General features: G+C 44.3%; 80 protein-coding genes and 1 pseudogene (1 of these 81 running past the window's edge). 34 read left to right on the top strand and 47 right to left on the bottom strand.

All coding sequences use genetic code 11. From position 1 onward, the window contains the following. The 9 genes from tilS to QZZ36_RS01145 form a co-directional block, all read left to right on the top strand. On the top strand, positions 1–1,196 hold the 3' portion of the coding sequence (tilS, locus tag QZZ36_RS01105) for a tRNA lysidine(34) synthetase TilS (protein ID WP_295075395.1). It extends 100 nt beyond the left edge of the window; 1,196 of the gene's 1,296 nt are visible here — the last part of the coding sequence; its start codon lies off the left edge, out of view; the stop codon is at positions 1,194–1,196. A 17-nt stretch (positions 1,197–1,213) separates the two neighbouring features. Next, positions 1,214–3,130 (top strand): ATP-dependent zinc metalloprotease FtsH, encoded by a 1,917-nt coding sequence (ftsH, locus tag QZZ36_RS01110; RefSeq protein ID WP_295075398.1) that lies wholly within the window; start codon positions 1,214–1,216, stop codon positions 3,128–3,130. Between the two features lie 74 nt (positions 3,131–3,204). Beyond that, positions 3,205–3,624, top strand: coding sequence for an FHA domain-containing protein (locus QZZ36_RS01115; protein ID WP_295075401.1), 420 nt, complete (start codon positions 3,205–3,207; stop codon positions 3,622–3,624). Next, positions 3,614–4,909, top strand: coding sequence for an FtsW/RodA/SpoVE family cell cycle protein (locus QZZ36_RS01120; protein ID WP_295075404.1), 1,296 nt, complete (start codon positions 3,614–3,616; stop codon positions 4,907–4,909). The genes QZZ36_RS01115 and QZZ36_RS01120 overlap by 11 nt, the downstream gene beginning before the upstream one ends. Next, positions 4,906–6,267, top strand: coding sequence for a penicillin-binding transpeptidase domain-containing protein (locus QZZ36_RS01125; RefSeq protein ID WP_295075407.1), 1,362 nt, complete (start codon positions 4,906–4,908; stop codon positions 6,265–6,267). Before QZZ36_RS01120 ends, QZZ36_RS01125 begins: the two co-directional genes overlap by 4 nt. 145 nt (positions 6,268–6,412) lie before the next feature. Beyond that, positions 6,413–6,940, top strand: coding sequence for a ribosome-associated translation inhibitor RaiA (gene raiA / locus QZZ36_RS01130; RefSeq protein WP_295075410.1), 528 nt, complete (start codon positions 6,413–6,415; stop codon positions 6,938–6,940). Between the two features lie 67 nt (positions 6,941–7,007). Continuing rightward, positions 7,008–7,676, top strand: coding sequence for a lactate utilization protein (locus tag QZZ36_RS01135; RefSeq protein ID WP_295075413.1), 669 nt, complete (start codon positions 7,008–7,010; stop codon positions 7,674–7,676). A gap of 62 nt (positions 7,677–7,738) precedes the next feature. Further along, positions 7,739–7,987, top strand: a complete 249-nt coding sequence (locus QZZ36_RS01140; RefSeq protein WP_295075417.1) for a hypothetical protein — start codon at positions 7,739–7,741, stop codon at positions 7,985–7,987. A 170-nt stretch (positions 7,988–8,157) separates the two neighbouring features. After that, complete coding sequence (locus QZZ36_RS01145) at positions 8,158–9,132, top strand: aldolase catalytic domain-containing protein (protein ID WP_295075420.1); 975 nt, start codon at positions 8,158–8,160, stop codon at positions 9,130–9,132. Between the two features lie 42 nt (positions 9,133–9,174). Here QZZ36_RS01145 and QZZ36_RS01150 read toward each other — a convergent pair whose 3' ends face one another. From QZZ36_RS01150 to QZZ36_RS01185, 8 genes are all read right to left on the bottom strand, one after another. Then, positions 9,175–11,415, bottom strand: a complete 2,241-nt coding sequence (locus tag QZZ36_RS01150; RefSeq protein WP_295075423.1) for a DNA topoisomerase (ATP-hydrolyzing) subunit A — start codon at positions 11,413–11,415, stop codon at positions 9,175–9,177. Beyond that, positions 11,416–11,643, bottom strand: coding sequence for a hypothetical protein (locus tag QZZ36_RS01155; RefSeq protein WP_295075426.1), 228 nt, complete (start codon positions 11,641–11,643; stop codon positions 11,416–11,418). A gap of 11 nt (positions 11,644–11,654) precedes the next feature. After that, positions 11,655–13,634: a toprim domain-containing protein gene (locus tag QZZ36_RS01160; protein ID WP_295075429.1), complete on the bottom strand. Its 1,980-nt coding sequence runs from the start codon at positions 13,632–13,634 to the stop codon at positions 11,655–11,657. A gap of 129 nt (positions 13,635–13,763) precedes the next feature. Next, the gene (locus QZZ36_RS01165; protein ID WP_295075641.1) at positions 13,764–14,114 is read right to left on the bottom strand and encodes an arsenate reductase family protein; all 351 of its coding nucleotides are present in this window, start codon (positions 14,112–14,114) and stop codon (positions 13,764–13,766) included. Between the two features lie 2 nt (positions 14,115–14,116). Then, entirely contained in the window at positions 14,117–15,556 is a 1,440-nt protein-coding gene (gene gatB / locus QZZ36_RS01170) for an Asp-tRNA(Asn)/Glu-tRNA(Gln) amidotransferase subunit GatB (RefSeq protein WP_295075432.1), read from the bottom strand. After that, positions 15,547–16,965, bottom strand: a complete 1,419-nt coding sequence (gene gatA / locus QZZ36_RS01175; protein ID WP_295075435.1) for an Asp-tRNA(Asn)/Glu-tRNA(Gln) amidotransferase subunit GatA — start codon at positions 16,963–16,965, stop codon at positions 15,547–15,549. Before gatA ends, gatB begins: the two co-directional genes overlap by 10 nt. A gap of 17 nt (positions 16,966–16,982) precedes the next feature. Then, positions 16,983–17,246, bottom strand: a complete 264-nt coding sequence (locus QZZ36_RS01180) for an Asp-tRNA(Asn)/Glu-tRNA(Gln) amidotransferase subunit GatC (protein WP_295075438.1) — start codon at positions 17,244–17,246, stop codon at positions 16,983–16,985. A 108-nt stretch (positions 17,247–17,354) separates the two neighbouring features. Further along, positions 17,355–18,359: a cell wall hydrolase gene (locus QZZ36_RS01185; RefSeq protein ID WP_295075441.1), complete on the bottom strand. Its 1,005-nt coding sequence runs from the start codon at positions 18,357–18,359 to the stop codon at positions 17,355–17,357. A 429-nt stretch (positions 18,360–18,788) separates the two neighbouring features. Here QZZ36_RS01185 and QZZ36_RS01190 point away from each other — a divergent pair, with 429 nt between their 5' ends. The 8 genes from QZZ36_RS01190 to QZZ36_RS01225 all read left to right on the top strand — a co-directional run bounded on the left by QZZ36_RS01190 (position 18,789) and on the right by QZZ36_RS01225 (position 30,450). Beyond that, entirely contained in the window at positions 18,789–19,742 is a 954-nt protein-coding gene (locus tag QZZ36_RS01190; protein ID WP_295075444.1) for a MoxR family ATPase, read from the top strand. Between the two features lie 9 nt (positions 19,743–19,751). After that, the gene (locus tag QZZ36_RS01195; RefSeq protein WP_295075447.1) at positions 19,752–20,945 is read left to right on the top strand and encodes a DUF58 domain-containing protein; all 1,194 of its coding nucleotides are present in this window, start codon (positions 19,752–19,754) and stop codon (positions 20,943–20,945) included. After that, a complete protein-coding gene (locus QZZ36_RS01200; RefSeq protein ID WP_295075450.1) occupies positions 20,945–23,644 on the top strand; it encodes a transglutaminase-like domain-containing protein in 2,700 nt (899 codons plus the stop codon). Before QZZ36_RS01195 ends, QZZ36_RS01200 begins: the two co-directional genes overlap by 1 nt. A gap of 13 nt (positions 23,645–23,657) precedes the next feature. Continuing rightward, positions 23,658–24,245, top strand: coding sequence for a DUF308 domain-containing protein (locus QZZ36_RS01205; protein ID WP_295075453.1), 588 nt, complete (start codon positions 23,658–23,660; stop codon positions 24,243–24,245). A gap of 119 nt (positions 24,246–24,364) precedes the next feature. Further along, entirely contained in the window at positions 24,365–25,861 is a 1,497-nt protein-coding gene (locus QZZ36_RS01210; RefSeq protein ID WP_295075456.1) for a TerB N-terminal domain-containing protein, read from the top strand. 2 nt (positions 25,862–25,863) lie between these two features. Continuing rightward, entirely contained in the window at positions 25,864–27,177 is a 1,314-nt protein-coding gene (locus QZZ36_RS01215) for an ATP-binding protein (RefSeq protein WP_295075459.1), read from the top strand. Between the two features lie 11 nt (positions 27,178–27,188). Next, positions 27,189–29,423, top strand: coding sequence for a DEAD/DEAH box helicase (locus QZZ36_RS01220; RefSeq protein ID WP_295075462.1), 2,235 nt, complete (start codon positions 27,189–27,191; stop codon positions 29,421–29,423). A gap of 88 nt (positions 29,424–29,511) precedes the next feature. After that, positions 29,512–30,450 (top strand): LysR family transcriptional regulator, encoded by a 939-nt coding sequence (locus tag QZZ36_RS01225; RefSeq protein ID WP_295075466.1) that lies wholly within the window; start codon positions 29,512–29,514, stop codon positions 30,448–30,450. Positions 30,451–30,749: 299 nt separating this feature from the next. Here the strand turns inward: QZZ36_RS01225 and QZZ36_RS01230 are convergent, their stop codons facing one another. Genes QZZ36_RS01230 through QZZ36_RS01250 form a run of 5 tightly spaced genes read right to left on the bottom strand, consistent with a single transcriptional unit; the run spans position 30,750 to position 35,178 of the window. Further along, a complete protein-coding gene (locus QZZ36_RS01230) occupies positions 30,750–32,153 on the bottom strand; it encodes an aminopeptidase (RefSeq protein ID WP_295075469.1) in 1,404 nt (467 codons plus the stop codon). 38 nt (positions 32,154–32,191) lie between these two features. Next, positions 32,192–32,851, bottom strand: coding sequence for a dephospho-CoA kinase (coaE, locus tag QZZ36_RS01235; RefSeq protein ID WP_295075472.1), 660 nt, complete (start codon positions 32,849–32,851; stop codon positions 32,192–32,194). Then, positions 32,848–33,861: an L-threonylcarbamoyladenylate synthase gene (locus QZZ36_RS01240; protein WP_295075475.1), complete on the bottom strand. Its 1,014-nt coding sequence runs from the start codon at positions 33,859–33,861 to the stop codon at positions 32,848–32,850. The genes coaE and QZZ36_RS01240 overlap by 4 nt, the downstream gene beginning before the upstream one ends. A 5-nt stretch (positions 33,862–33,866) precedes the next feature. Beyond that, the gene (prfA, locus tag QZZ36_RS01245) at positions 33,867–34,940 is read right to left on the bottom strand and encodes a peptide chain release factor 1 (protein ID WP_295075478.1); all 1,074 of its coding nucleotides are present in this window, start codon (positions 34,938–34,940) and stop codon (positions 33,867–33,869) included. 49 nt (positions 34,941–34,989) lie between these two features. Then, entirely contained in the window at positions 34,990–35,178 is a 189-nt protein-coding gene (locus tag QZZ36_RS01250) for a DUF951 domain-containing protein (RefSeq protein ID WP_295075481.1), read from the bottom strand. 170 nt (positions 35,179–35,348) lie between these two features. Here QZZ36_RS01250 and QZZ36_RS01255 point away from each other — a divergent pair, with 170 nt between their 5' ends. Then, positions 35,349–35,705 (top strand): hypothetical protein, encoded by a 357-nt coding sequence (locus tag QZZ36_RS01255; RefSeq protein WP_295075484.1) that lies wholly within the window; start codon positions 35,349–35,351, stop codon positions 35,703–35,705. Between the two features lie 62 nt (positions 35,706–35,767). After that, positions 35,768–36,688, top strand: coding sequence for a S1 RNA-binding domain-containing protein (locus QZZ36_RS01260; RefSeq protein ID WP_295075487.1), 921 nt, complete (start codon positions 35,768–35,770; stop codon positions 36,686–36,688). A gap of 34 nt (positions 36,689–36,722) precedes the next feature. On the opposite strand, the gene pfkA is transcribed toward QZZ36_RS01260, so the two are convergent. The 11 genes from pfkA to rpe form a co-directional block, all read right to left on the bottom strand. Next, positions 36,723–37,685: a 6-phosphofructokinase gene (gene pfkA / locus QZZ36_RS01265; RefSeq protein ID WP_295075490.1), complete on the bottom strand. Its 963-nt coding sequence runs from the start codon at positions 37,683–37,685 to the stop codon at positions 36,723–36,725. Positions 37,686–37,837: 152 nt separating this feature from the next. Further along, the gene (locus QZZ36_RS01270) at positions 37,838–41,242 is read right to left on the bottom strand and encodes a DNA polymerase III subunit alpha (RefSeq protein ID WP_295075493.1); all 3,405 of its coding nucleotides are present in this window, start codon (positions 41,240–41,242) and stop codon (positions 37,838–37,840) included. Continuing rightward, the gene (gene whiA / locus QZZ36_RS01275; RefSeq protein WP_295075644.1) at positions 41,239–42,147 is read right to left on the bottom strand and encodes a DNA-binding protein WhiA; all 909 of its coding nucleotides are present in this window, start codon (positions 42,145–42,147) and stop codon (positions 41,239–41,241) included. The genes QZZ36_RS01270 and whiA overlap by 4 nt, the downstream gene beginning before the upstream one ends. Positions 42,148–42,164: 17 nt before the next feature. Then, a complete protein-coding gene (rapZ, locus tag QZZ36_RS01280; RefSeq protein ID WP_295075496.1) occupies positions 42,165–43,037 on the bottom strand; it encodes an RNase adapter RapZ in 873 nt (290 codons plus the stop codon). Positions 43,038–43,059: 22 nt separating this feature from the next. Then, positions 43,060–43,965: a UDP-N-acetylmuramate dehydrogenase gene (gene murB, locus QZZ36_RS01285; protein WP_295075498.1), complete on the bottom strand. Its 906-nt coding sequence runs from the start codon at positions 43,963–43,965 to the stop codon at positions 43,060–43,062. Positions 43,966–44,004: 39 nt separating this feature from the next. Next, positions 44,005–44,964, bottom strand: a complete 960-nt coding sequence (gene hprK / locus QZZ36_RS01290) for an HPr(Ser) kinase/phosphatase (RefSeq protein WP_295075501.1) — start codon at positions 44,962–44,964, stop codon at positions 44,005–44,007. A 39-nt stretch (positions 44,965–45,003) separates the two neighbouring features. After that, positions 45,004–46,206 carry a putative glycoside hydrolase gene (locus QZZ36_RS01295; protein WP_295075504.1) on the bottom strand — a complete coding sequence of 401 codons (1,203 nt, stop codon included), beginning with the start codon at positions 46,204–46,206 and terminating at the stop codon, positions 45,004–45,006. A gap of 34 nt (positions 46,207–46,240) precedes the next feature. Then, complete coding sequence (locus tag QZZ36_RS01300; RefSeq protein ID WP_295075507.1) at positions 46,241–46,813, bottom strand: Rnf-Nqr domain containing protein; 573 nt, start codon at positions 46,811–46,813, stop codon at positions 46,241–46,243. Continuing rightward, a complete protein-coding gene (locus QZZ36_RS01305; RefSeq protein ID WP_295075511.1) occupies positions 46,797–47,432 on the bottom strand; it encodes an Rnf-Nqr domain containing protein in 636 nt (211 codons plus the stop codon). The genes QZZ36_RS01300 and QZZ36_RS01305 overlap by 17 nt, the downstream gene beginning before the upstream one ends. Next, positions 47,425–48,411 carry an RnfABCDGE type electron transport complex subunit D gene (locus tag QZZ36_RS01310; protein WP_295075514.1) on the bottom strand — a complete coding sequence of 329 codons (987 nt, stop codon included), beginning with the start codon at positions 48,409–48,411 and terminating at the stop codon, positions 47,425–47,427. Before QZZ36_RS01310 ends, QZZ36_RS01305 begins: the two co-directional genes overlap by 8 nt. Further along, positions 48,405–49,064 carry a ribulose-phosphate 3-epimerase gene (gene rpe, locus QZZ36_RS01315; protein WP_295075517.1) on the bottom strand — a complete coding sequence of 220 codons (660 nt, stop codon included), beginning with the start codon at positions 49,062–49,064 and terminating at the stop codon, positions 48,405–48,407. Before rpe ends, QZZ36_RS01310 begins: the two co-directional genes overlap by 7 nt. Positions 49,065–49,280: 216 nt before the next feature. Between rpe and sigK the strand changes: the two genes are divergently transcribed. The 4 genes from sigK (at position 49,281) to QZZ36_RS01335 (ending at position 52,546) form a co-directional block, all read left to right on the top strand. Beyond that, the gene (gene sigK, locus QZZ36_RS01320; RefSeq protein ID WP_295075520.1) at positions 49,281–49,964 is read left to right on the top strand and encodes an RNA polymerase sporulation sigma factor SigK; all 684 of its coding nucleotides are present in this window, start codon (positions 49,281–49,283) and stop codon (positions 49,962–49,964) included. A gap of 75 nt (positions 49,965–50,039) precedes the next feature. Next, positions 50,040–50,483 carry an HD domain-containing protein gene (locus QZZ36_RS01325; protein WP_295075523.1) on the top strand — a complete coding sequence of 148 codons (444 nt, stop codon included), beginning with the start codon at positions 50,040–50,042 and terminating at the stop codon, positions 50,481–50,483. Between the two features lie 106 nt (positions 50,484–50,589). After that, the gene (locus QZZ36_RS01330; protein ID WP_295075525.1) at positions 50,590–51,573 is read left to right on the top strand and encodes a DnaD domain protein; all 984 of its coding nucleotides are present in this window, start codon (positions 50,590–50,592) and stop codon (positions 51,571–51,573) included. Positions 51,574–51,583: 10 nt separating this feature from the next. Continuing rightward, a complete protein-coding gene (locus QZZ36_RS01335; RefSeq protein WP_295075528.1) occupies positions 51,584–52,546 on the top strand; it encodes an ATP-binding protein in 963 nt (320 codons plus the stop codon). Between the two features lie 104 nt (positions 52,547–52,650). Here the strand turns inward: QZZ36_RS01335 and QZZ36_RS01340 are convergent, their stop codons facing one another. Together QZZ36_RS01340 and QZZ36_RS01345 are read right to left on the bottom strand one after the other, a co-directional pair. Further along, positions 52,651–53,574, bottom strand: a complete 924-nt coding sequence (locus tag QZZ36_RS01340) for a DUF4846 domain-containing protein (RefSeq protein WP_295075531.1) — start codon at positions 53,572–53,574, stop codon at positions 52,651–52,653. A 140-nt stretch (positions 53,575–53,714) separates the two neighbouring features. Beyond that, positions 53,715–54,986 (bottom strand): hypothetical protein, encoded by a 1,272-nt coding sequence (locus QZZ36_RS01345; protein ID WP_295075534.1) that lies wholly within the window; start codon positions 54,984–54,986, stop codon positions 53,715–53,717. 223 nt (positions 54,987–55,209) lie between these two features. On the opposite strand from QZZ36_RS01345, the gene thyX reads away from it, so the two are divergent. The 6 genes from thyX to QZZ36_RS01375 are packed head-to-tail and all read left to right on the top strand — an operon-like array spanning position 55,210 to position 60,730. Continuing rightward, positions 55,210–55,986, top strand: a complete 777-nt coding sequence (gene thyX / locus QZZ36_RS01350; protein ID WP_295075537.1) for an FAD-dependent thymidylate synthase — start codon at positions 55,210–55,212, stop codon at positions 55,984–55,986. Positions 55,987–55,988: 2 nt separating this feature from the next. After that, positions 55,989–56,879: a phosphatidylglycerol lysyltransferase domain-containing protein gene (locus QZZ36_RS01355; RefSeq protein ID WP_295075541.1), complete on the top strand. Its 891-nt coding sequence runs from the start codon at positions 55,989–55,991 to the stop codon at positions 56,877–56,879. Between the two features lie 13 nt (positions 56,880–56,892). Continuing rightward, positions 56,893–57,435 carry a DJ-1 family glyoxalase III gene (locus tag QZZ36_RS01360; RefSeq protein ID WP_295075543.1) on the top strand — a complete coding sequence of 181 codons (543 nt, stop codon included), beginning with the start codon at positions 56,893–56,895 and terminating at the stop codon, positions 57,433–57,435. 2 nt (positions 57,436–57,437) lie between these two features. After that, complete coding sequence (locus QZZ36_RS01365; RefSeq protein ID WP_295075546.1) at positions 57,438–57,998, top strand: 5-formyltetrahydrofolate cyclo-ligase; 561 nt, start codon at positions 57,438–57,440, stop codon at positions 57,996–57,998. Further along, positions 57,991–59,520 carry an endolytic transglycosylase MltG gene (mltG, locus tag QZZ36_RS01370; protein WP_295075549.1) on the top strand — a complete coding sequence of 510 codons (1,530 nt, stop codon included), beginning with the start codon at positions 57,991–57,993 and terminating at the stop codon, positions 59,518–59,520. Before QZZ36_RS01365 ends, mltG begins: the two co-directional genes overlap by 8 nt. Further along, positions 59,507–60,730: a U32 family peptidase gene (locus QZZ36_RS01375; RefSeq protein WP_295075552.1), complete on the top strand. Its 1,224-nt coding sequence runs from the start codon at positions 59,507–59,509 to the stop codon at positions 60,728–60,730. The genes mltG and QZZ36_RS01375 overlap by 14 nt, the downstream gene beginning before the upstream one ends. 43 nt (positions 60,731–60,773) lie before the next feature. On the opposite strand, the gene QZZ36_RS01380 is transcribed toward QZZ36_RS01375, so the two are convergent. The 5 genes from QZZ36_RS01380 to QZZ36_RS01400 all read right to left on the bottom strand — a co-directional run bounded on the left by QZZ36_RS01380 (position 60,774) and on the right by QZZ36_RS01400 (position 65,741). Next, positions 60,774–61,181 (bottom strand): hypothetical protein, encoded by a 408-nt coding sequence (locus QZZ36_RS01380; protein ID WP_295075555.1) that lies wholly within the window; start codon positions 61,179–61,181, stop codon positions 60,774–60,776. Between the two features lie 10 nt (positions 61,182–61,191). Then, positions 61,192–61,788, bottom strand: a complete 597-nt coding sequence (locus tag QZZ36_RS01385; RefSeq protein WP_295075558.1) for a biopolymer transporter ExbD — start codon at positions 61,786–61,788, stop codon at positions 61,192–61,194. A 9-nt stretch (positions 61,789–61,797) separates the two neighbouring features. Next, entirely contained in the window at positions 61,798–62,310 is a 513-nt protein-coding gene (locus QZZ36_RS01390; protein ID WP_295075561.1) for a MotA/TolQ/ExbB proton channel family protein, read from the bottom strand. Between the two features lie 98 nt (positions 62,311–62,408). Then, positions 62,409–63,428: a lysylphosphatidylglycerol synthase transmembrane domain-containing protein gene (locus QZZ36_RS01395; RefSeq protein WP_295075564.1), complete on the bottom strand. Its 1,020-nt coding sequence runs from the start codon at positions 63,426–63,428 to the stop codon at positions 62,409–62,411. A 114-nt stretch (positions 63,429–63,542) separates the two neighbouring features. Beyond that, entirely contained in the window at positions 63,543–65,741 is a 2,199-nt protein-coding gene (locus QZZ36_RS01400) for a substrate-binding domain-containing protein (RefSeq protein ID WP_295075567.1), read from the bottom strand. Between the two features lie 199 nt (positions 65,742–65,940). Here QZZ36_RS01400 and QZZ36_RS01405 point away from each other — a divergent pair, with 199 nt between their 5' ends. The 3 genes from QZZ36_RS01405 to QZZ36_RS01415 all read left to right on the top strand — a co-directional run bounded on the left by QZZ36_RS01405 (position 65,941) and on the right by QZZ36_RS01415 (position 71,586). Continuing rightward, entirely contained in the window at positions 65,941–68,097 is a 2,157-nt protein-coding gene (locus QZZ36_RS01405) for a cellulase family glycosylhydrolase (protein ID WP_295075570.1), read from the top strand. A gap of 205 nt (positions 68,098–68,302) precedes the next feature. Next, on the top strand, positions 68,303–69,493 hold the full coding sequence (locus QZZ36_RS01410) for an EAL domain-containing protein (RefSeq protein ID WP_295075573.1): 1,191 nt from the start codon (positions 68,303–68,305) through the stop codon (positions 69,491–69,493). A gap of 203 nt (positions 69,494–69,696) precedes the next feature. After that, entirely contained in the window at positions 69,697–71,586 is a 1,890-nt protein-coding gene (locus QZZ36_RS01415) for a GGDEF domain-containing protein (protein WP_295075575.1), read from the top strand. Positions 71,587–71,655: 69 nt separating this feature from the next. Here QZZ36_RS01415 and QZZ36_RS01420 read toward each other — a convergent pair whose 3' ends face one another. From QZZ36_RS01420 to QZZ36_RS01440, 5 genes are all read right to left on the bottom strand, one after another. Further along, positions 71,656–72,246, bottom strand: a complete 591-nt coding sequence (locus QZZ36_RS01420) for a Fic family protein (protein ID WP_295075578.1) — start codon at positions 72,244–72,246, stop codon at positions 71,656–71,658. 1 nt (position 72,247) lies between these two features. After that, a complete protein-coding gene (locus tag QZZ36_RS01425; protein WP_295075581.1) occupies positions 72,248–72,418 on the bottom strand; it encodes an antitoxin VbhA family protein in 171 nt (56 codons plus the stop codon). 120 nt (positions 72,419–72,538) lie between these two features. After that, complete coding sequence (locus tag QZZ36_RS01430) at positions 72,539–73,876, bottom strand: MATE family efflux transporter (RefSeq protein WP_295075584.1); 1,338 nt, start codon at positions 73,874–73,876, stop codon at positions 72,539–72,541. A 187-nt stretch (positions 73,877–74,063) separates the two neighbouring features. Then, positions 74,064–75,188, bottom strand: coding sequence for a hypothetical protein (locus tag QZZ36_RS01435; protein ID WP_295075587.1), 1,125 nt, complete (start codon positions 75,186–75,188; stop codon positions 74,064–74,066). 316 nt (positions 75,189–75,504) lie between these two features. Continuing rightward, positions 75,505–76,023: a nitroreductase gene (locus QZZ36_RS01440; protein ID WP_365685348.1), complete on the bottom strand. Its 519-nt coding sequence runs from the start codon at positions 76,021–76,023 to the stop codon at positions 75,505–75,507. A gap of 372 nt (positions 76,024–76,395) precedes the next feature. Between QZZ36_RS01440 and QZZ36_RS01445 the strand changes: the two genes are divergently transcribed. Further along, on the top strand, positions 76,396–78,939 hold the full coding sequence (locus tag QZZ36_RS01445) for a LamG-like jellyroll fold domain-containing protein (protein ID WP_295075590.1): 2,544 nt from the start codon (positions 76,396–76,398) through the stop codon (positions 78,937–78,939). A gap of 98 nt (positions 78,940–79,037) precedes the next feature. Here QZZ36_RS01445 and QZZ36_RS01450 read toward each other — a convergent pair whose 3' ends face one another. The 11 genes from QZZ36_RS01450 to QZZ36_RS01500 all read right to left on the bottom strand — a co-directional run bounded on the left by QZZ36_RS01450 (position 79,038) and on the right by QZZ36_RS01500 (position 96,812). Next, entirely contained in the window at positions 79,038–81,533 is a 2,496-nt protein-coding gene (locus tag QZZ36_RS01450) for a glycoside hydrolase family 9 protein (RefSeq protein WP_295075593.1), read from the bottom strand. A 284-nt stretch (positions 81,534–81,817) separates the two neighbouring features. Beyond that, positions 81,818–82,456 (bottom strand): TrkA family potassium uptake protein, encoded by a 639-nt coding sequence (locus QZZ36_RS01455; protein ID WP_295075596.1) that lies wholly within the window; start codon positions 82,454–82,456, stop codon positions 81,818–81,820. Between the two features lie 25 nt (positions 82,457–82,481). Further along, positions 82,482–83,822, bottom strand: coding sequence for a potassium transporter TrkG (locus QZZ36_RS01460; RefSeq protein ID WP_295075599.1), 1,341 nt, complete (start codon positions 83,820–83,822; stop codon positions 82,482–82,484). A gap of 507 nt (positions 83,823–84,329) precedes the next feature. After that, entirely contained in the window at positions 84,330–85,538 is a 1,209-nt protein-coding gene (locus QZZ36_RS01465; protein ID WP_295075602.1) for an adenylosuccinate synthetase, read from the bottom strand. Next, a complete protein-coding gene (locus tag QZZ36_RS01470; RefSeq protein WP_295075605.1) occupies positions 85,535–86,695 on the bottom strand; it encodes a hypothetical protein in 1,161 nt (386 codons plus the stop codon). The genes QZZ36_RS01465 and QZZ36_RS01470 overlap by 4 nt, the downstream gene beginning before the upstream one ends. A gap of 14 nt (positions 86,696–86,709) precedes the next feature. Continuing rightward, positions 86,710–87,615, bottom strand: coding sequence for a hypothetical protein (locus tag QZZ36_RS01475; protein WP_295075608.1), 906 nt, complete (start codon positions 87,613–87,615; stop codon positions 86,710–86,712). A 2-nt stretch (positions 87,616–87,617) separates the two neighbouring features. Beyond that, the gene (locus tag QZZ36_RS01480; protein WP_295075611.1) at positions 87,618–88,586 is read right to left on the bottom strand and encodes a hypothetical protein; all 969 of its coding nucleotides are present in this window, start codon (positions 88,584–88,586) and stop codon (positions 87,618–87,620) included. 212 nt (positions 88,587–88,798) lie between these two features. Further along, entirely contained in the window at positions 88,799–91,720 is a 2,922-nt protein-coding gene (locus QZZ36_RS01485) for a carbohydrate-binding domain-containing protein (protein ID WP_295075613.1), read from the bottom strand. A gap of 222 nt (positions 91,721–91,942) precedes the next feature. Next, positions 91,943–92,689, bottom strand: coding sequence for an alpha/beta fold hydrolase (locus QZZ36_RS01490; RefSeq protein ID WP_295075616.1), 747 nt, complete (start codon positions 92,687–92,689; stop codon positions 91,943–91,945). Between the two features lie 59 nt (positions 92,690–92,748). Further along, the gene (locus QZZ36_RS01495; RefSeq protein WP_295075619.1) at positions 92,749–94,554 is read right to left on the bottom strand and encodes a CotH kinase family protein; all 1,806 of its coding nucleotides are present in this window, start codon (positions 94,552–94,554) and stop codon (positions 92,749–92,751) included. Positions 94,555–94,898: 344 nt separating this feature from the next. Next, positions 94,899–96,812: an NAD(+) synthase gene (locus QZZ36_RS01500; protein WP_295075622.1), complete on the bottom strand. Its 1,914-nt coding sequence runs from the start codon at positions 96,810–96,812 to the stop codon at positions 94,899–94,901. 195 nt (positions 96,813–97,007) lie between these two features. Between QZZ36_RS01500 and QZZ36_RS01505 the strand changes: the two are divergent. Beyond that, positions 97,008–97,637, top strand: a pseudogene (locus tag QZZ36_RS01505) (phosphoenolpyruvate synthase); the annotation flags it as partial.

Genomic DNA, 97,637 nt, shown 5'->3' on the forward strand with positions numbered 1-97,637 from the left:
TCACTGTAGAGGCGCTGCACGTCAATCACTGTCTAAGAGGCGAAGAAAGCGACCGGGACGAACAGTTCTGCCGTCATCTTTGTGAGCAAAAAGGTATTCCTTTCAAGTCATTTTCATGCGATGTCAGCGGATATGCAGAGAAAAACGCCGTTTCTGTCGAGGAAGCTGCAAGAAAACTGAGATATTCAATTTTTGCAGAGCATTCCACAGATAAAAAAATGGCAACTGCCCATAATGCTAATGATGCTCTTGAAACGGCTGTTCTGAATCTTGCGCGCGGCACCGGTATAAAAGGGATCGCAGGTATCCCCCCTGTACGCGGCAATATTTTCAGACCATTGCTTTGCATATCAAGAGCTGAGATAGAAGCTTTTCTCAGTCAGAGGGATCAGGATTATGTTACAGACAGTACGAATCTTTCCGATGATTATACCAGAAACAGGATACGTCATAATATCCTCCCGCTGCTTCATGAGATAAACAGCTCCGTAATCGAGACTTCAATAAACTCTATGGACACACTTCGCCAAGAAAACGCTTTTATCGAATCCGCGGCAAACGACGCTTATGAATCCTGCATTCAGGGCACAAAACTAATTGATATCCGCAGTTTCTCCCCTGTTATAAGAAAACGCGCTGTTGCAAGACTCTTATCAGAAAACAAGCTGCCGTATTCGCATAACAGACTCGAAGAGGCTGACAGTATTATTATAAAGGGCGGAAAAATCAATATTTCCGGTGAAAATTACCTTGTAGGTGATAACGGTTCGATCGAACTAAAAAAAATACCGCCTGTAAGCGACAGTTTTATATCTAAACCGCTTGTGATCGGTGAAAACCGAATTTTCGCTGAATGTACGCTCTTTTGCGAAATAATCCAATGTGATAATTTGAAGAAAAATGAAACTGTTAACAAAAAATCAACATTTTATCTGCTCGATTATGATAAAATAATAGGAAGAGTTGTTGTCCGTAACAGAAGATTCGGCGACAGGATAAAACTAAGCGGCAGAAATTTCACTTCTTCCGTAAAAAAAATAATCAATGAAAATATACCGGCTGAAAAACGCAGTACACTTCATTTTTTAGAGGATGAAGAAGGTACTGTATTTGCCGAAATGATCGGAATAGCCGATCGTGTTGCGCCTGATGGGAACACAGTTCGTTTCCTGAAGGTCTGTATAAAACGCTCATAAAGAATGGAGAGGATAATTTGACACCCAAAAAAAGCAAAGGAGTTCTTACCTATCTGCTCATAGTCGGAATAGCAGTTTTCTCACTTGTATATATAAGCTCAAGACTTAACCAGAATAACGATAAGACTGCGTATACTGAAATAATCGGTTATTTTGACGATTACAGAGTATCTTACTATGAACTTGATCTCGGTACAGGAGATCTTACCTACAAGCTTGATAACGAGGACACAGAAAAGCATTATAATGTTCCGAATGTTAATATTTTCCTGAATGATACAGAAAATTACCGTAAGGAATACAATGCAAAACACCCTGATGCGCCTCTCAAACAGGATTACATCAAGATAACTGACAGGACATGGATATATTCGCTTATCCCTGTTATTCTTACTGTTCTTCTCGGCATTTCCATACTTTATTTTATAATGAAACAAAACGGCGGAGGAAGCAAATACGCGACCTTCGGCAAGGCAAATCTCAAAAACGGCGCAAGCGCACGCAAGGCTACTTTTAAAGATGTAGCCGGTGCTGACGAAGAAAAACAGGAACTCATAGAGATCGTTGATTACCTGAAAAATCCGAGAAAATACACCGAGCTTGGCGCTAAAGTACCTAAGGGAGTTCTTCTGCTCGGTCCTCCCGGTACAGGTAAGACCCTTCTTGCCCGTGCAGTTGCAGGCGAGGCCGGCTGTCCGTTCTTCCCTATCTCCGGTTCTGATTTCGTTGAAATGTTCGTCGGAGTAGGTGCTTCACGTGTAAGAGACCTCTTTGAACAGGCAAAAAAACACGCTCCCGCGATTATATTCATAGACGAAATAGACGCCGTAGGCCGTCACAGAGGCGCAGGTCTCGGCGGTGGACATGATGAGCGTGAACAGACACTTAACCAGCTCCTTGTTGAAATGGACGGTTTCACAGGCAACGACAGCGTTATAGTTATCGCCGCTACAAACAGACGTGATATACTTGACCCTGCTCTTCTCAGACCGGGACGTTTCGACAGACAGATCGTCGTTGGATACCCTGACGTAAAGGGCCGTGAGGAGATCCTCAGAGTCCATGCAAAGAATAAGTCACTGGGCCCGGACGTTGACCTTAAAGTCATTGCTAAAACAACTCAGGGCTTTACAGGCGCTGATCTTGAAAATGTACTGAATGAAGCCGCTCTTCTTGCAGCAAGAAACAACCGCATGGCTGTTACTGAGGCTGATATCGAAGAGGCTACGATGAAGGTCATCGCAGGTCCTGAAAAGAAATCACGTATCGTTACTGAACATGATAAGCTCGTTACAGCCTATCACGAAGCAGGTCACGCAGTTGCTGCATATCACCTCAAAACTCAGGATAAGATCCATCAGGTCACTATCATTCAGCGTGGTCTGGCGGCAGGTCTTACAGTCACAAGGCCTGATAATGATGACAGACACGTTTCACGCAATCAGATGCGTGAGAGTATCGTAATGCTTCTGGGCGGACGTGTTGCCGAAGAGCTCTTCATCGACGACATCTGCACCGGAGCTTCAAACGATATCGAACGTGCAACATCAACCGCAAGAAATATGGTAACAAGATACGGTTTCTCAAAGAAAATCGGTACTGTTGTTTACGGTTCGGACAATGACGAGGTATTCCTCGGCAAAGACTACGGTCATACCAGAAATTACAGCGAAGCTGTGGCTGCTCAGATAGACGAGGAAGTCCGTTCTATCATCGAGAAGGCTTACAATGACTGTACAGAGCTTCTCAAAGCTCATGAGGATAAAATGCACTTCCTTGCGAAGTATCTTCTCAAATTTGAAAAGATCGACGGCGACGACTTTGAAAAGATGATGCGCGGTGAAATGTCCGAGGATATTCTCCTTAAAGAAACTGCCGCGGAGAAAACTGAGGAAACCGAGGAAGCTGCCGCTGAACAGCCTTCTGAAGAATAATATATTATCCCGAAGAGCTATCTTCGGGATTTTTATTGCCATATATTTCGCTTTACTGTTACGGAGGTGTTTATTTGGATTCTTTGAATCTTGTTTTATGCGTTGCGGCAGCTGCGGCACTTGATATATGTATACTTGTTCTGTTGCTGACTGCGTACCGCGAAAGAAAATCCACAAAAAAGAACTGGCATGAAGTTGCAAATGATATGGAACTTGCAGAACAGGGAAAAACCTATGAACTCGGCTGCGACGAGGTTCTTATCGGACGTCATGCATCTGCCGATATAAGGCTGCCGAATCTTTCGGTGTCACGTTACCATGCTATGCTTACCGTATCCGAGGGTAAATGGTCTATCAGGGATATGGGTTCAAAATCCGGATTATTTGTCAACGGCACTATGGTAAGAGAAGCTGTGCTTAATGAAAACGACGTCATTACACTCGGCAACCGCCGTCTTATCTTCAGGAAAAGGAGGATGGAACGTGTACGCTAATCCCATCGCATACGGCTTTTCATGTTTTTCTGTTCTTCTCGCTCATATCGCTATGATAGTGAACATATATTTCAACGGAAATTACAAGGACGTAAGAGATGTTGCTGTTCTCGGTACAGCGGTAATAATAATTGATATCGCATATTTTATTATAATGCTCTCTTTCAGGCAGAAATCATATGCGATAGATTTCCTGCTGATACTTATACTTAACATGAGCCTGATTTTTCAGTCATGCTTCGGAGAAGTCAGCTTTAATGCCAAGCATCTTTTGACCTGTATCATCGCACTCGCTTCGTGCAAGGCAGGATATATGCTCTGCAAAAATCATAAACTTCTTCAGGAAAAGAAGAAATACATCTATGCCGCAGTTTGCGCTGTACTTCTGATAACTCTTCTTGTAAATATCATCACCCATGATATGTGGATAAAGATAGGCTCCTTCACCTTGCAGCCTTCAGAATTCATCAAGCCGCTGTTCGTTCTTGCCTGCGCAACGTCTATAGAAGAGCAGCAGAAAAAGCACAAGGTCCTGTTCATCAATGTGGTGTACGAAAATATAACGCTTCTTGTCCTTACGGCTGCGATCTGTCTTGTACAGGTCAAATCCCATGATTACGGAAGTCTTCCCACATTTCTCGGCATATTCTCAGTCGGTTTCCTTCTCAGGATATGCTACCCAAAAGCTAAATTTTCCAAGAAGAAGCTGATCGCTGTAGCGGCGGTTATTGTTGTATTCCTGCTTATCGGATTAAAATATGCTCCTGATTATGTTCAGCACCGTCTTCATGTTGATATATGGAACGACAAGACCGGTGACGGATATCAGCAGTCACAGGCCCTGATCGCCATAGCCAAGGGCGGCTGGTTCGGACTCGGACCTGGAAAGGGTTTTCTTTCAAATATCTTTGCATACGATAACGATATAGTATTCGCTACTATAAGCGAAGAATGGGGGCTTTTATACGCTCTTATGGCTGTGCTTGCTATAATAATCATGACAGCAGTTCCACTTATCAATCCTGCCCGCTCATATTACCACGGTACTGTTTCCGCCTGCGTGTGTGCCGCCTTTACTGTACAGATGGCGCTGAACATATTCGGTTCATGCAATCTTATACCTTTTACCGGCGTTACTATCCCCTTCCTTTCTTCGGGAGGAAGCTCACTTATGGTCAGCGGGTTCATGATAGGTATGCTCATGGCCTGCCTCTCTCCTTCATTCAAAGAACCGAAGCATAAAAAGCAGGTATCCAGCGAGCCTGTATGGAGGTGGCAGGAATGAAAAGCATAAGAAGGACCCAAAGGATAATAAGTCTGCTGATACTTCTTTTTATAGCCGGTATGGCACTGCTCATCGCAAAGCTCGTGCATGAATCATCATTCTATATGATGAATTCAGACACCCATGAACTGGGTCTGGTTTATGACAGATCAGGCGATGTGCTTTTCGACGGTACTGGAAACGGAACATACCCGGATAATCATTTCATTGACGTAGGAAATATAATCGGTGACGACAAGGGCCAAATGAATAACACTCTCGTGGCGCAGAACCTTGAGAAACTAAACAATTACAGCTTTAATGAAGGCTTGCTTCACGACGGAGGACACGCAGCTATATATACCACTCTCGATCACAGAGCCAACCGGGCTGTTTATGACGCCTACGGTTACATGGAAGGCTGCACCTGCGCTTACAACTATAAGACAGGCGAGCTCCTCGTCTGCGTCAGTCTCCCCTCTCTTGACGTAACAAAAGGTTATGATGATCTGGACAACTTCAAATCCGCTACGCTCTTATCCAAAAATATGTTCAGGACAGTTCCCGGTTCGACCCAAAAGGTATCAACAGTAATATCCGCACTTGAAATAATGGGCAGCAGCAGGTTGTTTTCAAAAAGCTACAACTGCACAGGCAAGTATCACAACGGTTCAGGAGCGGATATCGACTGCCATAATCCTTACGGTCATGGTACACAGAACATTCAGGAGGCATTTGAAAACAGTTGCAATCCTTTCTTTGCACAGCTCATCGAGGACGGCGATATGCCGCTTGAAAAAGTAAAAAAGCAGTACGAGAAAATGGGATATGTTCTTAACGGCGGAAAGCCGACCTATATCGACATAAACGGTATACAGTGTGAAACAGCTTCGACAACTCTTGAGGATCCATATGAATTCAGAACACAGTGGGGCTGTATCGGTCAGGGCGATACTCTTGTAAGTCCGATCCAGCTCATGATGTGGGAAAGCGCTGTCGCTGACAGCACCGGAAAAATGACTATGCCATATCTCATTGACCATATTACAGATACCCGCGGAAATGAAAAAGAAAAAGCCAAAACCAATTACAGTGACAGGATATTCTCTGAAAAGACTGCCGAGACAATGAAACAGATAATGCTTACAAACGGCTCTGACAAATATACTTATCTTATCAACGGATATAAGGTTGGAGTCAAAAGCGGAACCGCTCAGGTCAATGAAGGAATGAAGGAAAACTCCCTGCTTGTTGGCTTTGTAGATGAGCCTGATTTCCCCGTCGCTTTCTGTATTCTGATAGAAGACAGAGCAAGCGGTTACGTTACTACAGAGCAGATCGCGCAGGTGCTTCTCGATAATTTAAAAAACAATTTCTGATGTCAGATTAAACAAATTATGCAAAATGCTTTGTGCATTTCAAACGAAATCAACAAAATCCACTTGTATTATCACTTCCTTTATGGTATAATATAACCATAAAGTACAGTTTTGCTTCTCGCAAAGCTAAAAAAGGAGGACCAATATGAAAACAACTATCACAGCTAAAAAAATGCAGATACCAACTAACTTTACTGAGTACGCAGAAAAGAGGATAGATTCACGACTCGGAAAATTCTTTGGAGAGGAAGCTGATGCTAAGATTGTTATTTCTGAGATCAAGACACAGATAATTCTTGAGCTTACCGTTAAATATAACAGTATAATATTCCGCGCAGAACGTGCTGCCGAAGACAAATATGTCGCTCTTGATGACGCTATCGACAAGATAATCAGACAGATTCGCAAGAACAAGACCAAGGTCGAGAAGAAACTGAAAGACGCTGCTTTCAAGGAAGCTTTTGCTTACCCTGTTCCCGAAACTGTGGATTATGAGGTCATCAAGCATAAGAAGTTCAAGATGAGACCTATGGACATTGATGAAGCAATTCTTCAGATGAATCTGCTCGATCATGAGTTCTTTATGTTCACAAACGCTGAATCAGGTCTTATAAATGTCGTATACAAGCGCGATGACGGAAATTATGCCGTACTCGAACCTGACAACGAATAATAAACAATTAAAGATATGCGGGACATCAGTCCCGCATATTGATTTTACGAATGGAGTGTAATATAAAATGGACAACAACAAAAAAGCTATCATAGAAAAGAGAATTAATAAGATCGGTGAAAACCTTAAAAAGAACAATATGGAGTTCTATTATGCCGAGACAAGGAACGACGTCTGTTCCATAGTACGGTCACTTATCAAGAAGGGTGACGTTATTACAAACGGCGGTACAATGACAATGAAGGAATGCGGGCTTTCAGAACTTCTGTCCTCCCCTGAGTATACATATCTTGACCGTTCAAAAATGACTCCTGAGGAGGTGGCAGATCTCTATATAAAAGCTTTTTCCGCTGATGTATATATTTCAAGCTCAAATGCGATCACCGAGGACGGTGTGCTGTATAATGTTGACGGAAACAGCAACCGTATCGCCGCTATAGCTTTTGGTCCTAAATCAGTTATCATTATCGCAGGATACAATAAAATAGTAAAAGACCTTAATGAAGCTGAGATCAGAGTAAAGCGCGAAGCTGCTCCGCCTAACTGCGTTCGCCTTGACTGTGCAACTTACTGCAAGGAAAAGGGAGAATGTGTTTCACTGTCAAAGGCTGACCGCCAGATAACGGACGGCTGCGGAGGCGACGGAAGGATCTGCTGCAATTATCTGATATCCGCTCATCAGCGCCATAAAGGTCGTATAAAGGTAATTATTGTCGGTGAAGAGCTCGGATACTGATAAATAATATACTTTATTAAAGGGCTTTTGGGGCAGAGAAGCGATTAAAGAGAATTATTAAAATGAATGAACTTATATTTGAATCATTTCCTGAACTTGATACCCAACGGCTTTTTTTAAGGCAGATCACTCAGGAAGATGATAAAAGTCTTTCAGAAGTCTTATCTGATGAAGTTACCTGCAAATATCTTATCCATAACGCTGTTAATGATATAGCAAGTATTAAAAGAATGATTACCGGAATGCACAACCTTATGATTTTTTCCATTTTAAAGAGTGAATACCATAGTACAGATCAAAATAATAATTAAATGGGGATTTTAAATATAAAATCCCCTTTTATTTTTTGTATTTTGATACAATACAGAAAAAATCAAAAAGGGTTTGACAAATTCAGAATACTGTGCTATACTATTTTTAGAGATATCACTTTAAAGTATTACAGTGCAAAGTGGTACAGTAAAAAGGGAGAAGATAAGGTATGAAAGAATTATCAAAGCTTATGAGTTACAGATCCGATGTAAGGGTCGTTGACGCTACACTCCGCGACGGCGGACTTGTAAACGATTTCCGCTTCAGCGATGAATTTGTAAGAGATCTTTATCTTACAAATATCAAAGCCGGTGTAGACTATATGGAATTCGGCTACAGAGCTGACAAGGAAATGTTCGATGTAAATAAATTCGGTCCGTGCAAATTCTGCGATGATGAATATATCCGCTCTATCGTAGGAGATAACCATACAGATCTTAAAATTGCTATTATGGCTGACGTGGGACGCTGCAACTACAAGCAGGATATCATCGAACGCGAAAACAGTCCTGTTGATCTTGTCCGTGTGGCCGCGTATATACATCAGATACCTACAGCGGTTGATATGATAGAGGACGCAAAGAAAAAGGGCTATGAGGTAAGCTGTAATATTATGGCTATATCAAATGCACAGGAGTCGGATATAAAGGTAGCTCTCGATCTCCTCGGACAGTCCCCTGTTGATGTTTTCTATATTGTTGACAGTTTCGGCTCCATATATCCGGAGCAAATGGCAAGGATCGCTGCCCTCTATGTTGAGATGGCTGAGAAATACGGAAAAAAGGTCGGTATCCACGCTCATAACAATCAGCAGCTCGCTTTTGCAAATACTATCGAGGCTGTAGGCGACGGCGTTGACTGGCTCGACGCTACATACTCAGCTATGGGCAGAGGCGCCGGCAACTGCGCGATGGAACTTCTTCTCGGCTTCCTGAAAAATCCCAAATACAATGTATATCCTGTTTTCCAGTTCATAGAGAAACATATCAGCAGACTCCACGATGAGGGCGTAGTCTGGGGCTATGATCTCCAGTATCTCCTCACCGGACTTTTCAATCAGCATCCGAGAACAGCAATACAGTACACAAAGGAAAAAAGAACTGATATCTCTGAATTCTACAAGGAAATAATCTCACAGGAATAAAAGCAAACACCGTATCGGCATAAGCTGATACGGTGTTTTTTATCAGAATGTAAGCTGATTGCTGTCTCCAAGCTCCTTGGCAGGCTTGCCCGCTGCGGGAACGCTCTTTGAACGGTATTTTTCGAGTTCGGGCATAGCCTCAGTTGTAACCACTTCCGCCGAAGAAAGAACTGCCTTTCTGCGCAGATTAATCACCTGTACACCCTGTGAATCCCTTGTAGCTTTTGGAAGTATCATACCGGTATTGAAAACAAGTGCATGACCGCTTGAAGTCCTGAGCAGTATATCTGAATCCTCAGCTGTATACAAAGCTGCAATAAGCGGAGATTTTTCTGAATATGCGTTTGCAAGCTTCTTGCGGTTTGTCTTTGTTTCGTATGATTTTAACGGTATCTTGGCTGCCTTGCCGTTTTCAAAGAAGAAAATAATATATCCGCTGTAATCTGTGGTGGCAACAAGAGTTTTAAGATTCTCTCCTTCGTCAAAGCCAAGCTTTGCAGGTATATAATCTCCCATCACACTTGCCTTTGTATCGTCAAAGGAGCTTGCCCTTGACTTGTACGCCTGAGCCTTATCGGAGAAGAATATGAGCTCGGTCTTGTTTGTCGCCTCGATGCTCTGACTGATATAGTCGCCTTCCTTCAGTTTCTGTTCACTGCTCATGCGCAGGGACTGCGGAGTTATCTTCTTGAAATATCCGCTGTCTGAAACAAAGATATTAACAGGATAATCCGGAGTATCATCAACTTCTTCAGCTTCCTCTGCATCAGCCTGATAGTAGAACATGGTTCTTCTTGGCTGTGAGTAATTCTTTATAACATCACGAAGCTCGTCAACGATTATCTTGCGTATCTTCTTTTTATCGCGGAGTATTTCCTCCATCTCGGCGATATCCTTTTTGAGCTGGTCCACCTCTTCAACACGGCGCAAGATATACTGCTTGTTTATATTACGGAGCTTTATCTCTGCAACAAATTCAGCCTGCACCTCATCAATTCCAAAGCCTATCATAAGGTTCGGCACAACATCCGCCTCGTTCTCGGTCTCGCGGATTATCTTTATTGCCTTGTCGATATCAAGAAGTATCTTTGAGAGAGCCTCTAAAAGATGGAGCTTCTCCTTTTTCTTTTGCAGATCATGATATGTCCTGCGCTGAATACACTCCTCACGAAAGGCAGTCCACTCGGTAAGTATCTCCCTTACGCCCATGACCTTCGGAGTACCGGCGATCAGTATATTGAAGTTGCAGGGATAGCTGTCCTGCAAGGGAGTCAGACGGTACAGCTTCTGCATGAGCTTGTCGGGATCGGTTCCGCGCTTGAGATCAATGGCGATCTTCAGACCGTCTATATCAGTCTCGTCACGGATATAGGATATCTCTCTTATCTTTCCCTGCTTTACAAGGTCGATTATTTTTTCGATTATAGCCTCTATAGTAGTGGTATATGGTATCTCAGTGACCTCGATACAGTTTGCAGCCTTGTCATAGCTGTACTTTGCACGTACCTTTATACTTCCTCTTCCGGTTTCATAGACCTTGCTCAGCTCAGTCTCGTCATAGAGCATAAGTCCGCCGCCGGGGAAATCAGGTCCTTTAAGGGTACTTATTATGTCATGCTGCGGATTTTTCATCAATGCTATCGTAGTCTCGCATACCTCTTCAAGATTGAATGGGCAAACATTGCTCGCCATTGATACCGCAATACCTGTATTTGAATTTACAAGGACTGTAGGGAAAGTTGCCGGAAGCAGAGTGGGCTCCTGCATGGTATTGTCGTAATTCGGTACAAAGTCTATTGTTTCCTTGTCAATATCACGGAAGAGCTCGTTGCATATCTTTTCAAGCTTTACCTCAGTATATCGCGGAGCGGCAAAGTGCATCTTGCTGGAATACTGCTTGCCGAAATTTCCCTTGCTGTCTATATAAGGGTGGAGCAGAGCTTCGTTTCCCCTTGTCATACGGACAAGGGTCTCATATATAGCCTGATCGCCGTGAGGATTGAGCTTCATAGTCTCTCCCACAACATTTGCCGACTTTGAACGCTCTTTTTCAGGACTGAGCAGTCCCCTCTTGTACATCATATAAAGAAGTTTTCTGTGAGAGGGCTTGAAGCCGTCTATCTCAGGAAGTGCTCTGGAAATGATAACGCTCATCGCATAAGGCATATAGTTCTTTTTCAGTGTATCTGCGATCTTCTCGTCAACCACGCTTCCGGAACCTTCAATATATGCCTCGTGCCTGAACACGGGCTGCTTCTGGTTAGTTTCCTTTTTCCTTGGCATTTAATCTTCTCCTTGTGATGTTTTTCTGTCTTTCTTTTTAAGCAGCTTTTCGGGATCCTTTACATAAGTCCTTACAATGCTTCCGCATTCACGGCATATAGTATGATAAAGGGAAGTTGAATGAAGAAGGCTGTCAGCACTGTATACAGCTCCGTAAAAGTTCTGATATCCTGTTATAAACTCTGTTCCGCCGCAGAAACGGCACTTTGTCATTCTGATCTTTTTCAAGATATCACTCCTTAGCTGATATCAGCAAGTTCAAGGTAATCTGCACCGTATTCGGATATATAATCCTTTCTGCCCTGAAGATCATCACCGAGAAGCATTTCAAATATCTCAGCAGACTCGCTGATATCCTCGGCAGTCACCTTTATAAGTCTTCTCGTATCCGGATTCATTGTAGTAAGGCTCATCATATCCGGTTCGTTTTCGCCGAGACCTTTTGAACGCTGTATGGTATGCTTCTTATCACCTATCATATCAAGTATACGCTGCTTTTCCTGCTCCGTATATGCGAAATATGTCTTTTCCTTGGTATTTATCTCAAATAGCGGAGATTCAGCTATATAAACATAGCCCTGCTCGATAAGAGTTGGCGTGAGCCTGTAAAGCATAGTCAGTATGAGTGTTCTGATCTGGAAACCGTCAACATCCGCATCGGTACATATAACTATCTTGCTCCAGCGGAAGTTGTTTATATCAAAATTTGAAAGCTCCTTGTTAGCCTTTGTGGTAACTTCTACCCCACAGCCAAGAACTTTTATAAGGTCTGTGATTATCTCGCTCTTGAATATCTTTGAATACTCAGCCTTCAGGCAGTTGAGTATCTTTCCGCGGACAGGGATTATAGCCTGAAATTCGGCGTTTCTCGCAAGCTTTACTGAACCGAGAGCCGAATCGCCCTCCACGATGTATATCTCGCGGCGTGAAACGTCCTTTGTACGGCAGTCCACGAACTTCTCAACCATATTAGCAAGATCGATAGTACCTGTCAGCTTCTTCTTTACGTTAAGACGAACCTTTTCTGCGTTTTCACGGCTTCTCTTGTTGATAAGTACCTGCTCCGCTATTTTCTGAGCTTCATCGGGATTCTCTATAAAATATACCTCCAGCTGATGACGGAGGAACTCTGTCATAGCCTCGCGGATAAACTTATTGGTTATAGCCTTTTTGGTCTGGTTGGCATAAGAGGTCTGTGTGGAGAAGGACGATGAAACAAGTATAAGGCATTCCTCAACATCGGCGTAGGTTATCTTGCTCTCGTTCTTCTGATATCCGTTTATGGACTTGATATAGCTGTCTATCTGTGACTGAAATGCTCTTTTTACAGCCTCCGCAGGCGAGCCGCCATGCTCAAGGAAGCTGGAATTGTGGTAGTATTCCGTCAGCTTTGCCTTATTGGAAAAAGTAAGCGCAACATCAAGCTTTACCTTGTATTCAGGCTTGTCGTCACGGTCTCTGCCCTTTTTCTCGGCTGTCCAGTGCTGTATGGAAGTAAGCGTGCCTTCACCTGCTATTTCCTGGACATACTCGGTTATACCCGACTCATAGAAAAATTCCTGCTCGTTGAATCCGCCAGCTTCATTTTCGGAGCGGAACACAAAGAGTATATTCGGGTTTACTATCGCCTGACGCTTGAGGATATCACAGAAGAACTCGTCAGATACATTTATATCGGTAAATACTTCGAGATCGGGGCGCCAGCGTGTCTTTGTACCGGTCTGCTTCCTCTTTGTTTCTTCCTTTTTAAGACCGCCGACATTATTGCCCTTTTCAAAGTGCAGGTTATACTTAAAACCGTCACGAATTACCTCAACGTCCATAAACTCTGAGGAATACTGAGTAGAACACAATCCCAGTCCGTTAAGTCCGAGGGAGTACTCATAGGATTCATCAGCAGTATCATACTTACCGCCGGCATAGAGCTCACAGTAGACAAGCTCCCAGTTATAGCGCTTTTCGTTGTTGTTATAGTCAACAGGACAGCCTCTGCCGAAATCCTCGACTTCTATATCATTGTTCCTGTAATGAGTAATAATGATCTTATTGCCGTATCCTTCACGGGCTTCATCTATGGAGTTAGAGATGACCTCAAATACCGAATGCTCGCAGCCGTCAAGGCCGTCTGAGCCGAATATAACAGCAGGACGCTTACGGACTCTGTCCGCGCCCTTGAGCATTGATATACTGTCGTTGCCGTAATCTTGTTTCTTAGCCATAATCCTCTGCCTTTCGGTCACGTTTTTATGCATACTTTATTATTATACCACATCAGGATTATTTTTGCAAGTGCGCGGCAGTATCTCTGAAATATATGCAAAAAAGCAGTCATTACGACTGCTTTCCGCTTATTTGAGCGCCTCTTCGTACTCTTTTTCCCTGAAGCCGACAAGGACCTTGCCGTCCGTGACAAGGATAGGTCTCTTGACCAGCATTCCGTCTGTTGCAAGGAGCTTCAGCTGCTCTTCCTCTGTCATATCCTGCAGCTTGTCCTTCAGCCCCATTGATTTATAAAGGAGACCGCTTGTATTGAAGAACTTTTTCAGCGGAAGTCCGCTCATTTTATGCCATTTTTTCAGTTCCGCAAGAGTCGGATTATTCTCCTTTATGTCTCTCATCTCATAGCTTATTCCCCTCTCGTCCAGCCATTTCTTAGCCTTCTGACAAGTCGTACATTTTGGATAGCATATAAATTTCATCTTCATTCCTCCGTTTTAAGTTTATTTTCAAGTATACCTCTTAGTTTTGCGGGATCAGCCTTTCCGCCGGAAGCCTTCATGGCTTGCCCCACAAGGTAGCCTAAAGCATTTGTTTTGCCGTTCCTGTAGTCGTTTACTGATTTTTCGTTTAAAGCGATGATATTACCGGCAAGCTCGCTTAGAAATCCCGTATCGGAATTCTGTACAAGACCGAGTCTGTTTATTATTTCTTCGGTGTTTCCGCCTTTTATTATAAGCTCGTCGAGCACTGTCTTTGACCCGGAGCTTGATATAACGCCTTTTTCCTGTGCTGCACAAAGCTCACAGAGATTCTCCGGCGTTATACCGGTCTCAGCTATGGTCCTTCCTGTATCGTTCATATACTTTGTTATCTCTCCGACTATCCTGTTAGCAACAGAATGGCAGCTGCATTTTTCAAGACTTACACATTCGTCGTAAAGCTCTGCCTTTTCAGGCGAATCTGCTATGATAAACGCTTCTGAGCTGTTCAGTCCGTGCTCCTTTACATACCGTATCATCTTCTTATCCGGCAGTTCGGGTAACTCAGACTTTGACTGCCTTACTGCTTCGGGATCAAGAACTATCAGTCCGAGGTCAGGTTCAGGGAAAAAACGATAATCCTGTGCGTTCTCCTTGCTGCGCATAAGGATACTCACACCTTTTTTATCGTCCCAGCGCCGTGTTTCACGCTCAACACTGCCACCATCGGCAATGATTTCCGTCTGACGTTTTATCTCGTACTCTATCCCCCTAAGAGCAGCACTGAAGCTGTTTACATTTTTCAGCTCGCAGCGTGTTCCGGGCGGCTGCCCTTTCTCATGCACCGAAACATTCACATCGCACCTTATGCTGCCCTCCTGCATTTTGCAGTCGGATATGCCGATGTAACGCAGGACAGCTCTGACAGTTTCAAGAAAAATACGCGCTTCGGCGGGGCTTCTCAGGTCGGGCTCTGTAACGATCTCAATAAGAGGCACTCCGCACCTGTTATAGTCGCAAAGAGTACCGCCTGTTGCTTCATCATGAAGAAGCTTTCCTGCGTCTTCTTCGATATGGATACGGGTTATCCCTATCCTCCGGATTTCTTTATCCACAAGTATATCAAGATAACCCCTGCCGCATACAGGTATATCAGCCTGAGATATCTGGTATGCTTTCGGCAGATCAGGATAGAAATAATTTTTTCTGTCCTGACGGCTTATCATATTTATCTCGCAGTTCAGCGCCTGTCCCATTTTTACCGCATAATAACAAGCCTGCCTGTTCAGGCGCGGCAGCGTTCCCGGAAGTCCGAGACATACAGGGCATACATTTGTATTCGGCTCTGCCCCAAAAATGTTTTTACAGCTGCAAAACAGCTTTGATTCCGTATTCAGCTCAGCATGGACCTCAAGTCCGATAACTGGTTCGACTACTGCCATGCCGCACCTCCTGTCAGTTCATATCCGTAAGCCGCGTCAAGCACATCGTTGTCAGCAAATCTCCTGCCGATAAGCTGCAGCCCGATCGGCAGTCCTGAAGAGCTTCTGCCGCAGGGAACGCTTACAGCCGGAAGTCCTGCCATACTTGCCGGTACCGTAAATATATCAGCCGCATACATATCTGTTGCTGGTATTCTGTTATCAAGCTCGATACCTGCCCTGGGATAAACCGGAGCAGCAATAATATCACATACTTCAAAAGCTCTCTCAAAGTCATATGTAATTCTCCTGCGGCATGATATTGCTCTTTTGTAATACGCCTCGCAGTATCCTTCGCTCAGTACAAAAGTACCCAGCATTATGCGGCGCTTGACTTCATCACCAAATCCCTCTGTACGGCTGCGTTTATACATATCCGCAATCGAAACTATATTCTGTTCCCTGAAGCCGTAGCGCACACCGTCATATCTTGCGAGATTGGAGGAGGCTTCTGCCGAGGAAATTATATAATAAGCCTTTACCGAATCCTTAATGGAAGGAAGAGATATATCCACAAGCTCCGCTCCCTGCTTCTCCATTTCCTTTAGGGCAGCTTCCAAAGCATCAGATATTTCAGCGTCAGTGCAGGCTTTCATCATTTCAGCACACACACCTATCCTGAGCCCTTTTAGCTCCCCAGTCAGCTCATGTGAAAAATTTTTTCTGAAACTTGTCACATCTTTGATGTCATATCCGTTTATTGTATTGTGGAGATAAAATGTATCTCTTACATTTTTTCCAAAGGAACCTATTCTGTCAAGTGAAGAGGCAAACGCGATCAGTCCGTATCTTGAAACAGAACCGTAGGACGGACAGAATCCCACAACGCCGCAGAAAGATGCCGGCTGACGTACAGATCCGCCTGTGTCGGAACCGAGAGCAAGAACCGCTGCTCCGGCTGCAACTGAAGCAGCAGAGCCACCCGATGAACCACCTGATGAAAAGCTCTTATCAACAGGATTTCTTACCGCTCCGAATATGCCTGTATCAGAGGCGGAACCCATTGCAAATTCATCCATATTCATCTTGCCTGTAATTACAGCTCCGGCTGCTTCAAGTCTTTCGACAGCCGTTGCGCTGTAAGGAGGTATATAGTTTTCGAGCATTCTCGAAGCGCAGGTAGTACGCAGACCTCTTGTTGATATATTATCCTTGATCGCAACGGGTATACCGGTAAGTAATGAGATATCCTCCCCTGCAGCGATCCTTCTGTCGGCTTCCTCTGCTGCCTGAACAGCTTTGTCATTGAAGGTTACATAACAGTTCAGCTCAGTCTGTACCGCTTTTGCACGCTCCATAACGTCATTCAGCAGTTCTCTTGCGCTGCATTTCTTTGTCCTCAGCATATCAGCAAGTACGGATACGCTCATATCACACAGCACCATCCTTACTGCACCGTCCTTGGTACTGCAAAACAGCCCTCAGATACCTGAGGCGAATTGCTCATAAGCTCTTCAAAGGTCAGCTCTGACGGTATCACAGTATCCTCACGCAGCTCCATTCCTTCTGAAATGATCTCACCTTCATAATATTCAGGCAGCTCGGACATCATTCCGATAATACCGCACAGGTCTTCAGCAATGCTGTCCGCTTGATCTTCGCTTATATCAAGGAATGCAAGTTCTGCGATATGTTTAATGTCTATTTCCATAAGCAGCTCCTAAAAATAATATATGACTATTATACCACAGTTCCCATATATTAGCAACCGGCTTGAAATAAAAAAACAGCCGGCTGATTAAGCCGGCTGCTGTTCCTATTAATAGAAGTGGTTGCTGTATCCGTCACCCCAGAAACCTAAGAAACCCTGAGTAAAGGATTCAGGTTCATTGAAGTAAAGTCTTACAGCATCTTTTACGCTTTGTGTAACGTAACCAGAATATGTAGTAAGGTTTACATAATTCCATGCGCCAGTAAACTGATTCGGTTCTGTGAGCACACCGTATACAGTATTTGAAAAACTCGGCGACTTGACTCTATTCATGATCACCTCTACTACCAACGCCTTATCGTAGTCGCTGATCCAATTGCTGCCTGCTTCGTTTGCAACAGCGTTACAGAGAAGAATATAATCTTCATCTGAGATCGGAAGAGCCTTTTCACTTACTTCAACATCGATAGCTACCGGCTCCGGTGCAGGTTCAACATCCGTCTGTGTTGTTACCTCGGGAGCTTCTGTTACAGCCTCGACTGTAGTAGTAGTCGTTTCGGCTGTAGTAGTTTCAGTAGTTGTCGTTGTAGTTGTAGTTGTTTCTGTAGTCGTTGTTGTAGTAGCCTGTGTTGTTATTGAAGTAATGTCAGCTAAAGCAGCTGTTGTTTCTGTTACTACATCCGCAACGTCAGCAACAAGTGAAGCCGTTGTAGCAGGCTGTGTAACAGGCTGTGTAATTGCAGCCGGCGCGTGAGCCGGTGCTGGCACCGATTTTGAAATCTTAGCAGCTTTATCAGCTGCCCCTGTACTGTTTTTGGAAGATGTGCCCTCCTGAACAGAACTAAAGTACTTGCTTGCGGCCATTAAATCCTCGGCCTTGTTAGATTTCTTGGTGGTTGTTCCTTTGTTTGCAGTTGCGTTATCTGTCTCATCTGCAGTTGAATCTACAGATGCTGAGTCAGCAGCGCCGTCAGTATTTGCGACACCCGCGTTATCAGAGACAAGATCGACTTTACTGATAGTTGAAGAAGTTATGTATCCAACTCCGAATCCACCAGCAAGTACTGAAGCAACCACTCCGCAACATAAAGCTGCGGTTTTGAGATTACCCATCAACTCATCCTTTCCTGAAAAAAGCATTTTCAATTTTTTCGGGCTGTTGTTATGATAACACATCTTACCTCAAATGGCAATACTTTCAAATTTTTTTCCATTTTATGGCTAATAGTTTCCACGAATTTAAAGGTATCAAAGTAAATCTGCACATATTAGTTTTCTATTATGTGAATATAATGTTAATTTATTGTTAATAACTCTTCTGTTTTAACCGCATTTTGTTACAAAACAGTTACAAAAACTACGCCGTTGTTAACGATATAATGGGATTTTTAAGACATCCCGCCTTGAAAGCTGACCTTCAAGAACCAGAAAAGCGATGAAATAATTGCACGGAAGATTTCAAAAATATAGTTCAGGCTATTGCAAAAAAATGCTTAAAATGATATAATAAATAAGTATAAACAAATCTGTTAGGAGAAGTATATGAACAAAACATATTACACCGATCAAATCAATTCAATTATCTCTGAGGTAAAAAAAGCCGTCATCGGCAAGGACGCTATTATAATAAAGGTATTGCTTGCCATGCTGTGCAGAGGTCATGTTCTTATCGAGGATATTCCCGGAGTCGGCAAGACTACCCTTGCTCTCGCATTTTCAAAGGCTCTGTCACTTGAGCATAACCGTATGCAGTTCACTCCGGACGTGCTTCCTTCCGACGTTACAGGCTTCTCGGTCTATAACAAGAGCAACGGCAAATTCGAGTTCAGACCGGGTGTCGCTTTCTGCAACCTGTTTCTCGCCGACGAGATAAACCGTACATCAAGCAAGACACAGTCCGCTCTGCTTGAGCTCATGGAAGAAAAAAGCATAACTGTTGACGGAAATACCTACAAGCTTCCTGAGCCATATACCGTTATTGCAACTCAGAATCCCATAGGTTCTGCCGGAACACATAATCTTCCGGATTCACAGCTTGACCGCTTTATGATCAAGCTCAGCATGGGATATCCTGATTTCAACGGAGAAGTCTCTATACTGAAGGCAAAACAGAACATCAATCCTCTTGACAGAGTCATTCCTGTCGCTGACGCCGACTTCATCACTGAGCTTCAGGAGTACATATCAAGCGTTTATGTTGACGAAAGGATATATGAGTATATCGTATCAGTGTCTGCCGCCACGAGAAATCATCCTATGCTTAAACTTGGCGTAAGTCCGAGAGGTACGCTTGCACTCATGCAGCTTTCCAAGGGCATAGCTGTTGCTATGGGACGAGACTATGTTATCCCGGAGGATATCTCATACATATGCAACGACGTTTTCGAGCACCGTATCATTCTCAACTCAAAAGCAAAGCTTTCAGATACGACTGCATCCGACATCATAACAGAGATTCTCAGATCCGTGCCCGTTCCTGGCATAACCGAAAAATAAGGCTGTACTATGATTCTGACAAAGATACTTTTTATAGTTCTGATCATAATCTGTGTGCTGTTTTACATACTGTATCTCGGCAATTTTGCTCTTGTTCTTCTGATAGTTGTTGTCACACTGCCTTTAATAATGTATATTACGACTAATATAGCTAAAAAGAATATAACCGCAGATTTTGCAGTTAAAGACAAAACCGTTGCGAAAAATACGTCTTTCCCTATACAGCTCGTGGTAACGAACAACAGCATCTTCCCTATCGGAAAAGCCGAAGCACACATAGAATACTATAATATTTTCAATGATGAAGTTTCAGCCTTTGATCTTTATCTGCCCATACAGCCAAAGAATTCCCAGAGAATAACATTTCAGCTGCAGTCCGAATTCTGCGGAACTATAAGGGTGACCGCTTCTTATCTGAATGTTTTTGATCCCCTCAGGATATTCAGGTTCAGGTCAGCTCAGAATGTCTCCACAGAGCTCCTCGTTCTTCCCGAATGTCACGACATATCCGGAATAGTCCACTATACCGACCGCATAAATGAAGACAGCGATGTATTCTCTGAATACCATCCGGGCGACGATCCCTCGGAGGTCTTTGACCTGAGAGAATATAATCCCGGCGACAAGCTGAACCGTATACACTGGAAGCTCAGTTCAAAGAAGGATGACTTCATCGTAAAAGAGTACAGTCTTCCAATCGATGTGCCCTGCACTCTTTTCCTTGATTTGATGTCCTACAGTGACAAGTTTCTTTCTCTTGCGATACTTGATTCCCTTATCGATACATTTATGTCGGTATCACAGTTCCTTATCGACAATGAAAGAGGGCATTCCGTTGTATTCTTTGATACCTCAAAGAATATGTTCACTGAACACCATATCAACAGCACTTCTGATATAAGTATCGCCGTTAAATCTTTACTTTCATCATTCAGAAGCGATATTCCCTGCCAGCTCCCTGATAATTATTTCTTCGATAATCCCAAACTTTCATATGCTTCCTTCACTTATATCGGATCTCTCCTTAATCAGAAGATCCTTCAGTTTATCGACGAGGAAATAGAAGCTGAACAGAAGAATGCCATGATCGTTGTCGGATCCGCAGATGAACTGCCGGAACTGAACGCCGATTTTTCATCGTTCAGTATCACACCTGTTATAACCGGCAGGATAAGCGCTTCAATAAAGGATATAGATATATAATGAAAAGAAAGCTCAAACAAAAATATAATGGTATTACCATCAGCGACAGCATCGTTATGTCTGTCAAACGAAAGAATTCAAATCCGCGAAAGCCTTTTTCTGTTGCCATAGCCCTGATAGGTTTCGTTTCATTCATCATGGCTTTTCTCGGAATGTACAGACTTCCTTTCGATACAGAAAAAGTATTTTTTGCCAGCATTTGCATTCTTGCGTTCTATATTACCATTTCGGTTATAGGCGGCAGGGCACTGTGGCTGTATCCGGCTTCCCTGGTTCTTTTTTTATTTGCTGCCTTTAAAAAAGCCTCAAAGATCATGCTCGGCTATAAATTTGCCTACAATTTTATATATAAGGTAACCTTTGAATCCAAAATAGATTATTACAGGAATCTCCAGCCGTCTTTAAGAACTCCGTCAATAACGACGATAGTGCTTTTCTTTATCTGGATGCTTGCTATCGTTCTTTGCTTTTTTACTATATGCAGACCGAATCCTGTACTGCCGCTGCTCATGACATTCCCACTTCTTGAAATAGGATTGTACAACGGTATCATATTGCCTGTATTCTGGGGAATACTCTGCATCGCATACTGGATGTCACTGCTGTCGATGTCTTCTATCGACGCCGGAGAATACTCAGGCGGTCAGAGCGGATTTGTGCGAAAAAACGATCTGTTTTTCCCGAAAAGGCATATGAAGCTGAAGGTCACGGAAAGATGCGGTATGCTTGTAATATGTTCCGTTATCATTACTGCTCTCCTTTCAATGTGGCTACTGAAGGTCACACATTATAAAAGAAGTGACAGGATCAATCAGAAAAGGCGGGACATCACCAATGCCGTAGATGAATTTTCCATTGAAAATCTTGCTGACAGTCTGGCGCGTATAACAGCTTCATTCGGACTTGATTTTGAGTATGACAACCGAAAGCTCGGCAATAACAGTCATATTCGCTACAAAAATATTACAGACCTGACAATTACACTTGATACTCCTGCGTCCGGAGCTATATATCTGAAGGAATATACCCGTTCTGATTATAAAGGCGATATGTGGGACGATATGCCGTCTTCAGATTACGATAACGATCTTTTCGGCGAGTTTAAGAAATACGACATTCATCCACAGGATTTCCCCGCACTTGCCCTTAAAATAATAAATGATCCTCCGGAAAAGAACAAGCTGCGTATCGTACCTGCTTCCCAGAAGAGAAATCACACTTATGTTCCGTACTGCACTATAAATACCGGAAATATCGGATATACCGATGACCTGATGATAACTCCGAAAAATCAGAAAAAAGGCGATAATACCTATGATCTCTATACGGACAGCATTTTAACTTCGATCAGTAACACTGCATCTTCCGACAGTCGTCCGGCATTAATTCCAGTGGATATCAGCGCTCTTGTTGATATGCCCTCGAAGGAAAAGCTCAGTGCTTATTGTTCGGATCATGAGCTGTTAAGCTATGATAAATACTTTACTGTTGAATGCGCTGATTTTTTAGATACTAAATATATCAGTTCAGCTGAAAATCCTAATCTGCTCCTTACTTTGCTTTTGCAGAATGAATACAAGAATTTTGTCTATGAAAAGTATCTCAGCGTTCCGGATAATCCCGAAATGGACGAGATACGGGATAAGTTCGCTTATGTAGTAAACAACAGGGACATAAGCTCAACTAACAAAACACTTGCCGTTCTTGAGGATATAAAAAATAGTATACAGGAATCCAGCACTTATACGCTTTCTCCCGGAAAAACTCCTGCGACCCGTGATTTCGTAAACTATTTCCTGCTTGAGAACCACAAGGGCTTCTGTACTCACTATGCTTCCGCAGGCGTTATCCTTGCAAGAATGGCAGGCATCCCTGCACGTTATGCGACAGGTTACGTTGTTGTAGGAAGCGATATCGAATCAGGTAAAAGAAATCCTGACGGTTCTGTAACCGTTAACGTCAAGGACAACCGCAGCCATGCGTGGGCGGAAGTATACATTGACGGCGCAGGCTGGATACCTTATGAGTTTACAGACGGATATTCAGAAAGCGAGATCAATACCTCAGCAGCATCTGCTCCAAAGGAAACAACCACCGCAACTTCTACTACGACATTAACAACCACAAGTACGACCACCACTGCTGCTTCAAATATTTCCCGGACTTCTACGACTAAGCCAAATGTTTCGGCGCCGTCAACCACAACAACCAAAAAGCATATCGCTTCCGGCATTTTACGTGTCGACTCCGGTGGAAAGATGCACCTTCCGAAATGGATAAAGTTCTTCTTAAAATTAATTCTGCTGCTTGCTCTTGCAGTGTGCCTGCTCATTCTCAGACGCCGTATAATTCTATACTACAGAAATAAAGGATTCACAACTGGCAAAACATCAGACAGGATACTGAGAATGTACGGATATGCAGAAAAAATGCTGTCTTTACTTGATATGGAGAGCGAAAACGGTAATTACGTAAGCTTCGCCTCACAGGTAGAAAAAGGCTACGGAGGAATATATTTCAATAAAAATGATTTTGAGAATTTCACCCGAATCGCATTGAAAACAAGGTACAGTAATACAAAGCCGACTGAAGAAGAAGCCGGCGTATGCTATAAGACTGTCAGTGATTTCTCGGATAATATGTGCAAGCGGAGTGAAAGACTGAAAAGGCTCGTAATAAAATATATTTATGTTTTATGACAGGAGGGGTATTATGAAGATAGATAATACAGGTTATATCATCAAGGGAATTCTGCTTGCTGTATGCGGAGTGCTTTTTGCGTTCTTTCCCGGTGTTTTGTCCTGGGTTTTCTATATCATAGGCGGTATCATTGTTGCAGGCAGCATACTTACAGGCTTGTCCAGCTTCGGAGGCGGCGACGGCGGTTCGCTCATGCCTGCCGGTATCGTTGGTGTGCTTGTCGGATTGTTCGTAATATATATACCGAGATTCATATCCAGAAAAATGTCTGCTATTGCGGGGATTATCCTTGCGGTTATCGCCATCACCCAGATAATAAAATCACTGAGCAAGGAGCTTACAAAAAAACTGAAGATATTTCAGCTCATCTTTGGTATCATACTGCTGATATCCTCTGTTTTCCTTATTTTCAATCCCTTCGGAGGAAAGATCATAAGATTCATTATCGGACTTCTCATGCTTGCCTTTGCAGCCTTTAACTTCTATGTTGCTTATGTTATAAGCGAGCGGAACGGAGAGGTTATCACTGCTTCAAACGATGTGATAGACGCCAATGGTTTTGAAGTCAATAATGACGACGATATTAAACGCTTACAGTAAAACTTGGCTGCCGGTACTTCCGGCAGCTTTTTTATATTCGCCAAATCGAACAAGCGTTTGACAAATCTGTTTTTTTGTGTTACAATATATAGTAAACCTTATGTAAAGGAGGCGTGAAAATGTCTGATGTGAATATAATAATAAATCAGGTACTTGCGGATAAAAAGCTGGTAAACAGCAAGGCTTTCAGGGACAGAGTCTACAAGGACGAACCTATAATAAAAACTGCTGCCCAGTTCATAAAACAGGAAACGCCTTCTGAAATAAAGGAAATGAAAAATCTTGCTTTCACGCCGGAAGCATACTGGAAAACGTCTGCCTGGCTCTTTTATACACAAGGGAAGTTTATGGAAAACTATTCCGACAGTTTCAGTTATAATGATGACTTTATAAAATACTATCCCTGCTACCGTGACATGACAACGGAACAGCTGAGAGGGTATTTCTCATGGAGGACCTGTGTTCGCAACGGCAATATCAGCAAGGCTCCCCTGCCATTTGTTTTCATATATATTTACGAACTGATAAACTGTATAGGATCAGAAACTCCGGAAAAATGTTTCATAAAGCTTAAAGATTTCTGCAGTATATATAAAGATACAGACGACACGATCTGCAAATACACCGACAACTGGCTTCTTGATTTCATTGTATACAATGAGCTCGACAGCAGTCTTGCAGACGGTCTGCATGAGATAAAGTTCGACCATGATATGCTTACCCTTATGAAATGGAAAGAGCATGACAATGATGAGATCTTTTCAGCCGTATCTGCTCTTTCAGCCTATCAGCTCCGGAAATCAATGTTTTTTATCTCAAATCCTGATGACACGAAAAATGTAGTTGCCCGCTGCTTTATAAAGCTTTCTGAGTTCTTTGAAGAAAAAAGAAAAAGCTCACTTTTCAGCAAGCTATTCGGCAATCCCGTTGAATGCAGTCATAATATGTTCGCATCTGCGATCTTTTATGACAGAATGCCTCTGCGCAGCTGTGAATACAAGCTCAGCGATATACACAGCTACACCTGTAAGAACGGAAGGTGGAGCTGCAGGAAGATATATGGCAACCGGAACAGAAACGGACATCTCGGCGATCTTGTAAAGGCCATTGACAGCCTTTTGCGTGATCACAACAGCTTCAGGCACAAAATATCATTTGACGGTGTTTCAAAAGCTGCCATAAAGGTGATACAGAATGAAATTGAGCTTTACTATGCCGAAAAGCGAAGAAATGAAGCGGTAAAGATCGAGATAGATGTATCAAAGCTCGGAAGTATAAGAAGCGCTTCCGATATCACACGCGAAAAGCTTCTTGTTTACTCAGATGAGGAAAACGAAGAAGAAAACAATACTGCGGCGGGAAACATTGCAGATGAAGTTACCGATGTTCTTGCACTTGATAAAAATGAACTCGCCTTTATGAGAGCTATGCTCTATAACGGCGATCCTGCCGGAGCAGCGCATAAATGCGGAAAAATGATCTCTATACTTGCCGATTCTGTCAATGAAAAGCTGTTTGACAGTTTCGGTGATACTGTTATTGATTTTACCGGCGATGTTCCTATGCTGATAGAGGATTATACAGACGAACTCAAAACTATGATACCTGAGGAGTAAATATGAAAATACCAAAAAGAATCGCCTCTGCCGTGATAAATTCACTGAAAGGCGGTGTAGTACCGAGAACAGGACTGCCTTACATAACTGTCGGACGCGAGAACGAGATCGACGCCCTGCTCCATGATGTTGATATTATCGCTGACGGCGGAGCTTCATTCCGCTTTATTGTAGGAAAATACGGAAGCGGTAAAAGCTTCCTGCTGCAGACTATACGCAGCCACGTGATGGACAGAAACTTTGTAGTCGTTGACGCGGACCTTTCTCCCGAACGCCGCTTACAGGGCACAAAGGGTCAGGGCCTTGCAACATATAAAGAGCTTATGAGAAATATGTCAACAAAAACTCGTCCTGATGGCGGAGCTCTAACTCTTATCCTCGACCGCTGGATAAGCAGCGTTCAGGCTGAGACCGCAGCTGAAACCGGTTTTTCTGACGATTCAGCAGAATTTCAAAGGGCTGTGGAAAAGAAAATATTTGAGGTCATTAATTCCCTCAGCGAAATGGTACACGGCTTTGACTTTGCAAAGCTCCTTACCATTTATTACCGTGCTTCTGTAAGCGGCAGCGATGAGGAAAAAGCCAAAGTGGTGCAGTGGTTCCGCGGAGAATATTCAACAAAGTCCGAGGCAAAAGCACAGCTTGGCGTTAATATCATCATCACTGATGACGACTGGTACGAATACATCAAGCTCTTTGCATTGTTCCTGAAAAAAGCAGGCTACAACGGACTTCTTGTCCTTGTGGACGAACTCGTGAACATTTACAAGATACCCAATAGCATAACCCGGCAGTACAATTATGAAAAGGTACTTACAATGTACAATGACACCCTACAGGGAAAGGCTAAATACATCGGCATAATAATGGGCGGAACTCCTCAGTGTATCGAGGATACCCGCCGGGGAGTATACAGCTATGAGGCACTGCGTTCAAGGCTTGCTGAAGGCAGGTTCGGACGTGAAGGCATGAAGGATATGCTGGCGCCTGTTATACATCTTTCACCGCTTAATTATGAGGAAATGCTGGTCCTGACAGAAAAACTCGCTGATATCCACGCTCAGCTTTTTGAATATCAGCAAATGATAACTCAGGAGGAAATGATAAGCTTCATTCAGCTTGAATTCAGCCGTATAGGCTCGGACAGCCATATCACTCCCCGTGAGGTGATACGCGATTTTATTGAGCTGCTTGATATTTTATATCAGAATCCGCAGATAAATATCAGCGAGCTCATATCATCAGGCACAGTAATCTCTTCCTCAGCAGCTGATACTTCTTCTGACGATGAAGAGTTTGCCGAATTCGAGATATAAGGATTGAATTTATGAGTATTTTTGACAGATATGCGCCATTTATACAGGATTACATATACCGTAACAACTGGGAATCCCTCAGAGCCATACAGGCTGCTGCCGGTGACGCTATATTCAATACGGAAGAAAATGTACTTCTTACCGCGTCAACTGCGTCAGGTAAAACAGAAGCGGCTTTTTTCCCTATCCTCACACTCTTCTCCGAAGATATGCCGCGCTCGGTTGGTGCAATATATATAGGTCCGCTTAAAGCGCTCATCAACGACCAGTTCTCACGTTTAAACGCCCTTTGCGAAGAAGCTGATATCCCTGTATGGCACTGGCACGGCGATGTTGCCCAGTCTCACAAGAGCAGAATGCTGAAAAATCCATCCGGGATACTGCAGATCACTCCTGAATCCCTTGAAGCTATGCTTCTCAGGAAACACGCACTAATCCCCAAGCTGTTCGGTGATCTCCGGTTCATAGTTATAGACGAGATACATTCACTTATGCGCGGTGACCGGGGCGGACAAACTATCTGCCTTATAGAAAGGCTGTGTAAAATGGCAGGGGCTGATCCGCGGAGGATAGGTCTGTCTGCAACTATCGGCGATCCGGCTGCTGCGGGAGAATTTCTTTCCTACGGCACCGGAAGAGGTACAGTAATACCCAAAATAGAAAACAAAGGCATCAAATGGCGGCTCTCAATGGAGCATTTCTACATAAGCCAGCAGGATCAGCCAAATGAGAAGGATACTGCTGACGCTCTGCCTGTTCTTGATGAAAAAACAGACACTGCTCCCGAACACGCAGACGCAGGTATGGGATATATCTTCGAGCACACAAGAGGTAAAAAATGCCTTGTTTTCGTAAATTCACGTGAAGAGTGCGAGGCTGTCACAACTACTCTCCGCTCCTACTGCGAGGCAAAGCATGAACCTGACCGTTTTCTGATACATCACGGCAACCTCTCGGCTGCTTACCGTGAAACAGCTGAGGAAGCCATGAAGGACGAAGATGTTTTCATGACAACCTGCACTACTGCCACGCTTGAGCTCGGTATAGATATAGGTCGTCTTGAACGTGCTTTTCAGATAGACGCTCCTTATACAGTTTCATCTTTTCTTCAAAGAATGGGCAGGACCGGCAGACGTGACCTGCCGCCTGAAATGTGGTTCGTTATACGTGAGGAACTGCCTGAACCAAGGTCAATGCTGCCTGAAACTATACCGTGGAAGCTCCTGCAGGGCATTGCTCTCATACAGGTATATATCGAGGAACGATGGGTAGAGCCTCCTAAGCTTGACCGGCTTCCCTTCAGCCTCCTCTATCACCAGACCATGAGCACTCTTGCCTCATGCGGCGAGCTTACTCCTGCAGAGCTGGCTTCACGTGTACTTACTCTGAAATACTTCCATAGAATAACGAAAGATGATTACAAAATACTGCTGCGTCATCTCATTGAAACAGACCATATCCAGCGTACAGAAAACGGCGGACTCATTGTAGGTCTTGCAGGCGAAAGGATAGTCAATAATTTCAAGTTCTATGCGGTATTTCAGGAAAATGAGGAATATACCGTCCGCTGGGGCTCTCAGGAGCTCGGCACTATCGTAATGCCTCCCCCTGCCGGTGAAAAGATCGCAATTGCAGGTCATGTATGGATAGTTGAGGAAGTTGACCACAAGCGCAGACTGGTTTACTGTGAACAGATAAAAGGAAAAGTCCCGGCATACTTCGGAGACTGCCCCGGCGACATAAACACAAAGATCCTTCTTCGTATGAGAGAGGTGCTTCGTGAGGACAAAAGCTATCCTTACCTTATGAAGAATGCTGTCGCAAGACTTGCTCAGGCTCGGCAGACCGCAGGGAATTCAGGCATTACCGACTCACCTCTTATCTGTATGGGCGGAAATATGTGGTGCCTCCTCCCATGGCTCGGTACATACGCTTTCTTTGCTTTAGAACGATTCCTTAAACTTAAATGTTCGGACAGACTTGGACTTAAAGGAATGGATTCTTCAAGGCCGTTTTACATTCAGTTCACTATGAAGGCTGCTCCGGAAGAGTTCTTTTCAATCCTCATAGAAGAAGCCGAAAAGGAATTCAGCCCTATGGACCTTGTTTACGATAAAGAAGTACCGGTATTTGAAAAATATGATGAATACCTGCCCCCAGAGCTTGTAAAAAAAGGATTTGCATACGGTATCCTCGGTATTTCGGAGATGAAGAAACGTATTTTAAGCTGGAAAAGTTTAATTTAATTAACTGCAAATTTAGTCTTGATTTTTCAGCTAAAAAGTGATACAATAATAATATAAAATACTGTTAAAAGATAAGGTAGGTATTTTTATGAAAATTCAACAGCTTGAATATGTCATTGCTGTAGCAAGAGAAGGAAGTATCACAAAGGCTGCAAAGAAACTGTATCAGGCCCAGCCTAATATCAGTATCGCGCTCAAAGAGCTTGAAACTTCTCTGGGGATACAGATCTTCAATCGTTCGCCTAATGGTATGATACTTACTCCTGAGGGTGAGGAGTTCCTTGCGAGAGCTCAGACCATTGTTGATGAAATGCAGAGCCTTGAAAGAGATTACGCTCAGACTCCGGATAATGAACTAAAACTGAAAGTCGCTTCCGCCCGTTCTACATATGCTACTTCAGCTATAGGCAAGCTCATAAGCGATTACTCGGACAAGACCGACAAGATAGAAGTCCATGTAATGGAAACAAGTACCGCTAAGGTCATGGAGGACATCTGCGCCGGAAAATACGATATTGGATTTATACGTATACCAAGCACCTATGCGGAAATGATCGAAAGCCGTCTGAAAGCAAGGAATCTCATTGGCAAGACTGTAATGGAATTCCCTCTTCAGATAGTAATGAGATCCGATCATCCGCTGGCAAAGTATGAAGATATTCCCTTTGAGCTCCTTTCACAGTACCCTGAGATAATCCACGGAGACGATGAGCCTGAAATGGTACGGCGTGCTTCGATCAATCAGGATTACGATGAAAAGAGATCACCGAAAAGAATATTCATTTATGACAGAGGAACCCAGATAAGTATGCTCAAGACTGTCAAGGACGCATATATGTGGGTCGCTCCTATGTCACAGAGCATACTTAAATTCAACAGTCTTGTTCTCAGAAAATGCTCTTATGCAAACAGCCTTAACCGCGATATGATAATCTATCGCAAGGCAAGTGAAAATAACTCCCTTATCGTTGACTGCGTAAGAACTGTTTATGAATATGCTGATAAAATTGAAGGCCTTGAAATATAAAAACACCCCGACCGGATCAATTCCGATCGGGGATTTTTTTAGAAAAAAAGAATGAGAGCCATTAGGGGGGAGGTTCTCATTCTTAATAAGGGGATATGAGATTGTCATTTATGAAAGAATGACTTTCCATAAATTATTATAGCATAGAGGGGTATATATTGCAAATATAAAATATATATCTCTTTATATATATATTTGATTACTGATAATTTAAGTAAACAATTTACATCTTCGTAATAATTTGAAAAACTTTCAGAAACAAATTGCTCTGTATGTATCACCATACAGAGCAACATTTTTTAATCTGCCATAAATACTTCAAAAGCCCTATAAGCCATATAAGTATCCATCTTTGATACAATTTCATAAGGAGCGTGCATCGAAAGCACCGGTACCCCAAGATCAATGGTATCAACATTAAGATTTGCTATATAAGCAGCAACTGTACCGCCGCCGCCTTCATCGACCTTTCCGAGCTCTCCTGTCTGCCATACGACCTTCTTTGCGTCCATAAGGCGTCTGATTCGTCCCGTAAACTCAGCTGAAGCATCAGACGTGCCTGCTTTTCCGCGAGCACCTGTATACTTTGTAACAACAACACCGCGGTTGATGTATGCGCTGTTGTTTCTCTCGTTGACTTCAGGGAATGTAGGATCGTAAGCTGCATTTACATCAGCTGAAAGGCACTCGGAAGCAGAAAGAACTGTTCTTGCGTCAGAACCTAGGGCTTCTGCTATATCAGCGACAAAATATTCAAGATATGATGACCTGAGACCTGTGTTTCCGTCACTGCCTGTTTCTTCCTTATCCGTAAGTATTGTCACGACAGTATGCTTAGGCTTTTTGCACTCGGCTGTTGCTACGAGAGCAGGGTAAGCACACACCTTGTCGTCGTGACCATAAGCGCCGATCATGCTTCTGTCAAAGCCGATATCCTTTGCCTTGAATGCAGGAACAGCTTCAAGCTCGGAAGAAATGAAATCAGCTTCTGTGATACCGTATTTCTCGTGAAGTATATTTATGATATTCAGCTTTACCGAACCGCTTTCCTCGTCATCCTTGAATGGACGTGAACCGATAAGTATATTGAGCTGCTCTCCTGTTATGCCCTTTGAAAGAGGCTTCTGCATCTGTGCTGCTGCAAGATGGGGAAGAAGGTCAGTAACGCAGAAAACAGGATCATTCTCATCTTCACCGATATTTACCGGGATACTTGTACCGTCTGCCCTGATAATAACTCCATGAAGAGCAAGCGGGATCGTAGTCCACTGATACTTCTTGATACCGCCGTAATAATGAGTCTTGAAAAGCGCAAGCTCTGTATCCTCATAAAGCGGGTTCTGCTTCAGGTCGAGCCTCGGTGAGTCGATATGAGCTGCACAAAGTCTTACTCCTTCACTGATCGGTGCGGTACCGATCACAGCGGCAAGAACAGCTTTTCCGCGGTTATTGCGGAATATCTTATCCCCTGCTTTAAGAGCCATACCTGTCTTGTACTCAACAAATCCCTTTTTCTTCAGCAGATCAATTGAGTATATCACAGCTTCACGCTCTATCTTAGCCTTGTTCATGAAATCCTTATAGCCCTCGCAGAACTTGTCGCAAGCCTTGATGTCCTTTTCAGAAACAAGATTATAAACATTTTTACGCTGCATGAGCAGCTTTTCCTTCAGTGCCTTTGCAGCATCCTTTTTTCCTGCCATAATAAATTACTCCCTTCTCATCAAATACATCATATATGTCATATCACATCCTGCTGCGCATTTGCAGGTACCTGTCTGCTATTGAACAGTTCACGTATCTTCGCGGAAACTTCCAACGCTATACCGTTTACAGTATCTATGCAGCCGTTATTATGTATAATATAATCTGAATGGCTGCGGAAGAACTCCTCATCAAGCTGAGAATTCATACGTTTTCTCGCCTGCTCGGCAGTAAGGCTGTCACGGGCTATGATACGTTTCTCGCGCAGCTCAGCGTCCGCGAGTACCGATATAATTATCTCGCAGAAATCGTCTGCTCTGCTCTCGAAAAGGGTTGGCGCGTCAAGAAGTATGAGCTTTTCGCCCCTAAGAGAATGAACTCTTATCTGACGAAGTATCTCGCCAGTGATGTAAGGATATGTGATCGTGGTAAGAGCTTCAAGCTTTGACTTATCGGAAAATACAATTGCCGCAAGTCCCTTTCTGTTCAGCGTACCGTCTTCATTTATAACGGACTGACCGAAAAGATCTGCTATCTCGTCAAGACATTTAGTTCCCTTTTCGACGATCTTGCGCGCTACCTGATCGGCGTCAATAACAGCAAATCCATTGGAAGCAAATATTTTTGAAACTGTGCTTTTACCTGCTCCCGTCTGTCCTGTCAGACCAACGACCATAACGCCGTTCAAACTGTTCATACCCTTATCACCTCGAATCCTGCCGCCCTTATAAGGCGGTTATATACTGCAAGTCCGACTCCGTTCTTTTCCGGAGCGCGGACATAGACTCTTTCTGCACCGGCATCGTCCAGCTCACGAAGTCTCTGAAAAAGCAGATGCGCCTGTTCGGAGCTGTTCTTTCCGTAAGTCATATACCTGTACGGGAATCCATCCCTGTCTGTATCAAATATCAGCGAATATACACCTTCGCCGTTTTGTTTTCCAACATAAGCAATAAAGCTATCAAGACTTCCCTCGACCATGATTATATCAGCTCTGGGTGAGTAATGCTTATACTTCATTCCCGGTGAAGCTGCCTTCTGACCTGCTTCAAGCTCATGGAGTATAGCGTGGTCGATTATTACATCACTGCATATCTCCAGAAGCATTTCCCTGGTAATGCAGCCCGGACGCAATATCCTTGCCGTACTTCCTCCTTCTATTGATATAACAGTTGATTCTACTCCGAACTCAGAGCTTCCGCCGTCAACAACAGCGGCGATCCTGCCGTTCATATCACGCATAACGTGTTCTGCCGAGGTCGGGCTCGGATAACCTGACGTATTAGCTGACGGAGCAGCTATCGGTCTGCCTGAAAGCTCGATTATCCTGTGCATCACAGGATGTGAAGGAACTCTGATACCGACTGTGTCAAGTCCTCCTGAAGTTATCACAGGTATCCTGTCGTTCTTTGGAAGCACCATAGTCAATGGTCCCGGACAGAAACGCTCAGCCAGTTTAAAGGCAAGTGCCGGAATAGATAATGTATATTTTTCAGCCTGGGAAAAATCAGCAAGATGAACTATAAGAGGATTATCAGCTGGTCTGCCTTTTGCCTCAAAAACTCTGCGGACAGCGTCCTCATTTGAAGCGTCTGCGCCAAGACCGTATACAGTCTCTGTAGGTATACCGACTATTTCACCGTTTTTTATAAATTCAGCTGCTTTCTCAAGCCCTGTTGCACTGTCACTTAGTAAAACTGTTTCCATAAATACTACGCTTCCTGATTTGCGAGCTTGGCAGCCTGATCGGCAGTCGCAAGCGCATCAAACACTTCATCAAGATTTCCGTTAAGGATGTCCTCAAGTCTGTAGATAGTCAGACCTATACGGTGATCCGTAAGACGTCCCTGCGGATAATTGTATGTTCTGATCCTCTCGGAACGGTCGCCTGTACCGACCTGCATTTTTCTTTCCGATGCGATCTTTGCGTCTTGCTCCTCCTGCATTGCCTCGTAAATCCTTGAGCGCAGAATCTTCATAGCTTTATCTTTGTTCTTATGCTGACTTCTTTCGTCCTGACACTCCACCACCGTATTGGTAGGCAGATATGTTATTCTTACAGCAGACTCTGTTTTATTTATATGCTGTCCGCCTGCACCGCTTGCGCGGAAATAGTCTATTTTCAGATCCGTGGGATTTATTTCAAGTTCTACCTCGTCTGCCTCGACGAGCACAGCCACGGTAACTGTTGAGGTATGGATACGTCCCTGAGATTCAGTCTCAGGAACTCTCTGCACACGATGCACTCCGCTTTCATACTTCAGACGTGAATATGCACCCTCGCCTTCTATTGAAAAGCTTATTTCCTTGAAGCCGCCGAGTTCTGTAGGATTTGCGCTAAGCACCTCCTGCCGCCAGCCCATAGTCTCTGCATACATCGTATACATACGGTAAAGTGAATTTGCAAAGAGCGAAGCCTCTTCGCCGCCTGCACCGCCTCTTATTTCAATTATTACACTTTTATCGTCATTAGGATCCTTTGGCAGAAGCAGCACTTTAAGCTCCTGTGTTATTGTCTCCATTGACTCACGTGACTCATCATACTCTGTCTGAGCCATTTCCTTGAAATCCTTGTCAAGTCCGCCGCCTTCAAGAAGCTCCCTGGCTTCATCAAACGAAGCCTTTGCTTTCTTGTACTCCCTATACTTCTCTATGATGGGGGTCATAGTCTTGAACTCCTTCATGAGCTGTGTATAAAGCTTATTATCATTTACGATATCCGGATCGGAGAGTTTCTCGCTTATCTCCTCATATTTCTGCTCCATTACTGCGAGCTTTTCAAACATCGTGTATTCTCCTTAATGATAAAAATATTACTGATAATGTTGCAGCAGGCTAACCCTCTTCTGCGTGCTTGACATTCCGGATACTCTTTTCGATCTTGTTGCGCGGTACCATAAACTCCCTTGCGCACTTCACACATCGAAGCCTGAAGTCCATTCCTGCACGTATGACGAACATTTCATTGCCGCCGCACGGATGATTCTTTTTCATAGTAAGAATATCTCCGGCTCTGATATCCAAAAAAGTATCCTCCCTTCATGGAAAAATAAAAATCGAACATTTTTATTATACCGCAAAATCACTTTCAAATCAATATTTAGGAGGTATATTTTTTTCATTTTGGTGAAAAATAATAAAAACTGCCAATTAAACATATTGAACACATACAAAAAATAGAAAGGATCAATAATATGATATCAAGAGTAACAGCAGATTTTGAAAATCCCGAACTCGCGGAGCTTGCAATGAAAAGAGTAAGAGAAAGCGTACAATACGTATATTCTGCAAAAATGATGTATCACAGGATCTCTGACGGTCCTGTGACAAAAAGCCGCGGCTCTGCTTTTTCGCTGATTCCGGCTTATTACAGTACCCATGACAATCAGCTTACGAATGTTATTGGGGAACCTGTTCCCAATGAGCTCATACCGCCGGCTCACAAACGTACCAGAACTACTGCCTGCATAGTATGCGGCAGCGCCGCCGTAGACGATATCATATCTGTTCTTAACGCTATGGGCGGTACAAATATACGTTTTGCAAGTTAGAATATTTCCTCCGTTCAAAGAATAGAATGAAGTATCAAAGCTATAACAACGGAGGTAAAAACATGGAATACAGACCGGAAGGCTTTATTTACAGCACCGATTCAAACAAAAGATATATTTCTGACATCGACGGACTTTCTGAAGCAATGAAAAAAGGTATTATCCTCGAAGGTAAAGCTGTGCTGTGTACAAGCTCTCATGATCTTATTATAGAACTTCCCTGTGCAAGAGGAATAATCCACCGCGAAGACGGCGCAATCGGCATTAAAGAAGGAAAGACCCGTGATATTGCTCTTATATCACGGGTAAACAAAATAGTCTGCTTCAAGGTAACAGAGCTTGAACTCGCCGCAGACGGCGAAGTTGTAGCTGTACTTTCAAGGAGATCCGCACAGGAGGAATGTCAGAATAAATACATACAGAATTTGAAAAAAGGAGACATTATAGACGCTAAGGTTACTCATCTTGAACAGTTCGGCTGTTTTGTGGATATAGGCTGCGGCATACCGTCCCTTATTCCTATTGATTCTATGTCTGTCTCCCGGATATCTCACCCCTCCGACCGATTCTATGCAGGTCAGAATATAAAAGCTGTCGTTACTGAAAACAATAATGGACGCATATTTCTTACACACAAGGAACTCCTCGGTACATGGACGGAAAACGCTGCAAGATTCAGGGTCGGCGAGACAGTTCCGGGGATAGTACGCTCTATCGAGGATTACGGTATTTTCGTGGAGCTTGCGCCTAATCTTGCAGGACTTACCGAACCGCGAGAGGGTATCAGGACAGGTCAGAGCGTCAGCGTTTATATAAAAGCTATACTCCCGGAAAAAATGAAGATAAAGCTTATTATCGTGGATACCTGCTGTGAAGAAATATTACCGGCAGAATATGATTATTTTATCAGTACGGGACATATTGACAGCTGGGTATATTCCAGCAGGGAATCCGACAAAATAATACGTACTGACTTTGTATAAAAAATGCACCTGCAATAACAGGTGCATCATTATCTTAATATGCGATCTCCTCAGCGATATGATGAAGCTTCTCATCATAATCCTTATGCATGGAAAGGGCTTCCTGGATATCGTAATCAACGAGCTTGCTGTCCTTGATACCAACAACACGGTTGCTGATACCCTGCTCAAGCAGCTCAACTGCATAATAACCAAGTCTTGTAGCTTCAACTCTGTCTCTTACCGTAGGAGAGCCGCCTCTCTGTACGTGACCGAGGATAGTGAATCTTGCATCAATGCCTGTCTTTTCCTGGAGCATTTTTGCGATCTCTTCACAGTGACCAACGCTTTCAGCGACGATAACAACAAAGTTCTGCTTGCCCTTTGCCTTCTTTGCAAGCATTGTGTTTGCAATTGCATTTATATCATATGGAACTTCTTTTGTGATTATATCAGTAGCTCCGCAGGCAACACCTGTATTTACTGCGATGTGACCTGCGCCTCTTCCCATTACCTCAACAACTGAGATCCTGTCATGTGACTGAGCTGTATCACGAAGCTTGTCAACAAGCTCCATAGCTGTGTTCATAGCTGTATCAAAGCCTATAGTATAGTCTGTGCAGGCAATATCATTGTCGATAGTTCCGGGAACTCCGATACAAAGCACACCCTGTGCAGAAAGATCAGCAGCTCCTCTGAAAGAACCATCGCCGCCGATAACAACAAGGCCCTCTATGCCAAGCTCGTCAAGCTTCGCCTTGCCCTTTGCAACGCCCTCCGCTGTTCTGAATTCAGGGCATCTTGCTGTATAAAGGACTGTACCGCCTCTGTGTATAATATCGGAAACACTTCTCTCGTCCATCTTGACGATATCCCCGTTAAGAAGTCCGACATATCCTCTGCGGATACCGTAAACTTCCATTCCCTTTGCAAGAGCTGATCTTACAACTGCTCTTACAGCAGCGTTCATTCCGGGAGCGTCTCCGCCGCTTGTTAAAACACCGATTTTCTTGATCATAAATATTCTCCATTCTGCACTTGGCAAATAATGTTAACTCGCAGACGATCTGCGACATAATCCCATACTCTTATATTTTACTACTTTGTGTAAAAAATGTCAAGAGCATTAAGGATTTTTTCGCTTAAAAGCCGTAAAACGACGTACTGAAGCTATATAAGTCCGATCTCGGAAGGCGAAAAGTGTTTTTTCAGCTCTTCGTATGATTCCTTTGTAAGTTTCATGCTTAATTTCGCACGGGGCACAACCGTTTTCTTTATGTCGGCAAGATAACAGCAAATCTGCGTATCACCTTTATATCTTTCACATATGTCTATAAGCTCCGGTTTCAGAACGGTGTCCTTTGAAGTTGTCTTGATACACAGCTTCATATTGGATACAGCTCTTTCAAACTCGCTTTCAACTGTAATAACACCGCATATTACTGTGATACGGTCATCCTTGACTGATATTTTTCCGTTTATGACAACTATTGAGTCCGCGCCGAGCTTGCTGCCGCTTATCATATAAAGATCAGGGAATACTACTCCCTCTGTTTCGCCTGTCTCATCAGCAAAGCTGACGAAGCACATCTTATCGCCCTTTCTTGTCATATGGATCTTTGTACTTTCCACATAACACAGCAGTTTAACAGGCATACCGTCACGCAGTGAACTGTCACCGGCAAGGTCCTTTATCTTCTTGGTATGCATCAGCTCGGCTATCCAGCTGTAAGGAGCAAGCGGATGTCCGCTTAGATACATACCTGTCGCGTCCTTTTCAAGTGCCAGTATGGTCTTATGGTCGTATTCCTGCTTGTAAGGAATACGGATATCCATTTCGGAAGTGTCGGTACCCTCAAGAAAATTCAGCTGCCCCTCGATCATTCCCCTTGAATTTGAACCTGCCATATCAAAAAGTGTTTCGTAGCTCTCCAGCATTTGTCTGCGGTTAAGACCGAGTCCGTCAAAGGCTCCGGCTTTTATCAGGTTTTCAAGAGCTTTCTTGTTCAGCTCACGTCCTTCCACACGCTCGCAGAAATCCTGAAGGCTGCGGAATTCGCCGTTTTCTTCCCTTTCGGCTATGATCTTTTCGGCAAGTCCGCTTCCTGCATTCTTTATGGCAAGAAGTCCGAAATACATTTTTCCGTCGTCAAACGTAAATCCTTTGTTGCTCCTGTTTATATCGGGGCGAAGTATCTCTATGCCGTATTCCCTGCATGAGTCGGTATATTCTGCGAGCTTCGAGCTTGCTCCCATTACGCTGGACATAAGCGCAGCCATATATATCCCACGGTAATGATATTTCAGGTATGCAGTCTGATACGCAAGATACGCGTATGCTGCGGCATGGGATTTATTGAAGGCATAGGAAGCAAAGCTGACCATTTCATCGAATACGGAATTTGCAATATCCTCTGAAACTCCGTTTTCAGCTGCTCCTGCAACGAAGCTTTCACGTTCCTTCAGCATAACATCATGCTTTTTCTTTGCCATGGCACGGCGGACTATATCCGCGTGTCCGTAGGAATAGCCAGCAAGCTTGCGGCATATCTCCATAACCTGCTCCTGATATACCATACAGCCGTAAGTATCGGAAAGTATGTCTTTGAGGAGCGGATGCTTATACGTTACATTCTCAGGATGCTTTTTGTTCTCGATATAAACGGGTATGGACTTCATAGGACCTGGACGGTACAGTGAGATTATAACTATAAGATCTTCAAGACGTTCCGGACAAAGCTCCATTACTCTTGCGGTCATGCCCTCGCTCTCAAACTGAAATACTCCCTGGGTATCCCCTTCTGACATCATCTCATAAACGCCCTTGTCGTCTACAGGTATCGCGCTTATATCAAAGTCAGGCTCGGTTTTTCGTATCTCATTCACTGTATCTCTTATTATAGTAAGGTTTCTCAGACCGAGAAAATCCATTTTAAGCAGTCCGAGAGATTCAAGCACACCCATGGTATACTGCGTGACAACTGTATCATCGTTTCTCTGCAGAGGTACAAGATCGCTGAGGGGTACAGCCGATATTACCACTCCCGCAGCATGGGTGGAGGCGTGACGAGGCATACCCTCAAGCTGAAGCGCTAAATCTATCAGCTTGCGCATATTCCTGTCAGAATGATAAAGTCCGCTGAGTTCATCGGATTCGGCAAGCGCCTGACTGAGCGTGGATCTGGGGTCGATCTCCTTTGCAGCCGCGTCGCAAAGCTGATAAGACACTCCAAGGACTCTGCCTACGTCACGGACGGCAGCACGGGCTTTCAGAGTATCAAAGGCGATTATTTCCGAGACCCGGTCTGCTCCGTATTTACGCACCACATAATCCTTTACGCTCTGCCTGCCCTCAATGCAGAAATCTATATCAAAGTCAGGCATACTTACTCTTTCCGGATTAAGAAAACGCTCGAAAAGCAGATTGAACTTTATAGGGTCGATACCTGTTATGCCGATACAGTATGCGCAGAGGCTGCCTGCTCCGGAGCCTCTTCCCGGTCCTACAGGCACACCGTTTTCCCTTGCATAGCGTATGAAATCCCACACTATAAGGTAGTAATCTGTATATCCCATTTTTGTTATGACATCAAGCTCATATTCCATACGCTCAGTGACTTTATCCGAAGGAGCTGCACCATACTTTTCGATCATTCCCTTGCGGCAAAGCTCACGGAAAAATTTCTTATTGTCAGTAACTCCCTCTATTGTGAACTTAGGGAGCTTGATATTTCCGAATTCAAATTCCACATTGCAACGCTCAGCAATAAGACTTGTATTTGTTACAGCCTCCTCGTGACTTTTGAAAAGTTCTGCCATTTCATCGGCGGATTTTACATAGAATTCATCGGTCTCAAAACTCATTCCGTTAGGCTCGTCAAGTGTCTTTCCGGTCTGTATGCACAGCAGGACTTTCTGCATTTCGGAATCTTTCTTATTGATATAATGACAGTCATTGGTGACGGCAAGAGGTATGCCTGTTTCGGAGGACAGTCTGTAAAGCAGCGGAAGATTTTTAAGCTCTTCACTGATGCCGTGATTCTGTACTTCGATGTAATAATTTCCATCACCAAAGATATCACGGTATTTCAAAGCGACCGACTTTGCTTCCTCATAATTGCCGTCGGCAAGCAGACGCGGTATCTCTCCCGCAAGGCAGGCAGACAAACATATAAGCCCACTGTGGTATTTTTTCAGCAGTTCCAGATCTACTCTCGGCCTGTTGTAAAAGCCTTCAAGGCTTGCAAAAGACACCAGCTTTACAAGATTGCGGTATCCCTCATTGTTCTCGCAGAGGAGTACAAGATGATATGGGGAAGCGTCCAGCCTTGCGTCACGGTCATGACGTGTACGCCTTGCAACATATACCTCGCAGCCTATAACGGGCTTTATCCCTTCAGCCTTTGCTGCGTTCCAGAACTCGACAGCTCCATACATATTTCCATGGTCAGTGATCGCAACGGCAGTCTGTCCAAGCTCCTTCACACGGGCAATGAGCTCCTTGATACGGCAGGCGCCGTCAAGCAGACTGTACTCGGTATGGACATGAAGATTTACAAATGCGTCCGCTCTCACTTGTTGCCTCCTCCGTTCCGCAGTTCGTCAGCCATTTTTGCAAGCTTCTGGAAACGGTGATTTACTCCTGAACGGCTGATGGGTTCGCTGAGACTTTCACCTATTTCCTGAAGACTCATGTCTGTATTGTCAAGGCGAAGCTGCGCGACCTCACGAAGCTCCTCGGAAAGACTGTCGATGCCGACTGCTCTGTCAATCAGCTTTATATCCTCTATCTGCTTCATGGCTGCCTTTACGACCTTGTCGATGTTTGCCGCGTCACAGTTGGCTATCCTGTTCGCCTTGTTCCGTATGTCCTTGTATATCTTCATATTCATCAGCTCAAGGGTACACTGGGACGCGCCGATAAAGGTCAGCGTATCCTCTATGGATTCGCTGCCCTTGATATAAACTATGTTCTGTCCCCTGCGAAGCATTGTCTTGGCGGTGGCGCCGATATCGTTCAGAAGCGCAACGAGCTGTAAGGCAAGCCCCTCGTCGGGGCAGGCAAATTCAAGATGATACTCCTTTGCCGGGTCGTTCACACTTCCGCAGGCAAGAAATACTCCCGCTGTAAAAACTCCGAGACTATTTGTTGCAATAATCTCGGAATCTATGACCCTTGCTCCGTCGGCAAGTCTGTATTTCTGAAATACTTTTTCCGCATTTATGCCGGATACTTCACAGTTGTACAATACCGCACCGTTTTTGCGAATATGTTCTGCAGCAGCAGGCCTGTATCTGAACACAGCCTCGAACAGACTGCTGAAAAGCTCTGCGGAAGTCCTGCTCTCGCTCTGAAAGCATATATGCTCCCTGGAAAGTGTGCGGCAGAACAGCAGCATACCATAAAGACAGGCAAAACGCCTGTCTTTATCATTCACAGAAATGCTTATTTCATTTCTAACATCGTTTGAGAAGGATATTTCAACTCACTCCCCGCTCAGAATTTTTTGTCCTTGGTTATATCCCTGTGATACTTCTGCACCTTATAGTCCTTATCAGCAAGATGCTTCGCCATAAGCTCAGCAAAGGTTATGGAACGATGCTTTCCTCCGGTGCAGCCGAATGCTATGACAAGCTGACTCTTCCCCTCCTGTACATACAGGGGTATCAGGAAATCTATAAGGTCGGTAAGCTTTTCAAAAAGCACCTTTGACTGAGAAAAACCCATAACATAGTCCCTGACACAGCTGTCACAGCCTGTATGATTGCGCAGTTCCTCGATATAAAACGGATTCGGAAGACATCTTATATCAAACATGAGGTCTGCATCAGACGCAACACCATATTTAAAGCCGAATGACATTACTTTGATGATGAGAGAATCCGAATTCTTTTCAAGGAATATGGTTTTTACCTGCTCCTTCAGCTGTGAAGAGGTAAAATTCGATGTCTCCACATAATAATCAGCTATCTCACGAAGCTGCGAGAGCTGAGACCACTCATAGTTGATGGCTTCATGTATATTTCCGTTGAACTTCTCGGACAAGGGGTGCTTACGTCTTGTCTCCTTGTACCGTTTAAGTATCACGTCATGGGTAGCTTCTATAAAAAGCACCTTTACATCAACGTCCGGCTGGCGCTTCAGTTCCTGCCATGAGCGGAATATTTCAGCAAACATATCGCCTGTTCGTATATCTACGGCAACGGCGATCTTACTAATGTCAGATTCGGACTGTCTGCACAGATCGACGAACTGGGTTATCAGCTTTGGCGGTATATTGTCGATACAGTAAAAGCCGATATCCTCCATAACGTCCATGACGCTTGATTTTCCCGAACCAGACATACCGGTCACAATCAATATCTGCATAGATCTCTCCAAAAAGCTATAATCAGCTTAATATAACAGGTTCAAGTTCAAGTATATAACCTGTCTTTTCGTTTACTATCTTCTTAACTCTGTCGCAAAGCTCAAGCACATCGGCACAGGTGGCGTAGCCCTTGTTAATAACGAAGCCGCTGTGCTTCTCACTTACCATCGCACCTCCGCAGGTCATCCCCTTCAGCCCGCACTGGTCAATGAGAAGAGAAGCGTAGCTTCCCTCAGGGCGCTTGAACGTACTTCCGGCACTCGGAAATTCAAGCGGCTGCTTTGCGCTCCTCTTTGCCATGCACTCGGACATGGCAGCCTTTATCTCGTCAGGCTTGCCCGAAGCAAGCTGTATCGTAACAGAGGTTATCACAAGGTCTGTGCCTGAAAATATACTTCTGCGGTAGGAAAGCTCCATTTCGTCCCTGTCAATATTTTTTATATCGCAGTTTTCATCGATATATGAAGCAGAAACCACTACATCCTTCATTTCGCTCCCGTAGGCGCCGGCGTTCATATACAGCGCTCCGCCGACTGTACCCGGTATACCGAAGAGATTCTCCATTCCAGTAAGTCCGAGCTGCTGTGCGCGTACACAGACGGAGGCAAGATAAGCTCCCGCATCGCATCTTATAGTATTTCCCTCTGCCTCTATCCTTGAAAAATCGTTGCCGAACAGAAGAACGACTCCGTCAAACCCATCGTCCGGAACGAGAACATTGCTTCCTCTGCCGAGGATACAGTATTTTACGTCCTTATCCTTCAGGTATCTGATGATCTCAGCAGCAGATTCCGCGGAATTGATGCTGACAAGAGCCCTGCAGGGTCCGCCGAAGCGGAAGGTTATATAATCGCTGAGCGGAGCTTCGGGAGTTATCCTGCAACCGAGCCTTCCGCATAATGCTGTAAGTTCACTTATATTTATCATAGTGTCCCCCTGAATCCATCAGTTATAAAATGAAGTCCGTCAGAACGCTTCATAGTCACGAACTACTTCCTTGGGATCAGACTCCATACCAAGCCTGTTAAGGAGCTCACGGGCTGCATTGTAGCCCATCTTCTTCTGTCTGTTGTTCATGGCGGCAACTTCAAGTATGACCGCAAGATTACGTCCCGGCTTTACAGGTATGGTAAGAGAAGGGATCTTTACGCCGAGAAGGCTGACGAATTCCGTATCAACGCCCATTCTGTCGTATACCTTTTCGGAATTCCACTGTTCGAGCTCAACAACAAGATCTATCTTCTCTGTCATCTTTACAGCACCTATACCGAAAAGACGACGCGCATTGATTATACCGATACCGCGGAGTTCAAGAAAATGACGGATATTGTCGGGCGAGCTTCCCACAAGGCTGATATTAGATACCTTTCTGATCTCGACAGCGTCATCAGCAACAAGACGGTGACCTCTTTTAACGAGCTCGATAGCCGTTTCGCTCTTGCCGACACCGCTTTCACCTGTTATGAATACGCCTTCGCCGTATATCTCAATAAGTACGCCGTGTCTCGTAACTCTCGGTGCAAGATTAAGATTCAGAAATGCTATCAGTCCTGACATAAAGTTTGATGTGCTTTCCTTGCTTCTGAGGAGAGGTACCTCGTATTCCTTGGCAAGTTCAAGCATTTCCGCAAAATACGGAAGCTCTCTCGTGATTATAAGGGCAGGTATCCTCTGTGCGAACAGGAGCTGCAGACGCTCCTTCCTTGTTTTTTCATCGATAGTGGAGAGATACGCGAACTCCATCTTACCGATTATCTGTATGCGCTCAGGATTGAAATACTCATAGAATCCCATGAGCTGAAGTCCGGGACGATTGACATCGTTCTCGTCGATCATTACCTCGTTGGCGTCTTTGGGTATATATATTGTCTCAAGCTTGAATTCATCAATGACGCGCTGAAGTGACACCTTAAAATTTTCTGCCATAACAAACTCCGTTCTCCGATCACTGACCGGGAATTATTTTCAGCCGATTACGTATGAATCATATCCGCATTCGACTATCTCATCCTTTGCATCAAGCAATTCCTGTACACCTGCAGCCGAACCTGATACACGAACGGCAACATTGAATTCGTCAAGATCTTCTCCTAAAAGATCAAGCATTTTCTTTACATTTTCAGCAGGAGTGCCGCTGAACTCGTAAACCGTATCAGCAGTATAAACGCCGTAGCTTATAGCATCAAGATCAATGTTAAGTACCACTGTATTGACCTTGAGCAGCATTGGCTGAAGAACGTCCTTTTTGCCTCTGAGAATATCGGAAGCGTTTACTTCAAGAAGCATTTTTGAATTATTGTGCATAGCCTTGTCGTACATCAGGTTTGCAGCGGAGGTAAGCGCCATATACCTGTCAGAAGCGGCATATTTGTCGCCAAGGAATTCAATGTCCGACTGCCTGAAATCCGGGAAAACGAAGTCGGAACATACTATCCTGTCGAAACCTGCCGAAGTTATCTCATCAACTATGTCGGCATTATAGTTTACAGCTGCCTCGGAAAACGGATTCATCCACGGTCTGCCGCCTGCCTCAAGACTGTTGTCGATCCAGAGCGTTCCGTCCACATACGCAAGGTAACTCATATTCTGGAAGTACATCGGGACCACACTGTCATCAAAGGTGCTGACAAGAGCCACCGGTTTATAGCCTGCTGAGGATATGGCGGAGGCAATATCCTTCGCCCGCATCGAACCATTGACGATACCGGAAGAAGTGGCATAATAATTATTCGTTGCATAATATATCTCACCGCCGCTGACCTTCAGGGGCACCTCGATGTACTCGATCTTTCCGTCAGCGGGAACACGCTTCAGCGCACTCTTCAGAGTACTGCTGTCCGTAAGGTCGGCAGTATTCAGTGAAAACGCCTTGAAGCGTTCGATCACAAAAGGCGCAGCTGCCGTTGTATCCTCCTGAACGATTTGTTCGCCGTTTTCATCCGTTACGACTTCTTCCTCAAAAACAGGTGAAGTCGTAGTAACTGTATCGCCTGTTTTCTTTGAATAGTAGTTTATCAGCGGACCGGCAACACTGAAACCGATAAAAAAGATTCCGCCGACGAGAAGCAAAGTCAGACCTATAGAAAAAGCTTTACCGACAGGACTTTTTCCGTAGTAATTCTTTTCCTTGGTCTTGTAGATCTTCCTGCCTTTATTTTTGAACTTCATTGTTAATTGTCTCTCCTATATCAGTATATTGCGCTTACTTCAGCGAATATACTGCCATTGATATGATTCCGAGGTAAACAAGCATTGCAGGAAATCCCCTGAACGAAGCAGGTACCTTAGATGAATTTAGTTTACTGTACGCAGCCGTAAGCATCAAAGCCGCTATGATAAATCCGACGCCGGCTTCAAGTCCAGCGCCTGCATACTCTGCAAAGCTGTACATCAGCCCGTCCATGACAGATCTTTCATGTACTGTGAAAAGAGTTCCCATAACCGCACAGTTGAAAGCTGACACATGAACATATCTGCGCAGTTCTTCAAATCTTGAGCCGCCTAAAAAATACAAAGCCGTGAGAAGAAGAACATACAGCACTCCGATCACTGCCGTATATAAAAGCAGTCTGAGCTCAGATACAGTTGTAGGGAGCATAAGGTCGATCAGATACGCGGCAGAAGCTCCTGCGGTGGTAAAGAACGTAATTACAAAAGCTGTCGCAACAAGATTCTTTTTCCCTCCGGCAGCAATAAAGATCGTACTCGTTCCCAGCGCCTGGGAAAGAATAAGATTTGCCGCAAGCAGAGTGATAAGATCATTGACCAGAAACATCGTTATCACTCCTTACTTCATTGCTTTCATTCCTGAAAAAGCTTCTTATCCAGCGGTACGCTCCGCACATAAGACCAAGGAATATGAATCCACCGAAGGGCTTTGAAAGACCGTCGATCAGAGTATTTATATCAACGATCCTGTTGTTTATCGTACCATATGCAAGAAGCTCACGGAGCAGTCCCGTGATCAGCATAACAGCGTCAAAGCCGAGTATGCAGAAGAAAAGCGATACGATCATATCGGCTTTCTTCATGCGGAAGAACTTCGCCTCGGTCTGCAGGACAATAAGCGAATTGACCGCTATAAGCGGAAAAAATATTCCTATCCTCGATATCGAATCAGGGTAGATAACACTTGCGGTAAGTCTGACAGGAATGTATACAACAGCCGATATTACCGCATATATTATGATCTTAACGGTATAAGGCAGCTTTGACGGAACAAATGAAGAAATAAGCACTGAAATAAAGGTTATCGCAGAAAAGGCATAGATCAGCGCCCATGCATTTTTCAATGTATCGCCGCATACAATGACAGGCGATATAACCATAAGTCCGGACAGGACTATGTTTTCTCCGAGGATGCCGCCCATAAGAGCTTTTTTGTGTTTATTCACTCAGTGCGCCCTCCTCTTCTGTCTGACATGATATAAGACCGCGGCCTGTCTCATACTCCATTGCCGCTGTCTCTATCTTATTCTCAAGGTTCCTGAAGCCGAGCGCAACGGGAGTAAACAGAACGGAAACTATCACTATAGCGTTCTCCTTTGCGCCTGTAAGCACAAGGATATATGATACGACTCCCACAAACAAGCCATAGAAAAACGCATAATAATCACGCTTCGGGGCTATCCTGACATCAGAAATGATGTATACAGCAGCAAAAAGGACCATATTCGTAACAAGCGAATATTTGAGGGAATCGGTGCGCGATTGTACAGCAGGCGTAACAACAGCGAGAAAACCTGTGCCGAAGATCGTTCCTATAAACGCTCCTGCAGAGATACTGCGCCTGAATATAAGCACTCCCGCCGCAACCGCGAGGAGAAGAATGCTTACCGCCCCCGACGGACCGCTGAAATTACCGAGAAGTATCTCAAAATCCGAGTGTTTGAACACACCTGTAAAATTGAACGTGTGGGAAGCAGAGTTCACAAGTGCGGAAGGGGCTTCAAAAACGCCCGTTTTGACGTGCGGCTCCGTAAACTGCAGCAGCTTTCGCCCCCACGATGTGAGAACAAAAACATATCCGGCTGCCGCAGGAGAAAAAATCATATTAAGACGCCCGCCGAATATATTCTTTGCAGCGACAACAGCAAATACCACAGCTATAAAAGCGATCTTAAAATCCATGACTGCCGGAAACATAAGTGCCAGTATCAGCGCATCCGACGTACAGGTAAGGTCATCTGCCGAAAACTTACGCTTCATCAGTCTTAAAGAGACAAGCTCGGCAAAGACCGCAGCTGCGATACATACACCCGCAAGAACAACAGAACGTATACCGTAATAGAAGTAAGACATCAGTTCAAGCGTGAGGAGAGTGAGCATTATATCGAGCCAGATAAGACGTTCTTTTCTTGCTTTCTTCAGCATATCATATCTTCCTTCAGAGCATTTGCAGCTGCAGCCATATCCGCAGCATGGAAAAGATAGCTTCCCGACACAAGAACATTTGCTCCTGCCCTGCGGACAACAGCGGCTGTCTCACTGTTAATGCCTCCGTCAACTTCAACATTCACATCAAGTCCCATTTCGGTTATCTTTGACCTGATGCTTCTTATCTTGTCAACAGTCTCCGGAATAAAGCTCTGTCCGCCGAATCCGGGTTCCACAGTCATTACAAGCACCATATCAAGATAGGGCAGGAGGTCAAATACAGTCTCCGCAGGTGTCGCAGGCTTCAGCGCGACAGCAGGACTGACACCGCAACTCCTTATGGCTTTGAGCGTCTCGGCAGGATCGCTGTCACTCTCAACATGGAATGATATTATATCCGCTCCTGCTTCGGCAAAGCGCTTTATATACTTTGCAGGTTCCTTTATCATAAGATGTACATCAAGAGTTATGTCAGACTGTTTCCTGACCTGCTGAAGTATCGGCAGACCAAAAGTAATATTATTAACAAAAATACCGTCCATAACATCAAAATGCAGCATTTCGATGCCGCTGTTTTTGAGTTTGAGTACCTCACTGCCCAGATTGAGCATATCGGCACTTAAAACAGACGCCGAAACATAATTTTTCAATCTATCACTTCTTCCGAATTCATTCGCTTTTTTGAAAGCAATAACTTATCTTTAAAAATCCATACACTATTATTATATAATATTTATTCGTGAACGTCAATATGAAGTCTTATTTTTTTATATAATTTTTCAGCTCAGGCAGCTAAGTTAAATATATTTCTTTTTAATATTGTCCATGCACAAACTCATAATGTTATACTGAACGGAGGTAATCATATGTTTTTTGAACTTCTCAGGAACCTTTTCTTTTTTGCGCTCCATATCGAAAATCCTTCTGTTTTCCCTAAACCTCTTTCCAAAAAGGATGAAGAGGAATGCTTCAGCAGAATGAAGACTGGCGATACTGCAGCTCGCAGCAGGCTTATAGAGCATAATCTCCGGCTTGTTGCTCACATTGTAAAAAAATACGCCGTAACTGCTGACGAACAGGATGATCTTATATCCGTCGGAACTATCGGGCTTATAAAAGCTGTTTCCTCCTTCGACTGTTCCAAAGGTGCAAAGTTTGCAACTTACGCAAGCCGATGCATTGAAAACGAAATACTCATGCAGTTCAGAGCATCAAAAAAATCAGCCGGCGATATCTACATAAGCGAACCTGTTGAAACTGATAAGGACGGCAATTCACTCACTCTTATGGATATTATTGACGACGGGGCAGACATACACGAACAGGTTGATATGCTTATACGTTCAAGACAGCTGTACTCTTTTCTCAGGCAGTGCCTTGATGAACGGAGCTTTGAAATAATAGTCTACAGATACGGTCTGTACGGAACATCTCCGCATACCCAGAACGAAACAGCCGCAAAACTCGGCATATCGCGTTCATATGTTTCAAGGCTCGAAAAGAAGGCTATCAGCGACCTGAAAAAAATGTTCGATGATTCAGAGCTCTGATAAATCAAATATCATTTGAATTCACCCTTCTGCTATGTTATAATAATATAAAAAGCAGATAAGGAGCGCATATCCATGATCTACACCGACCTTACACGCAAAGCTATGAAGCTCGCCTATGACGCACATCACGGACAGCTTGACAAAAGCGGTGTTCCGTATATCTTCCACCCATTTCATCTTGCTGAGCAGATGAACGATGAGTATACGACCTGCGCAGCTCTGCTGCATGACGTCGTCGAGGATACGGACGTAACACTAAAGGAGCTTGAAGCCATATTCCCTTCTGAGGTAACAGAAGCGGTAAAGCTGCTGACTCACAGCAAAAACACGGATTATTTCGACTATGTAAGGGAAATTGGTACAAACAGAATAGCAAAAGCCGTAAAGCTCGCGGATCTCAGGCATAACTCCGACATGAGCCGTCTTGGCGGAACAGAACCTGCAGAGTCCGCTGAAACCGCAAAACGTCTCGAAAAATATGCCGCTGCTATAACGCTCCTGTCGGAAGGAAAATAAAAAAATGCACGATATTTTTCGTCACTGATTGTACAATTTGCATGGTGACAACTTTGACGAAATATGTTATAATGATTCTTGCAGTATTTTTACGGAGGTGTCTTTTTTGGAATTCAAGGTAAACTGCGGAATATGGGGAGCCATGTTCGGCGTTCCCGGTATTGTTGCGGAAAATTTTCTTAAACTCGCCACCGGCGGACAAATAAAGGTGCTTCTGTATCTGCTGAGATATTCGGGAAAGATGTGTTCACTTGACGAGATATCGTCCAATACGGGCGTTGGTCCCGATGAAGTTGAAGAGGCTATTCTTTTCTGGCAGCAGGCAAACGTCCTCAGTCCTCAGAACAGCCCGGATACCTTACAGGTAAGACCGCTGATGTCAAATCCTCAGCCCCCCGAAGTCACAGCAGAACCTGTTCAGAATATTTCCAGTGCTGTTCCTGACCATAAGTCCAATTACAGCAGCTCGGAAATAGCTGCTATTATGAAGGACTCGCAGGATATAAGAGAGCTTTTCAAGATCTCCGAAGGTATACTCGGAACTCTCAAAAACGGACAGATGAACTCAATAATCTGGATGTACGACCACCTCGGCTTAAAAAAGGAAGTCATCATCACCCTGCTCACCTACTGCGCTTCAATCGAAAAGACCAATACGGCTTATTTTGAAAAGGTCGCTGCCGACTGGGCGGAAAATGATATCAACAGCATGGCTGCTGCTCAGGAGGAAATAGAACGTCTGAGCGCTTCGAGAGACTACATAGCAGGTATAATGAAGTGCTTCGAGATGACACGCCGTCCCACATCAAAACAAGCTGAATTCATTCAGCAGTGGAAAAATGCCGGATTTGATCTTGAGCTCATACACTATGCCTACGAAAAAACTATTGAACAGATAAACAAACTTAGCTTCGACTATATAAACAAGATCCTTGTATCATGGAACGACAGCGGTTTCAGGACCGCCAAGGATGTAAAGGCTGCAGAAACAAATTTCAGGAAGAAAAAGAAAAACTCTTCTTCCGGAAACGGAAACGGCGATTCTGACATTGAGGAATACAAGTCCGTTATAAACAAATTCCTGTATTAAGGAGGTCAAAATGGACAGCGAGATTTTCGAGAAGGCGCAGTCTATAATAAATAACAGACGTATCAGGGCTGAAAGCGAAAATGAAGCACGTATACGCGATGTCAATGATAAGATACCTCAGATACGCGAAATAAACGAGGTCCTTTTCAACACAGGAAAGGAGCTCATATCCATAATATCCAACGGAAAAGGCAAGGACGTGTCACAGAAGATAGAGCAGCTGAAACAGTACAATCTCGGCGCACAGGCAATGTCAAGAAAGATACTGAAGGAACACGGATATCCAGAGGATTACCTTGATATGCATTATACCTGCCCGAAATGCTGTGACAGAGGCTATAACGGCAGTAACTTCTGCGACTGCTTAAAAACTCTCTGCGGAAAGCTCGCCGCAGATGAACTCAACAAGAATTCACAGCTCAAACTTTCAAGCTTTGACAGCTTCTCCCTCTCCTATTATTCCGGAGAAAACTATCAGGCTATGAAGAATATCCTTGAATACACGAAGCAGTATGCCGCAACTTTCTCGGAGAACTCAAAAAGCATTCTTATGTTCGGTCATACAGGTCTCGGAAAGACCCACCTTTCCCTTGCTATCGCAAAAACAGTGCTTGAAAAGGGCTACGGTGTCATATATGACTCTGCAATAAATATACTCAGGAATATTGAAAAGGAACATTTCAGCTATGAGCATTCGTCTGAAATGATAGACCTTGTTATGAATACCGACCTGCTCATACTTGACGATATCGGCACAGAATATGAGTCTCCTTTTTACAACGCTACGATATACAATATCATAAATACCCGTCTCAACTGCGGAAAGCCTTCGATCATAAGCACAAATCTTGATTTTGAAGGAATTTCAAGACGTTATGATAAACGTGTTATGTCAAGGATAGTTTCCATGTATTCCTGTCTTGAATTCAGGGGCGAGGATGTCAGGCTCCAGAAAAGAAAAAACAACGCATAAAAGTTCAGCTCCCGGAAGCATTTTCAAACAGCTTCCGGGAGCTTTTTCGCTATTATGCTGCTAAAATAACTTCAGGCTGCTCCTGCAGGTATTCTCACAGACTTTTAAAAGCCGTCCTTCCAGCGGCGGATATCCTTCTTTTCAAACGGGAATGTGCCAATGACAAACAAGTCCTTTTCAATATCTTTCTGAGTATACCACGGAGTGGTCACATTACCTTCTGTTTTCGATATTATATGGAAGCATACGGCAGGAATAAAGCTCTGACCGAAAAGATAGCACTTTTCCCCTTTTTCATTTACTGCCTCGTCAACTACCATAACAACATGAGTGTCATTGCAGACAATATCGCCGACACGGAGTTCATCGGAAGATATCACTTCGGATTCCTTTTGCAGCGAAAGTGTTCCTGCGTAGCGCATGACCTCTTTCAGATAGTTCATGTACTGCTGTTCGCTGTCATCAGGAAGAGCAGCGGGGATCTCACAGGAAAAACCTGCAATGGCAAGCATTCTTTTTCCTTTACGCCAGCGGTTATAGTCACATACGTCGCCGTTTGAGAACTGGAATGATATCTTATCATACTGCTTTGTCGCGTAAAAATAATCACTGTAAAGTCTTATAACACTGTCAGCGCACTGCTGATAGCCCTCGTCTCCGAGACTTATATCGAATACAGCGGCTGAATCAGTATAATCCATAGCTGAGCCGTCGTATACAGGCAGCTTAATATCGTCAGGAAGAAGAGGATATTTCCGCAGATATCCCGCAAAACTGTCTTCTGCGGCAGGTACCCGTGTATAACCCTCAGGAGTAAGTATACGTGTCTCAAGAGTTGTTCCGTCCGGATCAAGGGACTGTATCTCATAATGCCTTCCTGCCGGTTCGATCGCGAGCTTTGCAGCCTTCCATTTCGGGTTAACGCGGAAATATATGACCGTCAGCAGCACTGCAAGCAAAACGAGCAGTATAACGATATCGGCAGTTCTTTTTCTGTCTTTTTTGCTTTTTTTCACTTCTTTTTCCATTGTTATCTCTTCTTTCTTTAAGAGTAAAATTGCTCTGATTTATTTTAACACTAAATTATTGCTGTGTCAACAGAAAAGCCACAGCATCCCCGATAATGCTATCGGAAATACTATGGCTCATGTGTCTTTAAAGCTTCAGATCAATATAAATTATCAAGGCTGAGCTTGAAGGGACTATACTTTCTGTATGCTGTATTGTTCTTCTTCACATCGTAGCTCTTGACGATATCCTTCATCATCTTCTCAAAGTCCTCATAATAGCGTTCATCAAGAAGTGATTTAATGGTGTTCTCTGTCCAGAGATCGTCCTCGGTCATACGCTCCTTTATATCCGCCCTGATGATAATATATACGTTATCATCATCATACTGGTACTTTTCAGCTTTGTTGTAAGGCATTGAAAAGATATGCTCGTTATATTCCCTGTAAGCCTTTTCACTTGCAGCTGCTTCGTCGGATTCTGTCGTTGTAGTCGAGGTAACAGCGTCGTTCTGATCGTTTGTTGTAGTAGTATACTTTGTAATAGTGATCTCATTTGCATGAGGATCAGTTGTGGTAGTTGTTGTAGTTGCCGAACCGGAAGTTGTGGTTGTTGTGGTGGTCGTAGTTGTTGTCAGACCTGCTTCCTCGGCTGCCTTGGCGTCAGCCTCAGCCTTGCGCTTTTCTGAATACTCCTTGTACTCTTCCTCACATTCGTCGATCTTTCTGAGCTTGGCAGCGTCAGTCTTTTCGGCATTTATCTCCTTTACATAATCATCGATCATGTTGTTGAGACGACGCTTCTCGTCAGCACCATACTGCTCGCCGTTCTCATCGACCATGCTTACAGCGAAATACTTTACTCTTGTGGTCTTGTCCTGATAATATGACTTGAGCTCGTCCTCGGTGCAGCCCTTTTCGGAATCAATTCCGTAATAGTGCTTGAAAATAGCTTCCTTCTTGTAAGAATTCTCGATTATCTTTCTCAGCGACTCCTCTCCTACTCCGTTTTCTGTAAACATTGCAGAACCGGAGTTTGAAGAAAGGATATCCTTGATCTGAGCAAGCTCCTCGTCAGTAAGAGCTCCGCCTATCTTCTCGAATTCCTTTTCATTGGCAACGAAATCCTTGCAGGCATCCGTCGCATTGCTCTGTATCCAGTTGGAAGAATCGAGCTGCTCGATGGTAGCCTTCTTTACTTCGTCCACTGTCGGTTCTTTTCCGTTTTTCATATAGAGATCATATACTGCTGACTGATATGCAGATATCTCATTATAAATAAACACACCAGCAGGAACCTCATATCCGTCAACTGTGAGAGCAGTCTGAGCGTTCTTGCCGATCGTAATGGCTTCGGGAGCGCTGCATGAAGCTGATGCCGCAGCAAGTGCAAATGCTGCCGCTGCTGCCGCAAACCTGTTAAACTTATTCATTTGTATATTCCTCCGATATAATGTAGATTACAAATACTGTTTTATTATACAACAAAAAATTTGATTTGTCCATAGAAAAATGAAAATTTTTTCTGTTTTATCACCTAAATTTCTTAATTAAAAAATTATATTTAATATTTTTTACGTTATTTCCTTGACTTACAGATTCATAAATGATAAAATAGTTATGTGTGCATTATTATAAATAAGGAAGGTGTCATATTTGAAAGTCAAACTCTTATCACATACTCCAGATGCTGAAAAACTCGTTGCCACCGCAGCAAAGCTCTGCTATTCCAGCAGTGATATAGAGTCGCTCAGGGACGGATTAACCGAAGACAAGGTCGAAAGCTTCATTGATATGATCGTTTCCATCGGTCATGAAAGCGTTCTTGAGCACGTAAGCTTTACTTTCGGCATTGAAGGGATATCAAGAGCTTGCAGCCATCAGCTCGTAAGACACCGTATTGCTTCTTATTCGCAGAAAAGTCAGCGATATGTAAATGAAAACGGATTTGAATTCATAACACCGCCCGCTATAGCTGAACTTCCCGAAGCAAAGTCAGAATTTGACAGAACCATCAGCGAGATCACAAAAAGCTATGAAAAACTCGCTGCTCTTCTTACAGAAAAGCATACAGCTGAATTCATAAAACAGGGCATGGATGAAAAAACTGCACGTTCCAAGGCGTCAAAACTCGCAAATGAGGACGCACGTTTTGTGCTCCCCAACGCCTGCGAGACAAAAATCGTAGTAACTATGAATGTGCGTTCCCTTTTCAATTTCTTCCGCCACCGCTGCTGCAACCGGGCACAGTGGGAGATAAGGGCAGTCGCAAACGAAATGCTCAGGCAATGCCTTGAGACAGCACCTCACCTGTTTGCACACGCAGGTCCTTCCTGTGTTGCCGAAGGCAAATGTCCGGAAGGGAAAATGACCTGCGGAAAGATAAACGAAGTCAGAGAATACTTCTCGGCTATGAAAACTGGCAACGCATAAAAATGCTTGAATTCAGAGACATAGACATCACAGACAGGGAACGTATCACGAGAGCGCTTGAGTTCTCTCAGTTCATGGGCTGTGAGTACAGCTTCTCAAATAATATGGCATGGAAGCGGCTCGGCGATTCAAAGATCTCATTTTACAAGGATTTCTACATCTGCTGTTCATTCCGTTCAGATGACGGTATCCCACGCTTTTTCCTTCCGTCAGGCAAAGGCAGCTATAAAGAGGTCCTCGGCGAAATGAAAAAATATTCGGAAAGTCTGGGCAAACCGCTGAGAGTCGCAGGTATCACCGACACCTCGCTTGAAATGCTCGGTGAACTGTTCCCCGGTGGATTTGAAACGGAAACAGACGATGGCGACTGGGATTATATATACTATACCTCAGATCTTGCAGAGCTTCCAGGAAGGAAATACCACAGCAAGCGCAATCATTTAGCACGCTTCAACGAGCTTGGCGCAGATTTCTCTGTAATGACCGAAAAGGATTTCGACGACTGTATAACTTTCAGCACTATGGAGTACAACAGCAGATCAGCCGGCTCTGACCATTCATTCATCGCCGAACAGTATGCCATAAACACTTATTTCAGCTATTTTGACGAGCTTGCCCTGAAAGGCGGAGTAATACGCATAGACGGAAAAATCGCGGCTTTTACTATCGGAGACAGGCTCAACAATGATACATTCTGCGTTCATATCGAAAAGGCAGATACCGGCTTCAACGGCATTTATGCAGGCATAAACAACTGCTTTGCCAGAACCGCCGCAGCCGGATATAAATACGTCAACCGTGAAGAAGACCTCGGACTTGAAGGACTGCGCAGATCAAAACGCTCCTATCACCCGGCTTTTCTTCTGAAAAAATATACAGTTACTTTTAAATGAAAGGATATAGAAAATGATCTACGTTTTTCTCGCAAACGGTTTTGAAGAGACAGAAGCCATTGCACCTATCGATCTGCTCAGACGTGCAGGAAAAAAAGTCGTTACTGTAGGCGTCGGCGACAATGTCATCGTCGGTTCCCACGGTATCACTGTTGTTCCTGACACTATCGCGCAGGAAGCTCCTCTGACAGATGAGCTTGAAATGATCGTGCTCCCCGGAGGTATGCCCGGTACGCTCAACCTTGAAAAATCCGATTATGTTCAGGCTGCAATCGACTACTGCGTGACCAACAGCAAATTCATCGGAGCGATCTGTGCTGCTCCCTCCATACTTGGTCACAAGGGTCTCCTCAAAGGTAAAACAGCCGTTTGCTATGAGGGATTTGAAACGCAGCTCGAAGGAGCTGAAATAGGCAGCGGAAGCGTTGCCGAGGACGGCATCTTCATAACCGCAAGGGGCGCCGGAGTAGCTGTCGATTTCGGTCTCAAGCTCGTTGAAAAAGTTCATTCAAAGGAAGAAAGCCTTCGACAGCGTAATGCTATCTTATGTGACTGATTATGGATAATAAAAAAGAACTGCGAAAAGAATTCTCACATCTCCGTGCAGAGATACGTGACAAGGTATCCAAGGATATGGATATCACAGAACGTCTGCTGCAGGAGGAAAAAATACTCGAAGCGGACAATATCCTTCTGTATGCCTCATTCGGTTCAGAAGTGGATACATATCTGCTCATCGACAAGCTTATAGAAATGGGCAAAAATGTTGCTCTTCCCAAATGCGGTCCGGAACGAACCATGACGTTCCATCTTATCGGATCGGTCGCCGATCTCCATGAAGGAATGTACCGCATACCCGAACCCGACAGCGCTCTGCCGCAGCCCGAAATGTCTGAAAACTCTGTCTGTATCATTCCGGGGCTTGCCTTTACAGAGGACGGTGGACGGCTCGGATACGGCGGCGGATACTATGACGAGTTCATTCTTGCCAACCCACAGCTTTATACGATCGCCCTCGCCTATGAGGAGCTCATCGTTCAGCAGCTGCCTCTCATGCAGCACGACCTAAAGGTCGATCTTATTGTAACAGAAGAAAGGACGGTGCTCTGCAATGAATGATAATAACAACGATATTATCAACAATATACTCAATCAGCTCGACAACGAAAAAGCAGAGAACGCAAAAAAAACCGCGATCCCTCAGGAGCCGGATACTGCTCCCACGATCGCTGAAACTCCGGCTTCTGCCGAAGCAAATAAAAACGATCCTGCTCCTGCTGAAAAACATTCCGCAGTTCCGGATATTTCATCTCAGGCAGCGGCATCTCATGTAAGACGGCGTTTGCCTGCGGCTTCCCATGAAGCCCCTGCTTCACCTGAAAACAATGAGCATCCGCCATTCCCTTCAAGGCAGGCTCAACCCGCTCAGAGCGATTATGCGCCTGTCCGCAATTCTTCTGCTGTCAAGCGCAACAATACCCATCATAAAAAGAAGAAGAAAAAGCAGAGAAGCAGACTTCCGGGCGTACTTATCCTGACTGTTTTCATTTTTGCTGTTTCCATATGTCTTTCCCTTGTTATCATTGCTTTCGGCAAGGACGTTCTCGGTATAGGAAAAAGCGATGCCACAAAGATGATAACCATTCCTGAGGGTGCTACGACCGAAGAGATTTCAAATCTGCTTTATGACGAAGGTATCATTAATTCTCCCAAGTGCTTCCAGCTCTTCGCAAAGTTCAGGGATGACGCTGATAACTTCCTTGCAGGTGAACATTTCATCAGTCCGAGTATGGCTTACGAAACTATATTCAAAAACCTCACAAGTGCCGAGGAGGAAGAGCGCAAGGAAGCTGTCTCCATTACATTTCAGGAAGGAATAAATATATTTGAGGCTGCCGATCAGCTGCAGGAAGCCGGCGTATGCAACGCAAGCGACTTCATATACCGTTTCAACGCGGCTGGTTTCGGATTTGATTTCGAGGATGAGCTTCCCAAAACTGCCAACAGACTGAAATTCGGCGAAGCGAGAATGGAAGGCTACCTCTTCCCGGATACCTATACCTTTACCAAGGATATGGCTCCCGAACAGGTATGTCAGAAAATATACTACAACTTCAATAACAAGATCACTTCCGACGACCGATTGAAGAAAATGAAAGATCTCGGTCTTACACTGGATCAGCTCATTACTCTTGCTTCCATCGTTCAGAAGGAAGCACCCTTCCGTGATGATATGAATCACGTTGCAGGCGTCTTCTGGAACCGACTTGAAAAAACTGATGCCGAGACCGCAGGCTTCCTTCAGTCTGACCCGACCTCAAATTATGCCAAGTACGTTATCAAACCGCGTCTTGCTGTTTCAAACAAGGAAATGACCGACGCCTATGATACCTATATCAGCAAGGGCCTTCCTCCCGGAGCTATATCCAATCCCGGTCTTGATGCTATAGACGCTGTTCTTATGAAGATGAAGACTGACGATTTCTACTTCGTTGCGAATATCTATACACAGATCACATACTTTACAAAGACGCTTGAAGAGCATAATGCAAAGGATGCGGAAGTCAAGGCTGAACAAGCCCAGTACGAAGCTGAACAGGAATTACTCAAGGCACAGGAGGAAGCTAATGCGGCTGAATAATCTTGAGGTCCTTGCTCCGGCAGGAGACGAAGAGCGCTTCAATGCAGCAATAGACTATGGTGCTGACGCTGTTTACCTCGGCCGAAAAGAGTTCGGTATGCGTGCTTCACCGATGAACTTTGATTTTGAGCAGCTGTGCAGAGCTGTACAGACTGCTCATTCCCGCAATATAAAAGTATACCTTACCTGCAATACTCTTCCGCGGAACAATGAGATACCGCATTTTGAACAATTCGTAAAAGAAGCGGTGGAATCAGGAGTGGACGCTCTGATCGTTGCTGATATCGGTCTTCTCATGCTTATAAAGAAATATGCCCCTGACATGGAGATACATATCTCCACTCAGACAGGCATTGTAAACTATGTTACCGCAAATGAGCTTTATAACCTCGGCGCTAAAAGAGTAGTTCTCGCAAGAGAGCTTTCTCTTGAAGAAATATCAGAGATACGTGCCAAAACAAATCCTGATCTTGATATAGAGACATTCGTTCACGGCGCAATGTGCGTTTCCTTTTCCGGAAGATGCCTGCTTTCGCAGTACCTCGTCCAAAGAGACGCTAACCGCGGCGAATGCGCACAGCCCTGCCGCTGGGGATACCATCTCATGGAGGAAAAGCGCCCTAATGAGTTCTTCCCGGTCTTTGAAGATGAAAAAGGCACATATATCCTCAATTCAAAGGATATGTGCATGATAGAACACATCGACAAGCTCGCAAAGGCAGGAGTTACAAGCCTGAAGATCGAGGGAAGGGCAAAATCCGCTTACTATGTCACTGTGGTGACAAACGCATACAGAATGGCTGTGGATCATTATTACAAGAATCCGGACAACTTCGTTCTTCCTGACTGGATAAGAGATGAGGTTTATAAAGTCAGCCACAGGAAATACTGCAGCGGATTCTTCTTCGGTGTCCCTGAGGAATCACAGTACTACGAGAACAGCGGCTATATACGCAACTATGATGTAGTTGCTGTAGTTGAATGCTGTGAGAACGGCATAGTATACTGCACACAGCGCAACCGGTTCTTTGCAGGCGACAAGGTCGAGATACTCGCTCCCTCGCAGAGACCTGTGGAGCTCACACTCGATAAGCTTTACGATGAAACCGGCGAAGAGATCGAAACCGCGAATCACGCAATGATGAAGTTTTCTTTCAGATCTGAGCTCGTTTTCCCGAAAGGCACTGTTATAAGAAAAGAGACCATATAAAAATCAAGGCTGATACGTTTTGTATCAGCCTTTTCTTTATCGTTTATTTTGATATCTTTTCATAGTTCTTATAGCCAAGCTCATCAAGCTTGTCCGTAAGATCGTCCATTGTGTTCTTTGCTGCTGTATCATCGAAAGAGATGTTTATCTTTGTCTCCTTGCCGAGCTTTGCGATCTCAGCTGCAAGAGCTTCAATGCTCAGCTTTTCATTGTTGAAAAGATAGTCATGACCAGAAACAGTTATATCTACAGATTCCGGCTCAGTCTTTTCTTCAGTGGTGGGCTCTGTGGAAGCCACTGTATTTTTTTCGGTGGTCTGAGATACGCTTGTCTCACCCTTCTTGTTTTCACCGGAATCCTTTCCGAATCCGCCGAATCCCTTGAAATACAAAAGGAAGAAGATCAGTGCAGCTATAATAAGTATGAGCAGAAGACCCAGTATTTTTTTCATTGTAATTACCTCACTTTGATATGTTTATTGTTGTAAAATAAAGACTTTTATATTCACGCTGAACATCTGTTATAGCGTTTTCTATCATCGGAACTACAGTCTCTGTACCGTAAGAATCCCCGTCGTATGTAAGGGTGCTGATAATTACGTCATCCGGAGAATATCCTGACTTTTTCAGGCAATCCTTGATCTTTTCCCTGATATCACGGCTCTCCTCCGAACTGATGGTTCCGGTCTTCTTTGTTCCTGAAAGGACACTCAGCGACCACACATTACTGTTTTCAACTCCCTGAAGATTGAAATAAACCCCTGCACCTGCATTATACTCAGAAAGCGCCTTCTGATTATTGACAGCATTAGCGTCAGCTGACAGTATCCTGTCCCACTCTTCCGACGCCTTTTCACGCCACTCCTGCTGCTCTCTTTCATTTTCCAGCTTTGTTTTCTCAGCTTCTTCCATCATGGTATTATATGAAGACTGAGCCTGATTTGCCTTCTCAGTCGCCGTTTCGACATCAGCCTTGCTGAAAAGGATAAAGAAGAACAGTATTATCATCATAACATCAAGCAGCGAAGTAAAATCAAGTATGATCTCACGAACCTTCATAAGCTCACCTTACTGTCTTATCTGCTTCTGCAGCTCACTTATGCCGCTTTTCCTGAGTCTTTTTATAAGAGCAAGCTGCCTCTGGATAAGATCCTCAACGTCGGCAAAAAAATTGGCATTGACTATCTTGAAGACAACAGCAAATATTATGCCCCAGGCGGTCGATGTAAGCGCACCGAAGAAATTGTTCTTGGCATTGCTTATAGCTTCGGCAGTGGACATATCCAGTCCGAGAAGCGCAAGGACAGTTCCAAGCATTCCAAGCAGCGGAAAAACAGATATAAGCGTTACAAACAGCGTATACCTTGTGTTTATCTTGCGGTAGCTGTCAAAAATCCTGTCTACCCTGTCGACATTGTACAGGTCGTCGCTGGAAGCTTCCCAGTCGTATATCTCACTGTCTACCGACTGTCTGGTACGGTGAAGACTGACCGCGATCATAGCGGTAGCAACAGCAAATGCAAAAATAATAAGATTATAATAAGGAGAGATCGCATGACCAAATGTTGACCAGAAGCCCATATTATCACCTCACGTTTTATTATACAGCATAAAGTGACAAAATGCAAGATATTTTACGAATAATAATAAAAAACTCCGCTGAATGCGGAGCAAATAGATTATTCACTTTTCTTTCTGTCTTTTTTTATACCTGCGCAATATACAGTAAATACAACTATACCACCAAGAAGAAGTATGAGATAGAATGTGAGCCCGCGGCTTATCAGCAGAGCAGGCTTTACAAGCTCAAGTCCGAATATATCAGTGAATGCAAGCAGGAAGCAGCCCTCCGTAATGCCTGCCGCACCCGGAAGCGGAAGCATCTCCACCGCAACTCCTATCATTATCTGGAGAGTAAGTATATCAATGAATGATGTACTGCCAAGACCGTAAGCCTTATATACCATCCATGTTATCGAAGCAAGGCATATCCTCTGTGCCGCTGTTATCAGAAAGACATTCAGTACAACCCACAGATTGCGTTTTATATAATCGGCACCCATTGCATAGGTATCACATATCCTGATGATCTTTTCCGTGTATTTTTCCTTGTGTCTGCGCTTCATGATACGAAGCTTCGTAAGGATATCCACCGTCCTGATACCGATTGCCCTTGCCCATATCGGCTTAATGAAAACCAGCATGAGCGCCGATATAAATGACATATTAAGAACGAATCCAAGAACGATCAGCCACTTCATATCCACTGCGTGCTGCACAACAAAATCAAAGTTGAATATAAGAAAACCAAGCGCCATAAGAACAAGCACTGACTTATACGCTATCGTTATCATCAGCATTATCAGCGTAGAATACCCGATCTTTATCTTGTCTTTTTTCATATGATACATCTGCATAGGCTGGCCGCCTGTGGAAGACGGTGTGATATAACAGAAAAAAAAGCCTATGAATGAGTATTTCAGGCATTTCAGGAAACTCGTTTTCTGATCGAGCACCCGCAGCATATAATGTATTATAAGCGATTCACCCGCTACAACACAAACTGCCGCACAAGCTCCGAAGAAGATCCACCGCGGATCAGCGCCTTTAAGATCGTGGATTATTTCCGGAAGTTCCTGCTCCCTGAATATAAGGTGAAGAGTAAAAAAAGTAATAACAAGTATAAGTCCGATATCCAACGCGTATTTAAGTATTTTTTTTATAATGTCACCCCCGCGTCAAAAGGCAAATATGTGTAATTAGTAACTTTAATTATATCATATTCACATTTCAATGTCAATATAAACAGGGAATTACCGCTTACTGCCAAGCATTTTCCTTTTATATTCAAGGGCGGTCATATTTTTCTTGTTCCTGAAAAGCTTCATAAAGTAGGAAGGCTCGGAATAACCGCATCTTTCCGCGATCTCGCTTACCGGAAGATTCGTGCTTACAAGCAGCCGCTCAGCAAGAGCAAGTCTTGCTGATATAACATCGGTATTAAAGCTGACATCAATGAATTTTCTGTAGATATGCTGGAAATATGACTGGCTTATACCGAGCTTTCCGGATTCGGCTGCAGCATTCCAGTCATACTGAGGCTCCTCATAGATATTATCGTGCAGTTCCCTGATCTTTGCAAGGAATATATTTCCGGCAGTACCGCCTGAGCTTCTGCCGGAATCAAGCTTTTCTTCAAGCAAACTGATGAATTCCTCCGCTGTACCGGAACCGTCCGTTACTGCTGAAAAATGCGAGGTCACTGATGAAAGCGGGACGTCCTGCTGCTTCTCGATCATTTTTATATTGGATTTAAGTGTATTTATAAAGAGCTGCTCAGGGAATTCCGAACCGTCACACTTGCCGGTTATCAGGAATTCATCCCTGCTTATCCTTGCGGCGGTCTCGCCTCTTATGCAGGAAAGATTTACAGCCTGCGCAAAGGAAACATATATACGCTTTATATATTCATCGCCGTGTTCCTGCTTCTTCTGCTCGGTATCATCAATACTGTACAGTACACCAAAGCAGCTGTTTTCCCTGCAGAGCTCCTCGATCCTTGAAACTATACCCTTTCTGCTGTAAAGACCGGTAAGAATGTCACGCTCAGACAGTCTCTGTATCTTATTGTTCAGATATGTCTCATACGCAAGCATTCTGACCCTTTCGATACTGTCGGCTGCTATCTGACAGAATTCGCCGTAAAACTGCTCAAAAACAATTTCATCAGCCCGGTACCGCCTTACACAGTAACCGAAGCTGTTATCAAGATAATGAAGAGGCGTACAGAAGTATGTAACCGGTACCTCTGTCACAAGTTCATCGGGAATAATACTTTCAAGCATAAAATCGCGGGGAGTAAGGTCTCCTTTGTAGTCAACATGAGTAACTATACATTTCATCCTGTCAGTATAGCCGCTTTTCATTACCTCATCAAAAGAACCGTTGCCGTTGTCAATACCGCTGCAGATACATATAAAGAAATCTCCGCTCGCGTCAAGAAGGTACATATTTCTGAGCATAGTTTCGGAAAACTCACGCATATCCTTAACGCTGCTCATGGCAGAGGAATAATCGCTGTGCATAAAAATGTTTGTGCGCATTGCGTTGTCAAGCATCTTCTGGCTGATATCAGCGCTTTGTGAATTGCTTTCCCTGCAGCCGCAGCTCGCTCCTGTTCTTAAAAAAGAAAAAGTCTTTGCAGAACTGCGGCAAGCTCTGCCGCTTATCAGTTCATGAAGCCTGCATACCGCCCTGACGGTATTTTCAAGATAGGCGCCGCTGTAAGTAGTAAGCGATGGCTGATAATAATTCACATCAGGATTGCCGTCATAGCCCCCTACGGATATATCCTCAGGGATATGTATACCGTTTTTCATAAGAGTCAGACAGAGCTGCAGTGCCATATAATCGCTTCCGCACAGGATAGCCTGAGGCATTCTCAGTTCTCCGGCAACTATTCTTTCCGCAAACTTTTGCGCCTCGCCTATCCAGAAATCGCCGTAAAAAATACTGTCTGCGCTTACAGAGAGCCCGTTCTGCCTGAAAGCGTCCTTGTAACCGTTTATTCTTTCCTCGGAATGTATCTCGTTTCGCGGACCGCTCAGACAGTATATGTCAGTAAATCCGTGATCCTTTATAAAATGTTCTGTGAGCTTTCTGAAACCCTCTCTGTCGTTCTGCAGACAGCTCTCAAAAAAGCAGCTCTTATAATCAAGAGATATTACAGGGACCCCCTTTCCGCTCAGCATTTCCTCAAGCTTTGCGGCAAGCGAACGGCTGTAAAATGAGCCGAGATCAACAACAGCTCCGTCATAATCAAGCTGATCTATAAGGGAGTAAATGTTTTCGTCTCCTTTGAGATATTCGCTGCTTTTATCGTAATTCACAAAATGAGTCAGGACTACAAGATCATAGCCGAGTTCGGCAGTTTGTACAGACATCGCCTTTATCATACTCGTCTGATAAAGGGTATCGGTATTAGCTGTTATAAGCGCAATTCTTTTTCGCATACTATTCCTCCCCTGCAAGTTATGATTACATTATACTATACAACAGAATAAAAATCAACACCAAAAAGCTGAAAAGTATATTTTTCAAGTTGAATACAGCATTGAATCTTACACATATATCAATTATAATAATTATGATGAAGCTAATTATTAGCTGATGTGCAGACATTGAATAATACTATTGAAAGGGAGTTATACTATGAAGTCATTTTTAAAAAGAAGCTGCTCGGCACTGATCGCAGCAGTCACACTTGCGTCCTCGGCAGTGACAGGACGCACGATATTCAGCGCTTCGGCAGCATGGGTACAGTTTACAGGTTCAGCCCGGACAGCAATCATTTCTGCCGATACTGTACAGGCAGGAAACTACACTATCCCCGATCTTAATATACCTTCAAAATCTGTTCCGGATACGGAAGGAATAAACTTTGTAAAGGATATGAGGCTCGGCTGGAACCTCGGCAATACCCTCGACGCTATCGACGATACAGGCTGGGTTGGCAGCGAAATGGGTATCGAGACCTGCTGGAACGGAGGCTACAAGACCTCTCAGGAAATGATTGACGCTGTCAAGGCAGCAGGCTTCCGTACAGTGAGAATACCTGTTTCATGGCACAATCACGTTGACGGCAGCTATCAGATCACCAAGCAGTGGATGGACAGAGTACAGGAAGTCGTTGACTATGCTGTCAACGACGGTATGTATGTTATCCTCAATGTTCACCACGACAATGATGAGAAGTATATGTACCCCAATACCGCTCACTATGAGCAGTCAAAGAAGTACATGACCACTGTATGGGCTCAGATCGCTGACAGGTTCAAGGATTACGACAACAAGCTCATTTTTGAGACAATGAATGAACCACGACTTGTAGGTCATCAGAACGAATGGTGGATAAATCCTTCAAACAGTGACTGTATAGACGCTGTCAAGACGATAAATAAGCTCAATCAGGACATTCTTGATACCATTCGTTCATCAGGCGGCAATAACGGAACAAGATACGTTGCCGTTCCAGGCTATGACTGTTCTGTTGACGGAGCTACGAATGAGAACTTTAAACTTCCGACAGATAAGGTACAGAACAGGCTCATCGTTGCTGTCCACGCCTATCTCCCCTACGGCTTTGCACTTGCAGAGCAGAGCGATTCACAGAGCGTTGACCACTTCAACATAAACTCAGATACCGGAGAAATACAGCAGGCTATCGACAAGGTATACAATCAGTATGTATCAAAGGGCATACCTGTTTATATAGGCGAATACGGCGCACGTGACAAGGGCGGAAATGTTCAGCCGCGAATCGACTGTGCCGCATACTTCACCGCTTACGCTTCATCAAGAGGCATCACCTGCTGCTGGTGGGACGATATCAGCTTCATGCTCCTTGACAGGTCAAATTGCACATGGAAGCAGCCGGAGATCGTTGCCGCTATAAACAGGTACGCAAGAGGAAGTGCTGAATCCACCATAGTTACTACAGTTTCAAAGCCTCAGACAACGACCACTACAACCACAACTGCTCCTATTTCTGACAGTAGTAAGGTCTATGGCAAGAAGAGCTCCGACGGAACTGTAAGCTTCGGCTCATCAATAGGTGAAACAGCATTTGTCGATATAAAACTCGGAAGCAATACAGGCTTCATGAACGGCTGCCTCGGTTTCTCTCCCTCATTAAACGGCAAGAGCTACTGGGTAGCCTATGTATGGGAAACCAAGAAATCCGATACTATAACTATTGATATGAACTCTCCGAAACAGATTATGGACGTGTCATCAGCCGAAGCCGTCGCTGTAACAGACGAAGATACCATTGCAAAGCTTATTGCGGATATCAAAAATCAGAAAACATCTATCCTTCAGGCATGGTACGCTTCCGACAAGTCAGGCAAGCAGATCGATCCTGCTGAATCAGGCGCAGAAAGCATTGAGGCATTCATAATCGCGTCAGGAAACTCCTCCGGCACCACAGAGACAACAACAACAACAACTACTACTACTAACACCACCACTACAGCAACGACTACTTCTACTACTTCTGAAACTTCATTAACCTCCGTCACAGAATCGTATACAACAACATCTTCAACTACGTCAGATATAACTGTTCAGATCAAATACGGTGACGCAAACTGTGACGAACAGATAGATATTGCAGACGCTGTACTCATAATGCAGTCACTTGCAAATCCATCCCGTTACGGAATAAACGGAGATAATGAAAAGCATATAACAGACACTGGTCTTAAAAACGCAGACTGCTACAATGTCGGCGACGGTGTCACAAATAATGATGCTGTTGAGATACAGAAATTCTGTCTGCACCTTATTGACAAGCTTCCAATGAAATGATTTTGACTATTCCCTCCCCAAAGGCTCCCGATAAATCGGGAGCCTTTTGCCATCCTTCAAATATGTGAATTATTTATAAATTTTTATCCATATACATTGATAATACAGTTAAAATATGCTATAATATATAAAACAAATATTATAAATTATTACCTGACTTACAAAGATCATATTGCAATAAATAAGCAGAAAAGCGAGTGGTATTATGACTTTTACAGCTAACGAAATAAGAAAGGCTCTTAACGACGGTGAAATATGCGCTTTCTACCAGCCACTGTACGATACAGTTACAAGTAAGATAAAGAGTTCAGAGGCTCTCGCCAGATGGATAAAACCCGACGGCTCTGTTATATCTCCTTTCTTTTTTATACCTGTTGCAGAAGAATCCGATCTCATAATGGATATAGACTGGTATATAGTTGAGCTTGTCTGCAAGACCCTGGTAAAACAGGAGGGCAGTTCACGTCACAGGATCTCGATCAATTTTTCGAGACGTCATATCTATGAGGAAAACTTTACCGAGAAGCTGTCTGCGATAGTTGACAGCTATGAACTCTCTCACAAGCTTATAGAGATCGAGATTACCGAGTCCGCAATGGTAAATGACGCGCAGAAGATACTTGAATGGATAAACGCCGCCAGGAGCGCAGGCTTCAGAATAGCCATTGACGACTTCGGAAGCGGACTTTCCTCGCTGCAGTTCGTAAAAGATGTACCGGCTGATGTGCTTAAAATCGACAAATCGCTCCTCAGTCAGAACTGCGAGAACGAAAAAGAACGCATTGTTCTGGAAAGCATATTCAATTTCGCTCACCGGCTGCATATGAGAACCGTTGCAGAAGGTGTCGAAACCAAGGAGCAGCTCGCTTTTCTCCGGACCTGCGGCTGCGAAAGGATACAAGGCTACATATTCGCCAAGCCAATGCCTGAAGCAGACTATGTTGCTATCTGCAGGCTCGACAAAAACGCCGAGGAGCCTGCCGATATCCTTCAGCTCCAGAGTCCCGCAAGTGCGGTCAATCTGCTTATGGGCGTTATTTTCAGGCGCTATCCACTTGTCATATTCTCTAATCTTACACGTAATTCATTCTACATGATGGCTTATCAGAACTTTACATCTACAAGCTGCCCGTCGGCTGGCGTTTTCGATGAACTTATCATGCATGGTGCGGAAACAATGTATCCTGATGACAAGGAAGCCTTTGCCACAACATTTGACAGAGAAAACCTTATCCGGGATTATGAAAAGGGGAAATCAGAAGTACGCCTTGTTACACGTCAACTCGGCGACGACGGCGTTTATCGGCGTGTCGAGACCACTGTCTACTATGTTAAGAGCGACTCGTCTGATGACCTTCTTACAATAACCCTGTGTGACAATCTGCCGGATAAATAATTTTTATTGCACGATTCTTTCTTTTAATTTTAAAGTAAAAAATAAATTATTATAACTGTGTAAACTTTTTATTAACCTTTTATATTATACGGTCTTTTGACTATTCAACGTCATTTTTAATCATTTTACAGGTTGACAATTTAATAATTTTGTGATATTATTATAGTAAGATATAGCACGTTCGGATCGAGGTGATAAATGCTATGAACGCTCAGCTTAAAACTATTGCATTCTTTGGATGCTCTTTCACCAGCAGATACAGACAGAACCTGTGCAGATCATTTAATACAGTGGCAGAAGAGTTGAAGTTCAACATAATATATATCAACTCGCTCGGCAAAATCGGAAATAAAAACGCTCAGTACGGCGACTATGAATTCGACCTGATTGACCTGATCGACCTTGATCAGTTTGACGGTATAATTTTCGACGGCGAAGGCTATAACGTCGAAGGAATGGCAGATAAGGTCATTCGTAAGCTGCGCGAGGCAAAATGCCCGGTCGTTTCCATAAGCACCAATGTTGAGGGCTTCTATAATATCGATTTTGACGACGCGGGCGGTCTGCGTACACTTATAGAGCATTTTCTCGATCATCACCATTTTACAAAGATAGGCTTCATGTCCGGCTATCTTTCTCACCCCGACGCACGGATACGTCTTAAAGAGTTCCGTGCTGTCATGAGATCAAGAGGACTTCCAGAAGACGGCGCGGGAATGTTCGAGGGCGACTTCTGGTTTCATAAGGGCGAGGAAGCGGCTGATTACTTCCTTTCACGATCTGAACGTCCGGAAGCCATCGTTTGCGCAAATGACTATATGGCTATCGCACTGATAACAGCCTTAAAGAAACGCGGTATACGTGTTCCGGAGGATATTGCGATAACCGGCTATGATGGGACCTTTGAAGGTCAGGAATTCCTGCCTCACCTTTCCTCGGCAACCCGTGAAAGAGTTGAGATAGCATATAAGTCCCTTACTCTTCTCAAAAATCTTTCAGAGGGTAAAAAATTCGACGAGGATATGCGAATAACATCCAAACCCATATATTCTCAGTCCTGCGGATGTTCAAAGCTTGATTACAAGGTTGAATCCGAAAATATAAACAATGTTTACGAGATCAACCGAACCATGAGCTATAATATATACGACGCCGAATCAGCCATGCTGAAATTGAACAAGGTAGACAGTCTTCTTATGCTCGGCCATGTTTTTGTTGAAGCGTCTTGCAATTTCGGTAATTATAATTCGTTTTTCCTCATGCTCCATAAGGATATAAGCGGAAGACTTTCAAGCGACAGCGACTTCATGTGTCCTACCGGCGAGTTTACTCCTGCGGTATGGATAGATTCCAAAGGCGAATACACCGAGTCAGGTCATACCTTCAACGCTTCCTCTCTTATCCCTAAGCCGAATTCAGATTCTTCACATTTCTTCTATATTGCCAGCGTTCACTGTGCAGAAAGAATGTTCGGTTATGCTGTTATTGAAATGGCAGGAAATGATATTTTCAATGAATTCTATAATCTGTGGCTGCTGAATATGGCTATGACACTTGAAAACCTGCTGAAAAACGACAGGATCAACAAGCTCATAGGAACTCTTGAAAATCTCAGTATCCGTGACGGCCTTACCGGTATGCTCAACCGCCGAGGATTTGACGACCGCTCACGTGAAGCTATACGCATTCTTACAACCAAGAGAACTGTCTGCACAATGGTCATTGATATGGACGGTCTGAAGCATATAAACGACGACTATGGACATTACGAAGGTGACCGCGCTATAAAGGCTGCTGCGGAGATAATCACACGCTGCTGTGATTCCGGCGAAATTGCCGGACGAGCCGGCGGTGACGAATTCTACATTTTTGCTCCACAGTATTCACAAAAGCTGCTTGACCGCTTCACAGAGCGACTTGAAGGAGCTCTTGACAGCTTCAACAACAACTCAAACAAGCCATACAGGATTGATCTCAGTTATGGCTCATTTCTTACGGATACCGATTCTTCCGGCAGACTTGAAGACTTTATAAAGATAAGCGATTCAAGAATGTACGAGCAGAAGCTTGCAAAACCCGGCAGAAGAAAATAATGTAACATATAAATTAATTGCCCCGTCACTGGAAAAGTGATGGGGCTCAATTTTTATACATATAAAAAGCTATGAAATAATACCGGAGAGCACATCTCTGAGCAGTGTGATATCTCCATCAGCCGCCTTTACTGTTGCTATCATCAGCATATCGCTCCCGCATTTTGCAAAGTCGATATCACGTCCTGTGTTTCTCACAAGCAAGGTTATGAACAGCCTCAGTGTCCTTCCGTTGCCTTCACGGAAGGGGTGCAGCATATTCAGTTCATGGTAAAGTTCGGTCAGCTCTGAGAAAAAAATCTCGTCCGGCAATCCGCAAAGAAAGTCCATTTTTTCAAGCCGTTCAAACTTTTTAATACCAATTGTCTCAAGCTCAGAATGGTCACAGAAAACTGTCCCCTTCTTTGAGATATTTATAGTTCTCAGGCACCCTGCCCAGTCATACAGATCTCCGAATAAAAGCCTGTGCAGCTTCTTGTAAAACTCAAGATCCACGTTTGCAAATTCAGTTTCCTGTTCAGCCTGGATACCTCTCAGCAGGGTTATCTGCTTTTCAACGGTGTCAAGCTCATTCTGATCCGTTATGCCAAGCCTGTTTATAAGTACAGTTGTATCGGGATAGCAATTCCACTGACAGCCGTCTATCCTGTAAACAGCCATTTTACTTGCTCCGTACTTCCTTTACTATCTTGTCGGTGAACTGCTTGAAGGTCAGTTCTCCGCTAAGACACTTCTTTACGTTTTCGATCTCCTTGCCGGAAAAACGAAATCCTTCCATTCTTACGGACGCAAGCTGATTCCTGAATGCCTTTTCAGTTGTAACATTATGCATTATCATCAGCTCCTTACCCGATTATTATAATCCATAATTCACGAAATGTCAAGAAAAACGTGCAATTATCACGTAAAAGCCGAAAAAATACTGCCGTACAGTCATATGTACGGCTTATTTTCAACCAAGTTTCCTGTATATTCTGCTTCTCATCGTCATAAAACAGGCAATGCCTCCCAGCGCATTTGATATCGGTTCCGCAACAAATACGCCCTTTACTCCCATGCCCAGCCTCGGAAGAAGCAGAGTAAGCGGTATAACTATCACTGCCTTGCGCAGAAGCGAAAAGAAGATCGCGTGCTTTGCGTCACCAAGCGCCTGAAATACAGACTGTCCCGCAAACTGGAACGACATGAAAACAAATCCGAAAAAATATATCCTTATGGCTGATACGCCATATTCAATAAATGATGTATCCTTTGAAAATATCCTGAACCAGAATTCCGGAAATACAAACACAAGCAGCCATGCAGCAAATGTATAGGCTGCACCGGTGATAGTATTAAACCGTATTACGGACTTTACACGGTCATTTTTTCCTGCTCCGTAATTGTAGCTCATTACAGGCTGCGCACCGCTTATAAGTCCGTTGGCCGGCAGCATGAATATATCCCTGATCGAGTTGAGAACTGTCATTATACCCACATACACATCTCCGCCAAAGGTCTGCAATGTTGAATTGCAGGCTGCCTGAACGAAACAGGTAGTACCCTGCATTACGAAATTCGCTGTACCAAGCTTTAATATTCCCGCAGTCAGTCCCGGAACTATGCGGATATTCCGTCGTTTCAGCCGCAGTGTCGCTTTTTTTCCTGTCAGGAACATAATTATCCACAAAGCTGATACTGCCTGACTTATCACAGTAGCAAGAGCTGCTCCCCTCACTCCGAGATGCAATCCGAAAATAAGGAGCGGATCAAGTATTATATTCAGCGCGGCACCAATAATGACAGTCATCATGCCGATCTTAGGAAAGCCCTGCGCACTTATGTAGCCGTTGAGTCCGGTATTCAGCATTGAGAACACTGTTCCCGCAAGATATACCCTGAGATACTGCGAAGCATAAACGAACGAATTGTCACTTGCGCCAAGGAAAAACAGGATCGGTCTGGAGAACAGGTAGCCTGCTATGGTGAGAACAGCTGCACCTGCAAGCAGAAGGCAGCATGAATTACCAAGTATCTGTTCTGCCCTTTCGTTTTTCTGGGCACCATTAGACATAGAAAACAGCGGAATGCCGCCTGTTCCGAAAAGAGCGGCAAACGCAACGATAAATGTTACTATCGGAAATGTCAGACCGATACCTGTGAGAGCCGTACCGTCACCGCTGTTCATATGACCTATGTATATCCTGTCAACAACATTGTATAAAAGCTGAATAAGCTGAGCCAGCATGAGCGGGACAGCCTGCGAGAGAATTATCTTCCAAACCGGACCCTGTGAAAAGTCTTTTTTCATAATATCTCCTCCGATATTCAATTATATCACATATAGTACCAGATATCAATTCAGAAGAAGCACATTTCGTGTATAAAACTGTGCATTTGGCGCAAAAATCCATGTAATATGAAAACGGCACTGAAAAAGCGCCGTTTTTTTATTTGTATAAAATGTTTGTCCGTAAATCCGGAATACGGGTAAGTCATTATATCTTTTCTTCACTAATCAGCTTGTCGTTTTCCCATTTCTGACGTTTCTTACTTCCGTCGGCACAGGTAAGTATACCGATGCCGGAACGCATATCGTTCTGCCATTCGCCCCTGAATATATTGCCGTTTTTAAAATAATAAGCTCCCTGACCATGCTTGAGGCTGTTGGAATATTCTCCTTCATACCTGTCCCCGTTTCTGTAAAAGAATACTCCGTGACCGTTTTTCAGATTGTCCTTCCACTCACCATCATACCTGTTTCCGTTTATGCTGGAATAGACTCCTCTGCCGTTCCTGAGGTCATTCTGAAATTCCCCCTCGTAAACATCGCCGTTAGCCCATCTGAAAATACCTTTTCCGTTCTTTACCCCCTCTTTAAAGCCGCCTTCATACACATTTCCGTTAGTATAGGTAAAAACGCCCTTTCCGTGCATTTTACCCGTAAAGCCGACCTCTCCCTCATAGATGCCGGTTTCAAATTTAATAACTCTTTTAGAATCAGGAGAAGGCTTGGGAGTACCGCTGATAAGCTCCTCCTTTACCATTTTTCCGTTCTTATAGAAGCGCTTATATACACATTCATCACGATCTGTCAGCAGAGCTTCGCCTTCAAGGAGCCCTTCGATCCATTCTCCTTCTATAACGCTGCCGTTCTCGCAGGTATAAACGCCCTTGCCGTGATATCTGCCCCTGCTCCATGTGCCTTTGAATCTCTGTCTGCCATTTTCATAATATTCGACGCCTTCGCCGCTTTTCCAGCCCTCCAGCCATTCGCCGTCATAGACAAGCTTTCCTGTCTGACTGAATTCCTGTCCTTTGCCGTGGAACCTGTCATCCTTGAAGTCACCCGCATACATAAGTGATTTACACGTATCGTCGTCTTTTCCCTGAATGATATCATAATATCCCTTTGCATATTTTTTTCCGAAGCCGCAAAGCATACCATCCTTCCATTCTCCGTCATATTCAATGTCAAGGCTGTTTATAAAAACGCCGTGTCCGTTAGGGCGCCTCGATGAATCGACGTGTCCGGAATATGAACCTGTACCGAGGGTACTGCTTACAAAATGTATATTGTTCGCAATGCCGTTGCTGACCTTTAAGAAATCCATCATTCCCATAATTCTTTCTCCTTATCATATCTTTCTGGTTTAAATGGAGAATCTGACGAGATAAAATGTCAATGCTTCATACTAATACCTGATAAAGCATAATTCATATGTTTATTCTACCATATTAATTCAACAAAGTCAATAATCCATTTGCACTTATTCACGACTTGCACCTGAAAAAACATGATAAAGAGACTCTTTAGTTAAATAAAAGCTTTTTTCATTTTAAGTGCCACAATGCCGGAACGTCTCTCAGCGGCAGTCGGTAAAAAGAACTTACATTACTGTATATATGTAAAAGGCAGCTGAATCCAGCTGCCTTTTTTTATTCTGCCCAGTAGACATAATTCTCTTTTCTCGGAGAAGGTTCAGGCTCCTCACAGTCTGCGTAGCCCAGTATACAGTGTCCTATACCCTCATAGTTGCCACTGATGCCAAGACTTCTGAGAAGTTCCCTGCCTTCCTCAGACTCGAACTCCTCTTTCGCACGATGTATCCAGCAGCTCGATATTCCGCAGGCATGGGCTGCGTTCATTAGATTGCCCATGACAAGACTTCCGTCATAAAGATATGTAAACATATCCTTGTCGGCAAGAACTATAAGCACAACAGGTGCGTTGTAAAACGGATCATTGTTCATTCCCATTACCTTTGCATTGAGTGCTGAAAGGCGGTCACGGATCTCCTTATTTGTAACTGCAATTATGATCGGTGACTGACGGTTCATGCCCGTCGCTGCATAGGTGCCGGCTTCAATGATCTTTTTAATGATGTCTTTCGGTACCATGTCTGACTTGAATTTTCTGATGCTTCTTCTTGAAAGTAGGTTTTCCATTGCGTCCATAATTAGTTCCTCCTTAAAATAGTTTCGGATCTGCTGTTGTGTCTGATAATTTTTGATGTAGTCATATTAACGCTCCCGGCATAAAGTGCTTCCGTACCTTGTGCCGTTTTTCTTTTGTCGAAATATATTATATCACATTATTCCGGAAATAGCAACAACTACAATTACTATCAGGTCATAATTATATCATGATGACCGGAAATAAAAAATATAATTGCAAAATCAATACCGGCATGATATAATAGTGGTGAAAATCATATTTCGTACCCGCAGCAGCTGCCGCAAGGCAGTTATTAACCTGAATATTGAAAAAGGTGCAGGAAAAGCCGCCTTGTCAGTTTTTTCCTGCCTCTGATCCGAAGGAGTGATTCAATGAAAACGACAAAAGCATTGAAATTGTTTTTCAAACGTACAGTTACATTAATTTGCAGCGCAGCTATGCTTCTGACTGTCAGCAGTGTCAGAAAAGGTTATTCCCGCGCTGTTACAGCTTCGGATACGATATCCGATGAGATAGGTCTTGTGGGTAATCTTTTCTGTATCGCTGACAGCAGCTGCGCCGATCATGCCGAGCTGCAGTGGGCAACCACGCTCTCTGCGGACAGCTTTACACTCTACCGCTCGACAGACCCGAAAAATAATTTCATATCAGTCTACGAAGGAAACGGCAATTCCTATGAGGACGATGATATGACAGCCGGAACGACCTACTATTATCAGCTGAAAGTCAGCTCAAAAGGCAATGACAAGTTTTCATCGGTAAAATCATTGACTCCATGCACACTGCCCTCCGGTCTGAGCACCTACGACAATCAGAAGGGCAGCAGCCTTGTTTACGATACAAACGGCTACAAGGTCGGTAATACCTACTACAGCTACTCACTGAAAAAGCATTCCGGCAAGGACGACATATACCTTGCAGAGACTTCTTCAAGTGACGGAAAGCATTTCGGAAACGAGAGAAACGTCGCTGACAGTTCACAGAACTCTGCCCTTGCAAGCTGTAAGATCGAATCGGTGCATATCGAATATGTCCCAGAAAAAAATAAAGTCGTAGTGTGGGCGCACTGGGAAAAGCCAAGCGGATACAGCGACGGCAAGGCTCTCGTTATTACAGGTACTCCGGGCGGACAATTCACCGTTCATCACGTATACAATCCACTGGGTATACAGGTCCGTGATATGGCGGTATTCTTTGACGATGACGGCACAGGCTACCTTATCGCAGCAGCAAACAAGGAAGGTCAGGGCGCAAACGCGACCATGTATATCTTCCGTATGAATGATGAATACAGCGACGTTACCGAAGTCGTCAAAACTCTTTTTGAGGATCAGTACCGCGAGTTCCCGAACCTTATCAAGAAGGACGGATACTACTACCTTTTCACCTCACAGGCCGCAGGCTGGTATCCGAGCAGCGGAGCTTACAGCGTTACCAAAGATCTCGGTGGAAAGTGGAGCGAGCTCCGCAGCATCGGAAATACCTCGACCTTTTCCTCACAGTCCGGCTGGATAGTAAATATGCAGGACAAAAACTATATAATGCACGCATACCGCTGGCTGAGAGCTTCATCAACAAGCGGTACCACACTTTGTCCTCTCTATTTTGACAATGGCTTTGCGTTCTATGATTACTGTCCTTATTTTAAGTATAATACCTCTACAGGCGACCTTTATCCTGTTCAGCAGGGAGAGCTTCTCTCTCAGGACAGACCAGCCTCATCATCACTTGCCGCAAAGTCAGGCAATTCACCGGCAAACGCCTTTGACGGTTCGTATCAGAGCTCCTTTACAGCTATCGCTGACTATAAAAAATGGCCGTTCTGCCTACAGGTGGATCTTGAAAGAGTCTGCGAGCTTTCAAACATTCAGACCTCATGGTATATATGCAAGGGCTCGGAGGGATATTATACCTATACCGTTGAGGGCAGCACCGACGGTCAGAACTGGACAAAGCTGCTTGACCATACCGACAGGAACAGCGAAACTGTAAACAAGACCTATGGCTTCAACAGCGATATGCTCTCAGGAAAAGCTCGATATGTACGTCTTAATGTTCAGAATGCCACATTACAGAACAATCCCGATAATAACTGGTACACCCCTACGGTCTATGAGGTAAAGATCTTCGGAACTCCGGTCAGTCCTGCCGTGAAACCGGAGCCATACACCGATATCAGCTTTGAAGACGGTACCGGAAATCTCTCGCTCAACGGAAATGCTTCCGTTAAACAGGACGCTCAGAAAGGAAATGTGCTCTACCTCGACGGCAGCGACGGTACATACGGAGAATTTCCGCTGGGTATGCTTGACGGCTGCCGTGACTATACTGTGAGCATGGATATAAAATCTGAATCAACAGGTAATTTCTTCACCTTTGCCGCAGGTAAAAACGATGAGAAATATGTATTTTTCAGAGTCGCAGACAAGCTTTTCAGGTTTGCCGCCACAACCGACTCGTGGCGTGATGAGACAGAGCTCGTTTATGACATTGACGGCACTGAATGGCATAACTATACACTTGTCGTCAGCGGCGCCGATACGAAACTGTATCTTGACGGTAAAATGGTACTGCACACTACTGAAACACACGGTCATCTTGCGGATATGGGTTCGGGAACGAGCTGTTATCTCGGCAAATCATACTATTCCGACGACACCTTCTTCATGGGAAGCATTGACAATATCAGGATATACAAATGCGCTCTTACCGAATCTGAAATAAACGGTTCCCCAGCAGCAGACGGCGACGTCAACGGCGATGGCACCCTGTCTGTTGCTGACCTTGTCACAATGCAGTGTTTTCTGCTCGGCAGCGGTGATCTTGTGAACTGGGGAAACGGCGATCTTTGCCGTGACAAAAGAATAGATATCTTTGATCTTTGTCTCATGCGCAGACTGCTTATAAACTCCTGAGTCAATACATACTAAAATACAAAGCCCCTTAACCGAGCTGAACGCATGATACGCAGCTCTGGTCAAGGGGCTTTGCTATATTAAAAATCCGGACAAGCTCAACTCAAAGAAGTGATAAGTCCTAAAAGGAATTCCTGTATTGCAAGTGCGTCAGCATTAGTCACGCCGTTGCCTTTTTCGCTTACATCAGCATTTGCAAGTCCCTGCTCTGTGATATGGAGCTCGTCACTTCCGTTTACACCGTATCTGTCAGGATTTGCAAGGGACTGCATTATCAGTACAGCGTCGCCCATATCTACTGTATCATCACAGTTAGCATCGCCGTAAAGAGTTACAGTTTTTAAATCAGGCACAGAAACGGTTGTTGTAGTCATTACAGATGTTGTCGATGTTGTAGTTGTAGTTGTTGACGTTCCTGTCTGTTCAGGTGCCGTGCCTGCATTTTCTGTAAGAGAAAGCAGATATGTGAGAGGCGAATTCCAGTAGATCGTTATCTCGTTTGTGGAATAGCTCTCGGAATTGTCAACATATCTCTTCGCAGCCGGAAGATCCTGACAATATGCCTTTGCGGCACTGTCCTCAAGGTTCTCATTAACTCCGCCCGCAAGCATTCCCTTCATTGCATGGCCTACTGCCATTGATGGACGGTGATGCGGATTCTTCGGTGAGACCGTGCCGTATCCGGAAACAAAACAGATACCCACAGGATTTACACCAAGAAGATAGTTGAGCTGTGCCTGAGCAGCCTTTCCGTAGCTTTCATTTCCAGAAAGCTGCTGCGCAAGCTCGAAAATTATACCCGCATTGGCAATGGTCATATTGCTGCCCCATGCGTAGCTTTTCAGCGGTGAACCATAGGGTGAAGCCTCAACATTTGATATCATCTTTTCCGCCTGTGTGATAACAGCCTTTTTTGCACTGGCATAAAGCTCTGATCCCTTGTCTGCATCCTTCATTGTGAGAAGAGCAATATTACCGTAGTCACCCACCGTTGACCAGTCGAGTCCTGTGGAAACGCTGCTCACGTTTGCTGTGTACTTCTCGTCCCCTGTTGCACGGTACATCTGAACGGCTGCCCAGTAGCGCTCGTCCTTGTCAGAGAGATCACCGTACTCACCGGTAACGATGTCAGCAGGATTTTTGAATACAAAACCGGGATTTGCTTCGAGCCATGACCATGACTTTTCGGCAGCTTCCATACACTTCTTTGCAAAGTCTGCGTCATATTTACCGTAGAATTCCGAAGCAAGCGCCATTGCAGCACAGAGATCAGCCGTAGCGGTCGAGCTTACAGGAGTGACGATAAGCTCCGCAGTCTCCTTTGTCGGCATAACATATGCAGGGAAAGTCGCACAGGATACCTTATGATAAGCGCCGCCGTCAGCAGACTGCATTTTCATCATCCACTCAAGCTCGAAACGCGCTTCATCAAGTATATCCGGGATATTGTTTCCGCTCTCCGGTATACCGGTATCATCGCTGTAAAGTTCGGGAGCGGCATCGTATGCATAGAGCAGATCTGCAACAGCCTTTGCAGCAGGTACGACATATCTTCCGTAGTCACCTGCGTCATGCCAGCCGCCGCTCACATCTATCTTTTCATTAGTACCGTAGACCGTAGCCATATCCGTATGACAAGCCTCGTGACCGAAATCCTTGTCCTCGACATTAACGCCGCAGCGCTGTAAATACAGCATCCTCACACTGTCATCGATAAGATCAGAATAGACCTTTTCGCCTATCTCAAATGTATAGGAATCGTCAAGACCGCTGCATGAAATATAGTACTTTCCGGCTTCACTTACAGATGAGAAATCTCCTGTCCAGTTTATTTCGTCCGCGCTCTTGTTCTCTGTCCTGCTTTCAAGTTTTCCGGTGAAAACAGCTTCCTTAGTATCAGCATTTACAACCGTGAATTCAGTCTGGTCTGTAACATCACGGAACACTGCGATCTTCTGTCCTCCGGGTCTGTAGCCGACCTGGTCTATATTTATCGAAGGAGCATAGGGACGGCTTGAAGCATAATCAACATTGCTGTCGTCGATCAGCTCAAGCGACACGTTGTCGATATAAATGGTATGTTCGGGAAGTTCTCCCTCATGCTTTTCCTGTATACCACAATTGAAAACAAGCTTCGCCATTATATCCGTTTCCTGCTTCATTGTGAACTCATAATCCACTGTCTGCGGTTCTGATGTAAGCTCAAGTCCCTTCCATGTATATGCCTGATATGTACCGCCGTTCTGCTGTATCATTCCCTCTATATAGCGGTCGGTGCTCGAAGAGATGTCATACTTCAGACGGTAAACGCCGTTCTGATACAGGGGTACGATATCATAGAACACCTGCACGGCATAATTGACCTTTCCCACACTTGATACTGTAAGCGCAAGCTGTCCGTCCTCTGTACTGAGTGAACATTTTCCACCGCTCTCCTTATAGGTCCCCCAGCCTGAGGTCCCCTTATCAAATGTGGAATTGCTGATGATGTTTCCTGCAGCTGTAACAGGCAGACTGCTGAATGGCAGTGCCGCTGCAAGAACTGTGCCTGCTGCAAATGCAGCTGCACAGCGCTTGATGATAGTTTTTTTCATTTTAATTCCCTCTCATTTTGTGCTTTTTACGGATAACATAATTTGCTTTTACAGATATACGTACAGTGCAGATACAGCGATAAACGCGCTGTGTACGGAGCTCCGAAAAAAGCAGTATATTACGGTAAAAACATATTGTCTTATGCTTTTACACTTATATTGTAGCAGAACATTCACCGGTATGCAATGACTTATCGCACTTGATATGTAACATTTTGTGCATTTGTATGCTTATAAACTTTTCCAAACAAAAATGCTGCCATTAATGGCAGCATTGATAAATATCAGAATACTTTCTGAATATCTTTCATATTTCCGAGAAGCAGCACCGCATTATCGGTATTCAATACCATATCCGGCATAGGGATCACAAGCTGGTCTGCTGAACGTATCGCAATAATATTCAGATGATATTTCTTGCGTATATCAAGTTCTGCAATTGTTTTATTGTTCCACGCCTTTGGTATCCTTACTTCATAAATATTGATATCATGATCCATCTGGAACACGTCAAGGATATCGTCAGATGCTTCCTTTACCGCAAGGCGAACCGCCGTCTGCTTTTCCGGATATACAGTTTCGTCAGCACCGTTCCGGAGAAGGAATTTTTCCTGAACGTCGTTCTGAGCACGTGAAATGACCTTACGAGCTCCAAGCTCCTTCAGAAGTGCTGTTGTTTCAAGTGAATCCTGGAAGCTGTCGCTTATCGTAACTATACATACGTCATAATCCGGGATACCGAGTGAGCGCATAAACTCAGCGTTTGTACTGTCACCTATCTGTGCGTTTGTTACTATAGGAAGTATCGCGTTGATACGCTCCTCCTCACTGTCCACCGCCATTATCTCACAGCGGAGCTGTGCCATGCGTCTTGCAATATGTATACCGAACTGTCCTGCACCGATTATCAAAACTGATTTCATAATTATTTCTCCTTTTCGTGTATCATCATCCTACTGTTATCTTTTCCTGCGGAAGTCTCGAAGCTTCACTGCCTGATGCAAATGCCGCATAAATCAGAGTAAGTCCTCCTACTCTTCCTGCAAACATAAGTATCATGAGTATAATATGCGACGGCAGCGAGAGCGACGTCGTTATTCCAAGAGTCACGCCTGCGGTCCCAAGTGCGGAACCTGTCTCAAATAAACAGGTGACAAGCGGAAGGGACTCAATCAGGCAAATTATAATTCCTGTTGACAGGAAAAAAAACACATACATAAACAGTATAGCGCCTGCTGTGCGTATCGTGTCCAATGAAATGCGGCGCTTAAAGCATTCCACATCATTTTTACGACGGAATACGCTGAGCGCAGCAAGAAACAGCACGGCTATCGTTGATGTCTTCATTCCGCCTGCTGTTGAACCTGAACAGCCTCCTATGAGCATAAGTACAGTCATAAGCATTGCTCCTGGCTCGCTCATTGCCGAAAGATCTGCAGTATTGAATCCGGCTGTTCGCGCAGTTACCGACTGAAACAATGAATGAAGGATACGTTCCTTTACAGGCTCGCCCGCATATTCGGCAAAAAAGAAGAACAGCGCAGGCAGTAATATAAGCACTCCTGACGTAAAAAGAACTATCTTTGTCTGAAGCCGGTACTTTTTAAAATGATGTCTGTACTGAGCTATGTCGTCCCATGTCAGGAAACCGATACCGCCTGTAATTATCAGCAACATAAGAACTGTATTTACATATATACTGCCGCCAAAACCTGTCATGGACGAGAAGGGCTCACGAACTCCCATAAGGTCAAATCCGGCATTGCAGAAAGCGGATACGGAATGGAAGACTGAATACCAGATACCCTTTACCGCACCGAATTCACGGCAGAAAACAGGATACAGCAAAACTGCGCCAGTAAGTTCAACTGCCGCAGTAGTTTTCAGAATGAACTTTGTGAGCTGGAGTATCCCGCCGACATTAGGCGCAGAAATTGAATCCTGCATCATTCCGCGAAACCAGAGTCCGATCTTTTTACCTGACAGTCTCGTTATAACAAGACCTATCGTTATGACTCCCATACCGCCTATCTGTATAAGCATAAGTATCAGCGCCTGACCGAAAAGCGACCAGTGCGTCGCCGTATCACGGACGATCAGACCTGTAACACATGACGCTGAAACAGCTGTAAACAGCGTATCTCTGAAAGGAGTAACAGTTCGGTCCTTTGACGCGACCGGAAGCATAAGAAGAAAAGCTCCTGCCATTATCAGAACAAAAAATCCAAGGCTTATTGCGCGGAAAGGATTGCGATTGTGTATCATATTCTGTGTTTTATTCTTTTTCATATTTATCTCCGGAATAATATTTTCATGACGGCAGATAATGCTTTACACTTTCTGCTGACTTTTTTGCGCTGCATAAATTATAGCATATTTTTTATTATTATACAAGTGTTTTATACTAAAAAGCCAAGCCCGCTGTCTAAGCGTGATACTCATACAGAAACTTTATATGGAATTATCGGGGGGAAACCTTTCTGAAGAAAGGTTCCTCTGACGGAGGCGCGACCCTCTGTCACTGCGTGACATCTCCCTACACTGTAGGGAGTCACCCCCGTCCCCCCCTTCCAAAGAATTTTATCTGATTTTTTCACTTATAAGGCGCGTAAGTAATAAAAAAGACCTGCAAGAATACAGGTCGCGCCCTATAAGGGAAAAAATAAAAACGAAAGTTTTAGGAAAGGAGTTTGAGGAAGAACCCTTTTTCAAAAGGGTTCTTCCTCAATAGCTCATGTAAAAACTTCTATATAAGTACCGTACATAAGATGGCGGGCTGCTGCACTAATCAGTTTTTTATTTCATATACTGCGATACTGTATCCTCCGCTAACGGACTGTCGGACAGATATATCCGTTTAAAAAGAGAACTGATATCCGCAGAATCACAAAACTGTGATACCGGTATATTTCCGCACTGAGTCATTATACAGTTTCCCGACTCATTCAGGTGAGTAATAAACAGGGATATATCCGCACAGATATCAGCTTCTTCAATATCACCGCGGACAGCGTGCATAAAGTCGTGAATATCTCCGTGAAGCGCTGTTCTGAGCTGTCCCTGCCATTGATTATATACATTCGTCTTATCGTTCATTGCTCCCGCAATTACGAATTCATTCGGCAGCGGACCTGCTCCGTGACGGGTGACATATGAGCGTGTCACATATACCGTTTCTATATCAATAACCTCTTCTTCCGAAAAAAGATTGCCAAGTATCCGTGAAGGCTCAAACAGTCCTGTCCGTGACGACGTGAGATGCGGAGCATATTCAGTACAAAACTCATCCAGCAGCAGTCCCTGCGCTCCCTCAAATATTATCTCGTCATAATTCCGCAGCTGTTCCTGCTCGATAATGCTGACATATTCAGTATTCCGGCACATATCCTCAGCCGCATTGTACAATACCCGCTCACTGTTAAGCATTTCGCCGTACTCTCCGGCTTCGTTGATGTCAATTGAAAGCTCCTCAAGTCTTACAGGCACATACTCCCGTTGTATCGTTCTGAGCCTGCTGTACAGTTCAGAAGTGTTCATAGCTTTGATCTCTCCCAGATAAAGAGGGAATCCAACTGACCGCACAGCCGCCTCGTTTATTCCCATGCCGCAGGAACCGTGGCGGTCTTTTCCACGCTTTGTTTCAAGCAGCATATTTATAAGAACATCACCTATATATGTACAGCGGCATTTACCTGACGCAAAAATATCAGGTATTTTTCCGTGGAGCTTGCCGAAGCTCTCCGCCTCAGAAGAGAGCTTATACAGATCCGGCATAAAGCTGTCTGCCCAGTATGTTGCAATATCACGGAATGAAGCTGAAGTAAGCTGAGAGAAAACAAAACGCTTATCCCTCAGTTCAACAGTATGTCCTGCCTGTGCTCCGCCATTGTGCCTGACACATATTGCAGACGACCCATGTTTTACAGCGTCCATAGCAAAATAGTCTGTGGCAAGTCCCTTTCCTTCATCACCGAAGTTTTTTCCTATAACTATCTTTACCTTCATTTATTCTTATTGAATAATTTCGAGAAGAAACCTTTCTTTTCGTTGCCTTCACTAAGAGCGGCAATATTTTCCGGCGTGTCAGCCGCGACCGGCTTTGCTTCCGTGACAGGCTTAACTGCATTGAGAGGCTTTGCAACAGCTACAGGTTTTGCCTCCTTCATCGGCTTCGCAACCGGAACAGGCTTACGGCTGGGATCATGCTGCGGCTCTGCTGCAGCATTTGAAACAGGTTCTTTCTGCTGCATCGGCTCCGCTGTCTTAGGAGCAGACTTTACACTGATAGTTGACAGTGCTTTTTCTACAGTATCCTTAGCCTTGCCGCTCCACTGTGAAACAGTCTCCTCCCTGGTCATTCCGTTCACCAACTGCATAATTGATATCATTACCTCAGCAAGAAACTCAATATTCTCAGCCTCGATAACTGCATTTCTTCCGGGTACGAGACGCTCCCACGTTTCCAGTGAGCTCTCTGTACGTCCGCCGGTTATTATATGGAATATCTCATATTTCTCGCTTGTCTGCGAGAAGAGCTCTTTTGTCTTATAGTTGTGAGCAGTATCATCGTTAAATACATCTCTGATTTCTTTCGCGTTAAGGATATCGGTATTTCCGTCATCTCCTACCTCATCGCCGATACAGAAGATAAAGCCTTTCTTTTTACGCTTTTCATAGCTGTCTATTGAGGTGTGCATCAGCGCGAAATACCATACAAGCGAATCGTAGCTGTACCTGTTTCCGCCATCGAGCTTGAACTCAAGCAGCTGCTCGACTACGCGAATATCCGCTTCAAACTGAGTAACCTGCATTGCGGGATGAGTTGAAGAGGATGAAGGCGATGTAAAAGCTGCACACATGATATGCGGATCCGTAACAGGTCTTTTTTCAAGTATCATGGTAGCTGTCCTGTTGAGAGAGTTCTTTGCGATCTCTGCTGCAAGATAGCCCATGGAACCTGTGGAGTCAAAGCCAATGATTATCGGCGTTGACTCCGGCGAGTCCTCACTGTCACGTGATTCGCGCACAGTTATGAACTTAGGCAGATATTTCTCGTTCACCTGATTCCCGCTGAAAATATCATTGGCAGTTGAATCCGCATTGATACCTTTGCTGTTTTTTAGCTTGTTCCAGTCAGCTGCATTATAGCTTCCGCGTCCCATTATAGTCTACCTCCTCAGAATGATATATTATTGTTTTTCGGAATATTTATATGAGCAAGCGAGCCAGCGATCCTTTCGGCTGCCTGCTGGTCTACCGCGCTGAGTGCTTCATTTGGTGTCCTGCCCTCAGCAACTGATATAAGAGCATATATCAGCTCAGCAAGGCATGAGATATCCTTTTTGTTTATGACGGCTGTCCTTCCCGGCAGCAGCTCCCTCCAGCCTTCAAATATCCTTTCGTCCTCAGGAACTCCTCTTTCTATGCATATATGAAATACATTGTACATCTTCCCTGCCGCCGAAATAAGCTCCTCAGATGCCAGATCGTAAGCGGAGTCATCACCGAATACCCGTTTTATCTCACCACAGGTCAGCATTCTATGGCAGTTGTCGTCACCGATAGTTATAAGATATCCTTTTCCTTTGCGCTTTTCAAAGCAGTCCGTATGTGTGCGTTCAGCAGCAAAATACCACGCAAGATTATAGGATTCTCCGCCGTTTCCGCCGCCTCCGCCCTCTATACACAGACCTGTGAGCTGCTTTATTATCCGGATATCACTCTCAAACTGAGTTACCTGCAGCGGATATCTGTCACTCCTGCAGTCGCCTATGGCGCAGCACATCACCTGCGGGCAGGATATCGGTTTATTCTCATACAGATAAACTATTGCCTTATTGAGCGAATTGAGGGCAAGCTCCTCAGCAAGATATCCCATTGACGCTGTTACATCAAAACCGATAATGACCGGTGTGGACCTTGGTGAATCCTCGTTATCGCGCGACTCTCTCTCAATTCCTTTCAGTGAAGTCAGCGCAGAAGACGATACCTTCTCTTCAAATATCCTGTCATTTTTATTTGCATCGCCGAATGAGCTTCTCAGCTTTATCCAGTCACTTGCAGTATAGCTTCCGCGTCCCATAATCACTTACCTTTTCCGTAGATATGCTGATCGTCCGTTTCCATATTTATAAACTTCCGCTCACCGTATGACTTTATCAGAACATCGTCCCAGTATGCAAAATCCTCATACGCATTGCTCATAGGAGCGCTTCTCAGGAAATCAGCAAAGGGCTTTGGGATATCATCAGTTTCCCTGACAGCATCAGCTGAAGCAAATCCAAGAACATTAGCGGCAGTTTCACGTAAAGCTGTAAGATTATCCCTGGTCGTACATATCCTGTCATTGACCCGTGTATTGTTGCGGACCGCATTCCACCAGCCGCCGTACAGGCTCGCCTGATGATCGTAAGGGTCAATATACAATGTGTCAGGACCGAAGTCGTTATGTACAATACTGTTATATTCAAGAACACAGCAAAGATTTTCCATGCGTCCTATAAGCCAGGCAGTATGCCTGCCGCTGAGCGTACCGAACAGACGGAGCGGATACTCGTCTTCACTCTTTTTTACAACAAGCAGGGCAGAACCGTCATTCAGTTCAAAGCCTCCGCTTATCCTCGGAAAAAAGTCCGAAAGATTCCTTGTATCAGCTGAAGGATAATCGACAGACGAAACATTTTTCCTGAATTTATCCGCTTTATCGCTATTTCCGGCATCGAAACGGAATATGATGTTCTGTCTTGCCGTATATACAGCTGCGTCTCTGTCCTTGTAGGTATACATATTCTTTATATCTATCTGTCTGCCGTCACTGCATTCAAACACCTCCGACGCAGCGCCGCTCCAAAGCTTATCAGAACGCCTGCGCCTTTCCTGCCCGTCAGATGACAGACTAAGAAAGCCTCTCATACGCTCATAAAAATCACGGTAATAGTCCGTATCCCTGTGATCAAGCACATATTCCGAACCGCAGTACCGGCAGTGTGCTGTTGTTCCGGAAGGATCAATGGTCATTGGTCCCCCGCAGTTTTTACAGTTAAGTTTTTTCATATGTGCCCCTCCGTCCGTGATATATAATACAATAATAATAAATGCCTGCTTTTTCCATTATGATTAAAATCAGCTTGACATAAAGAATCCGCGCTGTACATTAATTATAACATATATCAATTTTAATGTCAATAATTTATGTATATATCAACAATAAAAACAGCACATTCAGTAACTATGCCGAATGTGCTGCTTTGTGTAAAAAATGGTTATCAACTGTTGAGAGCTGCAAGGATTATCTCAAATCTCTTGATAAGGAAGTCTACAACTGAAGTCTGACCGCCGCCGAACATACCGCCGCCGAAGTCCATATCACCCCAGTCCATGTCGCCCCAGTCCATGTTTTCCCAGTCCATGTTTTCCCAGTCCATGTTTTCCCAGTCCATGTTAGCCCAGTCGAAGCTTGCGTCTCCGCCGAAGCCGCCCCAGGCGCCTCCGCCTTCGCCGTTGGCGTCACCGCCTCCGAAACCAGCCCAGCCGCCGTTCTCACCGTTGGCGTCACCGCCTCCGAAACCAGCCCAGCCGCCGTTCTCACCGTTAGCGTCTCCGCCTCCGAAGCCGCCCCAGTTACCCCAGGCATTGCCGGGATCTTCTTCGCTGTACTGAAGACCTTCTGCACTCTTTGAAGTATTTATATCAAAATCATCAATAGTGAATTCAAAGCGAGGATCAGCTTCTACGTGAGGACGGATTGCCTTTGCGTAATCAGCCACATACTGCTCGGGATCGCTGTAGAATTCGATTACTTCCTTAACGATATCCACATACATATCGTAATACTCCGGAACCTGAAGAAGCTTTGCAAGAGGACGGTCCTCTATAGTCGACTGATAAAGACTTGTCTTTATGTCTGATGTTACTGAATTTGCTCCTCCTGTAAAGTTACCGAGGCAGAGGTTGTAATCCCAGCCTACAAAATGCATTTTGCCGCCTGAATACATGAGATAGTAGTTATGTGCAAGAGATCCATTATAGCTGTCGTAGTTGCAGAATATTGAGTTTACTGCAAAGCCCTTGAGGAAGCTCGGCACATCAAGAACATCTTCAATGAACTTATAATCAGTTGCTGTGAGTTTGTTGATAGCTGTCTTGACAGCCTGTATATGATCGAAGTTTTCGTCCAAACCGAACTTGACGTCAAATCTGTCAAGAGGCATACTCTCAGTGAACGAGCAGTAGCTGTCACCGCCGAAGCCGCCCCAGCCGCCTTCAGCTCCGTTCTTTTCTGTTGCCTTGTAGAGAACTGAATCATCATCTACAGCGTAGCGCTCAGCAAGAGTTGTACCGGGCTGCTCTGCGAGGAGATAGAAGCTGTAGAGGTCACCGTTGAGGTACATATCTGTATGTGCTGCATGAGGTGCTACACCGCCGATCTCGTACATAGCGTTATAGCAAAGTATATCTCTGAGGCACGAAGCATCCATGAGCATATTGTTCATGCAGAACTCTGTCAGTCCGTGATAATTGAGAGTCTTGTCATACTTGTCGAGCTTGAAACGGAGGCTGTACTTGCCGTCCTTTGCCATCATAAGCGAACTGTTGCCCTTTGTTCTTATACCAACATTCTTGAAGGTCTCGCCATCGATCGTGATATCACAGGGAGTCCATTCTTCCTTGCTGGCTGTTTTCAGAAGGTTATCCCATACAGCTTCATCGATCTGGACATCGATCTTGTGGATCTTCTCCTGGCTGAAGAGCTCCTGATAGAGCTGCTCCTCGTTCTCCATATCGTTGTTTACATCTGTGAACTTCGCAGGCTTGCCGCTCTTGAATGTGCTGCCGCTGCTGTGCTTCATCTTTATTCCGCCTGCAAATACCTTGAGGTCTACGGAAGCAATGTTTGCAGAAGAAACAACTGCATATTTATACTTCTTGAATGTGTTCTTCTCTATGAGAACCTTGTTTGAGGAATCCGTTACAGAGATCGGATTGTTCTTTGACCACTCCTTTGTGAAGTCAAGCAAGAGTGTTGCCTGTTCTGTTGCAGCAAGAGTCTCGCACTGCTGATCGACAGCAGTAGCAACTACATCGCCGCCTGTGATATTTACTTTGCCGGCTGCGGTGAGTCCCTTGTCGCCGAATGCAGCTACATCGCCGCCCGATACAGTGATATCAGTCTCTGCCTGAACAGCGTCCTTGCCGGCTTTGATAACAAGAGTTCCGCCTTCAATTGAGACTGCACCCTTCGATGACTTTATACCGTCACCCTTGGCAGTTATATTTAAAGTACCGCCCTTTACTGTTACAGAGCCCTTGCCCTTTACAGCGTCAGGAGCAGCTTCCTTGTCTTCGTTGAGAGTGTTTATGTTAAGCACTCCGCCTGTAAACTTGAGATCATTGTTGCAGACGATAGCAGGCTGTACATTCGCATTTACAGTAAGAATACCTGTGCCGTTGTCGTCGCCCTTGATCGTAAGATCGTCCTTCGCCTCGATAACAGCGCTTTCAGCCTCGTCGCCGGCATAAGCTGCCGTTCCGTCAGATATAGTATTCTCTGTGCCGTCAGCAACGGTGACAGATGTCTTGTCTGCATTGTTTACAAGTATCGCAGGAGCGCTCTTTCCGGTTATGCTTGCTCCTTTGAGTACAAGCTTGACGGTGCCGTTATCAGCTTTCTCATCAGGTATATCAACGCAGATCTGACCGTCGGAGAGAGTACCGTCGATCGTGTATTTTCCTGAGTGAGTGATAATTATCTTTGAACCTTCAGCTTCAGCATACTTTCCGTCGATCTCAATACCGGAATCGCTGAGGTGTATCATTGTCTTTACCTCGTCCGCATCATCTTCGCCTGTCGATGAGTCTCCCTTGTAGGATTCGGGAAGCGACTTGATGTTGCCTAAAAGATAATTCTGGATAGAGAGCGCATCTTTTGTTGTAAGACCGTTTCCGTTCTCACAGACGTCAGCAAGGTCGATTCCCTGCTGTGTGATATGGTTCTCACTTGTTCCCGAAACTCCGTACTTTTCAGGATTTGCAAGTGACTGCATGATAAGCACGGCATCTGCCATATCAACAGTGCCATCGCAGTTTGTGTCACCGTAGAGACCGTCAGCAGCTGACGCCGATACAGCCGAGGCGGTTCCCAGGACCATTACCGACAGAAGACCTGCCAGTATGTTTTTCTTTTTCATTTGAATCATCCTCCTAAATAAAAAAATAATATAGGCAATATATATTTATGATAGTATAATAATTTGTAAATCTTAAAATAACCTTAAAGCTTTTTTCATACCTGATACCACAGCAGAAATATTTAATAAAAAAGCAGCCTTTAAAGACTGCTTTTCAGATATGATAATATCCGAGCTGTTCACTTTTCTTCAAATAATCCTGTATCTGCTGCAGATCTTTTTTTACCTTATTTCCTTCTGAAAAAAATCCCTTATCGAGTCAGCCAGCTCTTCAAGATGACCGGTAAAGCAGTGATCCCCTCCGTGTATCTTAACAAGCCCGGAGTTTTTATAAAGTTCAGCCGCCTTCTCTGCATAGTCAAAAGGAACTATAGTATCTTCGTCACCGTGTATGACAAGAACTTTTCCCTTGTATCTCGAAATCGCGTCCTCTACATGAATCGATTGTGCCGTGCGGATATAATCGCCCGAAATCTCCCAGCTTTCGCTGGCTAACCTTTCAGGAATATGTTCCGGATCAAAACTGTTTCCAAGAACTGTACCCTTCCTTGCGTCACCGGGGATCATCCATGCAGGTGATAACGGCACAATAGCTCTGAAATCGTCCGCGCACATACCACCTATCAGCATTGTCAGCAGTCCTCCCTGAGAATGTCCGCAAAGATAAAGTCCGGTAACAAAATCAAGTTCTTTCGCATATTCTACCACTGCAAGCGCGTTCGTCACCCATTTATACAGTGTATGATTTTTAAACTCTCCGTCACTTTTTCCGTGACCGTACATCTCCGCGCGAAGAACTGAAACGCCTGCCTCATTCATTGCCTTCTGAGCTGCAATTATGTGCTCTTCTTCCATATGCCCTGTAAAACCGTGTATCAGTATGCAAAGCGGTCCCTTTTTCATTTTGTCCGGACGGTCAAGCTTTGCATGAAGGCGTATACCGTCGCTGTTAATAAAGAATTCTTCCATATTTATCATTCTCCCGTTTATATTAAAAAGTGAATTATCCGAACATATATATTTCAGGTTTACGCTGCCTCCTGCTCTTGTTCTGAAAGAATATCCTCTTTAAGATATTTTGTAATGTAATCGTATCTTTTACTGTAGAATTGTCTAAGTGAATTTACTGATTCCTCGTAATTTCCCTCTGCGGCATAACCGCCCATCCATCCGCCCCAGAAACGGTCATATGTGTCTATAGTCATATCATGATACTCTTCTGACAGCTTTTCGATCTCGGAATCAACGCGCCCGGTACCGAAGTAACCGTCAGCTATCTCCATAAAAGTATCGGCAAACTGCTTTCTGAAGCCGTCATTCTCAAGAGCTCCGTTAAAAAGATCTGCGATAAAGCAATCGCTTTCCATAAGCTTTTCAAAGCTGTCTTCATATGGCTGTGCTTCACCGTAGATACCCGAACTGTATTCCGTATCAAAAAGAACGAACCGCCATTTGCCGTCAGAATAGGGCGAATCATTATCTGTATTTTCCGCTTTCCACATTGCAGAATTAGGCTTTCCCCAGTCTGCGTTGTTTATGTATATCTCAGTGCTTACGTAGTCCATAAAGCCCTGCATATCAATATATCCGCAAAGCTCGTCATAGGCTGACTGTTCCGAGAAATCTGTATCACGTATCCAGCTGCGCAGCTCCTCCCATTCTGAAAATGTCTCCTCGGAACCTTCATCAAGAGTCTCCGCTTTTATTATGCATATCTCCTTCGCAGGAACGTCATAATGTGTGCTGATGAATTCCTTGTCAAGCTTTTCTGTTATCTCGTAATGTCCCCAGAACTCACCGTCTATGAAAACTATGCACGGCTCCATACCCTGTGTAAGAAACTGCCTGTCCTGAACAAGAGACTGTATCAGCTTATCTCTGAAACGTGTATACTGCGCGTCATTTCCGCCGTTGCGAAGTATAAAGCTGTCAAACAAAGTAACAGGAGTCCCGTCAGACTTTTTCCTGACATTATCCGAAAAAAGATCATATTCAAGCTTAGCAGCGCCATAATCCTTTCTTGCATATACATTCATGCTTTTTTGCGAATATGAACGTGTCGCTCCGCCATGTATACGTATCCCCACATTCTGCGACACAGCAAGCTGTCCGTTTTCAAAGAACTGTATCGTCGCTTCCCTTTCCCATTCTCTGCCTTTCTGGGTATAGTTGCCGGGAAGGAACCAGTCGGGAGTTTCAGGGTCGTAATCCTTGCTTTTCTTCCATGAGTCATATACCTTTCCGGTTACATAAATACCCTTTTCATAGTCGAAGAGATTATCCTCATCAGTCATAAGAGATACTATCTTAGTGTCCTTGTAGTAATCCGCTTTCTGGTCAAAACCGACAAAATATGTATTTGACACAACTGCACTGCTGTTGCCGTTTTTATCTATCGCAACTGCCCTGACTACCGTTGCCTTGTCTGTCTTGTCACGCGGAATAAAAGCAGTTTCGTATGCCGCAGGCTGCGAAATCCCTTTGTGTTTGCTGAGTACGTTTTCTTCCTCTGAACGGTCTTTCACAAGAATAGGTGAATCATAGCAAATGCTCTCTGCAGTTGGTATACTGCCGTCAAGAGTGTAGTATATCTCAGAGCCCTCATCAGCGGATATGGAAAGATAAAATTCACTGTCATAAAAACCGCTTTTTGCGGAGAACCTCATTCCCTCAGCTTCAAACGGTTCAGTTTCGGTATCTGCTGTATTTATCTCAACCGGTACTGCTTCAGATGATCTCTTTACTTCATCCGCACATGAGCCAAGCGATAAAACACTGAAGCTCAGTGTCATAAGCAATAATGAATTTATCATAGCTTTTGATTTGTTTTTCATAAAATATCTCCTGTTTGTTTCCCTATAATTTGTATGAACCCATTTCACCTGACATCAAAACAAGGTACAGGAAAAATGTTCCTGTACACCTAACCTGTCTGTATTAACATTATTATACATTATCCACGTGATACAGTCAAGTAATTATGATCAGGCACACAATATCCTTGTTATCATCACAGCCGAACAGAACGCTTTAACTGAGAGAAAATCTTTCATCAGTCTGAATTCGTTACAGAAGTTTTATATCAGAAGAAAATCGCAGCATATCCGCAGAAATAAAACTATCCGCTCAGGATAGGCTCCTGAGCGGATTTTAATGCACAATTTCAAAACCAATAACATTATTGGTCAGTATCCTCCAATTCCTTCAGCCAAATATAAGCCGACGCGTCGCTTGGCATATGCCAGTCACCGCGTGGAGACAGAGTAACAGTTCCTACCTTTGGTCCGTCAGGCAGACAGGAGCGTTTGAACTGCTGCGAGAAGAACCGGCGGTAAAATGTCTTGAGCCATTTCATTATGACTTCCTTGGAATATGTTTCTGCAAATGTGAGACAGGCGATACAGAATATCTTTGAGGGTGAATATCCGTATCTAAGCATATAGTACATGAAGAAATCGTGAAGCTCATACGGTCCGACGATATCCTCCGTTTTCTGTGATATAGTGCCGTTTTCCCCAGGCGGAAGGAGCTCAGGGCTAACAGGAGTATCCAGTATATCAAAAAGAACTTTTTTCAGTTCACCCTCCGATATCTCAGCTTCATAGTTCACAAGCCAGCGCACAAGAGTTTTCGGTATAGACGAATTAACAGCGTACATTGACATATGGTCTCCGTTGTAGGTCGCCCAACCCAGTGCAAGCTCCGACAGGTCTCCTGTACCGATAACGTTGCCGCCGAGCTGATTTGCTTTGTCCATAAGCACCTGAGTGCGTTCCCTTGCCTGTGAGTTCTCATATGTAACATCATGTACCTCCGGAGACTGCTCTATATCGGCGAAATGCTGCATGACACTTGCACATATATTTATCTCGGTGAGCGAAGCACCGTAAGCCTTTGCCAGCGAGCAGGCGTTATTGTAGGTTCTGTCAGTAGTTCCGAAGCAGGGCATGGTTATAGCATGGATACCGCCTCTGTCAAGTCCCAGCATATCAAATGCGTGAACAGTAACGATGAGCGCAAGAGTTGAATCAAGTCCGCCCGAAAGTCCGAGCACTGCTGTCTTGCAGCCGATATGACGCAGCCTTGTCATAAGTCCCACAGCCTGCATGGTGAGTATCTCCTCACACCTGCTGTCAAGTGCCTTTTTATCAGACGGTACAAACGGAGTTCTTGGAAAAATCCTGTCAAGAACAGTTTTCGTGATATCAAGTGAAAAAAATACAGAGTTCATATCTGGAGAAGCCGGGAACGAATTCATTCTTCTGCGCTCATAGTTCAGCTTTTTTATGTCGATATCAGCAATGGTAAGTCCGCTTGAAAAAGCCTTCGACTCAGCCAGTACAGAGCCGTTTTCCGCTATTATATCATGTCCCGCAAAGACCATATCCTGCGTGGATTCCCCAATACCCGAACTGGCGTAAGCGTAGGCGCAGGCAAGAGAGCCCGAATGTGCTTTGACAAGCGTTCTGCGGTAGTCCGCTTTGCCTATTACCTCATCGCTTGCGGACAGATTGAATATGATAACAGCGCCAGAAGCTGCAAGGCGCTCGGACGGCGGAGAGCTTACCCACATATCCTCGCATATCTCGACTCCGAAGATAAGCTCAGGAAGCTCCCTGCAGGTGAAAACAGTATCCTCAAGATGAACTGAATACCCGTCATCAAGCTGAATATCCGCACAGAGGCTGTCACCGGCTGCTGTGAAATGACGTACCTCGTAAAACTCGCTGTAATTTGGGATATTCTTTTTCGCCACAGCTCCGACAGCTTTTCCTCTGTTTATGACAACGGCGCAGTTGTACAGCTTTCCGCAGACTGCAAGAGGCACTCCGATAACCGAAACTATATCTATATTTTGAGTTTCATTTATTATCCTGACAAGTTCTTTCTTAGCCGAACTTAAAAGTGCATCCTGTAAAAACAGGTCGCCGCAGGTATAGCCTGTAATGGAAAGTTCGGGAAAGCATATAAGCTTCACTCCCCTGCTGTGAGCTTCGGTGATTAGTTCAATTGTCCTGTCAGCGTTGTACTGACAGTCCGCGACCTTTACTTCGGGTGTCGCACAGGCAGTTTTTATAAATCCGTCCTTCATAGTGTCCCTCCTAAAATCAAAAAGGCACTGCTAAAAAACGCAGCGCCTTTGCTTGTCTGAGATTATTATATAACGTCATTGTAAAAATGTCAAGAAAAATCTTGACAGGAGTTCCCGACTGTGATATAATGCAGATAAAGAGCAACGGTGCTGAGTATTCAGCGCCGTTTTTTGTTTGTACGGGGAGGTGCCTTTATGGCTGCTTTTGACAGGATATTATCGGGGATTCCCGAAATGGATACCGCACTTGACAATATAAGACTGGGCGACAATGTTGTATGGAGAGTTTCCGAGCTTTCCGAGTTCCGGCTGTTTATGGAACCCTATCTCAGACAGGCTATTTCTGACAGAAGAAATATCATATACTTCCGCTTTGCATGCCACCAGCCCCTTGTGGATAACTGCCCGGAGGTAAAAACGATTGAAGTTCCGCTGTCTCACAGATTTGAAACATTCACAGTTGACATTCACAACGAGATAGAAAAGGCAGGCAGGGACGCTTTCTATATATTCGACTGTCTTTCGGAATTGCAGGCTATGTGGGCTACAGACCTTATGATGGGCAACTTTTTCCGCGTGACCTGTCCGTTTCTGTTCATACTTGATACAGTTGCATTTTTCCCTATAATCAGAGGAAAGCACTCCGTTCATGCTATAAATAAGATACTGAACACAACACAGCTTTTTCTTGATGTATATTCGGATAAAAAGAACGTATATGTCCGTCCGGAAAAGGTATGGAACAGAAGTTCCGACACCATGTTTCAGCCACATACTTATGAGCCTGAAACAGGGCGTTTCCGCCCTATTCTTGACGGTGTCAAG

This window comes from Ruminococcus sp. (assembly GCF_016287535.1).
In the GTDB taxonomy this organism is placed as follows: Bacteria; Bacillota; Clostridia; order Oscillospirales; family Ruminococcaceae; genus Ruminococcus.

Coding starts and splice junctions, on each gene's coding strand:
- prfA (WP_295075478.1), bottom strand. CDS start 34,940: ATGTTTGAAAAGCTCGCAGTAATGGAGCAGAAATATGAGGAGATAAGC.
- QZZ36_RS01325 (WP_295075523.1), top strand. CDS start 50,040: ATGATCTACACCGACCTTACACGCAAAGCTATGAAGCTCGCCTATGAC.
- QZZ36_RS01335 (WP_295075528.1), top strand. CDS start 51,584: ATGGACAGCGAGATTTTCGAGAAGGCGCAGTCTATAATAAATAACAGA.
- QZZ36_RS01140 (WP_295075417.1), top strand. CDS start 7,739: ATGAATGAACTTATATTTGAATCATTTCCTGAACTTGATACCCAACGG.
- QZZ36_RS01500 (WP_295075622.1), bottom strand. CDS start 96,812: ATGAAGGACGGATTTATAAAAACTGCCTGTGCGACACCCGAAGTAAAG.
- QZZ36_RS01200 (WP_295075450.1), top strand. CDS start 20,945: ATGAAAAGAAAGCTCAAACAAAAATATAATGGTATTACCATCAGCGAC.
- QZZ36_RS01435 (WP_295075587.1), bottom strand. CDS start 75,188: ATGGGAATGATGGATTTCTTAAAGGTCAGCAACGGCATTGCGAACAAT.
- QZZ36_RS01475 (WP_295075608.1), bottom strand. CDS start 87,615: ATGGGACGCGGAAGCTATACTGCAAGTGACTGGATAAAGCTGAGAAGC.
- QZZ36_RS01160 (WP_295075429.1), bottom strand. CDS start 13,634: ATGGCTAAGAAACAAGATTACGGCAACGACAGTATATCAATGCTCAAG.
- QZZ36_RS01410 (WP_295075573.1), top strand. CDS start 68,303: ATGACTTTTACAGCTAACGAAATAAGAAAGGCTCTTAACGACGGTGAA.
- QZZ36_RS01195 (WP_295075447.1), top strand. CDS start 19,752: ATGATTCTGACAAAGATACTTTTTATAGTTCTGATCATAATCTGTGTG.
- QZZ36_RS01295 (WP_295075504.1), bottom strand. CDS start 46,206: ATGAAGTTCAAAAATAAAGGCAGGAAGATCTACAAGACCAAGGAAAAG.
- QZZ36_RS01380 (WP_295075555.1), bottom strand. CDS start 61,181: ATGAAAAAAATACTGGGTCTTCTGCTCATACTTATTATAGCTGCACTG.
- sigK (WP_295075520.1), top strand. CDS start 49,281: ATGTTTTTTGAACTTCTCAGGAACCTTTTCTTTTTTGCGCTCCATATC.
- QZZ36_RS01445 (WP_295075590.1), top strand. CDS start 76,396: ATGAAAACGACAAAAGCATTGAAATTGTTTTTCAAACGTACAGTTACA.
- QZZ36_RS01225 (WP_295075466.1), top strand. CDS start 29,512: ATGAAAATTCAACAGCTTGAATATGTCATTGCTGTAGCAAGAGAAGGA.
- QZZ36_RS01425 (WP_295075581.1), bottom strand. CDS start 72,418: ATGCATAATGTTACAACTGAAAAGGCATTCAGGAATCAGCTTGCGTCC.
- QZZ36_RS01415 (WP_295075575.1), top strand. CDS start 69,697: ATGAACGCTCAGCTTAAAACTATTGCATTCTTTGGATGCTCTTTCACC.
- QZZ36_RS01180 (WP_295075438.1), bottom strand. CDS start 17,246: ATGGAAATAGACATTAAACATATCGCAGAACTTGCATTCCTTGATATA.
- QZZ36_RS01310 (WP_295075514.1), bottom strand. CDS start 48,411: ATGCTGAAGAAAGCAAGAAAAGAACGTCTTATCTGGCTCGATATAATG.
- QZZ36_RS01460 (WP_295075599.1), bottom strand. CDS start 83,822: ATGAAAAAGAATAAAACACAGAATATGATACACAATCGCAATCCTTTC.
- QZZ36_RS01385 (WP_295075558.1), bottom strand. CDS start 61,788: ATGAAGGTTCGTGAGATCATACTTGATTTTACTTCGCTGCTTGATGTT.
- QZZ36_RS01220 (WP_295075462.1), top strand. CDS start 27,189: ATGAGTATTTTTGACAGATATGCGCCATTTATACAGGATTACATATAC.
- gatA (WP_295075435.1), bottom strand. CDS start 16,965: ATGAGCGTATCCGTACTTGCTGATATGCTGAGGACAAAGAAATGCAGC.
- QZZ36_RS01260 (WP_295075487.1), top strand. CDS start 35,768: ATGGAATACAGACCGGAAGGCTTTATTTACAGCACCGATTCAAACAAA.
- rapZ (WP_295075496.1), bottom strand. CDS start 43,037: ATGCAGATATTGATTGTGACCGGTATGTCTGGTTCGGGAAAATCAAGC.
- QZZ36_RS01150 (WP_295075423.1), bottom strand. CDS start 11,415: ATGCCAAGGAAAAAGGAAACTAACCAGAAGCAGCCCGTGTTCAGGCAC.
- murB (WP_295075498.1), bottom strand. CDS start 43,965: ATGATAAATATAAGTGAACTTACAGCATTATGCGGAAGGCTCGGTTGC.
- QZZ36_RS01450 (WP_295075593.1), bottom strand. CDS start 81,533: ATGAAAAAAACTATCATCAAGCGCTGTGCAGCTGCATTTGCAGCAGGC.
- hprK (WP_295075501.1), bottom strand. CDS start 44,964: ATGGCAGAAAATTTTAAGGTGTCACTTCAGCGCGTCATTGATGAATTC.
- QZZ36_RS01440 (WP_365685348.1), bottom strand. CDS start 76,023: ATGGACGCAATGGAAAACCTACTTTCAAGAAGAAGCATCAGAAAATTC.
- QZZ36_RS01360 (WP_295075543.1), top strand. CDS start 56,893: ATGATCTACGTTTTTCTCGCAAACGGTTTTGAAGAGACAGAAGCCATT.
- QZZ36_RS01480 (WP_295075611.1), bottom strand. CDS start 88,586: ATGAAAAAACTTAACTGTAAAAACTGCGGGGGACCAATGACCATTGAT.
- gatB (WP_295075432.1), bottom strand. CDS start 15,556: ATGGCAGTAGTCGAACCAGTTATCGGACTTGAGGTCCATGCTGAGCTG.
- coaE (WP_295075472.1), bottom strand. CDS start 32,851: ATGAACAGTTTGAACGGCGTTATGGTCGTTGGTCTGACAGGACAGACG.
- QZZ36_RS01255 (WP_295075484.1), top strand. CDS start 35,349: ATGATATCAAGAGTAACAGCAGATTTTGAAAATCCCGAACTCGCGGAG.
- QZZ36_RS01365 (WP_295075546.1), top strand. CDS start 57,438: ATGGATAATAAAAAAGAACTGCGAAAAGAATTCTCACATCTCCGTGCA.
- QZZ36_RS01135 (WP_295075413.1), top strand. CDS start 7,008: ATGGACAACAACAAAAAAGCTATCATAGAAAAGAGAATTAATAAGATC.
- QZZ36_RS01465 (WP_295075602.1), bottom strand. CDS start 85,538: ATGAAGGTAAAGATAGTTATAGGAAAAAACTTCGGTGATGAAGGAAAG.
- QZZ36_RS01240 (WP_295075475.1), bottom strand. CDS start 33,861: ATGGAAACAGTTTTACTAAGTGACAGTGCAACAGGGCTTGAGAAAGCA.
- QZZ36_RS01340 (WP_295075531.1), bottom strand. CDS start 53,574: ATGGAAAAAGAAGTGAAAAAAAGCAAAAAAGACAGAAAAAGAACTGCC.
- QZZ36_RS01490 (WP_295075616.1), bottom strand. CDS start 92,689: ATGGAAGAATTCTTTATTAACAGCGACGGTATACGCCTTCATGCAAAG.
- QZZ36_RS01390 (WP_295075561.1), bottom strand. CDS start 62,310: ATGGGCTTCTGGTCAACATTTGGTCATGCGATCTCTCCTTATTATAAT.
- QZZ36_RS01215 (WP_295075459.1), top strand. CDS start 25,864: ATGAAAATACCAAAAAGAATCGCCTCTGCCGTGATAAATTCACTGAAA.
- QZZ36_RS01230 (WP_295075469.1), bottom strand. CDS start 32,153: ATGGCAGGAAAAAAGGATGCTGCAAAGGCACTGAAGGAAAAGCTGCTC.
- QZZ36_RS01165 (WP_295075641.1), bottom strand. CDS start 14,114: ATGAAATTTATATGCTATCCAAAATGTACGACTTGTCAGAAGGCTAAG.
- QZZ36_RS01495 (WP_295075619.1), bottom strand. CDS start 94,554: ATGAAAAACAAATCAAAAGCTATGATAAATTCATTATTGCTTATGACA.
- mltG (WP_295075549.1), top strand. CDS start 57,991: ATGAATGATAATAACAACGATATTATCAACAATATACTCAATCAGCTC.
- QZZ36_RS01345 (WP_295075534.1), bottom strand. CDS start 54,986: ATGAATAAGTTTAACAGGTTTGCGGCAGCAGCGGCAGCATTTGCACTT.
- QZZ36_RS01300 (WP_295075507.1), bottom strand. CDS start 46,813: ATGTTTCTGGTCAATGATCTTATCACTCTGCTTGCGGCAAATCTTATT.
- QZZ36_RS01420 (WP_295075578.1), bottom strand. CDS start 72,246: ATGGCTGTTTACAGGATAGACGGCTGTCAGTGGAATTGCTATCCCGAT.
- QZZ36_RS01455 (WP_295075596.1), bottom strand. CDS start 82,456: ATGAAATCAGTTTTGATAATCGGTGCAGGACAGTTCGGTATACATATT.
- QZZ36_RS01430 (WP_295075584.1), bottom strand. CDS start 73,876: ATGAAAAAAGACTTTTCACAGGGTCCGGTTTGGAAGATAATTCTCTCG.
- pfkA (WP_295075490.1), bottom strand. CDS start 37,685: ATGATCAAGAAAATCGGTGTTTTAACAAGCGGCGGAGACGCTCCCGGA.
- QZZ36_RS01355 (WP_295075541.1), top strand. CDS start 55,989: ATGCTTGAATTCAGAGACATAGACATCACAGACAGGGAACGTATCACG.
- QZZ36_RS01405 (WP_295075570.1), top strand. CDS start 65,941: ATGAAGTCATTTTTAAAAAGAAGCTGCTCGGCACTGATCGCAGCAGTC.
- QZZ36_RS01145 (WP_295075420.1), top strand. CDS start 8,158: ATGAAAGAATTATCAAAGCTTATGAGTTACAGATCCGATGTAAGGGTC.
- QZZ36_RS01210 (WP_295075456.1), top strand. CDS start 24,365: ATGTCTGATGTGAATATAATAATAAATCAGGTACTTGCGGATAAAAAG.
- QZZ36_RS01485 (WP_295075613.1), bottom strand. CDS start 91,720: ATGAAAAAGAAAAACATACTGGCAGGTCTTCTGTCGGTAATGGTCCTG.
- QZZ36_RS01400 (WP_295075567.1), bottom strand. CDS start 65,741: ATGCGAAAAAGAATTGCGCTTATAACAGCTAATACCGATACCCTTTAT.
- raiA (WP_295075410.1), top strand. CDS start 6,413: ATGAAAACAACTATCACAGCTAAAAAAATGCAGATACCAACTAACTTT.
- QZZ36_RS01205 (WP_295075453.1), top strand. CDS start 23,658: ATGAAGATAGATAATACAGGTTATATCATCAAGGGAATTCTGCTTGCT.
- QZZ36_RS01375 (WP_295075552.1), top strand. CDS start 59,507: ATGCGGCTGAATAATCTTGAGGTCCTTGCTCCGGCAGGAGACGAAGAG.
- QZZ36_RS01470 (WP_295075605.1), bottom strand. CDS start 86,695: ATGGGACGCGGAAGCTATAATGCAGCTGACTGGAACAAGCTAAAAAAC.
- QZZ36_RS01125 (WP_295075407.1), top strand. CDS start 4,906: ATGAAAAGCATAAGAAGGACCCAAAGGATAATAAGTCTGCTGATACTT.
- QZZ36_RS01190 (WP_295075444.1), top strand. CDS start 18,789: ATGAACAAAACATATTACACCGATCAAATCAATTCAATTATCTCTGAG.
- QZZ36_RS01185 (WP_295075441.1), bottom strand. CDS start 18,359: ATGGGTAATCTCAAAACCGCAGCTTTATGTTGCGGAGTGGTTGCTTCA.